Annotated in this window: 97 protein-coding genes, 2 pseudogenes and 1 riboswitch (2 of these 100 only partly in view); of the genes and pseudogenes, 50 read left to right on the top strand and 49 right to left on the bottom strand. The window is 70.5% G+C overall.

All coding sequences use genetic code 11. The features are described 5' to 3' along the window. Positions 1 to 1545, bottom strand: the 5' portion of a protein-coding gene (locus ACLLJJ_RS08920) for a glycoside hydrolase family 13 protein (RefSeq protein ID WP_434588736.1). 57 nt of this gene lie to the left of the window's left edge; the window shows 1545 of its 1602 coding nt (coding positions 1–1545); the start codon lies at positions 1543 to 1545; its stop codon lies beyond the left edge, outside the window. 333 nt (positions 1546 to 1878) lie between these two features. Between ACLLJJ_RS08920 and ACLLJJ_RS08915 the strand changes: the two genes are divergently transcribed. From ACLLJJ_RS08915 to ACLLJJ_RS08875, 9 genes and pseudogenes are all read left to right on the top strand, one after another. Beyond that, positions 1879 to 3156 (top strand): extracellular solute-binding protein, encoded by a 1278-nt coding sequence (locus tag ACLLJJ_RS08915; RefSeq protein WP_434588735.1) that lies wholly within the window; start codon positions 1879 to 1881, stop codon positions 3154 to 3156. A 24-nt stretch (positions 3157 to 3180) separates the two neighbouring features. Next, positions 3181 to 4191 (top strand): carbohydrate ABC transporter permease, encoded by a 1011-nt coding sequence (locus ACLLJJ_RS08910; protein ID WP_434588734.1) that lies wholly within the window; start codon positions 3181 to 3183, stop codon positions 4189 to 4191. Positions 4192 to 4247: 56 nt separating this feature from the next. Next, positions 4248 to 5081 carry a sugar ABC transporter permease gene (locus tag ACLLJJ_RS08905; protein WP_434600348.1) on the top strand — a complete coding sequence of 278 codons (834 nt, stop codon included), beginning with the start codon at positions 4248 to 4250 and terminating at the stop codon, positions 5079 to 5081. A gap of 76 nt (positions 5082 to 5157) precedes the next feature. Beyond that, the gene (locus tag ACLLJJ_RS08900) at positions 5158 to 6837 is read left to right on the top strand and encodes a glycoside hydrolase family 13 protein (RefSeq protein ID WP_434588733.1); all 1680 of its coding nucleotides are present in this window, start codon (positions 5158 to 5160) and stop codon (positions 6835 to 6837) included. Next, the gene (locus tag ACLLJJ_RS08895; protein ID WP_434588732.1) at positions 6834 to 7880 is read left to right on the top strand and encodes a LacI family DNA-binding transcriptional regulator; all 1047 of its coding nucleotides are present in this window, start codon (positions 6834 to 6836) and stop codon (positions 7878 to 7880) included. Before ACLLJJ_RS08900 ends, ACLLJJ_RS08895 begins: the two co-directional genes overlap by 4 nt. Before the next feature lie 537 nt (positions 7881 to 8417). Then, positions 8418 to 9797 (top strand): annotated as a pseudogene (locus tag ACLLJJ_RS08890) (alpha-amylase); the annotation flags it as partial. 34 nt (positions 9798 to 9831) lie between these two features. Further along, positions 9832 to 15168, top strand: coding sequence for a pullulanase-type alpha-1,6-glucosidase (gene pulA, locus ACLLJJ_RS08885; RefSeq protein WP_434588731.1), 5337 nt, complete (start codon positions 9832 to 9834; stop codon positions 15166 to 15168). 282 nt (positions 15169 to 15450) lie between these two features. After that, positions 15451 to 15801 carry a 5-carboxymethyl-2-hydroxymuconate Delta-isomerase gene (locus ACLLJJ_RS08880; protein ID WP_434588730.1) on the top strand — a complete coding sequence of 117 codons (351 nt, stop codon included), beginning with the start codon at positions 15451 to 15453 and terminating at the stop codon, positions 15799 to 15801. 68 nt (positions 15802 to 15869) lie between these two features. Then, complete coding sequence (locus tag ACLLJJ_RS08875) at positions 15870 to 16556, top strand: DUF4230 domain-containing protein (protein ID WP_434588729.1); 687 nt, start codon at positions 15870 to 15872, stop codon at positions 16554 to 16556. Here the strand turns inward: ACLLJJ_RS08875 and ACLLJJ_RS08870 are convergent. From ACLLJJ_RS08870 to ACLLJJ_RS08855, 4 genes are all read right to left on the bottom strand, one after another. Then, the gene (locus tag ACLLJJ_RS08870; protein ID WP_434588728.1) at positions 16535 to 17254 is read right to left on the bottom strand and encodes a TetR/AcrR family transcriptional regulator; all 720 of its coding nucleotides are present in this window, start codon (positions 17252 to 17254) and stop codon (positions 16535 to 16537) included. The genes ACLLJJ_RS08875 and ACLLJJ_RS08870 overlap by 22 nt on opposite strands. A 35-nt stretch (positions 17255 to 17289) precedes the next feature. After that, entirely contained in the window at positions 17290 to 18369 is a 1080-nt protein-coding gene (locus ACLLJJ_RS08865; RefSeq protein WP_434588727.1) for a PDR/VanB family oxidoreductase, read from the bottom strand. Position 18370: 1 nt separating this feature from the next. Next, the gene (locus tag ACLLJJ_RS08860) at positions 18371 to 19279 is read right to left on the bottom strand and encodes a metal-dependent hydrolase (RefSeq protein ID WP_434588726.1); all 909 of its coding nucleotides are present in this window, start codon (positions 19277 to 19279) and stop codon (positions 18371 to 18373) included. A gap of 257 nt (positions 19280 to 19536) precedes the next feature. Then, a complete protein-coding gene (locus ACLLJJ_RS08855; protein ID WP_434600347.1) occupies positions 19537 to 21486 on the bottom strand; it encodes a hypothetical protein in 1950 nt (649 codons plus the stop codon). A 213-nt stretch (positions 21487 to 21699) separates the two neighbouring features. Between ACLLJJ_RS08855 and ACLLJJ_RS08850 the strand changes: the two genes are divergently transcribed. Then, positions 21700 to 22155 carry a hypothetical protein gene (locus ACLLJJ_RS08850; protein WP_434588725.1) on the top strand — a complete coding sequence of 152 codons (456 nt, stop codon included), beginning with the start codon at positions 21700 to 21702 and terminating at the stop codon, positions 22153 to 22155. Positions 22156 to 22230: 75 nt separating this feature from the next. On the opposite strand, the gene ACLLJJ_RS08845 is transcribed toward ACLLJJ_RS08850, so the two are convergent. Beyond that, positions 22231 to 23790 carry a DUF1996 domain-containing protein gene (locus ACLLJJ_RS08845; RefSeq protein ID WP_434588724.1) on the bottom strand — a complete coding sequence of 520 codons (1560 nt, stop codon included), beginning with the start codon at positions 23788 to 23790 and terminating at the stop codon, positions 22231 to 22233. A gap of 156 nt (positions 23791 to 23946) precedes the next feature. After that, the gene (locus ACLLJJ_RS08840; RefSeq protein ID WP_434588723.1) at positions 23947 to 24507 is read right to left on the bottom strand and encodes a carboxymuconolactone decarboxylase family protein; all 561 of its coding nucleotides are present in this window, start codon (positions 24505 to 24507) and stop codon (positions 23947 to 23949) included. A 69-nt stretch (positions 24508 to 24576) separates the two neighbouring features. On the opposite strand from ACLLJJ_RS08840, the gene ACLLJJ_RS08835 reads away from it, so the two are divergent. Then, on the top strand, positions 24577 to 25044 hold the full coding sequence (locus ACLLJJ_RS08835) for a MarR family winged helix-turn-helix transcriptional regulator (RefSeq protein ID WP_434588722.1): 468 nt from the start codon (positions 24577 to 24579) through the stop codon (positions 25042 to 25044). Positions 25045 to 25289: 245 nt separating this feature from the next. On the opposite strand, the gene ACLLJJ_RS08830 is transcribed toward ACLLJJ_RS08835, so the two are convergent. Both ACLLJJ_RS08830 and ACLLJJ_RS08825 read right to left on the bottom strand, forming a co-directional pair. After that, positions 25290 to 25952 carry a LuxR C-terminal-related transcriptional regulator gene (locus ACLLJJ_RS08830; protein ID WP_434588721.1) on the bottom strand — a complete coding sequence of 221 codons (663 nt, stop codon included), beginning with the start codon at positions 25950 to 25952 and terminating at the stop codon, positions 25290 to 25292. Positions 25953 to 26107: 155 nt separating this feature from the next. Beyond that, complete coding sequence (locus ACLLJJ_RS08825) at positions 26108 to 27373, bottom strand: sensor histidine kinase (protein ID WP_434600346.1); 1266 nt, start codon at positions 27371 to 27373, stop codon at positions 26108 to 26110. 209 nt (positions 27374 to 27582) lie between these two features. Between ACLLJJ_RS08825 and ACLLJJ_RS08820 the strand changes: the two genes are divergently transcribed. Both ACLLJJ_RS08820 and ACLLJJ_RS08815 read left to right on the top strand, forming a co-directional pair. Continuing rightward, positions 27583 to 28281 (top strand): hypothetical protein, encoded by a 699-nt coding sequence (locus ACLLJJ_RS08820; RefSeq protein WP_434588720.1) that lies wholly within the window; start codon positions 27583 to 27585, stop codon positions 28279 to 28281. Positions 28282 to 28330: 49 nt separating this feature from the next. Next, complete coding sequence (locus ACLLJJ_RS08815) at positions 28331 to 29773, top strand: PepSY-associated TM helix domain-containing protein (RefSeq protein WP_434588719.1); 1443 nt, start codon at positions 28331 to 28333, stop codon at positions 29771 to 29773. 71 nt (positions 29774 to 29844) lie between these two features. Here the strand turns inward: ACLLJJ_RS08815 and ACLLJJ_RS08810 are convergent, their stop codons facing one another. Continuing rightward, a complete protein-coding gene (locus ACLLJJ_RS08810) occupies positions 29845 to 30462 on the bottom strand; it encodes a winged helix-turn-helix domain-containing protein (RefSeq protein ID WP_434588718.1) in 618 nt (205 codons plus the stop codon). A gap of 332 nt (positions 30463 to 30794) precedes the next feature. Then, positions 30795 to 31832, bottom strand: coding sequence for a glutamine synthetase (gene glnII / locus ACLLJJ_RS08805; protein WP_434588717.1), 1038 nt, complete (start codon positions 31830 to 31832; stop codon positions 30795 to 30797). Positions 31833 to 32201: 369 nt separating this feature from the next. Here glnII and ACLLJJ_RS08800 point away from each other — a divergent pair, with 369 nt between their 5' ends. Continuing rightward, positions 32202 to 33110 carry a Gfo/Idh/MocA family protein gene (locus ACLLJJ_RS08800; RefSeq protein WP_434588716.1) on the top strand — a complete coding sequence of 303 codons (909 nt, stop codon included), beginning with the start codon at positions 32202 to 32204 and terminating at the stop codon, positions 33108 to 33110. A 163-nt stretch (positions 33111 to 33273) separates the two neighbouring features. Then, the gene (locus ACLLJJ_RS08795; protein WP_434588715.1) at positions 33274 to 34167 is read left to right on the top strand and encodes a DUF1963 domain-containing protein; all 894 of its coding nucleotides are present in this window, start codon (positions 33274 to 33276) and stop codon (positions 34165 to 34167) included. A gap of 115 nt (positions 34168 to 34282) precedes the next feature. On the opposite strand, the gene ACLLJJ_RS08790 is transcribed toward ACLLJJ_RS08795, so the two are convergent. Continuing rightward, positions 34283 to 34984 carry a hypothetical protein gene (locus ACLLJJ_RS08790; RefSeq protein ID WP_434588714.1) on the bottom strand — a complete coding sequence of 234 codons (702 nt, stop codon included), beginning with the start codon at positions 34982 to 34984 and terminating at the stop codon, positions 34283 to 34285. Positions 34985 to 35171: 187 nt separating this feature from the next. On the opposite strand from ACLLJJ_RS08790, the gene ACLLJJ_RS08785 reads away from it, so the two are divergent. Next, the gene (locus tag ACLLJJ_RS08785; RefSeq protein WP_434588713.1) at positions 35172 to 35639 is read left to right on the top strand and encodes a carboxymuconolactone decarboxylase family protein; all 468 of its coding nucleotides are present in this window, start codon (positions 35172 to 35174) and stop codon (positions 35637 to 35639) included. 124 nt (positions 35640 to 35763) lie between these two features. On the opposite strand, the gene ACLLJJ_RS08780 is transcribed toward ACLLJJ_RS08785, so the two are convergent. Next, positions 35764 to 36123 (bottom strand): arsenate reductase family protein, encoded by a 360-nt coding sequence (locus ACLLJJ_RS08780; protein WP_434588712.1) that lies wholly within the window; start codon positions 36121 to 36123, stop codon positions 35764 to 35766. 120 nt (positions 36124 to 36243) lie between these two features. On the opposite strand from ACLLJJ_RS08780, the gene ACLLJJ_RS08775 reads away from it, so the two are divergent. Further along, the gene (locus ACLLJJ_RS08775) at positions 36244 to 36525 is read left to right on the top strand and encodes a hypothetical protein (protein ID WP_434588711.1); all 282 of its coding nucleotides are present in this window, start codon (positions 36244 to 36246) and stop codon (positions 36523 to 36525) included. A gap of 657 nt (positions 36526 to 37182) precedes the next feature. Here the strand turns inward: ACLLJJ_RS08775 and ACLLJJ_RS08770 are convergent. The 3 genes from ACLLJJ_RS08770 to ACLLJJ_RS08760 form a co-directional block, all read right to left on the bottom strand. Next, positions 37183 to 37842 (bottom strand): NADPH-dependent F420 reductase, encoded by a 660-nt coding sequence (locus ACLLJJ_RS08770; protein ID WP_434600345.1) that lies wholly within the window; start codon positions 37840 to 37842, stop codon positions 37183 to 37185. An 81-nt stretch (positions 37843 to 37923) separates the two neighbouring features. Continuing rightward, positions 37924 to 38862, bottom strand: coding sequence for an SDR family oxidoreductase (locus ACLLJJ_RS08765; protein ID WP_434588710.1), 939 nt, complete (start codon positions 38860 to 38862; stop codon positions 37924 to 37926). 52 nt (positions 38863 to 38914) lie between these two features. Continuing rightward, positions 38915 to 39535, bottom strand: a complete 621-nt coding sequence (locus ACLLJJ_RS08760) for an NADPH-dependent F420 reductase (RefSeq protein WP_434588709.1) — start codon at positions 39533 to 39535, stop codon at positions 38915 to 38917. A gap of 284 nt (positions 39536 to 39819) precedes the next feature. Between ACLLJJ_RS08760 and ACLLJJ_RS08755 the strand changes: the two genes are divergently transcribed. Beyond that, positions 39820 to 40731, top strand: coding sequence for a LysR family transcriptional regulator (locus tag ACLLJJ_RS08755; protein ID WP_434588708.1), 912 nt, complete (start codon positions 39820 to 39822; stop codon positions 40729 to 40731). Between the two features lie 36 nt (positions 40732 to 40767). Here ACLLJJ_RS08755 and ACLLJJ_RS08750 read toward each other — a convergent pair. Next, positions 40768 to 41135, bottom strand: a pseudogene (locus ACLLJJ_RS08750) (transposase family protein); the annotation flags it as partial. Between the two features lie 284 nt (positions 41136 to 41419). Between ACLLJJ_RS08750 and ACLLJJ_RS08745 the strand changes: the two are divergent. From ACLLJJ_RS08745 to ACLLJJ_RS08735, 3 genes are all read left to right on the top strand, one after another. Next, positions 41420 to 42289 carry a HalD/BesD family halogenase gene (locus tag ACLLJJ_RS08745; RefSeq protein WP_434588707.1) on the top strand — a complete coding sequence of 290 codons (870 nt, stop codon included), beginning with the start codon at positions 41420 to 41422 and terminating at the stop codon, positions 42287 to 42289. 143 nt (positions 42290 to 42432) lie between these two features. After that, positions 42433 to 43296: a class I SAM-dependent methyltransferase gene (locus ACLLJJ_RS08740; RefSeq protein ID WP_434588706.1), complete on the top strand. Its 864-nt coding sequence runs from the start codon at positions 42433 to 42435 to the stop codon at positions 43294 to 43296. Further along, positions 43293 to 45119, top strand: coding sequence for a choline/carnitine O-acyltransferase (locus ACLLJJ_RS08735; protein WP_434588705.1), 1827 nt, complete (start codon positions 43293 to 43295; stop codon positions 45117 to 45119). The genes ACLLJJ_RS08740 and ACLLJJ_RS08735 overlap by 4 nt, the downstream gene beginning before the upstream one ends. An 85-nt stretch (positions 45120 to 45204) precedes the next feature. Here the strand turns inward: ACLLJJ_RS08735 and glnA are convergent, their stop codons facing one another. After that, positions 45205 to 46614 (bottom strand): type I glutamate--ammonia ligase, encoded by a 1410-nt coding sequence (glnA, locus tag ACLLJJ_RS08730; protein WP_283516309.1) that lies wholly within the window; start codon positions 46612 to 46614, stop codon positions 45205 to 45207. Positions 46615 to 46812: 198 nt separating this feature from the next. Between glnA and ACLLJJ_RS08725 the strand changes: the two genes are divergently transcribed. Further along, complete coding sequence (locus tag ACLLJJ_RS08725; protein WP_434588704.1) at positions 46813 to 47280, top strand: RDD family protein; 468 nt, start codon at positions 46813 to 46815, stop codon at positions 47278 to 47280. Positions 47281 to 47358: 78 nt separating this feature from the next. Here the strand turns inward: ACLLJJ_RS08725 and ACLLJJ_RS08720 are convergent, their stop codons facing one another. The 4 genes from ACLLJJ_RS08720 to lipB all read right to left on the bottom strand — a co-directional run bounded on the left by ACLLJJ_RS08720 (position 47359) and on the right by lipB (position 50438). After that, positions 47359 to 48054: a DUF4191 domain-containing protein gene (locus ACLLJJ_RS08720; protein WP_283516307.1), complete on the bottom strand. Its 696-nt coding sequence runs from the start codon at positions 48052 to 48054 to the stop codon at positions 47359 to 47361. Positions 48055 to 48073: 19 nt separating this feature from the next. Continuing rightward, on the bottom strand, positions 48074 to 48277 hold the full coding sequence (locus ACLLJJ_RS08715) for an SCO2195 family GlnR-regulated protein (RefSeq protein WP_434588703.1): 204 nt from the start codon (positions 48275 to 48277) through the stop codon (positions 48074 to 48076). A 241-nt stretch (positions 48278 to 48518) separates the two neighbouring features. After that, positions 48519 to 49484: a lipoyl synthase gene (locus ACLLJJ_RS08710; RefSeq protein WP_434588702.1), complete on the bottom strand. Its 966-nt coding sequence runs from the start codon at positions 49482 to 49484 to the stop codon at positions 48519 to 48521. Between the two features lie 108 nt (positions 49485 to 49592). Beyond that, positions 49593 to 50438 (bottom strand): lipoyl(octanoyl) transferase LipB, encoded by an 846-nt coding sequence (lipB, locus tag ACLLJJ_RS08705; RefSeq protein ID WP_434588701.1) that lies wholly within the window; start codon positions 50436 to 50438, stop codon positions 49593 to 49595. Positions 50439 to 50670: 232 nt separating this feature from the next. On the opposite strand from lipB, the gene ACLLJJ_RS08700 reads away from it, so the two are divergent. Beyond that, positions 50671 to 52110 (top strand): regulator, encoded by a 1440-nt coding sequence (locus ACLLJJ_RS08700; RefSeq protein ID WP_434588700.1) that lies wholly within the window; start codon positions 50671 to 50673, stop codon positions 52108 to 52110. Between the two features lie 383 nt (positions 52111 to 52493). On the opposite strand, the gene ACLLJJ_RS08695 is transcribed toward ACLLJJ_RS08700, so the two are convergent. Both ACLLJJ_RS08695 and ACLLJJ_RS08690 read right to left on the bottom strand, forming a co-directional pair. After that, complete coding sequence (locus tag ACLLJJ_RS08695) at positions 52494 to 53798, bottom strand: NAD(P)/FAD-dependent oxidoreductase (RefSeq protein WP_434588699.1); 1305 nt, start codon at positions 53796 to 53798, stop codon at positions 52494 to 52496. Between the two features lie 283 nt (positions 53799 to 54081). After that, positions 54082 to 54972 carry a TIGR01777 family oxidoreductase gene (locus ACLLJJ_RS08690; protein WP_434588698.1) on the bottom strand — a complete coding sequence of 297 codons (891 nt, stop codon included), beginning with the start codon at positions 54970 to 54972 and terminating at the stop codon, positions 54082 to 54084. Between the two features lie 56 nt (positions 54973 to 55028). On the opposite strand from ACLLJJ_RS08690, the gene ACLLJJ_RS08685 reads away from it, so the two are divergent. Both ACLLJJ_RS08685 and ACLLJJ_RS08680 read left to right on the top strand, forming a co-directional pair. Continuing rightward, positions 55029 to 55556: a GNAT family N-acetyltransferase gene (locus tag ACLLJJ_RS08685; protein WP_434588697.1), complete on the top strand. Its 528-nt coding sequence runs from the start codon at positions 55029 to 55031 to the stop codon at positions 55554 to 55556. 136 nt (positions 55557 to 55692) lie between these two features. Then, positions 55693 to 56850 (top strand): PP2C family protein-serine/threonine phosphatase, encoded by a 1158-nt coding sequence (locus tag ACLLJJ_RS08680; protein ID WP_434588696.1) that lies wholly within the window; start codon positions 55693 to 55695, stop codon positions 56848 to 56850. Between the two features lie 26 nt (positions 56851 to 56876). Here the strand turns inward: ACLLJJ_RS08680 and ACLLJJ_RS08675 are convergent, their stop codons facing one another. After that, entirely contained in the window at positions 56877 to 57395 is a 519-nt protein-coding gene (locus ACLLJJ_RS08675; RefSeq protein ID WP_434600344.1) for a DUF4240 domain-containing protein, read from the bottom strand. Positions 57396 to 57654: 259 nt separating this feature from the next. Between ACLLJJ_RS08675 and ACLLJJ_RS08670 the strand changes: the two genes are divergently transcribed. Then, on the top strand, positions 57655 to 59619 hold the full coding sequence (locus ACLLJJ_RS08670) for a hypothetical protein (RefSeq protein ID WP_434588695.1): 1965 nt from the start codon (positions 57655 to 57657) through the stop codon (positions 59617 to 59619). Positions 59620 to 59769: 150 nt separating this feature from the next. Next, entirely contained in the window at positions 59770 to 60693 is a 924-nt protein-coding gene (locus ACLLJJ_RS08665) for an SDR family oxidoreductase (protein ID WP_434588694.1), read from the top strand. A gap of 29 nt (positions 60694 to 60722) precedes the next feature. On the opposite strand, the gene ACLLJJ_RS08660 is transcribed toward ACLLJJ_RS08665, so the two are convergent. From ACLLJJ_RS08660 to ACLLJJ_RS08635, 6 genes are all read right to left on the bottom strand, one after another. After that, positions 60723 to 61688, bottom strand: a complete 966-nt coding sequence (locus ACLLJJ_RS08660) for a helix-turn-helix transcriptional regulator (RefSeq protein WP_434588693.1) — start codon at positions 61686 to 61688, stop codon at positions 60723 to 60725. Between the two features lie 103 nt (positions 61689 to 61791). After that, positions 61792 to 64470 carry a pyruvate dehydrogenase (acetyl-transferring), homodimeric type gene (gene aceE / locus ACLLJJ_RS08655; RefSeq protein WP_434588692.1) on the bottom strand — a complete coding sequence of 893 codons (2679 nt, stop codon included), beginning with the start codon at positions 64468 to 64470 and terminating at the stop codon, positions 61792 to 61794. A gap of 205 nt (positions 64471 to 64675) precedes the next feature. Then, entirely contained in the window at positions 64676 to 65299 is a 624-nt protein-coding gene (locus tag ACLLJJ_RS08650) for a GntR family transcriptional regulator (RefSeq protein ID WP_434588691.1), read from the bottom strand. A gap of 129 nt (positions 65300 to 65428) precedes the next feature. Continuing rightward, positions 65429 to 67237, bottom strand: a complete 1809-nt coding sequence (gene sucB / locus ACLLJJ_RS08645) for a 2-oxoglutarate dehydrogenase, E2 component, dihydrolipoamide succinyltransferase (RefSeq protein WP_434588690.1) — start codon at positions 67235 to 67237, stop codon at positions 65429 to 65431. Between the two features lie 51 nt (positions 67238 to 67288). After that, complete coding sequence (gene lpdA, locus ACLLJJ_RS08640; protein ID WP_434588689.1) at positions 67289 to 68677, bottom strand: dihydrolipoyl dehydrogenase; 1389 nt, start codon at positions 68675 to 68677, stop codon at positions 67289 to 67291. Positions 68678 to 68986: 309 nt separating this feature from the next. Then, positions 68987 to 70531, bottom strand: coding sequence for a leucyl aminopeptidase (locus tag ACLLJJ_RS08635; protein WP_434588688.1), 1545 nt, complete (start codon positions 70529 to 70531; stop codon positions 68987 to 68989). 320 nt (positions 70532 to 70851) lie between these two features. Here ACLLJJ_RS08635 and ACLLJJ_RS08630 point away from each other — a divergent pair, with 320 nt between their 5' ends. Continuing rightward, complete coding sequence (locus ACLLJJ_RS08630) at positions 70852 to 72873, top strand: hypothetical protein (RefSeq protein ID WP_434600343.1); 2022 nt, start codon at positions 70852 to 70854, stop codon at positions 72871 to 72873. Positions 72874 to 73167: 294 nt separating this feature from the next. Beyond that, entirely contained in the window at positions 73168 to 73971 is an 804-nt protein-coding gene (locus ACLLJJ_RS08625) for an endo alpha-1,4 polygalactosaminidase (RefSeq protein WP_434588687.1), read from the top strand. A 50-nt stretch (positions 73972 to 74021) separates the two neighbouring features. Here ACLLJJ_RS08625 and ACLLJJ_RS08620 read toward each other — a convergent pair whose 3' ends face one another. Further along, on the bottom strand, positions 74022 to 74198 hold the full coding sequence (locus ACLLJJ_RS08620; RefSeq protein WP_434588686.1) for a hypothetical protein: 177 nt from the start codon (positions 74196 to 74198) through the stop codon (positions 74022 to 74024). Positions 74199 to 74320: 122 nt separating this feature from the next. Further along, positions 74321 to 75103, bottom strand: a complete 783-nt coding sequence (locus tag ACLLJJ_RS08615) for an adenosylcobinamide-GDP ribazoletransferase (protein WP_434588685.1) — start codon at positions 75101 to 75103, stop codon at positions 74321 to 74323. Positions 75104 to 75171: 68 nt separating this feature from the next. Here ACLLJJ_RS08615 and ACLLJJ_RS08610 point away from each other — a divergent pair, with 68 nt between their 5' ends. Continuing rightward, positions 75172 to 75927, top strand: coding sequence for a hypothetical protein (locus tag ACLLJJ_RS08610; protein ID WP_434588684.1), 756 nt, complete (start codon positions 75172 to 75174; stop codon positions 75925 to 75927). Here the strand turns inward: ACLLJJ_RS08610 and ACLLJJ_RS08605 are convergent. The 4 genes from ACLLJJ_RS08605 to ACLLJJ_RS08590 form a co-directional block, all read right to left on the bottom strand. Next, complete coding sequence (locus tag ACLLJJ_RS08605) at positions 75876 to 76583, bottom strand: hypothetical protein (RefSeq protein WP_434588683.1); 708 nt, start codon at positions 76581 to 76583, stop codon at positions 75876 to 75878. The genes ACLLJJ_RS08610 and ACLLJJ_RS08605 overlap by 52 nt on opposite strands. After that, a complete protein-coding gene (locus ACLLJJ_RS08600; RefSeq protein ID WP_434588682.1) occupies positions 76580 to 78346 on the bottom strand; it encodes a phosphatidylglycerol lysyltransferase domain-containing protein in 1767 nt (588 codons plus the stop codon). The genes ACLLJJ_RS08605 and ACLLJJ_RS08600 overlap by 4 nt, the downstream gene beginning before the upstream one ends. Positions 78347 to 78461: 115 nt before the next feature. Further along, entirely contained in the window at positions 78462 to 79562 is a 1101-nt protein-coding gene (gene cobT / locus ACLLJJ_RS08595) for a nicotinate-nucleotide--dimethylbenzimidazole phosphoribosyltransferase (protein WP_434588681.1), read from the bottom strand. 118 nt (positions 79563 to 79680) lie between these two features. After that, a complete protein-coding gene (locus ACLLJJ_RS08590; RefSeq protein WP_434588680.1) occupies positions 79681 to 80877 on the bottom strand; it encodes a bifunctional adenosylcobinamide kinase/adenosylcobinamide-phosphate guanylyltransferase in 1197 nt (398 codons plus the stop codon). A 99-nt stretch (positions 80878 to 80976) separates the two neighbouring features. Between ACLLJJ_RS08590 and ACLLJJ_RS08585 the strand changes: the two genes are divergently transcribed. After that, entirely contained in the window at positions 80977 to 81186 is a 210-nt protein-coding gene (locus ACLLJJ_RS08585; protein ID WP_434588679.1) for a hypothetical protein, read from the top strand. Positions 81187 to 81303: 117 nt separating this feature from the next. Here the strand turns inward: ACLLJJ_RS08585 and ACLLJJ_RS08580 are convergent, their stop codons facing one another. From ACLLJJ_RS08580 to ACLLJJ_RS08565, 4 genes are all read right to left on the bottom strand, one after another. Further along, a complete protein-coding gene (locus tag ACLLJJ_RS08580) occupies positions 81304 to 82374 on the bottom strand; it encodes a S1C family serine protease (RefSeq protein ID WP_434588678.1) in 1071 nt (356 codons plus the stop codon). A gap of 196 nt (positions 82375 to 82570) precedes the next feature. Next, positions 82571 to 84355 (bottom strand): ABC transporter ATP-binding protein, encoded by a 1785-nt coding sequence (locus tag ACLLJJ_RS08575; RefSeq protein ID WP_434588677.1) that lies wholly within the window; start codon positions 84353 to 84355, stop codon positions 82571 to 82573. A 76-nt stretch (positions 84356 to 84431) separates the two neighbouring features. Continuing rightward, complete coding sequence (locus ACLLJJ_RS08570) at positions 84432 to 85190, bottom strand: class I SAM-dependent methyltransferase (RefSeq protein ID WP_434600342.1); 759 nt, start codon at positions 85188 to 85190, stop codon at positions 84432 to 84434. 209 nt (positions 85191 to 85399) lie between these two features. Then, complete coding sequence (locus ACLLJJ_RS08565) at positions 85400 to 85993, bottom strand: DUF3043 domain-containing protein (RefSeq protein ID WP_434588676.1); 594 nt, start codon at positions 85991 to 85993, stop codon at positions 85400 to 85402. Positions 85994 to 86261: 268 nt separating this feature from the next. On the opposite strand from ACLLJJ_RS08565, the gene ACLLJJ_RS08560 reads away from it, so the two are divergent. The 5 genes from ACLLJJ_RS08560 (at position 86262) to ACLLJJ_RS08540 (ending at position 92707) form a co-directional block, all read left to right on the top strand. Beyond that, positions 86262 to 87038: a PspA/IM30 family protein gene (locus tag ACLLJJ_RS08560; protein ID WP_434588675.1), complete on the top strand. Its 777-nt coding sequence runs from the start codon at positions 86262 to 86264 to the stop codon at positions 87036 to 87038. A 24-nt stretch (positions 87039 to 87062) separates the two neighbouring features. Then, the gene (gene pspAA, locus ACLLJJ_RS08555; RefSeq protein WP_283516281.1) at positions 87063 to 87341 is read left to right on the top strand and encodes a PspA-associated protein PspAA; all 279 of its coding nucleotides are present in this window, start codon (positions 87063 to 87065) and stop codon (positions 87339 to 87341) included. 132 nt (positions 87342 to 87473) lie between these two features. Further along, on the top strand, positions 87474 to 88703 hold the full coding sequence (locus tag ACLLJJ_RS08550) for a sensor histidine kinase (RefSeq protein WP_434588674.1): 1230 nt from the start codon (positions 87474 to 87476) through the stop codon (positions 88701 to 88703). Next, positions 88700 to 89398 (top strand): response regulator, encoded by a 699-nt coding sequence (locus ACLLJJ_RS08545; RefSeq protein ID WP_434588673.1) that lies wholly within the window; start codon positions 88700 to 88702, stop codon positions 89396 to 89398. Before ACLLJJ_RS08550 ends, ACLLJJ_RS08545 begins: the two co-directional genes overlap by 4 nt. A gap of 147 nt (positions 89399 to 89545) precedes the next feature. Next, positions 89546 to 92707 (top strand): efflux RND transporter permease subunit, encoded by a 3162-nt coding sequence (locus ACLLJJ_RS08540; RefSeq protein WP_434588672.1) that lies wholly within the window; start codon positions 89546 to 89548, stop codon positions 92705 to 92707. A gap of 78 nt (positions 92708 to 92785) precedes the next feature. On the opposite strand, the gene ACLLJJ_RS08535 is transcribed toward ACLLJJ_RS08540, so the two are convergent. Together ACLLJJ_RS08535 and nadA are read right to left on the bottom strand one after the other, a co-directional pair. Continuing rightward, positions 92786 to 93178 (bottom strand): YciI family protein, encoded by a 393-nt coding sequence (locus tag ACLLJJ_RS08535; RefSeq protein WP_434588671.1) that lies wholly within the window; start codon positions 93176 to 93178, stop codon positions 92786 to 92788. Between the two features lie 170 nt (positions 93179 to 93348). Next, positions 93349 to 94536 carry a quinolinate synthase NadA gene (gene nadA / locus ACLLJJ_RS08530; protein ID WP_434588670.1) on the bottom strand — a complete coding sequence of 396 codons (1188 nt, stop codon included), beginning with the start codon at positions 94534 to 94536 and terminating at the stop codon, positions 93349 to 93351. A 247-nt stretch (positions 94537 to 94783) separates the two neighbouring features. Between nadA and ACLLJJ_RS08525 the strand changes: the two genes are divergently transcribed. After that, on the top strand, positions 94784 to 95140 hold the full coding sequence (locus tag ACLLJJ_RS08525) for a HesB/IscA family protein (RefSeq protein ID WP_283516275.1): 357 nt from the start codon (positions 94784 to 94786) through the stop codon (positions 95138 to 95140). A gap of 77 nt (positions 95141 to 95217) precedes the next feature. Here the strand turns inward: ACLLJJ_RS08525 and ACLLJJ_RS08520 are convergent, their stop codons facing one another. Both ACLLJJ_RS08520 and ACLLJJ_RS08515 read right to left on the bottom strand, forming a co-directional pair. Next, complete coding sequence (locus ACLLJJ_RS08520) at positions 95218 to 96699, bottom strand: hypothetical protein (RefSeq protein WP_434588669.1); 1482 nt, start codon at positions 96697 to 96699, stop codon at positions 95218 to 95220. Between the two features lie 113 nt (positions 96700 to 96812). Beyond that, positions 96813 to 97022: a hypothetical protein gene (locus ACLLJJ_RS08515; protein WP_434588668.1), complete on the bottom strand. Its 210-nt coding sequence runs from the start codon at positions 97020 to 97022 to the stop codon at positions 96813 to 96815. 180 nt (positions 97023 to 97202) lie between these two features. On the opposite strand from ACLLJJ_RS08515, the gene ACLLJJ_RS08510 reads away from it, so the two are divergent. Beyond that, the gene (locus ACLLJJ_RS08510; protein WP_434588667.1) at positions 97203 to 98177 is read left to right on the top strand and encodes a carbohydrate kinase family protein; all 975 of its coding nucleotides are present in this window, start codon (positions 97203 to 97205) and stop codon (positions 98175 to 98177) included. Between the two features lie 17 nt (positions 98178 to 98194). Here ACLLJJ_RS08510 and ACLLJJ_RS08505 read toward each other — a convergent pair whose 3' ends face one another. Beyond that, a complete protein-coding gene (locus ACLLJJ_RS08505; RefSeq protein WP_434588666.1) occupies positions 98195 to 99586 on the bottom strand; it encodes a cysteine desulfurase/sulfurtransferase TusA family protein in 1392 nt (463 codons plus the stop codon). A 274-nt stretch (positions 99587 to 99860) separates the two neighbouring features. On the opposite strand from ACLLJJ_RS08505, the gene ctaC reads away from it, so the two are divergent. From ctaC to ACLLJJ_RS08485, 4 genes are all read left to right on the top strand, one after another. After that, the gene (gene ctaC, locus ACLLJJ_RS08500; protein ID WP_434588665.1) at positions 99861 to 100829 is read left to right on the top strand and encodes an aa3-type cytochrome oxidase subunit II; all 969 of its coding nucleotides are present in this window, start codon (positions 99861 to 99863) and stop codon (positions 100827 to 100829) included. Further along, on the top strand, positions 100826 to 102565 hold the full coding sequence (gene ctaD, locus ACLLJJ_RS08495; protein ID WP_434588664.1) for an aa3-type cytochrome oxidase subunit I: 1740 nt from the start codon (positions 100826 to 100828) through the stop codon (positions 102563 to 102565). Before ctaC ends, ctaD begins: the two co-directional genes overlap by 4 nt. Continuing rightward, positions 102562 to 102960, top strand: coding sequence for a cytochrome c oxidase subunit 4 (locus ACLLJJ_RS08490; RefSeq protein ID WP_434588663.1), 399 nt, complete (start codon positions 102562 to 102564; stop codon positions 102958 to 102960). Before ctaD ends, ACLLJJ_RS08490 begins: the two co-directional genes overlap by 4 nt. A 111-nt stretch (positions 102961 to 103071) precedes the next feature. Beyond that, the gene (locus tag ACLLJJ_RS08485) at positions 103072 to 104325 is read left to right on the top strand and encodes an Ig-like domain-containing protein (RefSeq protein WP_434588662.1); all 1254 of its coding nucleotides are present in this window, start codon (positions 103072 to 103074) and stop codon (positions 104323 to 104325) included. Between the two features lie 35 nt (positions 104326 to 104360). Here the strand turns inward: ACLLJJ_RS08485 and ACLLJJ_RS08480 are convergent, their stop codons facing one another. Next, complete coding sequence (locus ACLLJJ_RS08480; RefSeq protein ID WP_434588661.1) at positions 104361 to 104762, bottom strand: hypothetical protein; 402 nt, start codon at positions 104760 to 104762, stop codon at positions 104361 to 104363. Between the two features lie 178 nt (positions 104763 to 104940). Here ACLLJJ_RS08480 and ctaE point away from each other — a divergent pair, with 178 nt between their 5' ends. The 6 genes from ctaE to ACLLJJ_RS08450 all read left to right on the top strand — a co-directional run bounded on the left by ctaE (position 104941) and on the right by ACLLJJ_RS08450 (position 112101). Next, positions 104941 to 105561 carry an aa3-type cytochrome oxidase subunit III gene (ctaE, locus tag ACLLJJ_RS08475; protein WP_434588660.1) on the top strand — a complete coding sequence of 207 codons (621 nt, stop codon included), beginning with the start codon at positions 104941 to 104943 and terminating at the stop codon, positions 105559 to 105561. 64 nt (positions 105562 to 105625) lie between these two features. Then, a complete protein-coding gene (gene qcrC / locus ACLLJJ_RS08470) occupies positions 105626 to 106435 on the top strand; it encodes a cytochrome bc1 complex diheme cytochrome c subunit (RefSeq protein ID WP_434588659.1) in 810 nt (269 codons plus the stop codon). Then, the gene (qcrA, locus tag ACLLJJ_RS08465) at positions 106432 to 107484 is read left to right on the top strand and encodes a cytochrome bc1 complex Rieske iron-sulfur subunit (protein ID WP_434588658.1); all 1053 of its coding nucleotides are present in this window, start codon (positions 106432 to 106434) and stop codon (positions 107482 to 107484) included. The genes qcrC and qcrA overlap by 4 nt, the downstream gene beginning before the upstream one ends. Further along, a complete protein-coding gene (gene qcrB, locus ACLLJJ_RS08460; RefSeq protein ID WP_434588657.1) occupies positions 107481 to 109109 on the top strand; it encodes a cytochrome bc1 complex cytochrome b subunit in 1629 nt (542 codons plus the stop codon). The genes qcrA and qcrB overlap by 4 nt, the downstream gene beginning before the upstream one ends. Positions 109110 to 109242: 133 nt before the next feature. Next, on the top strand, positions 109243 to 110307 hold the full coding sequence (trpD, locus tag ACLLJJ_RS08455) for an anthranilate phosphoribosyltransferase (protein ID WP_434588656.1): 1065 nt from the start codon (positions 109243 to 109245) through the stop codon (positions 110305 to 110307). Positions 110308 to 110393: 86 nt separating this feature from the next. Next, positions 110394 to 110510: riboswitch (SAM riboswitch) on the top strand. 175 nt (positions 110511 to 110685) lie between these two features. Further along, positions 110686 to 112101, top strand: a complete 1416-nt coding sequence (locus tag ACLLJJ_RS08450; RefSeq protein WP_434588655.1) for an aminotransferase class V-fold PLP-dependent enzyme — start codon at positions 110686 to 110688, stop codon at positions 112099 to 112101. Positions 112102 to 112152: 51 nt separating this feature from the next. Here ACLLJJ_RS08450 and ACLLJJ_RS08445 read toward each other — a convergent pair whose 3' ends face one another. Together ACLLJJ_RS08445 and ACLLJJ_RS08440 are read right to left on the bottom strand one after the other, a co-directional pair. Beyond that, positions 112153 to 112434, bottom strand: coding sequence for an Lrp/AsnC family transcriptional regulator (locus ACLLJJ_RS08445; RefSeq protein WP_283516259.1), 282 nt, complete (start codon positions 112432 to 112434; stop codon positions 112153 to 112155). Continuing rightward, positions 112431 to 113141, bottom strand: coding sequence for a rhomboid family intramembrane serine protease (locus tag ACLLJJ_RS08440; RefSeq protein WP_434588654.1), 711 nt, complete (start codon positions 113139 to 113141; stop codon positions 112431 to 112433). Before ACLLJJ_RS08440 ends, ACLLJJ_RS08445 begins: the two co-directional genes overlap by 4 nt. 134 nt (positions 113142 to 113275) lie before the next feature. Between ACLLJJ_RS08440 and ACLLJJ_RS08435 the strand changes: the two genes are divergently transcribed. Together ACLLJJ_RS08435 and ACLLJJ_RS08430 are read left to right on the top strand one after the other, a co-directional pair. Further along, a complete protein-coding gene (locus tag ACLLJJ_RS08435; RefSeq protein WP_347121489.1) occupies positions 113276 to 113518 on the top strand; it encodes a hypothetical protein in 243 nt (80 codons plus the stop codon). Positions 113519 to 113553: 35 nt separating this feature from the next. Further along, positions 113554 to 114543, top strand: the 5' portion of a protein-coding gene (locus ACLLJJ_RS08430; RefSeq protein ID WP_434588653.1) for an NYN domain-containing protein. It continues 369 nt past the right edge of the window; the window shows 990 of its 1359 coding nt (coding positions 1–990); its start codon is at positions 113554 to 113556; its stop codon lies beyond the right edge, outside the window.

Below are 114543 nucleotides of genomic sequence, written 5' to 3'. Positions count from 1 at the left end.
GGTGGGCGCCGCGGAGGCGATCAGGAGCCTTCCCGGGGTCGCGGTCTCGACCGCGTGGCCGGTGGTGTTGAGCGTGCAGACGACGCCGGGCCGGCCCAGGATCAGCACGCCGTCCGGGGCCGGCAGCCAGCTCATCGGGCCGTCGCCCAGACCCGGCAGCTCGCGGCGCAGGGCGAGCGCGGCGCGGTAGAGCTCCAGGGTGGAGCGGGGGTCGCCGGTCTGCGCCTCGACCGTCAGACCCTTGAAGCCGTCGGGCTGCGGCAGCCAACTGCCCCCGGATCCAAAGCCGTACGGGCTCTGGTCGCCGGACCAGGGGAGCGGGACCCGGCACCCGTCGCGCAGCCCCTCCTGCCCGTCGCTGCGGAAGAAGGACGGGTCCTGGCGGGCCTCGTCGGGCAGGTCGGTGACCTCGGGCAGGCCGAGCTCCTCGCCCTGGTAGATGTACGTCGACCCGGGCAGCGCCAGCATCAGCAGCGCGGCGGCGCGGGCGCGGCGCAGGCCCAGCGCGTAGTCGTCGCCGCCGTAGCGGGTGACATGCCGTGCCACGTCGTGGTTGGACAGCACCCAGGTGGTGGGGGCGCCCACGGAGCCGGTGGCGGCGAGCGAGGCGTCGATGACCGCGTGCATCGCCGACGCGTCCCAGGGGCAGTTGAGGAACTGGAAGTTGAAGGCCTGGTGCAGCTCGTCGGGGCGTACGTACAGGGCGAGCCGCTCGGGGGAGGGGGCCCAGGCCTCCGCGACGCCGATGCGCTCACCGTCGTACGAGTCCAGGAGCTCGCGCCAGCCGCGGTGGATCTCGTGCACACCGTCCTGGTCGAAGAACGGCAGGACCTGCGAGCCGATCATCCTGGCCTGCTCGCGGGCGCCGATGTCGGGCAGGCCGGCTGCCTTGACCATGCCGTGGGCCACGTCGATGCGGAATCCGTCCACGCCCAGGTCCAGCCAGAAGCGCAGGATCGAGTCGAACTCCGCGTGGACCTCGGGGCTGTCCCAGTTGAGATCGGGCTGCTCGGGGGCGAACAGATGCAGATACCAGTCGCCGTCGGCTGTGCGTGTCCAGGCGGGCCCGCCGAAGACGGACTCCCAGTCGTTGGGTGGCAGTTCGCCGTCCGCGCCCCGGCCGGGGCGGAAGTGGTAGCGCGCGCGGGCCGGGCCGCCCCGCCGGTCGGCGAGCGCCGCCCGGAACCAGACGTGCTGGTCGGAGGTGTGGTTCGGGACAATGTCGGTGATCACCCGCAGACCCAGCGCGTGCGCGGTGGTGATCAGCTCACGGGCGTCGTCGAGGCTGCCGAAGAGCGGGTCGACGACGCGGTAGTCGGCGACGTCGTAGCCGCCGTCCGCCTGCGGCGAGGCGTAGAACGGCGTGAGCCACACCGCGTCGGCGCCCAACCGTGCGACGTGCGGCAGACGCTCGCGGATTCCCCGCAGATCTCCGATGCCGTCGCCGTCGCTGTCGGCAAAGGACCGCACGTACACCTGGTAGATGACGGCGTCGCGCCACCAGCCGCGCGGTGCGGTCTGCGGGGTCGTGAGCTCCTGCGTCATGGGGTCCCTCTCGTGCGGGCGGATGGATCAGCAACTACGAGATCAACGCTGACGCCCTCCGAAAGTAACAGTCCTGCGAGTCCTTGCGGTAGGGCTTTCAGGGGCGGCGGCAAGGTCGTCAACCCTTGTGCGGCCTGCTTGGCAAGGGGCGATACGGCAACCGTGAGGACACGTGGATGTAACGATCGGCAGCTCTTGCGGAAAGTCTTCGCAAGGTCTTTCGGACTTCTTTCATCCTTGTTACGTTCCTCGACGACCCGGCGCCGCGAGGGAGCGGTCGGCAGGAGCCGCACCCGGCATCTGTCATCTCGGGCATCTGTTGAAGGAGTTCACATGCGGCGTGGCATAGCGGCCACCGCGCTGGTCTCGGCCCTGGCACTGGCGGCGACAGCGTGCGGCGGGGACAGCGGCGACGAGGGCGGCAAGAAGAGCTCCGGCGGAGAGCTCTCCGGCACGGTCACCTTCTGGGACACCTCGAACGACGCCGAGAAGGCGACGTACAAGGCGATCGCCGAGGGCTTCGAGAAGGAGCACAAGAAGGTCGACGTCAAGTACGTCAGCGTGCCCTTCGGCGAGGCCAACGCCAAGTTCAAGAACGCCGCGGGCGGCAACTCCGGCGCCCCCGACGTGATGCGCACCGAGGTCGCCTGGGTCGCGGACTTCGCCAACCTCGGCTACCTCGCCCCGCTCGACGGCACTTCCGCACTCGACAAGGAGGCGGACTACCTGAAGCAGGCGGCGGCCAGCACGAAGTTCAAGGGCAAGACCTACGCCGCCCCGCAGACCATCGACAGCCTCGCGCTCTTCTACAACAAGAAGATGCTGAAGGAAGCCGGTGTTGACGTCCCCGCCTCCTTCGCCGACGTCAAGGCAGCCGCCAAGAAGGTCCAGTCGAAGAGCGGCAAGACCGGTCTGTACCTGCGCGGCGACGACCCGTACTTCTACCTCCCCTACCTCTACGGAGAGGGCGGCGACCTCCTCGACACCAAGTCGAAGGAGATCCTGGTCGACGACGCCGAGGGCGCCGCGGCGTTCGAGGTGATGAAGGACCTGGTCGACTCCAAGGCGGCCGTCACCGACGCCAGCGACGGGTACAACAACCAGCTGAACGCCTTCAAGGACGGCGACGTCGCGATGATGCTCGACGGACCCTGGTCCATCGAGGGCGCGCTCGCCGGCAAGCAGTTCAAGGGCGACGAGGACAACCTCGGCGTCGCCGCGGTCCCGGCCGGCACCGCCCGGCAGGCCTCCCCGCAGGGCGGCTGGAACCTCGCCGCCTACGCCGGGTCCGGCAACCTCGACGCCGGCTACGAGTTCATCAAGTACATGAGCTCCGCCAAGGTGCAGCAGCAGACCACCGAGAAGCTCAGCCTGCTGCCGACCCGCACCTCCGTCTACGCGGCGCCCACCGTCGAGAACAACCAGATGGTGCAGTTCTTCCGCCCGGCCGTCGAGAAGTCCGTGCAGCGGCCCTGGATCCCCGAGGCCAACGCCCTCTTCGAGCCCATCCGGCTGGAGATGGGCAAGGTCCTCAGCGGCAAGGCCACCCCGGAGCAGGGTGCGAAGGGCGTCGGCGACGCCTACCGCAAGCTGCTCAAGGACTACAAGTAATTCACGGGAGAGGCTGACCGATCCATGGCTGTCGAGACCGGCCGGTCGGCGGCACCGGCCGCGGGCGCACACAGCGCCCGCGGCCGTGGCCGCGGGACCGACAAGACACCCGGACGGCTGCGCAGGTCGCTGTCCACCCACTGGTACGCCTGGAGCATGATCGCCCCCGTGGTGATCGTGATCGGCGTGATCATCGGCTACCCGCTGGCGCGCGGCATCTATCTGTCGACGACGAACGCCAACGAGGCGAACGTCGAGCGCTCCATCGGCGTCAACCACATCCCGGCGACGTACGAGTCCGTCGGCCTCGACAACTTCACGGCCATCCTGCGGGACGGGGTGTTCTGGGACCGGCTCACCTGGACGGTCATCTGGACCGTCTGCTGCGTCGCCGTCACCTTCGCGCTCGGCCTGGCGCTGGCCAACATGCTCAACCGCAAGATGGCCGGCCGCTCGTTCTACCGGATCTCGCTGATCCTGCCCTGGGCCGTACCGGCGTTCATCTCCGTCTTCACCTGGCGGCTGCTCTTCAACGAGAAGAACGGCCTGCTCAACTCGCTGCTGACAGGCGGCGGCATCGACGCCGTGCCGTGGCTGAACGACCCCACCTGGGCGAAGTTCTCCGTGATCGCGGTGAACGTGTGGCTCGGTGTGCCGTTCATGCTGGTCGCCATGCTCGGCGGACTCCAGTCCATCCCCGGCGAGCTGTACGAGGCCGCGGAGATCGACGGCGCCGGACCCTGGCAGCGCTTCCGCCACATCACCCTGCCGGGGCTGCGCGCCGTCAGCAGCACCGTGGTCCTGCTCAGCAGCATCTGGACCTTCAACATGTTCCCGGTGATCTACCTGCTCACCCGGGGCGGACCCGGGGACTCCACCGAGATCCTCGTGACCTACGCGTACCGGCTGTCCTTCGTCGTCAGCCCCCGCGACTTCGCCAATTCCGCGGCCTGGGGCGTGCTGATTCTGCTGCTCCTGTCGCTCTTCGCGGTGGTCTACCGCCGTGCGCTCCGCAAGCAGGGAGAAGTGTGGTGACCAACACCGCGAACACCACGAAGAACACCACGAGCGGGCCGGACCCGCGCAAGAAAATCCGCAACCGGGGCGAGCGCTCCCCGCTGGCCTCCTTCGGCCTGCACGCGACCCTGCTGGTCGCCACCGTCGTCGCGGTCTTCCCGCCGCTGTGGCTGCTGGTCACCTCGTTCAAGCCCAAGAGCGAGGCGTTCTCCACCGACCTGGTGAAGGACTTCACCCTCAGCAACTACGACCACGTCGTCAACGACACCGAGTTCCTCAGCTGGTTCGGCAACTCCGTGCTGGTCGTCGGCATGACGACGGTCCTCGCCGTCCTCATCTCCGCCACCACCGGCTACGCCGTCAGCCGCTTCAGGTTCCCCGGCATGCGGCCCCTGATGTGGCTGCTGCTGATCACCCAGATGTTCCCCGTCGCGGTGCTGATCGTGCCGCTGTACAACCTGATGGCCGACCTCGGGCTGCTCAACCAGCCCGTCGGCCTGGTCGTCACCTACCTGACGATCGCCGTGCCCTTCTGCTCCTGGATGATGAAGGGGTACTTCGACACCATTCCGGTGGAGATCGACGAAGCGGGCCGGGTCGACGGACTCAACCCCTTCGGCGTCTTCTGGCGGCTCATCCTGCCGCTCGCCAAGCCGGGGCTCGTGGTGACGGGCTTCTACAGCTTCATCACCGGCTGGGCCGAAGTCGCCTACGCTTCCGCGTTCATGACGGGCGAGGAGAACCTCACCCTCGCCGGCGGCCTGCAGACCTTCGTCAACCAGTACACCAGCGACTGGGGTTCGCTCACCGCGGCAGCCGTGATCGTCGCGGTACCCGCCGCCGTGATCTTCGCGCTCGCCCAGCGGCACCTCGTGTCCGGACTGACCGCCGGAGCGACGAAGTCCTGAGCCCGCCCCACGTACTCCTGCGGCGGCTCCCGCCCCGGCGGGCCGGCCGCCCCCACGCCTCACACCCAGGGACGACATGACCCAGCACCTCGCTGCTCCCACCGCCCCCACCAGCGCCTCCACCACTGGAGACCGGCGCACCGGCTGGTGGCGGGACGCGGTGATCTACCAGGTCTATCCGCGCAGTTTCGCCGACGGCAACGGCGACGGCATGGGTGACCTCGAAGGGGTACGCGGACGGCTCCCGTACCTCAAGGAGCTGGGCGTCGACGCCGTCTGGCTCAGCCCCTTCTACGCGTCGCCGCAGGCCGACGCCGGGTACGACGTCGCCGACTACCGGGCCATCGACCCGATGTTCGGGACGCTCCTGGACGCCGACGCGCTGATCCGGGACGCCCACGAGCTGGGCCTGCGCATCATCGTCGACCTGGTGCCCAACCACTCTTCCGACCAGCACGAGTGGTTCAAGCGGGCCATCGAGGAGGGCCCCGGGTCCGCGCTGCGCGACCGCTACCACTTCCTGCCCGGCAAGGGCGAGAGCGGTGAACTGGCCCCCAACGACTGGGAGTCCATCTTCGGTGGCCCCGCCTGGACCAGGACGGTGAACCCGGACGGCACGCCCGGCGACTGGTACCTGCACCTCTTCGCCTCCGAGCAGCCCGACTTCAACTGGGAACACCCCGCCGTCGCCGACGAGTTCCGCTCGATCCTGCGGTTCTGGCTGGACATGGGCGTCGACGGCTTCCGCGTCGACGTCGCCCACGGCCTGGTCAAGGCCGAGGGCCTGCCCGACCTGGGCGCGCACGACCAGCTCAAGCTGCTCGGCAACGACGTGATGCCGTTCTTCGACCAGGACGGTGTGCACGAGATCTACCGGTCCTGGCGGCGGATCCTCGACGAGTACCCGGGCGAGCGCATCGCCGTCGCCGAGGCGTGGACGCCGACCGTGGAGCGCACCGCCAACTACGTGCGCCCGGACGAGATGCATCAGGCCTTCAACTTCCAGTACCTGGGCACCGCTTGGGACGCCGCCGCGCTGCGTGACGTCATCACCACCTCGCTCGCCGCGATGCGCCCCGTCGGCGCCCCCGCGACCTGGGTGCTGTCCAACCACGATGTCACCCGGCACACCACCCGCTTCGCCAACCCGCCCGGCCTCGGCACCCAGCTCCGCGAGGCCGGTGACCGCGAACTCGGCCTGCGCCGGGCCCGCGCCGCGACCGTGCTGATGCTGGCGCTCCCCGGCTCCGCCTACGTCTACCAGGGGGAGGAGCTCGGCCTGCCGGACGTCACCGACCTGCCCGACGAGGCCCGCCAGGACCCGTCCTTCTTCCGGGCCGAGGGCCAGGACGGCTTCCGTGACGGCTGCCGGGTGCCGATCCCGTGGACCGCTGAAGGGACTTCGTACGGCTTCGGTGCGGGCGGCAGTTGGCTCCCGCAGCCCGAGGGCTGGGGCGCGCTGAGTGTCGAGACGCAGACCGGCGACCAGGACTCCACGCTGGAGCTGTACCGCCGCGCGCTCGCCGTGCGCCGCGAGCACCCGGGGCTCGGCGCCGGGACCGCGGTGGAGTGGCTGCGGGCGCCCGAAGGGGTGCTGGCCTTCGCCCGCGACGGGTTCGTGTGCACGGTCAATACGACGCGGGCGGCCGTCACTCTGCCGGCGCCCGGCCGGGTGCTGCTCGCCAGCGGCGAAGTCGCCCTGGGTGAAGGCGACTTCGAGCTGCCCGGGGACACCGCCGTGTGGTGGGCGGTGTGACCGTTCCCGCGCCGCGAAGCGGCCCCGCCTCCCCGCGACTGGTGCACATCGCAGCGCAGGCCTCCGTCAGCGAGGCCACCGTCAGCCGGGTGCTGAACGGCAAGCCGGGCGTCGCCGGCACCACGCGCCAGCGGGTGCTCGCGGCGCTCGACGTGCTGGGCTACGAGCGGCCGGTACGGCTGCGGCGGCGCAGCGCGGGGCTGATCGGACTGGTCACGCCCGAGTTGACCAACCCGATCTTCCCGGCCTTCGCACAGGTCATCGAGCAGGTGCTGGCCGGGCACGGCTACACGCCCGTGCTGTGCACCCAACTGCCGGGCGGGGCGACGGAGGACGAGCTGGTCGAGCAGCTCGTGGAGCGCGGGGTGGGCGGCATCGTCTTCCTGTCCGGGCTGCACGCGGACCTGTCGGCGGACCCCGCGCGGTACGCGGCGCTGGCGGCGCGAGGTGTGCCGTTCGTGCTCATCAACGGCTTCAACGAGGCGATCAGCGCGCCCTTCGTCTCGCCCGACGACCACGCGGCGATGCGGATGGCGGTCGGCCACCTCGCCGAGCTGGGCCACGAGCGGATCGGGCTCGCGCTCGGGCCGCGGCGGTACGTGCCCTCGCGGCGTAAGCATGAGGGCTTCGTCGACGCGCTCGCCGCTGTGCTCGGGCGTCCCCGCGAGGAGGCCGAACCGGCCGTGCGGCACACGCTGTTCAGCGTCGAGGGCGGTCAGGTGGCGGCGGGGGCGCTGCTCGACCAGGGATGCACGGGCATCGTCTGCGGCAGCGACATGATGGCGCTCGGCGTGGTGCGGGCCGCGCGGGGGCGCGGTCTTGATGTGCCGGGGGACGTGTCGGTGGTGGGCTTCGACGACTCGCAGCTGATCGCCTTCACCGACCCGCCGATGACCACGGTGCGCCAGCCGGTGCAGGCGATGGCCACGGCGGCGGTGGGGGCGTTGCTCGAGGAGATCGGGGGGAGTCCGGTGCAGCGCACGGAGTACGTGTTCCAGCCGGAGCTGGTGGTGCGGGGGTCCACCGCGCAGGTGCGGGGGTAGCGGGAGCGGTTGCGGTTGCGGTGCGCGGCCGGGTGCGGTTGCCTGCGGCGCTTCTCCCGTGTCCGCGCCTTCCCGAAGCCGGGGGGCAGGGCCTTCGGCCGCCGGGACGGTCTTCGGGCGTGATCTCAAGTGCCGTGCCCCCGTTGGAAAACCCCGCAGGGAGCCCCGGTGCCCGCCCGGGCTGGGCGGCGGTTGGCGGCCCCGGGGGCTCCCTGTCGGCCCGGCCCGACCGGACGGGCGCGTGGGACCCGGACCTGCCGGGACCCCCGGCCGGCCGAGCCGGAGTCGAGAAGAACGTAACAGGGTCGCAATTGCTTGCGAAAGACCTTGCAGCAAGAAATTCCGCGGATTTCCGGGGTGTTGACGGAGCATGTCCAGAGGGTTGACCCCGCTAGTGAGGGCTCGTACGGTCTGCTCCGCGGCAAGGTTTCATTTCTTGCAGCAAGAAGATTCAAGAGCCTTGAGGGCAGGGCGCGTTGCCACGCGAGGCCTCACCGTCACCCGCACCTCCCCCCCCCGCACGCAGGAGGAACACCCATGGCTCGCAGACTCCTGTCCACCGCGCTCGCTCTCACCGCCGGCGCCGCCGTCCTCGTCGTCCCCGCCGGATCCGCGCAAGCGGCCCCGCCCGGCGCCAAGGACGTCACCGCCGTCATGTTCGAGTGGAAGTTCGCCTCGATAGCGAAGGCCTGCACGGACACCCTGGGCCCGGCCGGTTACGGCTACGTCCAGGCTTCGCCGCCCCAGGAACACATCCAGGGCGGCCAGTGGTGGACGTCGTACCAACCCGTCAGCTACAAGATCGCCGGCCGGCTCGGTGACCGCGCCGCCTTCAAGAACATGGTCGACACCTGCCACGCCGCCGGCGTCAGGGTCGTCGCCGACGCCGTGATCAACCACATGGCGGCCGGCGACGGCACCGGCACCGGTGGCTCCGGGTACCAGAAGTACAACTACCCGGGCATCTACTCGGGCGCCGACCTGGACGACTGCCGTTCGCAGGTCACCAACTACGGCGACCGCGGCAACGTCCAGAACTGCGAGCTCGTCGGCCTCGCCGACCTCGACACCGGCGAGGACTACGTCCGCAACAGGATCGCCGCGTACCTCAACGACCTGCTGTCGCTGGGCGTCGACAGCTTCCGGATCGACGGCGCCAAGCACATCCCCGCCGGTGATCTGGCCGCCATCAAGGGCAGGTTGACCAACTCCGGCGTCCACTGGAAGCAGGAGGCGATCTTCGGAGGCGGTGAGGCCGTCTCGCCCAACGAGTACCTCGGCACCGGTGACGTCCAGGAGTTCCGGTACGCCCGCAGCCTCAAGCAGGTCTTCAACAACGAGAACCTCTCCTACCTCAAGAACTACGGCGAGGGCTGGGGCTTCATGGAGAGCGGGAAGTCCGCCGTCTTCGTCGACAACCACGACACCGAGCGCGGCGGCGACACCCTCAGTTACAAGGACGGCGCCAACTACACCCTGGCCAACGTCTTCATGCTGGCCTGGCCCTACGGCTCCCCGGACGTGCACTCGGGCTACGAGTTCTCCGACCGGGACGCCGGACCGCCCAACGGCGGCACGGTGAACGCCTGTTACAACGACGGCTGGAAGTGCCAGCACAACTGGCGCGAGATCTCCTCCATGGTGGGCTTCCGCAACTCCGCCCGCGGGCAGTCCGTCACCAACTGGTGGGACAACGGCGGCGACCAGATCGCCTTCGGACGCGGCGACAAGGCGTACGTCGCCATCAACCACGAGGGCTCGACGCTCAACCGCACCTTCCAGACCTCGCTGCCCGCGGGCGCCTACTGCGACGTCCAGAGCGGCAGGGGCGTGAGCGTGGACGGCTCCGGCCGGTTCACCGCGTCCCTCGGCGCCAACACGGCGGTCGCCCTGCACGTCAACGCCCGCTCCTGCACCCCCTGAGCCCGCCGCACCCCTGAAGGGAATTCCAGTGATACGCCCGCCCCTGCGAAGAGCGGCCATCGGTGTCGTGAGCGTGGCCCTGTGCGCCGCGCTCGCGCCCGCCGTCCCGGCCGCGGCCGCCAGGCCGAAGCCGCCGCCCGCCCCGCCGTCCGACGCGAAACTCGCCGCGGAGCCCGCCCGGCACGATCTGAACCGCGAGCAGTTCTACTTCGTCCTGCCCGACCGGTTCGCGAACGGTGACACGGCCAACGACAGGGGCGGGCTCACCGGGTCACGCCTGAAGACCGGCTTCGACCCGTCCGACAAGGGCTTCTACCAGGGCGGTGACCTCAAGGGCCTCACCGGCGAGCTGGACTACATCAAGGAACTCGGCACCACCTCCATCTGGATGGCGCCGATCTTCAAGAACAAGCCCGTGCAGGGCGAGGGGCAGAACGCCTCGGCCGGCTACCACGGCTACTGGATCACCGACTTCACCCAGGTCGACCCGCACTTCGGCACCAACGCCGACTTGGAGAAGCTGATCGACAAGGCCCACGCCAAGGGCATGAAGGTCTTCTTCGACGTCATCACCAACCACACCGCGGACACCGTCGACTACGCCGAGAAGAAGTACGGCTACCGGCCCAAGGGTGCCTACCCGTACCTGGACAGGTCCGGGCGGCCCTTCGACGACCGCGAGGGCGTCGCGAGGACCGACGGCGACTCCTTCCCGTACACGCCGACGACCACGCCCGCCGCGCGGAACGAGAAGGTCCCGGCCTGGCTCAACGACCCGACGATGTACCACAATCGGGGCGACTCGACCTTCGCGGGCGAGAGCTCCGAGTACGGCGACTTCTCCGGCCTCGACGACCTGTGGACCGAACGCCCCGAGGTCGTGCGCGGCATGGCGGAGATCTACCAGAAGTGGGTCCGCGACTTCGACATCGACGGTTTCCGCATCGACACCGTCAAACACGTCGACCTGGGCTTCTGGACCGAGTGGGCGACCGCCCTCGACAGCTACGCCGAGAAGCGCGGCCGGGACGACTTCTTCATGTTCGGCGAGGTCTACTCGGCCGATCCGGCCGTCACCTCCCCGTACGTCACCCGGGGCCGCCTCGACTCGACGCTCGACTTCCCGCTCCAGGACGCGACGCGCGCGTACGCGTCCCAGGGCGCGGCGGCCGGGAGACTGGCATCGGTCTTCGGCGCCGACTACCGCTACACCTCCGACCGGGCCAACGCCTACGAGCAGGTGTCCTTCACCGGCAATCACGACATGGGCCGCATCGGCACCTTCCTCAAGCAGGACAACCCGGAGGCCGACGACGCCGAGTTGCTGAAGCGGGCCCGGCTCGCCAACGAGCTGATGTTCCTCGCCCGTGGCAACCCCGTCGTCTACTACGGCGACGAGCAGGGCTTCACGGGCGCGGGCGGCGACAAGGACGCGCGCCAGACGATGTTCGCGTCGAAGACCGCCGACTACCTCGACGACGACCAGCTCGGCACGGACCGCACGCACGCGAGCGACGCCTACGACACCACGCACCCCGTCTACCGGTCGATCGCCGCACTCTCCAAGCTCACCAAGGACCACCCCGCGCTGCGCGACGGCGTACAGGAGGAGCGTTACGCGCAGGGTTCCGTGTACGCCTTCTCGCGTACGGACGCCAAGCGCAAGCAGGAGTACCTGGTCGCCACGAACAACGGGGCGGCGGCCCGAACGGTCTCGGTGCCCACCGCGTCCACGGGCATGAACTTCCGTACGCTGTACGGCGGTTCCGTCGCCGTGCGCAGCGCCGCGGACCGCACGGTCCGCATCACCGTGCCCGCCCTGTCCAGCGTCGTCCTGCGCGCGGACCGGCCACTGGTCCCGCCGGCCGCCGCCCCCACCGTCACGCTCAAGGCCCCCGAGGCCGGCGCCGCCGGCACCGTCGAGATCTCCGCGGACACCGGTGGCGGGCAGCTCAACCGTGTCGTCCTCGCCGCCCAGGTGGGCAACGGCAAGTGGCGCACACTCGGCTCCGCCGACCACGCACCGTACAAGGTCACCCAGTTCCTGGGCCGCGAGGTGCGTGCTGGAACTGCTCTGCGGTACAAGGCAGTTGTGGTGGACAGCAGGGGACGCACCGCGAGCGCGCTCGCCTCGACGACGGCGGGCGCCGCACCCGCGCCCGAGCGGCCCACCGCGGTCGAGCGCGACCACGCGGTCGTCCACTACAAGCGTGCCGACGGCGACTACGACGGTTGGCAGCTGAAGTCCGGCGACAGGAGCGGCACCTTCACCGGCCGTGACGCGTACGGCGCGTTCGCCTGGATCAAGCTCCCCGAGGGCGCCACGTCCTTCCCGTACACCGTCGAGAAGAGCGGCGCCGCGGACGGCCCGCCACGCACCGTCGACCTCGGCGCCACCGGCGAGGTCTGGATCGAGCAGGGCAAGGACGGACAGGCCGACAAGGCCCCGGACGGCGCCCGCCCGCCGCAGGACAAGACCAAGGCCGTCCTGCACTACCAGCGCGCCGACGGCGACTACGGGGGCTGGGGTCTGCACACCTGGGCCGGCGCCAAGGACCCCACCGACTGGGCGAAGCCGCTCATGCCGGTGAAGAAGGACGCGTACGGCGTGACCTACGAGGTGCCGCTCGCCGCCGGCGCGAGCAGCCTCAGCTACATCCTGCACAAGGGCGACGAGAAGGACCTGCCCACCGACCGGTCGCTGGACCTGGCGACATACGGCCACGAGGCCTGGATGCTCGCCGGGCAGCCCAAGTACCTGCTGCCGCAGACCGGCGCTGCCCCGGCACTGGACCTGGGCAAGGCCGAGGCCCAGTGGATCGACAGCGACACCGTCGTCTGGAAGGTCAAGGCCACCGAAGCCACCAGCCAGCAGCTGGTGTACGCCCCCGACGGCGGCATCACGATCGTCGACGGCGCGCTCTCGGACGAGGGGCAGTGGCTGCGGCTCGGCCCGGCCGCGCTCACCGACGCGCAGCAGGCCAAGTATCCGCACCTCAAGGACTATCCGGCGTTCACCGTCGACCCCCGCGACCGTGACCGGGTCCGCGAATCACTGCGCGGCCAGCTGATCGCCACCCAGCGCGCCGCGAACGGCGCACTCCTGTCCGCCACCGGCGTCCAGACCCAGGGCGTGATCGACGCCACCTACAGCGCCTCCGCGACCAAGGCCTCCCTCGGCCCGGTCTTCGACCGCAAGGGCAGGCCCACCCTCTCCGTCTGGGCCCCCACCGCGCACTCCGTCGCCCTGGAACTCGACGGCAGAACCATCGGGATGAAGCGCGACGACGCGTCCGGCACCTGGTCCGTCACCGGCCGCAGGAGCTGGGCGGGCAAGCCGTACCGCTACGTCGTGAAGGTCTGGGCGCCCAGCGTCCAGAAGGTCGTCACCAACAAGGTCACCGACCCCTACTCGACCGCGCTCACCACCGACTCGGCGCGCTCCCTGGTCGTCGACCTCACCGACCCGAAGTTCGCCCCCAAGGGCTGGTCCACGCTGAAGAAACCGGCGGCCACGCCCCTGCGCGACGCCCAGATCCAGGAGTTGCACGTCCGGGACTTCTCCGTAGCCGACAGCAGCGCCCGCCACCCGGGTGAGTACCTGGCCTTCACCGACCGCGGCTCGAAGGGCATGAAGCACCTCGGCGAACTGGCCGATTCCGGTACGTCGTACGTCCACCTGCTGCCCGTGTTCGACATCGGCACCGTCCCCGAGAAGAAGGACGACCAGCAGCGGCCCGCCTGCGACCTGTCCCGCTACGCCCCCGACTCCGAGGAGCAGCAGGCATGCGTCACGAAGACCGCCGCGAAGGATGCCTACAACTGGGGCTACGACCCGCTGCACTACACCGTCCCCGAGGGCTCGTACGCCAGTGACCCCGAAGGGACCCGGCGCACTGTCGAGTTCCGGCAGATGGTCCAGGGCATCAACGGCTCCGGGCTGCGCACCGTCATGGACGTCGTCTACAACCACACCGTGGCGTCGGGACAGGCCGACAAGTCGGTCCTCGACAAAATCGTTCCCGGCTACTACCAGCGGCTGCTCGCCGACGGCACCGTGGCCACTTCCACCTGCTGCGCGAACACCGCGCCCGAGAACGCCATGATGGGCAAACTGGTGGTCGACTCGATCGTCACCTGGGCCCGCGAATACAAGGTCGACGGCTTCCGCTTCGACCTCATGGGCCACCACCCGAAGGCGAACATCCTCGCCGTCCGCAAGGCGCTCGACGCGCTGACGCCGGAGCGCGACGGCGTCGACGGCAAGAAGATCATCCTGTACGGGGAGGGCTGGAACTTCGGGGAGATCGCCGACGACGCCCGCTTCGAGCAGGCCAGTCAGAAGAACATGGCGGGTACCGGCATCGCCACCTTCTCCGACCGCGCGCGCGACGCGGTGCGCGGCGGCGGCCCCTTCGACGAGGACCCGGGCGTGCAGGGCTTCGCCTCCGGCCTCTACACCGACCCCAACGCGTCACCCGCCAACGGCACCGAGGCCGTACAGAAGGCCAGGCTGCTGCACTACCAGGACCTCATCAAGGTCGGCCTGACCGGCAACCTCGCCGCGTACACCTTCACCGACAGCGCGGGCCGCACGGTCAAGGGCTCCGACGTCGACTACAACGGAGCCCCCGCCGGGTACGCGGCGGCCCCCGGCGACGCCCTCGCGTACGCCGACGCCCATGACAACGAGACGCTGTACGACGCCCTCGCGTTCAAGCTGCCCGCGAAGACGCCGGCCGCCGAACGGGCCCGTATGCAGGTCCTCGCGATGGCCACCGCGGCCCTCTCGCAGGGCCCGGCGCTCTCCCAGTCCGGCACCGACCTGCTGCGTTCGAAGTCCCTCGACCGCAACTCCTACGACAGCGGCGACTGGTTCAACGCGATCCACTGGGACTGCCGCGACGGCAACGGCTTCGGGCGCGGGCTGCCCCCGGCCGCCGACAACAAGACCAAGTGGCCTTTCGCCAAGCCCCTGTTGACGGCGCCGGGCCTGACCCCCGGCTGCCCGGAGATCGACGGCGCGTCCGCCGCCTACCGCGACCTGCTCAGGATCCGGACGACGGAGAAGGCCTTCAGCCACACCTCGACGGACCAGGTGCAGTCCGCACTCGCCTTCCCGCTGTCCGGCAAGGACGAGACACCCGGCGTCATCACCATGCGCGTCGGGGACCTGGTCGTGGTCTTCAACGCGACACCGGAGGTACGCACCCAGAAGATCGACACGCTCGCGGGCGCGGCGTACGGACTGCATCCGGTCCAGGCGCGGGGCGCGGACGAGGCCGTCAAGGGGGCTACGTACAACCGGAGTTCGGGCACGTTCACCGTTCCGGACCGTACGGTCGCGGTCTTCTCCCGCCCTTAGGGGGTGTCCGCCACCGCGTCGGGCTGACCGCAGCAGCGGCGCGGCCCGAAGGGGGGGGGGGGCTGAGCGCCACGCCGGACACCACCGTGCCGGCCGCCGCCTTCGTCTCCGGGGGCGGCGGCCGGCCGCGCATGGGCGGCGAGCGGCAGTACGGCGGGCCCCGGCCCGGCCGTGGCGGCGCCGCTCCAGTGGGCCGCGCGACGTACGGCGGAACGACCACTTGCGCCGTCATCCGGATCACCGTAAGGGTGAGCGGACAGCCCCCCGACCTGGAGTGTGCCCATGCCGCAGATCACCGTCGATTATTCCGAGCCGCTGGACGACACCTTCGACCGCCGCGGCTTCGCCCTCGTTCTGCACCCGCTCGTCGTCGCCACCGTGAACACCCAACTGGCTTCCTGCAAGACCCGGTTCCGCCGGATCGAGGAGACCGTGGTGGGCGACACGGCCACCGGCCGGGCCGTCCTGCACATCGGGATCGCGTTGCTGCCCGGCCGGACGGCCGAGGTGAAGGCGGAACTCTCCGCGGCCGTGCTCGACCTGGTGGGCCAGTACGTCAAGCCCGCCGACGGCGTGGAGCTGCACACCTCCGTCGAGGTACGCGACCTGGAGGCGTCCTACCGCAAGCGCTGAGCCGTCCCGGGGGCAAGCCCCGAGTGGCCCGAACGCGTAAGCGCGCGGCCCGGGGGAATCCGTATCGCATGACTCTCACCGACCAGCAGGTGAAGCAGGACCGGCCGCGCGCCCGCATCCCGTGGTGGATCAAAGTGCCCGGGGTGATCGCGCTGCTGGTGGCGCTGGTTCTTCTCGGCATCAGGTTCAGCCTGCTGCCGGGACTGGACGACATCTTCGGCGAGGAGACGCACGACCGGACCGGGCCCACCCTCCTGAAGTCCATCCAGGACATGAGCCGCTACGAGGCGACGTCCGGCAACTTCCAGGTCGTCGTCGACCTGGAGAAGGACGCCAAGTTCCTCCCCGACTCGGTCCGCGGGTCACGGACGCTGTACGTCGGCGCGGGCACGGTCGGCGCGTACGTCGACCTCGGCAAGGTCGGCGACAAGCAGGTCACCGTCAACAAGGAGCGCACCGAGGCGACACTGCGGCTGCCGCACGCGCGGCTCGGCAAGCCCGCGATGGACGCGGAGCGTTCGTACGCCGTGTCCAAGCAGCGTGGGCTGCTGGACCGGCTCGGCGACTTCTTCTCCGACAACCCCGCCGACGAGCGCGCCGTGAACCGTCTCGCCGCCCAGCACATCGGCGAGGCCGCCAAGGACAGCGAACTGACCGGCCGCGCGGAGAAGAACACCACCAGCATGCTCCAGGGCCTGCTGCACTCGCTCGGCTTCAAGGACGTCACCGTCCTCTACGGCGACGCCAAGCGCTGAGCGGGCACCTGCGGCGCGAGAGCGAGGAGCCGGGCGGCGAGATCCCCGAAAGGGCCGTCGGCCGGCTCGTCCACGAAGATCCCCAGCACGATCCCGGCCATCTCGTCGTTGTAGGCGGCGCTCACCGCGGCCAGCGCCGCGAAGTCGTGCACCAGCTGCAACTCCAGCTCACCGCGCGGAATCCGCCGCCCGTCCAGCCAGATCAGCGCCGTCGACTCGGCGAGCGACACCCAGGACCGCACGACCATCGCGAGACGGGCCGGCGGCTCAGTGACGTCGAGGTGCGAGAGGATCTGCTCGTACGCGGCCTGCCGCACCTCGTCGATCATCGCGTTGGTCGTGGAGGAGCCGACGGCCGGGCCGCCGCGCATCAGGGCGGAGAAGCCCGGACCGTGCTCGTCGACGAAGTCGAAGAACCGCCCCATGACCCGCAGCAGCCGCGCCCCGAGGGGCCCATCGCGCGGTTCGACGAACCGCGTGGCCAGCTCGTCGGCGGCCCGCCGCAGCGCCGCCTCGTACAGGCTCTGCTTGCCGGGGAAGTAGTGATAGACCAGCGGACGCGAAATGCCCGCGGCGGCGGCTATCTCGTCGATCGACACCTCGTCGGGCGAGCGGTGGCTGAACAGCTCCAGCGCGACGCTGATCAGCTGCTGCCTGCGCTCCTCGACGCCCATCCTGCGGCGTACCCCGGTCGTCATACGAACAGCGTAACCGCCGGTGTCGCGGCTGCCTCCTACAGATCGAGAACCAGCCGCTCGCCGCGGGCCCGCGAGACGCAGATCAGCATCGAGTCGTCGCGCTCCGCGTCGGTCAGCAACTCGTCACGATGATCGATCTCGCCCTCCAGGACGCGCTGTTGGCAGGTGCCGCAGAAACCCTGCTCGCAGGAGTACGAGACGTCTGGCAGCTCCGCGCGGACCGCGGCGAGCACCGTGGTGCCGGGCGCGACGCTCAGCGTGCGACCGCTGCGGCGCAGTTCGAGCTCGAAGGTGCCGCCCGCGCCCGCGGCCGTGCCGGGTGCGAAGCGCTCCAGGTGCGGGGTGGCGCCCTCCGGGAGGCAGGCGGTGACCGCGGCCATCAGGGGCTCGGGGCCGCAGCAGTAGACCGCGGCGGCCCGCGGGGCGCCCGCGAGGAACTCCGGCAGGTCGGGCAGGCCGTCCTCGTCCTCGGCCACCACCACGGCGCGCCCGGGGCCCGCCAGCTTCTCGATCTCTTCGAGGTAGGGCATCGAGGCGCGGCTGCGGCCCCCGTACAGCAGCCGCCACTCGGCGCCCGCCGCCTCCGCGGCCCGCAGCATCGGCAGGACGGGGGTGATGCCGATGCCGCCCGCGACGAAGACGTAGGCGGGGGCCGGGATCAGCGGGAACCGGTTGCGCGGGCCGCGGACTTCGAGCTCCGTGCCCTCGTGGATCTGCTCGTGGACCTCCCTCGAGCCGCCCCTGCCGTCCGCGATGAGGCGCGTCGCGAGGGTGTACGTACTGCGGTCGGCGGGGTCGCCGCACAGCGAGTACTGGCGCACCTGGCCGGACGGCAGCACCAGGTCGACGTGCGCACCGGGCTGCCAGGCGGGCAGGTCGCCCGTGTCGAGCGCCTCCAGCTGCAACTCCACCACGCCTTCGGCCGGTTCGCTGCGCCCGGCGACCAGCAGCCGCACGGTGGAGGGCCGCCGGGCGGGGGTGGCGCGGGCGCCCGACACCGGGGTTTCCAGGGCGGGCAGCGGCCACAGCGGCGAGCGGCCTATGCGGCGGCGCAGGGCGCGCCGGGCGAGCAGTGCGACGCCGGTGGCGACAACGAGCGTGCGGACACGGGGCATGTCAGGAGCCTCCGGGGGCGGTCGTCTCGGCGGCGGTCGCGGCGGGGGAGCTCGCGAGGTACGCCACGGCCTGGGCGGTGCTGCCCTCCTGGGAGGGGTGGTACGTACGACTGAGATAGCGCGGCACGGACCGGATCACCGCGCCGGTGGTCGGCAGCACTCCCTGGCGTCCGCCGCGCAGGAAGTCCCGGAGAGTGGCCTTCCCGTCGAGGAGCGTCGGATCGTTCGCCATGAAGAACCGCATGCCGCGCTGCCACAGGAAGGCCAGTGCGGTGAACGCGGTCGCCCAGGTCCTGGCCCGCCGCCGGTAGCCGCCGTCGACATGCATGAACAGCTCGAAGGCGACGGACCGGTGCTCGACCTCCTCCGCGCCGTGCCAGCGCAGCAGATCGAGCATGGTCGGATCGGCGCCGCGCCGGTCCAGCTCGTCGGCGTTGAGCACCCAGTCGCCGAGGAACGCGGTGTAGTGCTCGATCGCCGCGATGGTCGCGATCCGCTCCATCAGCCACCACTCGCGCGCCTTGCCCGGCGGCAGCGTGCGATCGCCCAGCAGCTTCTCGAAGAGCCAGTCGACCTGCGCGGTGTACGGCGTCGGGTCGAGGCCCTGCTTCTTCAGATGCGGCAGTACGTCGTCGTGGGCCTGGGAGTGCATGGCCTCCTGGCCGATGAATCCGATGACGTCCTCGCGCAGCCGCTCGTCGCGGATGTACGGCAGCACCTGCTGGTAGACGTGCACGAACCAGCGCTCGCCCGCCGGGAGAAGCAGGTGCAGCACGTTGATGGTGTGGGTGGTGGCCGGATCGCCGGGGAGCCAGTGGAGCGGGGTGGCGTCCCAGTCGAAGGAGACGTTGCGGGCCTTGAGGGGAGCCCACTCCGAAACGACCCGGGCCGGCCCCTGCGTATTAGACATGGCGTCAATGTACTGACGGGTAGGTGGTTGGCAACAGGTCTGTGCACGGCATTTCTGGAGCGTCCGAGCTTTCCGGACCCTGCGGGTTTTCGGCCTGTCCGGCGTCGGCGGGCCGAAGTCCGGGGCGAAGTCCGGGGCGGAGTCCCGCAACGTGGCGGCAGCCGCAGCACGGCGGCGGGCGGGGGCGGGCAGGGGCGGGCAGGAGATCGCCCCGCAGGACTCCACCCGTCGCAGGCCCCACCTGCCGCGGGCCCCGCCTACCGCAACGCCCCCACCCGCGTCCCGTCGGCCAGCCGCCCGTCCAGCTCCGCCTCCGCCCCCGCGTCCGCCCGCACCGCCAGCAGATTGCCCCGGCCCGTGCCCTCCACCCCGCCCGAGGTGGTGATCGAGGCGAACTGCTCGCTGCCGGCCGCCAGGACGTACCAGTTGCCGCCCCGCGACTTCCACAGCACACCCGCGAGGACCCGCGGATCCCGTGGACCGCACGCCGGTGAGTGCTCGGCGCGCGCGGCGACCGCACCCGACGCCTCCGGCTTCGCGGACGGCGCCTGGAACTGCGCCAGGACCCGGCTGCCCGGCCCCCGCCAGGTCTCCGCCCGGGTGCAGAGCCAGCTCGCCCTGCCGTTCCCCTCGGGCAGCGTCTGCTCGGCGAACGCCCAGGAGTTCACGCTGCGCACGCCGTGCGACCGCACCGTCGGCAGCAGACAGGCCGTGCGGGCCCAGCGCGTCCGCTCGACGGGCCCCGACACATCGCGCGGCGCCGACGGCGGGCCGGACGTCAGCCGGGCCGGGGTCAGCTCGCCGAGGTCGGTCATCAGCCGCGCCCCCACGTCGTCCCGCAGCTCCAGGGCGTCCCAGGACCGGCAGTCGCGCGCCTGCGCGGGGCTGAGCACCGGGTCGGTCACGCCGTCCGGGGTACGCGCCAGCGCCACCGGGTTCCCGGCCGGGACGAGCAGGTCCCGTACGGACGCCTTGCGCACCCAGGGCGCCGTCAGGTACCGGACGTTGCCGTCGGTGCGGCCGACCACCAGGGCGTTCGCGGCGGCGGCGTCCGCGCTGTCGACGCGCGCGAAGTCGATCGCCGCGCCCGTCGTGGAGGCCCGGGGCTCGGCGTACCGGACGATGCGCAGGCCGTCGTACAGCAGCACGACCCGCACCTTGTCGACATCGCCCGCGAAGAGCAGCTGGGGCGCCCCCATCGGCGGCCCGACCGGGGTGCCGGGGGTCGCGGACGCCTGCACGGAGGGGCCCGGTCTCGCCCAGACGGCGAGGGCGCGGCGCAGCAGGGCGCGGTCGTCGGCCCGGTTGCCACGGGTGGGCCACACGGAGAAGTCGCTGCGGGACGACTGCTTCCACAGGGCGGGGGCGACCCGGACGGTCTTCGCCGGATCCAGGGCTCGCTCGGCCGCCGGATTACGGGCGTAGGCAGGCGCGGCGGCGCCGTCCGGCCCCCAGCCCTCGCCCGGCAGCCCCAGCAGCGCGCCGCACACCACGACGGCCGCCGTCGCGGCGAACGCGGCCTTCGCGTGCTGCCTGCGCCGCATCAGGTCGGTCGGCCTGGCCTGCAGGGAACACGGGTCGAACTCGGAGGACTTCAGCAGCGCCGCCGCGCTCTCGGCGCCCGCCTTGTCGGCGGCGTCGACGCCGTCCGCCTCAGTGAGCGCCGCGTCCGGATCGGCGACCCCGGCGGCGGTGAGGGTCCGTGTCACCTCAGGGTCGGGCAGCCGATCAAGGCCCCGCAGTACGTACGCGGCGCGGCCGGGGCCGGTGAGCGCGGAAAGCCGTTGGTCCAGGGCCAGTTCATCGGCTCCGCCGGAGCGCGGGAACAGCCGCAGCCCCCACACCTGCGGCAGCAGTGGCGGCAGCTGGGACCGCTTGGGCCAGGCCCTGCGGCGCAGTGGCAGCCCGGCCTCCAGGGCCTGGCGCAGCACCTGTCGACGCAGATACGCGTACCCCGGATCGGCCGGGGCCCCCTCGCGGCGACGCGGTGGCGGGACGGCGGCGGAGCCCGGGGTCCGGCCGCGCGGCAGTGAGCGCTGCGCGAGCGCGTGCGCGGTCAGCACCCGGCGGTTGCGGCCCAGGTGCGGCGGCAGCACCAGATACGCCAGCCGCACGAGCCGCGGATAGTGTTCGACGAGCGCGGCCTCGGCCTGCTCGACATCGATGGGCTCGGAAGCAGGGCGGTTGATGACATCCTGTGGGCGCACGTTCAACAGAACGAGCGAATCGTCGGATGGTCACCTCGCGAGGCCCGCCGGCTCCCGAACCCGCCCCGGCCGCGCGGGGATTCAGTCGCCCGCGATGGCCCGACCGGCCGGCCGCCGGTCACTGCGTACGGACTACGGGCGGGGGCGCGGCGGCGGGCGTGGGATGTAGCACTTCGCGCCCCACCGAATGGCCGAAGACGGCACGATGGGGGGATGCGCAATCAAGCCCGACGTGCCCCAGTTGCCGCCTCCGCCCTGGCCGTCCTGGCCCTAGTCGTCACGGGCTGCGGCTCGGGTGACGACGGCGGTGAGCCCGTGCCCGAGACAGCCGGCGGCAGCCTGGAACAGCTGGCCGAAAAGGTGGAGTGCAAGCCCAACATCCAGACGGATGCGGAGGAGCTGCGCCAGGCCAACTGCAAGACCGGCGACGGCCGTTACGTGCTGGCCACTTTCGACACCGATCGCGGACAGCGCGAATGGATCAACGAGGCCAAGAACTACGGCGGCAACTACCTGGTCGGCAGGAAATGGGTCGCGGTGGGCGACCAGAAGGTGGTCACGGCGCTGCGCGGCCAGCTCGGTGGGGATGTGGAGACCTCCTCGCACCACTCCGGTGACGGTGGTGGTGGGGGGAACAAGGAGGACCACTCGGAACACCACGGGAGCTGACCGCGCAGGTTGAGGGACCAACGGCCCCGGGCTTCGACCCCGGGGCCGTTCGTCAGGTTTCTCGGCTGGTGCGCGCTAGTTGCACTGCCGGCCCTCGTTGATGCAGGAGACCACCTCGTCCATCAGGCCCTCGTCGAAGACGTTGATGAAGTCACCGTGGTCGGTGCCCGGCTTGTGCAGCTGCTCCGGGAAGGAGTCGACCGCGAAGCCGGGGCCCGGCGGGACGTCGTACACGATCCGCTGGGTCAGCTGCGGAATGGCCTGGAAGCCATTGGCGCAGGCGCCGTTGTCGTCCGCGAACGCCACATGGGTGCGGTGGTTGGCGCTGTCGGTGTTCTGCCCGTCCCAGCAGCTCTGGAAGTTGAAGGTACGGACGACCTGGCTGCCGTCGGGGCAGATCGGGTACTTGTCCTTCAGCTGCCTGTCCTCGAACCCGGTGCAGCTCCAGGAGGCGTTGGCGTTGGCGTCACCGTTGGTGAACGCCTTGGCGTCACCGGTGATGATGCGCAAGAAGCGGGGCATCGCGGTGACCTGGCCGGCCGGGCTTCCGACGAATTTCAGCTCGACCTCGGAAGGCTGCTGGATTTCGCCGACGTTGCTGTCCTTGCCGCCGCCGTCGACGTTCGCGTCGGCCTCCTGCTGGCCGTTCTGCAGCCGCAGCACGGGCCAGTAGTACGTCGACTTGTCGCCCTGGTTCTGGCACGTCGTGTCGCCGTTGGCGAAGTCGTCGTCGCTGGCGAAGGCGTCGTTGGCCTGATTGCCCACGTAATCGTGCATGTGGTGCGCGCCGTTGCTCACACCGGGGGCAGCGATGACGTTGTCCGAATTGAGCTTCTTGTTTTCGTTCACGCCGCAATCGGTGCTGAATTCACCGTCCGAGGCGCCGCCCTGCTGCTGGGGTGACTGGACGTTCGGCTGGACGGACTGGATGTCGACGAAGTCACCGTCGTTGGGGCCGTTGCCGGCCTGCCCGCCATTACCGCCGTTGCCCTGGCCGCCATCGCCCTGACCAGCGTTGTCGCCGTTGCCCTGGCCGCCGTTCTGACCGCCGTTCTGACCGTCGCCCTGGCCGCCGTCGTTCTGATCGCCGTTGTTCTGGCCACCGTTCTGACCATCGCCCTGGTTTCCGTCGCCCTTCGGCGCGTTGTCATCGGCGCGCATCGAGCACGGAGCGAGCCCTTCGAGGTCTTGGGGGCGGACCTTCTTGCGGTCGAGCGTGGTGGCGATCCGCTGGATGGAGGCCACCCGCTTGCTCTTCAGCGGCCCGAGCACGGTGTTCTGTACGTAGTTCGGATCCTGGGCGATCTGCTGCCTCGAATCGGCGAACTTCTTGTACGCGTCCGTGATCTGGGAATCGATGGCAGCAAGCTCCCGGTCGACCTCCCGGCGGACCGAACGGGGCACCTTGGGCAGCCCGTTCACCACCTCCGGACAGTCGATGGTCGACATTTGCTGGGCGGCGTTCTTGATCTGACCGGATTGGCGCGATTGGCCGGAATTCCAGCCGGAGTGTCCTTCTCCTGCGGAGGCATAGACGTTGGCCGCAAGCAGTCCACCCCCGCCCAGAATCAAAGCGGCCGAGGCGGCAATCGCCCTGTTCGCCAGTTTGGAACGTTTTCTCGTTGCGCGTCGCATGGAACTCCTCTGCTTCGATGCCGGTGGGTGGAAGGGGGTCCCGGCAGGGGGAGAAGCGCTCCGTCCCATACGGATGCCGTTCTCGGGGTGTTCAAACCTCTTCTGAATTCGTAGAAATCTCCATGCGCGAATGGGGCGGATGCGTGGGTACCCGGATCAGTGCTGCTCCGCCCAGGCGAAAGGGGCGAGTTGGGGGTCGAGCGGGGCGTCGGTCATCCGGTTGGCCAGAGTCGACATCGTGTAGACGCCGATGCCCATGACTACCTCCAGCGCGTTCTGCTCGGTGTGGCCGTGCTCCAGGAAGGCGCGCAGGGACGCGTCACCGACGGCGCCGGCCGTCTTGATGACCTCCAGGGTGAATCGCCTTACGGCTTCGATGCGTTCGTCGCGCAGCGGCTGTTGGGCACGCGCCGCTTTGATCAGGCCGGGATCCGCGCCCAGTGCGGTCAGCTTCGCCGTGTGCATCGCGACGCAGACGTGACATCCGTTGCGAGTCGCGACCGTGAGGATGACGATCTCGCGGGCGAGCGGGTCCAGCGTGGTCGACTCGAACATGGCGCTGAGCCGGAGGAAGCCGTCGAGCAGATGTGGGGAGGTGGCGAGGCGCGCGACGGGGGCGGGCAGATAGCCCAGACGTCTGCTGGTCGCCTCCATGGAGTGGCGGGAGGCGGGCGGGGCGGACTCAGGGGTGTGGTCGGGGAAGCGGGTCGCGGGCAAGGGTGGCCCTCTCGGGTAGAATAGACAATGTGATTGACGAAAAGGTAAACCAGATTGTCGAGTTGCGCAATGGCTGACGGCGACGGCCATGAGCTGCCGCTGCTCCTGTTCGCCGGATTCCGCACGCTCATCGACCAGTTGCACACCCAGCTGGCCGATGAGGGCCACCCGGAGGTCCGTCCCGCGTACGGCTTCGCCCTGCAGGCGGTCGGCCGCGACGGCGCGACGGCGGGTGAGGTGGGGCGACGTCTTGGCGTTTCCAAGCAGGCCGCGGGTAAGACGGTCGAGCGGCTGGAGGTCCTCGGCTATGTCGAGCGCGTCGACGACCCGCAGGACGGCCGCCGCAAGCTGGTCCAACTCACACCGCGTGGCATCGACGTGCTGTGGCGCTCGGCCGAGATCTTCGACCGACTGCGGGCGGAGTGGGCCGAGAAGCTGGGGGCGGACCGGGTGGCCGCGCTCGAAGCGGACCTGCGCGAGATGGCGAAGCCGACGAACTTCCGCCTGGACGCTGCGGGTTGGCTGGGCGGGGCGTAAGGCGTAAGAGGTGTCTGCGGTGGGCTTGCCCCTACCCGGCTCCTGCTGCTGAGGCGTGTGCGGCTACCGGGTGGAGGGGAGGCCCGGGGGCTTTCGTTCAGCCCGTCCGGTGTTTGAGGACACGCCCGGAGGCTGCCCCGTTTCGGGAGGGGGTGGGTAGGGGAAAGCGCCGCGGGCGACCTGTGCCCGGTACTCGCATCCGCGCCGCGCATCCGCACCCGGCCGCCGTCCCTCCCCGGCGCGCCCTACCCCTGGACGCCGCCGCCCGTGTCCAGGTAGGCCAGTACCGCGAGCACCCGCCGATTGTCGTCGTCGGAGACCGGAAGCCCGAGCTTCCCGAAGATGTTCGACGTGTGCTTCGCCACCGCCCGCTCCGTGACGAAGAGCTGCCCCGCGATGGCCGCGTTGGACCGCCCCTGCGCCATCAGCTCCATGACCTCGCGCTCCCGGGGGGTCAGGCCGCCCAGCGGCTTGTCCTGGGCCCGCCGGGAAAGCAGCTGGGAGATCACCTGAGGATCCATCGCCGTGCCGCCGGCCGCCACCCGCCGTACCGCGTCGATGAACTGTTCCGCGTCGAAGACCCGGTCCTTGAGCAGGTACCCGATGCCGCCGTTGCCGTCGGCCAGCAGCTCGCGTGCGTACAGCTGCTCCACGTGCTGGGACAGCACCAGCACCGGGAGTCCGGGGCGCGCGCGGCGCGCCTCCAGGGCGCACTGGAGTCCCTCGTCCGTGTGGGACGGCGGCAGCCGGACGTCGACCACCGCGACATCCGGCTCCAACTCGGCCAGTGCGCGGGCCAGTTCGGGCCCGGTCTCCACGGCGGCCAGAATCTCGAAGTCGAAGGCTTCCAGCATGCGCACCAGGCCGTCGCGGAGCAGGAAGAGATCTTCGGCCAGGACGACGCGCAAGGGATGGCTCCATATCCGCGGTGGCTCGGTGCAGGCGGCGGCAGCCGCGACCTGATGTCGTCACATTACTCGGGCACGCGCACGGCAGCGGCTCAAAGCCCCCCGGTCACTCCAGCCCCACCGGCCACGCCGGGTGTCGTCCTCCGGAGCAGCTCTCAGAGCAGCGTGCACGGGATCTCCATCGTCACCCGGGTCGGCCCGCCCGCGGGGCTGCTCACGGCCAGCACCCCGTCGAACGCCCCGAGCCGTCGCTCGATGCCGCTCAGCCCCGAACCCGCCCCGACGGTGGCCCCGCCCCGCCCGCCGTCGTCCACCGAGAGCCGCAGCATGCCGTCCGCGTGATGGATGTCGACCCGCACCCGGTCGGCCCCGGAATGTTTCACCGCGTTGGTGAGCACCTCGCTGACCGCGAAGTACGCCGCTGACTCCACCGGGGCCTCCGTCCGCCCCGCCATCCGCACCGCCACCTCGGACTCGATGGGCAGCCGCAGCGCCAACGCCCTTACCGCGTCGCCCAGTCCGCGCTCCGCGAGCACCGGAGGATGAATACCGCGTACGAGATCACGCAGCTCGGTCAGGGCCTCGGCCGAGGACTCGCGGGCCATCGCGATCAGCTTCTTGGCCTGCGCCGGGTCCTTCTCGATGAGCGACTCGACGGTGGAGAGGTTCATGCCCATGGCGACCAGCCGCGCCTGCGCACCGTCGTGCAGATCCCGCTCGATGCGCCGCAGCTCACTGGCCGATGCGTCCACAGCGTCGTGCCGCGTCTCGGTGAGGTGGTCGATGCGCTGCGCGAGCGACCGGCGTTCGGTGGGGGCGAGCAGCGACTTGGCGAGCGTGAAGTGGGCGTGCAGGAGCGCGGGGTTGTAGCGCATGGCCGCGGTGAAGAGCCCCAGACCCAGAACGAGGGCGGCCAGGGCGGTCGGCCGGTTGTCGACAGGAACGAACCCGTACCAGTACGGCCCGCCCTCGGCGAAGACCCGCCACAGACCCGCGACCAGCACGACACTCTGCGCGGCGTACGCGATCAGCGCGCCGGGCAGGACCGCCGTGACGCAGCCGGCCGTCATGTCGACCAGCAGCCACAACAGGTCCCGCCAGGTCGCCGGGTCCTTCAACATCAGGGTGCACCGCTCGACCCGGCCGGTCACACCGGTGCGCAGGTCGGCGGGGAAGGGGCGGTACGGCACGGGGATCCGTACGCCCGACCACTCGGCGGCCAGCAGCCGCCGGTTGTTGGCGTGCGCGCGGACCGCGGTCAGGACGCCCGGGGTGGTGAAGACGCCGACCCCGATCACGATCAACGCGATCGACACGACCGTGAACACGAAGAGCACAGTCGAGCCGACGAGCGTCATGAGCGTCAGTGCCAGACCTCTTGCTCCGGCCAGCAGTGAGCCCCGCATTTTTGACGCGTCCATCGTGGTCTGCCCTCTCATCGGCGGCCCGTCCCCCGGGCACGGCCCCAGTCTCGTTGTTCCGGCCCGTCAGGGGCATCGGATATCCACCCCGCGAAACGGCGGAAACGGGGGACGCGCCCCGTGCCTTCGCGGCGCCGACGACCACCGGCACAGCTGTGTCCTGCACCTATGCCCCACGGGCAGTCCGGGGATGGCAGCATGTGCGGACCATGACGGACTCCCGGTCGCCGATGCGCGCCCTGCGAGCCGCACTTTTTGCGGCGGTGTGCGTCATGGCGGCGGCAATGGGGCATTCGTTCACATCCAGGCATGAAGTTCCGGTTCCGGGACTGCTGGTCGCCTTCGCGATCACCGCGGGCAGCGCCTGGGCCGCCGGCCACCGGCAGCGCGGAGTCCTCACCATCGGCGGCGGGCTCCTCGCCGTGCAGGGAGCACTGCACCTGATCTACGGCACGGCGCAGGGCTCGGGCGGTCACCACACCGGGCCCGCGCCGCACGACGCGGCGATGGACCAACTGGCGATGGACCAGGCGGCCATGGACCACGGGGCCACCGTCGCGGCGCTCACCCAGTCGCCCGGCTCCTCGCTGTCGATGACCCTCGCCCACCTCGCCGCGGCGCTGATCTGCGCCCTGTGGCTGGCCCGCGGCGAAGCCGCCTTCTTCCGTCTCGCGTACGCCCTCGGGACACTCGCCTTCACCCCGCTGCGGCTGCTGCTCGCCGTCGTCCGTGTCCCCGGCCTGCCACGCTCCGTACGGCCTCGGGGGCGGCGCGCGCCCCGCCGCCACGGCCGAGGAGCCGTCCTGGCGCACACCCTGTCGCGGCGCGGGCCGCCGCGGGCGCCCGTACCCCGCGCCACGGCCCCCGCACCCCTCACCGTCCGACCGCGAGTCTGTCCGACCGCGTGACCAGGGGGCCGCTTCCCCCTGCCACCTTTCGACGATTCCGAGGACACCCATGGCCATCGACGATCCCGTACAGCCGGTACAGCGGGCGGACACCGACCCCGCGCCGACGACCGAGCAACGCCGGAGCACCTGGAGCGCGCTGCGCCCCCTCGCCCTGCGCATGCACTTCTACGCGGGCCTGCTGATAGCCCCGCTGCTGCTGGTCGCCGCCGCCAGCGGGCTGCTCTACTCGCTCTCCTACCAGGCGGAGAAGTTCCTCTACAGCCATGAGCTGCAGGCCCCGGTCGGCGAGCGCGTCCTGCCGGTCGGCGAGCAGCTCGAAGCCGCCCGCGAAGCCCACCCCAAGGGCACGGTGACCGCGGTCTGGCCGTCCTCCGAGGAGGGCGCGACGACCCGGGTGCTGATGACGACGCCCGAGGTCGAGGAGGGCAAGTCGCTCGCCGTCTTCGTCGACCCGTACACCGCGCGGGTACGCGGTGAGCTGGCCAGTTACGGAAGTTCGGGTGCCCTGCCGCTGCGGACCTGGCTCGACGAACTCCACCGCGACCTGCACCTGGGCGACGTCGGCCGCCACTACAGCGAGCTCGCCGCCAGCTGGCTGTGGGTGGTCGCGCTGGGCGGCCTGCTGCTGTGGCTCGGACGCAGGCGCTCGCAGCGCGGCGGGGCCCGTGGGCTGCTGGTGCCCGAGCGCGGCGCGACCGGACGGCGCAGGACCCTCTCCTGGCACGGCTCGATCGGACTATGGGCGGTGATCGGGCTCGTACTGCTCTCGGCGACCGGACTGACCTGGTCGCGGTACGCCGGCGAGAACATCGGCGCGGTCAAGGACCAGCTCGGTGGCGCCACCCCGGCCGTCTCGGCGGCGCTCACCGAGGGCGGCGGGGCCGGCGGCGAGCACGAGGGCCACGGCGGAGGCGGCGAGCACAAGGGCATGCTGGGGATGGACGTAGGCATCGACAACGCGCTGGCGGCGGCGAGCCAGGCGGGCGTGGACGGGCAGCTGTCGGTGATCCTGCCGACCGAGGGCACCGGCTACGTCGTCAAGGAGACGGACACCAACTTCCCCGTCCACCTCGACTCGGTCGCCGTCGACCCGGCCAACGGCCTGGTGATCGACGAGGTGCGCTTCGCCGACTATCCGATGCTCGCCAAGCTGACCCGCTTCGGAATCGACGCCCACATGGGCGTCTTCCTGGGCCTGGCCAACCAGCTCGCCCTGGCCGCTCTCGCGCTCGCACTGATCCTGATGATCGTCTGGGGCTACCGGATGTGGTGGCTGCGCAGGCCGACCAAGGAGCGCAGGACCGGCGTGGGCCGGCCGATGCCGCGCGGCGCCTGGCGCACGGTGCCGGTCACGGCGCTGCTGCCGCTGACCGCGATCACCGCGCTGGCGGGCTGGTTCGTGCCGTTGCTCGGCATCAGTCTGCTGGTGTTCCTGGCCGTGGACGGGACCCTGGGGCTGGTGTCCCGGGCCCGGGACCGCGCGGCCTGACCCACGGTGAGGCTGTGCGTACGCGTACGCACAGCCTCACCGTTCCTCGTGCCGCACAGGCAGTACGGGCTTTACGGGGCGTACTTGTAGCCGACCCGGCGCACCGTCTGGATGGTGTGCCGGTGCTCGGCGCCCAGCTTGCGACGCAGCCGCGCGACATGCACGTCGACGGTCCGGCCGTCGCCCACATGCCCGTAGCCCCACACGGTGGTCACCAACTGGTCGCGGGTGTGCACCCGGTGGGGGTGTGCCACCAGGTGGGCCAGCAGCTCGAATTCGAGGTACGTCAGATCCATCGGCTGCCCGTCCACGGCGGCGGTGCGGTCCACCCCGTCGATCCGCACGGGCCCGGGGAGAGCGGTGTCGTCCGGGACGGAGACGGGAAGCGGCCCGGCGCCGGGGACCTGACCGGGGACGGAGTACTGATCGGCCGGTACGAGCACCAGGTAGCCGATCATCGGCGGCCGGCCCGGCAGGGTGGGCAGCGTGTGCTGCGGCGCCGGCAGCCAAGTGGCGCCCGGCGGCAGGAAGTCCGCCACGTCGAAGGGCCGGTCGGCGCGGACCACCTCGTCCCGGTCGACCGCCCTCAGCCGGTGACGGCCCGCGGGGACCGGGGGCCGGGGCAGGCGCTGATTGACGGACGGAGCGGTGGCGGCGGTCGCAGCGGAGAAGGTACGGGGATTCGCCATGAGAGGTCAGCTCTTTCGCGCAGAGGAGTCGTCGAGGGACGTACTACGTCGTGCGCGCGGACCGAAGGCCGGTGTTGAGCGGCTTTAGAGGGCCTGCGCGTTCGTCGCGCGACAACACACTCGGTCGAAGTCGTGATGCTGACGGGAGGGCCAGAAGGGCTCGAGGTCGCTGCGACCCGTCGCGGTGTTCTGGAAGCTGGCCATGGGGACCATTGAAGCAGATGAACGGCGTCCACAGCAGAGAAGGTGCCCGGCCGCACAGTGGGGGACAGGGCGCACGGAGGGGGCGCCCGCCGAACGGGCGGGCGCCCCCTGCGTGCTGTGGGACCGGATCAGAGCTGGTCCGCCTTCTCCAGAGCGGTGCAGCAGGTGTCGACGATCAGCCGCGTCACGACGTACGGGTCGACGTTCGCGTTGGGGCGCCGGTCCTCGATGTAGCCCTTCTTGTCCTGGCCGACCTGCCACGGGATACGGACGGATGCGCCGCGGTCGGACACGCCGTAGCTGTACTCGTTCCACGGGGCGGTCTCGTGCAGCCCGGTCAGCCGGTCGTCGATGCCCGCGCCGTAGTGCTTGACGTGGTCCATCGGCTTCGAGCCCTCGCCCAGCGACTCACAGGCGGTGATGATCGCGTCGTACCCCTCGCGCATCGCCTTCGTCGAGAAGTTGGTGTGCGCGCCCGCGCCGTTCCAGTCGCCCTTCACCGGCTTCGGGTCGAGCGTCGCGGAGACGTTGAAGTCCTCGGCGGTGCGGTACAGCAGCCAGCGGGCGATCCACAGCTGGTCGGCGACGTCCAGCGGCGCCACCGGGCCGACCTGGAACTCCCACTGACCGGGCATGACCTCGGCGTTGATGCCGGAGATCGCGAGACCCGCGGTCAGACAGTGGTCGAGGTGCTTCTCGACGATCTCGCGCCCGAAGATCTCGTCGGAGCCGACACCGCAGTAGTAGCCGCCCTGCGCGGCCGGGAAGCCACCCACCGGGAAGCCGAGCGGGCGGTCGCCGTCGAAGAAGGTGTACTCCTGCTCGATGCCGAAGATCGGCTCCTGCCCCGCGAACTGCTCGGCGACCGGACGCAGCAGCGCACGCGTGTTGGACTCGTGCGGCGTCATGTCGATGTTCAGGACCTCGCACATGACGAGCACATCGCCGTTTTCGGGGCTGCGGATCGGGTCCGGGCAGGCGAAGACCGGCTTGAGCACGCGGTCGGACGCGTGACCCACGGCCTGGTTGGTGCTGGATCCGTCGAAGCCCCAGATGGGCAGGTCGTCGACGCCTGCGGCGGAGCCCGTCATGATCTTCGTCTTCGAGCGAAGCTTGGCGGTCGGTTCGGTGCCGTCGATCCAGATGTACTCGGCCTTGAAGGTCACGGACGCCATCCTTTGGGGTGCTACGGGTACCGACGTTTGTGGGTGCAGCTTGGCAACCCGCGATTTCCCGGCCGTTGCCCGACTGTGAACCCCGTGTTACAGGCGTTGTTCATGTGGTCACGCCGGGCGTCGGCCGGCGCCCGGCGGACGCGGGCACTTCGTATACGGAAATGGTTCCGTGGACCGCGATGGTTCGCCCGGCCGTCCGGATCCGGCCGGATCGACCCGGGTGCGCCCTCCGCGTGGCGCCCTGCCCGCCGGCTCAGGCCCCGTGCCGCGTTGCCCCGGCGCCCGACACGATCACCGGCCGTGGCGGGTCGTGCCGTCGGGTTTTCGACGTCGGACACCCGGGCGGGCAGACTGGCCGGCATGAGCGAATCGTTGATCAAACCGCGTATCGGACTCCTCGGCACCGGCCCGTGGGCGGCCCGCACCCAGGCGCCCGCACTGGCCGCCCACCCGGACGTCGAGTTCGTGGGGGTGTGGGGCCGCAGGCCCGAGGCCGCCGGTGAAATCGCCGTCGCCCACGGCGTCACGGCGTACGACGACGTCGACGCGCTCTTCGCCGCGTGCGACGCGGTCGCCGTCGCCCTGCCGCCCGACGTACAGGCGCCGCTGGTGATACGGGCCGCCGCCGCCGGATGCCATGTGCTGCTCGACAAGCCCGTCGCGACGACGGTGGCGGGGGCCCGCGAGGTCGCCGAGGCGGTGGACAAGGCGGGGGTGTCGAGCGTGGTGTTCTTCACGCTGCGGTTCGCCCCGGACACGGCGCACTGGATCGGCGAACAGGCCGGTCTGGACGGCTGGTTCACCGCGCACGCCCGGTGGCTCGGGTCGCTCTTCTCGGCGGACTCGAACAGCCCGTACGCCGCCTCGCCGTGGCGCGGTCAGAAGGGCGCGCTGTGGGACGTGGGACCGCATGTGCTGTCCGTGCTGCTGCCGGTGCTCGGCGATGTCACGGCGGTGACCGCGGCGCCGGGGCCCGGAGACACCGTCCATCTTGTCCTGGGGCACGCGTCCGGGGCATCGAGCTCGGCGACGCTGAGCCTGAGCGCCCCGGCGGCTGCGCTGGGCGCCGGCGGGGCGGGCATCGAACTGCGGGGCGAGCCCGGCGTGGCCGAACTCCCCGCCTGGGGCGACAGCGTCGGGGCGTTCGGCGCGGCCGTCGATGCACTGCTGCGCGGCATGCACACCGGGGCCGGGCACCCGTGCGACGTGCACTTCGGGCTGCGGGTCACGGAAATTCTCGCCGATGCGGAGGCACAGCTGGGGCGCTGAGCGGGACGTTGTCAGCGCCCGCGCTCACGACCTCGGGGGCCATGGTGCGCGGGCTCCCGACGCCCCGCGACTCCGCCTCCGGCGTTGTGGTCGCTCGACGACGCTCCATTGCCCCCGAGGTCGTTACTCTTCGATCAGTGTTCGAAACTGTCCGGAGGCCGCGATGACGCGCACCACACCACCACGTCCCGTTGACGTCGAAGCGTTCTTTCCCGAGCTGGCCGCCCTGCGCCGGGACGCGGTGCGGCTGCATCCGCGGGCGGGCGACCCGGGGATCGGGGACAGCTCGGTGGGCGGCCCCCTGCTGTGGCCCGAGGACGAGGCCTGGCCGCGCTGCGACGAGGCGCATCTGCCGGTCGCGTTCGACACCCCGGAGTCCGAGCCGGTGCCGCTGGTGCCGGTCCTCCAGCTGTACGCCGCCGATGTTCCCGACCTGCCGTATCCGGCGGGCAGCGATGTACTCCAGGTGCTGTGGTGTCCGTTCGAGCACGAGCCCCAGTACGCGCCGCGCCCCCGGCTCCGCTGGCGCTCCTCGGCGGTGGACACACCGCTGGTACTGGACGCGCCCCGGCCGGTCGGCGCTCCGGACGACCATGTGCCGGACGCGTGTGTGGTGCACCCCGAGCGCATCACCGAGTATCCGAGCTGGGACCTGCCGCCCGAGCTGTCCGAGACGCTGCGCGAGCGCTTCGATCAGCTGGAGGGCCAGACCGGTTGGGCGTACCAGCGCCATCTGTCCGTGGCAGGCGGCATCAAGACGGGCGGGTACCCGGACTGGACACAGGAGGCGGACTGGCCCGACTGCGCGGGCTGCCACCGGCGCATGGAGCATCTGCTGACCGTGAGCAGCGTGGAGTTCGACGGCGCGTCCTGGCGGAGCTGGCTGCCCGAGGAGGACCGGCCCAAGGAAGGGACGGTCCTCGACCTGCCCTTCGAGGAGCGGATGGCGGTGCAGTGCGCACCCGGGCTGATGCTGGGGGACATGGGCGGGATCTACATATTCGAGTGCCTGCACTGTCCCGACAGACCGAGTGCGTACCGCTTCGACTGCTCTTGAGACTCCGCCTGCCGGGAGGCCTTCAACTGCTCGTCAGGCAGGGCGCTCGTGACGCAGTGCGCCTGGCGCCGCTGCCCGTGAGCGCTGCGCAGTGCGTCTGCTCCGGGGCGCAGGGTCAGCCGACCCGCTCGATCCGGGCCTTGCGGATCAGGAACTTGCCGGGCTCACGGACCTGCTCGAAGGCGGCGTCGTTCAGCAGGGCGCAGCTGCCGGAGGTCGCCGTGACGTCCACCGTTGTGGACTTGTCGTTGTCCAGGTTGGTGACCTTCAACTGGGTCCCCACGGGGAACTGGTTGCTGGACGCGGCGGGGGCACCGGCCTCACCTGAGAGGGTCACGGTCGACCCGGCACACACGACCTCGCCGCCGGCCCCGGTCTGACCGCCCCCGGCCTCCGCACCTCCGGCGTCGCCGCCACCCTCGGCGGGCGGCGCGGGCGGAGTCGCCTCCCCGGCCGGCGGCTGCGCTTCGGCGGGCGGCTGCTCCTCGGCCGGTGGCTGCGCGGCTCCCGCGTCGCCGCCTCCCGCGTCGCCGTCTGACGCGTCGCCGACCTCACAGCCCGACGCCTCCTGCTGGACCTTGATCTGCTTGATGACCGCTTCCCGGTTGGCGATCCGCGCCTCCGACTGGGCATCGGGATTGGCACGCTGCCCCGCTATGAACTGCTCGTTGTTGCTCAGCGCGGTCGTCAGCCCGTCGCAGGCCACCGAAGCCTGGCTGGTGCCCGTCATGATCACGGCGGTACCGCCGACCAGTGCGGCGGCGCCCAGCAGCAGGGCGGCCTTCTTCTTCCGGCTGAGGGTCTTCTTGCGCGACACGGGCGACTCCTGTCCTCGGGGGCGGTGTGTCATGAACTACGGACCGCGGACGGGTTCGTCTCAGCCGTCACAGCAGCAACTTCCGTACCAAAGGCGCCGATGAGTCCCGCCGGCTGCGCAATTGACCCACGATTCGTATGAGAAAATGCACCCTGCGGCCGGTCGCCCGGGCCCGTAGATTGCAGTCATGACAACGACAGAGATCAAGCGCCTCAACTTCGCCAAGTCGGCCCCCAAGGCCTTCAAGGCCGTGATCGGCCTGGACGCCGCCGCCCGTGAGGGCCTCGACCCCGCGCTGGTCGAGCTGGTGCAGATCCGTTCCTCGCACCTCAACCACTGCGCGTACTGCCTCCACATGCACACCTCGGACGCCCGGAAGGCGGGCGAGAGCGAGGAGCGACTGCACATGGTCGCCGTATGGAAGGAAGCCGCCCATTTCTACTCGGCCAGGGAGCAGGCGGCCCTCGCCCTCACCGACGCGGTCACGCTGATCGCGGACGGCGGGCTGCCGGACGAGATCTACGCACGGGCCGCCGCGCACTTCGAGGATGAGGAACTGGCCCAGCTCATCGCCCTGATCCTCGCGATCAACACCTGGAACCGCATCGCCCTGGCCACCGCGAAGATCGCGGGCGAGGACGAGCGCGTCTCCTGAGCGGGCTCCCTGGGCGACCACCCCGACCGAGCACCGTGACCTGGCTCCCGTGGCGGAGGCCCCGGCCGCGCACCGGACCTGGCTCCTGCGGCCGAGGCCCCGGCCGCGATCCTGACCGCCGGGGTCAGCGTGACATCGCGTCCCGTACCGCCTCGTCCGTGCGCCCCACCACGGCCGTCCCGTCGTCCGCGGTGATGATCGGCCGCTGGATCAGCCGGGGGTGCTCGGCCAGCGCCGCGATCCAGCGGTCGCGCGAACCGGCCTCCCGCGGCCAGTCCTTCAGGCCGAGCGCCTTCGCGTCCGCCTCCTGGATGCGCGTGATGTCCCACGGTTCGAGCCCGAGGCGGCCGAGCACCGCACGGATCTCGTCCGGCGACGGCGGGTCGTCGAGGTAGCGGCGGACGGTGTACTCGGCGCCCTGCGCGTCGAGCAGCTCCACCGCGCCGCGGCACTTCGAACACGCGGGATTGATCCAGATCTCCATACCGCCAACGGTACGGCAGCCGGGTCCGCAAAGCCCGCCTGGCCAGGGCCGATTGTCAGTGGTAGGTCGTAAAATGGAGACAGTTCCCAAGGGTTCCACCACCGCGCCAGGAGGTTGCCGATGTCCGTTGCCGCATTGACGACGATGACCCTTCCGCTGCAGTTCGAGCAGCCCTTGCCGAAGAAGCCGCTGCCCGCGGGCAGGCCCCGCGAGTGGTACGTGTCCCACAACCGCCGCCTCAAGGCCATGCGCCTGGCCATCGCCCTGCTCGACTCGGGCGTCCACCACCCGGCGCATGCCGACAACCTCACGATCCGAGCGACCGCCGAGCGCATAGGGATCCATCCACCGTCCGACATCACCTGCCGCATGGTCCGGGCCCTGATCCGCTACGGCCGCTGACCGGAATCCAGGCACCGGCCGGGCCGTGCGGCCCGGCCGGCACCGATCGAGTGCGGGTGACGCCTCCGGCGAGCCGGAGGCGTCACCCGCCTCGGCGCCCGGCCCTCGAAACGGACCAGTTGGCGACCGCCAGGACGGGGCCATGGCCGGGCCGCCTGACCTGCCATCAACTAGGCGGTTTGCCAGGGGCTTTGGCCTGCGTGGGTCCCTGGTGAAGGGAATTTCATTAGGCAAGTCAGTTGTCGGGTTCGATGTTGTCGGGACTTTGGCGCAGGGATCTCAGCTGTCGAAGGTGTGGGTGGCTTCGCCGGGAGGCGCGGTACAGAATGGTTCTGTCCCTACCTCCGTGCCACAGTCCTCGCACGTCCGGATCTCAATCGTTTGTTCCTCGTTGAGTTGGCCGGGAGGAAAGTCGATGTAGCCGCAGCGCGGGCAGTCGACAAACTGGCGGAACTTCTTATGCTTCCCGTACTCCTGGTTGCTCTCCGTCGTCATGGTGCGAGCCGCGCACGCCCGTACGGCTGGTGTCGTCGGTTGGCGGGGCACCCGCGAGATGCACTGTGCCGTAGAGCCACTGCCCTTAACTTAAGGGCAGTGGCTCTACCGGACGGGGCCATAACACGGCCGGACTTTACCGAGGCCCGCGCCAACTTACGGTTACCGCGTTGCGGTGGCCAGTGCCGCGCGGATGGCGTCCTCGCTGACCGGCTGGCCCTTCTCGTCCGAGGTCGGCCCGTACGGGGTCCCCCACACCGGCGTGTCCGTCGCCTGCCGCCAGCTATCGGCCAGCGGTCCCGCGTCCACCACGCTGTACCCGATGGATTCGATGAATTCGGTCACCGCCGCCTTCGCCGATGCGGAGTCCCCGGCGATCGGCAGGTAGGAGCGGTCGACCGCCCCCGCCGGGCGGCCGAGTGACAGCAGGTGCTTGAAGAAGATGTTGTTGAACGCTTTCACCAGCACGGCGTCCGGGATGTACCGCAGAAGCAGCTCGCTCGAGGTGAGCGACTTGCTGTCGAGCTCGGGGATGTGCCCGTCACGTTCGGGGCCGTAGTTGCACGTGTCGATGACCGCCTTCCCGGCCAGTGGCGCGGCGGGCAAGTTGGGGAAGGCCTTGACCGGCACTGTGACCACGACGATGTCACCGGCCGCCGCGGCCTCCCCGCTCGTCGCCGCGGACGCCCGCGGCCCCAGTTCCGCGGCCGTGTCCGCGAGCGTTTGGGGACCGCGTGAGTTGCTGAGCACGACCTGGTGCCCGGCCTCGACGGCGAGCCGCGCGATGGTACTGCCGATGTATCCGCTTCCGATGAATCCCACAGTCGTCATATTGTCAGCGTCCCTCCAGAAGAGCCGAACCCTTGTCATTTGCCGGGCTCGTTGCGATTCGGGTCCCTGCCGTCAGCTGGCGGAGAAGTAATGGCCGTTGTCCAAATCGGCGAGCAGGCTGGGCTGAGCGGGTTCCCAGCCGAGGGCCTGGCGGGTGATGAGGTTGGACGCCGGGTAGTTCTGCGTGACTATGTTCGCGAGGAACCCAAAGTATCCCGGCACCATCAGTACGTCCGCGGGAATGCTCACGACGGGCAGGCCCAGACGGCTGCCAATGGCCTCGGCGATCTCGCGGAACGGGATGGCCCCGTCCCCAACCGCGTGCCAGTATTTGCCAGCCGGCCCCTTCTCCAGCGCCAAGCGGAACAAGGAGGCGACATCGCGGGTGCGCACGGCGTTCCACAAGTTCGCGCCGTCTCCGGGGTAGCCAACGACGCCCTTCTCCTTCGCGAGCGCGATGAGCGTGGGGAGGAAGCCGGTACGGTCGGTCGTGCTGTGCGAGATGTTGGCAATCCGCACGACCGAAGACCGCACTCCCCGCCCAGCGAGGCCGATTACGGCGGTTTCCACGACGTTACGAACCCGCAGGGTGCCCTTGTACTCATCGCCGCCGGGAAGGGCCGGGTCCTCCTCGGTGGCCGGCCGGCCCAGGTGCTGCCCGGGCGAGCCAATGCTCCCCGCTGCGACCAGCGGCTTTCCGGTTCCCGCCAGTGCCTCGCCGTACGCGAGCATGATCGGGAGCTCCGCGGCGGTCACGGCGTCGATCCCGCCGGACGGAAGCAGGTCTTGCCGGTGCGCGACGTGGATGACGCCGTCGGAGTCCGAGGCCGCCTCCTTGAGCCCGTCGAGATCCTGGAGGTCCCCGCGGCGCACCTTCGCGCCGAGCGCGGACAGCGCCGCCGCGGCCGTGTCCGATCGGGCCAGGCCGGTGACCTCGTGCCCGGCGGCGATGAGCTCGGGGACGATGTACGAACCGGAATGGCCGGTCCCGCCAGTGACGAAAACGCGCATGCTACTGGTCCTTGTGATTGATGTGGCGCGAGAAGTGGTGGTGCGGGCGCGCTCAGGCAGAAGTGTTGACGCCGAGGGTGAAGTTGAAGCTCCCCGCGCCATAGCGGCCCAGGCCGATCATCACCAGGCCCGTTCCCTCCAGCCAGCGCGCCATTCCCAGGGGGCCGGTGTCCATCGGCCGCAGCCCGAGGCTCTTGATGAATGCCGACACAGTCGCCTTGGCCTCGGCGTCGTCGCCGGCGATGAGCACGTCCAGCGGGTTGCCCTGCGCCAGCATGTGACCGAAGACGGTGTTGAACGCCTTCACGACGTGCGCGCCGGCGGGGGCGACCTTGGCGATCTCCTGCGCGCCGGAACTGTCGTCGGGGGTGACAAGGCCCTGGGAATCGGGGGAGACGGGGTTGGTGATATCGATGATGACCTTGCCGTGCAGTGCGTCCCCGTACTCGCTGACCACCGCCGCCGCGCTGGCGTACGGCATGGCGAGGATAACGATGTCCCCGGCCGGGGCGGCGCCGGCCGTCCCGACAGTGGCGCCGCCGAGCGCGGCGGCCAATTCCTTGGCCTTGGCCGGGTCGCGGCCGATGATCTCGACGGCGTTGCCGCCGGCGAGCGCCCGGTCGGCCAGGGCGCCGGCCATGTTCCCCAGGCCGATAATGCTGATGCTGCTCATTGGTGTGCCTGCTTTCTGGAGCTGGATAGGACGCCATGCCTACCCCGTCGTTGTTAACGGTCGTGTCGTCGACGCCGTCGAATGACGCGATGGTCGGCGCTCAATTCCTGATGTGCTCATTCTGGGCCTGGGCCCTGCTAGCAAGTTCCGCTGGCGAATTCTTATGCCGAATTCGCTCCGACCCCCTTAGGTACCTATTCAGGTTGCCATTGGCCTGAGTGGGTGTCCAAGACTTCTTTCAGCCGTGGTGATACCCTGGAGGCATCACCGGACCGGGAGGCGCCATGGATCTGGACCTGCGCAAACTGCGTTACTTCGTCGCCTTGGCCGACCAGTTGCACTTCGGCCGCGCCGCCGATGAGCTACATATCGCGCAGCCGGTGCTCAGTCGGCAGATCCGCGCGCTCGAGCAGGATCTCGGCGCCTCGCTGTTCACCAGGGATCGCCACGGCGTAGCGCTGACCGACGCGGGCCGACAACTGCTGGCCGACGCCGGTCCGCTGCTCGCCTCCGCGCACGCGGTCCGCCGCCGGGTGACCGTGGCCGCGCGCGGCAGCCAGCGGCTGATGGTCGGCTTCCGGGCAGGCATTGCGGTCATCCCGGCGGCGCGGGCGTTCGAGGCCCGGCACCCGGACGTGGTCGTGGACGTGCAGCGGATCGAATGGGACGACCAGGCCACGATGCTGCTCGACGGCCGCATCGACGTCGGCTATGTGCGGCTGCCCATCGACGAGGCGGGCCTGCGCGTCGCCCCGCTGTACACCGAGCCGCGGGTGGTGGTGCTGCCCGCCGGCCACCGGTTGGCCGGCAAGGAAGAGGTCACCGAGGCAGACCTGGCCGGCGAACCGCTGGTCTGGCATGCCGACCCGAGCACGCAACCCACCAGGCGCCCGCACCCTAACGCCGGGTACCTGGTGCGTGGAGTGGACGAGACGCTCGAGCATGTCGCGGCCGGCCGGGGCATCTCGTTCCTGGCCCGTTCGGCGACCGTGTTCTACTCACATCCGGACGTCATCTATGTGCCCATCCCGGATCTGGCGCCCGACCAGGTGTGCCTCGCGGTGGCGGCATCGCGCACCTCGCCGCTGGTCGACGACTTCTTCACCGCGGCTCAGGCGACGGCCGAGATCACGGCAGAATGTGGGAACTATGAAATGTGGCAGCTTGGAAGCGATGCCGTTTCAAAGCACGGTTGAGCAGTCCGACTGACAACAGCAGCGCCGGCAGAGGGCGGCGTTCTCGTAGCCCAGGTCGGTCAGGGTGGGGATGTCCACAATGGTGGCGAGCCGGTCGAGGGCGTCGATCAGGCCGTGGTCGCGGGCGCACGTGGTGTCGTGCTCGCGGTCGGCCCGGACCGCGGAGACCCAGATCGGCCAGCCGTCCGGGGCCGAGATGGCCTGCGCGTTCCCGCCGTGGTGCTGGTGTTTCCCGGACCACCAAAGATCCGCTTTGTTCGGGCCGGGGGCGGCGACGCGGCCGGTGCGGATGACAGTGCCGTCCAGGTTGAGATGGGTATACCCGGCCGTGCCGCTCGTTCCAACGCGGTGGACAGATCCGGGGCATGGTCGGCGAGCGCGGTGAGCCCCTCGTGCAGGTAGGTGACTGTGCTCAGCATGGGCGTGCCTTCCCGACCGCGCCGCAACGCAGGTCTACTCGGTGACTTCTCGATCAATCACCTGGGAAGGTACGCCCTTCGCGCGCTCCCGAGGCTGATCCACAAGTCCTGAGCATGGCTCCACCGACGACCGGCAGGGCGCGCGCCGGGCCCGGCCCCATCGGTCGCCAACCGGCCGTTTCCCACTTCTTCCGCGGGTGGCCTGGCGGTGCGACGAAGGGTTCAACTAGGTTACCAGTCAGTAGACTTGTGGAAGGATCGAAGGATCGATGAGCACCTCGCAAGCCCCACCGCTCGACCAGCTGATCGACACGGCCAGGTACCCCCTGTCGGAGATCGGGAGCGCCGACGCCGAGGCCGTGGTCTCCCGCGCCCGGCGAGAACTGTCGGCCCTCGGCTGCACCGTCCTGCGGGACTTCATCCGCCCGTCGCTGCGGGAGACCCTGAGCGAGGAATGCGCGGCCATCGCCCCCAGGGCCCATTTCGACGTGGAGACGGTCAACGTCTACAACATCGCGGTGGACTCGGCGCTGCCCGCGGACCACCCCGGCCGCAGAACCTTCCAGCGGGGCAACGCGTTCGTCGCGCGCGACCGTATCCCCACCGACTCCCTGGTCAGCAGGCTCTACGGCGACCAGGTCTTCCAGCGCTTCATCGCCCGCTGCTTCGGGCTTCCGCGACTGCGCGAGCTGGCCGACCCGCTCTCCGGGCTGGTGCTCAACGTCGTGGAGCCGGGCATGGAACACCCCTGGCACTTCGACACCAATGAGTTCACCGTGAGCATGCTGACTCAACAGCCGCAGGCCGGGGGTGTCTTCGAGTACTGCCCCCACATCAGGTCCGCGCACGACGAACACTTCGGCGACGTCCGGGACGTACTGGACGGCCGTGGCGAGCGATTGACGAGACGACTGCCCCTGCGACCCGGTGACCTGCAACTGTTCAAGGGCCGCTACGCGCTGCACCGGGTGAGCCCCGTACGGGGCCAAGTCGCCCGGCACTCCGCGATATTCGCCTACAGCGAGCGCCCCGGCGTCATCGGGAGCGTGGCACGCACCAGACAACTTTTCGGCCGGGTGCTGCCCGAACACCTGGCCGCGGAGGGCCGGGCGGTCCGCGGCGACCGTCTGCTGGATTAGCGGGCGGCGACAACGCGCAGTCTTCGTAGGCGGTCCGGGCTTTTTCCATGCCGCGATCCACGTCCGCGTTCCAAGCCTTGCGATCGCGTCCTGCGGTCACGTCCTGCGATTCACGTTCTGCGATCCACGGAGGAGCAACCCCTGTGCGTTTCGACACGACCGGAAAAGTATCGCTCGACCACATCTACACCCAGCCCGACCCGCGCGCCTACTTCAGCGTGCTGCGCCCGCTCGGCTACTGCGTTCCACAACAGGCCAAGCCCTACTTCGCCAAGCTCATAAAGGAGTACCGGGAGTCCAGGCGCGTTGCGGTACCGAAGGTGCTCGACATCGGCTGCTCGTACGGCATCAACGCGGCTCTGCTGAAGTACGACACGACCATGGACGAGCTCTACACGCGCTACTGCGGCGACGAGGACGGCCCGGGCACCGGGCCTGATCCGCGGACCCGCGGCGCCGTGCTGGCCGGTGACCGGGAGCTGGCCCGCTCCCGCAGGCCCGCGCACGGCATCCGCTTCGTCGGCCTGGACACCTCCGGCAGCGCGCTGACCTACGCGCGCGAGGCCGGATTCCTGGACGACGCGGTCCACGCCGACCTGGAGGGCCACGAGCCGACGCCGCGGCAGCGCGCCCAGCTCGCCGGCACGGACCTGATCATCTCCACGGGCTGCCTCGGCTACGTCACCGAGCGCACCCTCGCCCGTGTCGTCCGGGCACAGGGCGAACGGCGGCCCTGGATGGCCCACTTCGTCCTGCGGATGTTCCCCTTCGACGCCGTCGAACGCGAGCTGACCGGACTCGGATACCGCACCACCCGCGTCGACGGGGTCTTCAAACAGCGCCGGTTCGCCTCCGCGCAGGAGCAGGCGCTCGTACTGGACAAGATGTCGGCCGCCGGGGTGGACGCACGGGGCCTGGAGGCGGAGGGCTGGCTCTACGCACAGCTCTACCTCTCCCGGCCGTACGGAACCTCAGAACCCCATGACCTGAATCGAGAGCAGAATTGAACACCAGCCAAAAGGCGCCGGCCACGGAGATCTCCTCCGGGACCTTTTCCCAGGAGAGCGGCCTGCCGCGCGTGCCGCTGCCCACCCTCGAAGAGAGCTGCGAGAGGTTCCTCGCCTGGTCCGCGCCGCTGCTGACCTCGGACGAGCGGGCGGAGACCGAGGCGGAGGTGGCCGCCTTCCTCCGGCCCGAAGGCCCCGGCCGGACCCTGCACGCGGCGCTGGAGGAGTACGACGCGACCCCGGGCGTGCACAGCTGGCTCGACACCTTCTGGCCGTACCGCTACCTGGGCCGCCGGGACCGGATCGCGCTCAACGCCAACTTCTTCTTCCTGTTCCAGGACACCGGCCGGCCCCAGGTGGAGCGGGCCGCCGGGCTCATCGCGGGGGCCGTCAACTACAAGCGGCAGCTCGACGACGAACTCATCGCACCGGTGGCGCAACGCGGGCGCCCCCAGTCGATGGTGCAGAACAAATACCTGTTCTCCGCCACCCGGATCCCCGGCGCCGAGCTGGACACCGTACGCGCTCCGTACACCGAGCAGTGGCCCGGCCCGTCCACGGCCCGGCACATCGTGGTGTTCTTCCGGGGCGCCATGTTCCGTCTCGACGTGTTCGGCGCGGACGGCGTCCCGCACAGCCTGGAGGACCTGCAGGCGGGCCTGCACGCCGTCATGAAGGCCGGTGACGAACCGTCCGCCCCCGACACGTCGGTGGGCCACCTGACCACCATGGCCCGCGCGGACTGGGCGGCGACCCGGGACTCCCTGCGCACCCGCGACCCGCGCAACGCGCGGACGCTGGACGACATCGAGACCGCCCTGTTCTGCGTCTGCCTGGAGGACTTCGCCCCCGCGGACACCCAGGACACCTGCGACCAGCTGCTGTACGGCGACCGCGGCAATCGCTGGTTCGACAAGGCCGTGTCCCTGGTCGTTTTCGCCGACGGCCGCGCGGGCATCAACGTCGAACACTGCGAGCTGGACGGCACCACCATCCTCAGCTTCGTCGACGCCCTCCTCATCACGTCCCCCGGGGAGCACGCCGAGCAGTCCGCGGCCCGCACCCAGGGCCCGCCGGCACCACACCCGCTCACCTTCGACCTGGACTCCGCACTCCGCGCGCGGATCCGTTCCTCGGCGGAGGAGTTCGCGGCGTACGGCGAGGCCACCGCGACCAGGACCGTCTCCTTCGAGGACTTCGGCGCGAACACCATCAAGGCACTGGGCGTCTCACCGGACGCCTTCGTCCAGCTCGCCTACCAGCTGGCCCATCAGCGCACCAAGGGCCACCTGGGCGCCACGTACGAATCGATCGCCACCCGCCAGTACCGCAACGGCCGGACCGAGGCGATGCGGGTCGTCACCCCGGAGGCGCAGCACTTCGTCACGGCCATGGAGGACCCGGCGACGGGCCCGGACACCCGCCGCACCGCGTTCAGGGCAGCCGCCGAGCGGCATGTGGCACGCGCGAAGGAGTGCCAGATCGGCCAGGCCCCGGAGCAGCATCTGTGGGAACTGGAACTGATCCAGCGCCGCCGCGGCACGGAACTGGGGGTCACGGAGCAGCCCGCCCTCTACCGCACCCCGGGCTGGCTGAAGATGCGGGACGACTACCTGAGCACCAGCTCGGCCCCGTCCGCCAACATCCAGTACTTCGGCTTCGGCGCGACCAGCACCAAGTGCATCGGCATCGCGTACGTCCTGCTGCCGGACCGCTTCAACCTGTACCTGAGCACCCCGCAGCCGATGGCGCCCCAGATGCTCACCTTCGCCGACCGCCTCAGGGAGGCCGTGGCGGAGCTGAGGGAGCTGCTGGCGCCGTAGCCCCGCGGTGAGTGAACGACCGAGGGCCGTCACCCCTGCGAAACGCGGGGTGACGGCCCTCGGCCGACTGCGCTGACGACAATCTCTAGATGTCGAAGTACAGCTCGAACTCGTGCGGGTGCGGACGCAGCTGGATCGGGGCGATCTCGTGCGTGCGCTTGAAGTCGATCCACGTCTCGATCAGGTCGGGGGTGAAGACACCGCCGGCCAGCAGGTACTCGTGGTCCGCCTCAAGGGCGTCGAGGACGGCCGGGAGCGAGGTCGGGACCTGCTGGACGCCCGCGTGCTCCTCGGGGGCCAGCTCGTAGAGGTCCTTGTCGATCGGCTCCGGCGGCTCGATCTTGTTCTTCACGCCGTCCAGGCCGGCCATCAGCAGCGCCGAGAACGCCAGGTACGGGTTCGAGGACGGGTCAGGCGCGCGGAACTCGACGCGCTTGGCCTTCGGGTTCGAGCCCGTGATCGGGATGCGCATCGCGGCCGAGCGGTTGCGCTGCGAGTAGACCATGTTGACCGGGGCCTCGAAGCCGGGGACCAGGCGGTGGTACGAGTTCACCGTCGGGTTGGTGAAGGCGAGCAGCGACGGGGCGTGCTTCAGGATGCCGCCGATGTAGTAGCGCGCCATGTCCGAGAGGCCCGCGTAGCCCTGCTCGTCGTAGAAGAGCGGGATGCCGTTCTGCCACAGGGACTGGTGGACGTGCATGCCCGAGCCGTTGTCGCCGAAGATCGGCTTCGGCATGAAGGTCGCGGTCTTGCCGTTGCGCCAGGCGACGTTCTTCACGACGTACTTGAAGAGCATCAGGTCGTCGGCCGCGGCGAGCAGCGTGTTGAACTTGTAGTTGATCTCGGCCTGGCCGGCGGTGCCCACCTCGTGGTGCTGGCGCTCGACCTGGAGGCCGTTCCTGTCGAGCTCCAGGGAGATCTCGGCACGGAGGTCGGCGAAGTGGTCGACCGGCGGGGTCGGGAAGTACCCGCCCTTGTAGCGGACCTTGTAGCCACGGTTGTTGTCCACCGCACCGGTGTTCCAGGCGCCTGCCTCGGAGTCGATGTGGTAGAAGGACTCGTTCGCCGAGGTCTGGAAGCGCACGCTGTCGAACACGTAGAACTCGGCCTCGGGGCCGAAGTACGCGGTGTCCGCGAAGCCGGTGGAGGCGAGGTACGCCTCGGCCTTCTTGGCGATGTTGCGCGGGTCGCGGCTGTACTGCTCACCCGTGATCGGGTCGTGGATGAAGAAGTTGATGTTGATCGTCTTGTCCTTGCGGAACGCGTCGACGCGCGCCGTGGACAGGTCGGCCCGGAGGGCCATGTCGGACTCGTGGATGGCCTGGAAGCCGCGGATCGAAGATCCGTCGAAGGCCAGCTCCTCGTCCGGGTCGAAGGCCTGAGCAGGAATCGTGAAGTGCTGCATCACGCCCGGCAGGTCGCAGAAGCGGACATCGACAAACTTGACGTCCTCGTCCGCGATGTACTTCTTACAGTCGGCGGCGTTCTGGAACATCCAACTCCTCCTACTCCCACCCGGGGCGGGGTGGGGTTGCAGCTCTTCGTGCAGCCAGTGCGGTGGCACACGCTGGACCCGACCATAGGTAGCCAGGATTTCTCCAGCATGACCCATTTGTTTCGCCCAAGTTAACCGGACCGGGTGCGGAAGGCCCCGACCGGCAGGCCGCGAAACCGCGCGCAGTACCGTGGACGGGTGGACAACAGGCAAGTAATCGGATCGTGGCTCTCGGGGCCGCGCGCGGCGGCCGAGGAAATGGGCGTCGACTTCGGATACCGGGGCAAACGACTCGGTCTGCCGGAAAACGGGCCGGGATCGATCGCCCCGCTCGGGCGGCGCTTCGGCGCCCTTTTCGTCGACTGGGCGCTGTGCCTGATCATCGCGTACGGGCTCTTCGCCCGGGGCGACCAGCAGGCGGCGGGCAACTGGGCGCTGGGCATCTTCCTCGTCCTGCACATCCTGACGGTGGGCACGGTCGGCTCCACACCGGGCAAGCGCCTCTTCGGCCTGCGGGTCGTGCGCGAGGACGGCGGCCGGCTCGGCATCCTCCTGGTGGTCGTGCGGAGCGTGCTGCTCTGCCTGGTCATCCCGCCCCTGGTCTGGGACCGCGACGGCCGAGGCCTGCACGACCGCCTCGCCCGCGCGGTGCAGGTGCGGATCTGAGAGGGCGCGCTGGAGAGAGCGCGGTAAAAGGCGGCCCGGACCTCATGGTCCGGGCCGCCGATGTCTGGATGGATGGAGTTACTGCCGCGGTCCCCGCATGCCACGCCCGGGCATCGGACCCTTCGGCAGGGGCATGTTCGACATCAGGTCGCCCATCGCCCGCAGCCGGTCGCTCGCCGCCGTCACCTGGGGTCCGCTGAGTACGCGCGGGAGCTTGAGCATCGTGGTGCGCAGCTTCTTCAGCGGCACCTGGCCCTCGCCGTTGCCCACCATGATGTCGTGGACCGGTACGTCCACGACGATGCGCGCCATCTTCTTCTTCTCGGCCGCCAGCAGGGTCTTGAGCCGGTTCGGGTTGCCCTCGGCCACCAGCACGATGCCGGCCTTGCCGATGGCCCGGTGCACGACGTCCTGGTTGCGGTTCATCGCGATCGCCGGAGTCGTCGTCCAGCCACGGCCCACGTTCTCCAGCACAGCGGCCGCAGCGCCCGGCTGGCCCTCCATCTGCCCGAAGGCAGCCCGCTCGGCGCGGCGTCCGAAGACGATCGCCATCGCGAGGAATGCCAGCAGGAAACCGAGGATGCCCAGATAGACCGGGTGATCGATCAAGAAGCCAATGGCGAGGAACACACCGAAGGTGACGATTCCCACACCCGCGACGACAAGACCGACCTTCGAGTCGGCTCGCCGGGTCATCTTGTAGGTCAGGGCGATCTGCTTGAGTCGCCCGGGGTTCGCAGTGTCCGCGTTGTCTGCGCTTTCCTTCCTCGCCATGCCGGGAAGTTTACGTTGCCTACGAAGTGCGGCTAGCCACGGCCTCGAGTACGTGCTGGGCCTCGCCCCTGTCCTTGGCCCGGCGACGGTCTTCGAGCACGGAAGTCCAGGCGTTCCTGCGTGCGGTGCGCTGCGGGCTGCCCATCAGGAGCGACTCGACGGCGCGGAGAGCGTCGGTGACGGACGGGATGGCGGTGGCGCGTACGGGCGTCGCGGCCTGCATGGTGGGTGTCCCTCTCGGAGCGGGTGACTTAAGGAACGGACGCGTGCGGGAGTGCAGCTGTGCGTAAACCTAGGGTCACTGACTGGTGTTACCAGCGCATGACCGGCCGGTCAAACACGCATGAAGCCCTGATGTGCCGGGCGCATACGTGGACGCGGCCCGTACCCGCCCCCCACCTGCGGGGACGGTACGAGCCGCGTCATCTCGGCCGTTACTGGCCAGTAACCACTTGTGCTCGGATTCACACAGCCGGAGTCGCGGCCACTTCGCCGCGTCGCTCCATCGCCTGCTTGAACAGCCTGCCCGCGCGGTACGAGGAACGGACCAGTGGGCCGGACATCACACCCGAGTAGCCGATGTCCTCGGCCTCCTTCTGGAGCTCCACGAACTCGTGCGGCTTCACCCAGCGCTCGACGGGGTGATGCCGCGGGGTGGGGCGCAGGTACTGGGTGATCGTGATGAGCTCGCAGCCCGCGTTGTGCAGGTCCTGCAGCGCCTGGGTGACCTCGGAGCGCTCCTCGCCCATGCCCAGGATGAGGTTGGACTTGGTGATCAGGCCGGCCTCGCGGGCCTTGGTGATCACTTCGAGGGAGCGCTCGTAACGGAAGGCGGGACGAATCCGCTTGAAGATGCGCGGCACGGTCTCGACGTTGTGCCCGAGGACCTCGGGACGGGACGAGAAGACCTCGGCCAGCTGCTCGGGCACCGCGTTGAAGTCGGGAATCAGGAGCTCGACCTTGGTCTGGCCCTCGGCCCGGTCCGCGGTCATCGCGTGGATCTTGCGCACGGTCTCCGCGTACAGCCAGGAACCGCCGTCCTCCAGGTCGTCGCGTGCGACGCCGGTGATGGTGGCGTAGTTCAGGTCCATCGTGACGACGGACTCGCCCACGCGGCGCGGCTCGTCCAGATCGAGGGCGTCGGGCTTGCCCGTGTCGATCTGGCAGAAGTCACAGCGTCGGGTGCACTGGTCGCCACCGATGAGGAAGGTCGCCTCGCGGTCCTCCCAGCATTCGTAAATGTTCGGACAGCCGGCCTCCTGGCACACGGTGTGCAGACCTTCGCTCTTCACGAGGGCTTGCATCTTCGTGTACTCGGGACCCATCTTCGCCCGGGTCTTGATCCATTCGGGCTTGCGCTCGATGGGGGTCTGGGCGTTCCGGACTTCCAGGCGCAGCATCTTGCGTCCGTCGGGTGCGACAGCGGACACGTCGGGCTCCCTACGACTTCGATTCTTCGGCGAACACCAGGGTACGCCCGATATTTGTATGGCTTTACGACTGGCCAACCCACGGCCGGAGAGGCGCATTCCCTGGTTCTAGGCGGATGCCTTTTCTCCGGCCTTCGGGGCTTCCGGGGCCCGCGCGGCCTCCGCGACCCGTTCCACGACGCGGGGTGCGAGCTCGGCCTGCTCCAGGACGTCGCGGAGGTGCTTCTCGACAACCGGCAGGACGTCGGCGATGGTGACGGGGGTGCCCATCTCGCTCGCCAGTGAGGCGACCCCCGCGTCGCGGATGCCGCACGGCACGATCCTGTCGAACCAGGTGTTGTCGGGGTTCACATTCAGCGCGAAGCCGTGCATCGTCACGCCCTTGGCGACGCGGATGCCGATGGCGGCGAGCTTGCGGTCCTCGCGGCGCTGGCCCGCGTTGGACGGGGCGTACTCGGGCCCGTTCATCCGCGGGTCGAACTCGTCGTCCTGCAGGCGCGGGTCGAGGTCGAGGGAGAGGCCGCCGAAGGACGGGCGCTCCTCCACCGGGTCGCCGAGCACCCAGACCCCGCTGCGGCCCTCGACCCGGGAGGTCCGTACACCGAACTCCGCACAGGTGCGGATCAGGACGTCCTCCAGGCGGCGCACATGCGCCACGACGTCCACCGGGCGCGGCAGCTTCATGATCGGGTAGCCGACGAGCTGGCCCGGGCCGTGCCAGGTGATCTTGCCACCGCGGTCCACGTCCACCACGGGCGTGCCGTCCAGTGGGCGCTCGCTGTCCGCGGTGCGCCGGCCCGCCGTATAGACGGGCGGGTGCTCAAGGAGCAGGCAGGTGTCCGGGACCTCGTCCGCGAACCGCGCCGCATGCACCTCACGCTGCTTCTGCCAGGCCTCCTGGTATTCGACGGCTTCCTCGCCGAACCCAAGTCGGACAAACCGCAGCTCACTCACGGCAACGCCTCCCTAGAACCTTCACCGTGCACGTTTGCGCGCCCTCCGCCACTGTACGACCGCGCGGAGGGGGACCCCCCGGCAGGTCGTTTTCGTCAGCGTCTGCAGAAATCCTCACACGATCGGATGAATGCGGGGCGAAGGTGGCAGTACGGGCGCCCAGGGCCGCTAAATTCGCGCCGTTCCATGAGGGCTGCTCCAGGAGCCCAGAAGGCAGGAGACCGCACAGCTGATGACGGAACGACCTCCGCAGCGCACCCCCAACCGCCAGCTCGCCACGCTCGTCGCAGAAGCGGGATTCTCCAACGCAGGCCTTGCCCGACGGGTGGATCAGCTCGGCCTGGAGCACGGCCTGGATCTTCGGTACGACAAGACGTCGGTGACCCGCTGGCTGCGCGGTCAGCAGCCGCGCGGCACCACGCCCGCCCTGATCGCCGAGGTGTTCACCCGGCGGCTCGGCAGACGGCTGACCGCCCAGGACCTGGGGCTCGACGCGTGTGCGCCCGTGTACGCGGGGCTGGAGTTCGCCGCCACCCCCGACGAGGCGATCGACATCGTCAGCGGGCTCTGGCGCAAGGACTCCGGCAGCCACGCGGAGTTGAGAAAGATCGCGTTCACCCCGGCCGGTCTGGTGGTCCCGAGCCGGGACTGGCTGATCGGCAGGCCCGACGACCGGGTGGGGCGCGGAGAGCCGTCGAACGGCGTGCGGGTGCCCGTGCAGGGCCGCCCCGCGGTGCCCCGGCAGCGGCAGACCGACCGCGGCCCCGGGCAGCGCGTCACCTCGGGCGACATCGCCGCGCTGCGCTCGGTCGGCGAGCTCTTTCGCACGCTGGACCAGGCCTACGGCGGGGGGCACGCGCGGCAGGCCCTGGTGCGCTATCTGGAGCACGAGGCGGAGCCGATGCTGCGCGGTACGTACGGGGAGGCGACGGGGCGGCGGCTGTTCGCCGCCGCCGCCGATCTGACCCGGCTCGCGGGCTGGACGTCGTACGACATCGCGGCGCACGGCCTCGCCCAGCGGTACTTCGTGCAGGCGCTGCGGCTGGCGCAGGCGGCCGGCGACCGGTCCTACGGGTCGTACGTGCTGGTCACCATGAGCAGACAGGCGGTCTATCTGGGGCACGGCCGGGAGGCGGTGCAGCTGGCCCGGGTCGCCCAGCAGGGGGTCGGCAGCTCGGCGCCGGCCGTGGTGCAGGCGATGCTGCACGCCGTCGAGGCGCGCGGGCACGGTGTGCTGGGCGAGGTGCGGGCGTGCACGGCGTCGCTGGTGCGGGCCGAGCGGGCGATGGAGACGGCGCGGCCCGGCGACGAGGTGCCGCACTGGGCGCGCTTCTTCGACGAGGCGCAGCTGGCGGACGAGTTCGGGCACTGCCACCGGGATCTCCAGCAGTACCGGGCGGCGGCGCAGCACGCCGAGCGGTCCCTGCAGCTGCGGGCGCCCGGGTACGCGCGCAGTCGGCTCTTCTGCCGGGTGGTGCTGGCCTCGGCGCGGCTGGGGCTCGGGGAGCTGGACAAGGCGTGCGCGCTGGGCGCCGAGTCGGCGCAGCAGGCGGGCGAGATGCGGTCGGCGCGGGCGCTGGAGTACGTACGGGACTTCGAGAAGCGGCTGGAGCCGTACCGGGAGTCCGCGGCGGCACGCAACTACCGGGACCGGGTCGCGGCGCTGGGGTGACAGTGGGCGTGGCGGGGCCGTCCGCCGGGCGGTCCCGATGCGTTCGAGCCCGCCCGGCAGACGCGCTACGGGCCCGTACGCGTCCTACCTGGACCTCGGCCAGGGGGGGGCGGGTCGATGGGCGACTCCAGCTGGACGCGGACATGACGGCCCGTGGTGCCCGGCGGCAGTATGACCCGGCCGGTCCGGCCCGCATGTTGGCGACCCCGGACCGCGGTGACGCCCGGTGTCCTCCTGGCCTCCTCCTGGCCGTCGGCGGTGATCGGGGTGTCCGATGCGAGCACCGGCCACCCACGTCAGCCGCACCCAACGATCAGTTGTGGTCCGCCCAGTTGGTCCGGCCGGGGCGGAGCATGTTGGGCGCGGCCACCGACCCGGCGCCCTCAGGCGGCGTCGCGCAGCTGCTCCGTCGCGTATCCCGGCCGGATGCCGAAGTCGTGCAGGATCGCGTGCGCGGCCCGGCGGCCCGAGTAGAGCGCGCCCTGCACCGTGCTCGTGTCGCGGTGGTCGCCGCACACGTACAGGCCCGACAGGAGCCGTACGGGGCGGCGCAGGTCGTGCGGGGCCGGCATGGCGGGAACCGCCTCACGGTCGTGGTGGACGGCGAGGAGCTGCCAGTCGTCCGTCGGGGTGCCGTAGAGCCTGGCGAGGTGGGCCCGTACGACGCGGTCTGCGTCCGGCGGGGGAGCGGCGAGCACCGTCGACGAGATCAGCGCCCTGTCCCGTGGGGCGCGGGTGGGGTCGACCTCGCTGAGCACGGCGGTGTGCGAGACGGGCCCGCTCCGGTCGGCGTCGAGCAGCAACGCGGCGTCCTTCAGCGGGGACAGCGGCGCCGCGTGGTGCAGGACGGTCACCGGATGGAAGGGCGGCACCCGCAGTCCGGGCAGCAGCCCGGCGGCTGCGCGGGCGCCGGTGGCCAGCAGCAGGGAGCGGCAGGAGAGTTCGCCGTGCTCCTCGGTGGTCACCGAGGTGGTGGACGCGGAGGTGACGCGTATGCCGGTACGGACCGTGCCGGGCGGCAGGCCCGCGGCCAGCAGTTCGGGCAGCGCGGAGGCGCCGCCCGCGGGCACGCACAGCCTGCCGCGTGCGAAGCCGCGCAGCGCCAGGTCCGCACACCGGCTGGAGGTGGTCAGCCCGGGGTCGCACAGCAGCGCTGACAGCAGGGGGCGCAGGAAGCCGTTGACCGTACGGGACGACAGCCCTCGCCCGGACAGGGCTTCGAGGGCGGGCAGTTCGGGGCGGGCCGCCAGCCGGTGCGTCGGCGTGGCCGCGAACCGTGCGAGTGCCGCGCCGAGGCGCGCCTGATCGAGTGCGCCGCCGAACGGGGGCCGGGGGGCGCCCTTCATGGCGCGCGCGGCGGTGAGTGCGCCCCGTGCGCTCCCTGCCACTCCGGCCCGGTAGCGCCGGCCCTCGCTGTGCACCAGGACGCCGGGGGTGAACGGGCGCAGGACGAGCCCGTCAAGACCCGGTGTCCGCCGCAGTTCGGGATAGGCGGTGCTGAGGACCTGGCCGATGCGGTCCAGCCGGAATCCGTCGATCTCCTCGGTGGACATCCGGCCGCCCGTACAGGGGGCCGCCTCCAGGACGGTGACGGTCACACCCGCGCTGGTCAGCTGGTGCGCGGCGGAGAGACCGGCAACGCCGGCTCCCACGATGACGACGTCCGCATGGTGAGCGCTGCTGAGCACGTGCCCCTCCCCGAGGCCGACGTGACCGACGGGGTTCTTATGCCCCCGGTCGGCCACGGAATACCGGAATCCGGGTTGCAGCGTAGGAGCGGGCACCCGCGCGCACAGTCGCGCACCGACCGGGCACCGGAGCACGCCAGGAGCACGGGGCGAGCAGGAGGGGGGGCGGCAACCTGATCGCGATCGGAGCGCAATGGTCGTACTTCGACAGGGATCAGGAAGAAATCAGAAGGGGATCAGTAAGTACCGGGGAGGGATTCGAAAGGGATTCGATCGGAATCGGTCAGCGCAGAGCCGACCGCACCGCTTCCTCGATTCCCGGGAACGCGAAGGAGAAGCCCGACTCCATCAGCCGCCCGGGCACCACCCGCTGACTGCCCAGCACGTCCCCGGCGAATTCGCCCAGCGCGATCCGCAGCGCGGGCGCGGGCACGGTGAAGAGCGTCGGCCGCTTCAGCACCCGCCCCATCGCCTCGGTCACCTCGCGGTTGGTGACCGGCCGGGGCGCCGTGAGGTTCACCGGGCCCGAGAGCGACTCGGTGTCGATCATGTGGCGCAGTGCGGCCACATGGTCGTGCAGGGCGATGTGGCTCCAGTACTGGCGGCCCGATCCCATCCGGCCGCCGAGACCCGCCCTGAAAATGGGGAAGAGCTTCCCCCAGGCGCCGCCGTCCCGCGAGACCACCAGACCGGTGCGGGCGAACACGGTCCGTACGCCCGCCTCCTCGGCCGGCGCGGCGGCCTCCTCCCACTCCACACAGACGGACGGCAGGAAACCGTCGCCCGGGGGCGCCTCCTCGTCCACCGCGCGGTCCCCGGTGTCCCCGTAGAAACCGATGGCGGAACCGCTCACGAGCACCGAGGGCTTCACGTCGAGCGAGGCGACGGCCTCGGCGATGGCCGCCGTACCGAGCACCCGGCTGTCACGGATCTCCTTCTTGTACGCCTCGGTCCACCGGTGGTCGCCGACGCCCGCCCCGGCGAGATGGACCACCGCCCCGCACCCGGCGAGCCCGTCGGCGTCGACGTACTGCCGCTTCGGGTCCCACGTCACCTCGTCCTTCGTGCGCGAGGGGCGCCGCACCAGGCGCACCACCTCGTGCCCGTCGGCGAGCAGGGAGCGCACGAGCGCCGTTCCGATGAGACCGGTCGAGCCGGTAACCGCGATCCGCATAAGCCCATCCTGCCCCCCATCCGGGCCCGTTGGGGGCCCGTGGCACAGTGGCGGGCATGTCCGAGCCGAAGATTCCGAGTACTTCCCACGGGGCGAAGCCCCTCATACGGCCCGGGGAGCGGGCGGACGACAACGGCCTCTCCGAGCTCGACCGCGACACCTGGTCGACGCTGCACGCCGTACTGCCGAGGGCCGAGCCGCCGTATCTCCCCTTCTTCGACGCCAAGCACCCGCCGGAGCACTTCCTGGTGGCGGAGGTGGACGGCCGCATCGCGGGCTTCCTCCGGCTCCTTCCGCCCAGCCCCCTTGCCGCCAACGCGCACGTGAAGCTCATCCAGGGCCTTGCCGTGGCGCGGTGGGCCCGGGGACACGGCGTCGCGCGTGCGCTGCTCCGAGCGGCGATGGACGAGGCGCGGCGGCTGGGCGCGGTGCGCATCACGCTGCGGGTGCTCGGGCACAACGGGCCCGCCCGCGCGCTGTACGAGTCGGAGGGCTTCAAGGTCGAGGGTGTGCTGCCGGGCGAGTTCCTGCTGGAAGGGAAGTACGTCGACGACGTGCTCATGGGGCGGACCCTCGGTCCCTGAGCGATAGTGGGCGAGCCATGACCGATCATCGGACGCCGCCGCCCGCGGCAGCCCCCCGCGCCCTGGGCCCAGGGGCTGTGCCGGGCTCCGCAACGCCCCGGCGGGCCGCCGGGGATCCGACAGGGCGCGCCGCCCGATGAGCTCGACACGGGCCAGGGGCGCGGACGAGGCACCCAAGTGGCTGACCGGGGCGCCGCAGCCGCCTTGGTTCAAGCTGCTGCCCGTACTGATCCTGGTGCTGCTCTGCCTGGCCCAGCTGGTCACTCCCGAGAGCGTGCAGCTGGGCTTCTTCCTCGTCGCCCTGCCGCCGGTCGCCGCCCTCGCCTACGGCCCGGTGAGCGTCGGCGTACTGGGCGCCCTCACCCTGCTGGTGCTGTCCCTGCCCTACACCCGCCATATCTGGTACGTCGAGGGCGGCGACCTGCTCGCCGTGCTGCTGGTCGTCCTGCTCAGCGTGGTCATCGCGTGGGTGCGTACCCGGCGGGACGAGCAGCTGGTGACGGTCCGCACCGTCGCCGAGGCCGCCCAGCTCGCGGTGCTCCCGCCGCTGCCGGCCACGGTGGGGCGGGTGCGCTGCGCCGGGCTGTACCGGTCCGCGCAGCGCGGGGCGCTGGTGGGCGGGGACCTCTACGACGTACGCGACGGGCCGCACGGCGTACGGGCCGTGGTGGCCGATGTGCAGGGGCACGGAATGGCGGCGGTCTCCACGGTCGCCGCACTCCTCGGCGCCTTCCGGGAAGCGGTGCTGGACGAGGGCGACCTGGCGGGGATCGCGGCGCGGCTCGAACGGCGGCTCGTCGTCGACGCCGGGTCGGAGGAGCACGCGGAGCTCTTCGCGACCGTGGTCGCGCTGGAGTTCCCGGCCGACGAAGCCGTCGTACGGATCATCTGCTGTGGTCACCCGGCGCCGCTGCTGCTGCGGGGCGGGACCGCGCGTGAGTTGCCGGTCGACCCGTCGCCGCCGCTGGGCATGGGGTTGGCGGGAGTGGCGCCGCCCAAGGCGGTCTCGGTGCCGCTGGAGCCGGGCGACCGGATCCTGGTCCATACCGACGGCGTGACGGAGGCGCGGGACGCGGCGGGGGCCTTCTACCCGCTGGAGCGGCGGCTGGCCGCCCTGGCCGATTCGGTGCCCGCCGACGATCTGCTGGGCCTCACCGAGGCCGTACGCAAGGACTTGGTGCGCTTCGTGGGCCGCGCGGACGACGTGCACGACGACGTGGCCCTGCTGGCACTCGCGCCCGACGCCGCCCAGGAACGCGACCGTGCGCAGACAGCAGCCGCCCGCCGCCGATGAGGCGGGCGGCTGCGACAGATGGGGTGTTACGCGCCGAACCGTTCCCAGAGCCGGGGACAGCGGTCGGCCAGGACGTCGTTGTCCTCGAAGTCGATGGGCGAGCCCTCCGGTTCGGGCGCCTGCGCCGGGACGCCCAGGTCGGGCGCGACCGCGCCGGTGAGCTGCTCGTACGCCTCGTCCGCCGCGAACCCGAGTTCCTCGCCGTCCCCGTCGATCTCCTCGTCGAACTCGTCGAGGAGCTCGGCCAGGTTGTCCGGATCGTGCAGCGAGCCCTCGAAGACCTCCCGGCCCTGGCCGATCAGCCAGCAGCGGAAGTAGTCGAAGGCGTCATCGCTCGCGCCACCGAGGAGCACGGCCGCCGCGCCCCAAAGATCCCAGCGGTACGCGCGGTTGTAGCGCACCTCGAAATGTCTGGCGAAGTCGAGCACGGAATCGGGGTCGCGCTGGAGCAGGCGCTCGACAAGCAGGTCCGCATGATCCTCGGGGTCGCCCTCGGCGGCCACGCGGGTGCTGTCGATGATCTTCCAGAAGTCCGTCTCGTCCATCACGGGTCAAGCATCGGGGTTGAAACAGGCGGGCGCACGCGGAGCGCACCGTATACGGCTGTCTCGTTACTCACGTTCGAGTCCCTGTCCACGTGGTGCGGGGAGCCAACCGGGGGCGCATCCGGTGTGACCGTCCCATGATTCACTCGTTTGAAGGGCAGGCGAAGCACGATTACTCACCCTCTAAGGGGTTGCCCTCGCCATGCGAATCGCAGACTAGCCGGAGCCGTCGGAGCTCACCGGAGCCATCGGTGCGCCGGTGAGCGTGGAGCAGGCCGAAGCCGCACTCGTCGAGCACTGTCCGCGACTCGTCCGGCTCGCCTTTATCACCCTGCCGCCCGCTCTGGGCCGCCACCGGCGGGTGCTCGCCGCCCACGCCACCGTGCAGCGCGCCCTGCCCAGGGCCCGTACCGAACCGTCCACGGCGCCCAGGGTCCCGGCCCAGCGCGGGGCTCCGGTCACCAGCCCCGGATACGCCCTGCTCCGCGCCCGGGTGCTGCACGACGCGCTGGCCCACGCGCGGCGTCCCGGCTGGTGGCCCGGCCGCCTCCCGTCGCCCAGGGCGCTGCGCCACGTCCTGCCCGCAGTGTGGGGACTGCGGCTCTTCCCGGCGGCGGGGGGCGCCGACGAACTGGCGCTGGAGCAGGTGCTGTCCGGGGCGGACGCGGCGACCAGGGCCGCGCTCGCCCTGCGCCGGCTCGAAGGGCTCTCCGAGACGCAGACCCGCACCCTGCTCACCGAGGCGGGCGTGGCGGAGGCGGGCCTCAGCCTGCGCACCGCGGAACGGCTGGCCCGCACGGCCGGGGAGGAGACGGGCGGGGGCTCCCGGTCGCTGCTGCTCTCCGGCGAGTTCGACCCCTGCTTCGTGCACACCCGCCCCACGGATCTGCTGCGCAGGCGGCAGCGGGGCAGGGCGGCCGTCGTCGTCGCCGCGGTGGTCGCGCTGGCCGCCGTGACGCTGCCCGTGCTGGCCGGAGCCGGGGACGAGGCCGAGGACGCGCGCGCGCCCGTCGTGGCCGCCGGGCCCGTTGACCGCTCGGCGGCGGGGCGGGCGCTGGACCCCACCCGTCTGGTGCGCGCCCCGGGCGGGGCGCGCACGACACCTCCCGTGTCGACTTCACCTCCTGGCCGGCCCGCGGCGACCGCACCGACGACCTGGCCCTGCTCGGCCGGGCCCTCGCCGCGTGGGCAGGACCCACGCGTGAGGTGCGCGTCAGCGCCCACCCCCGACACCGCCACCGCCGCGCCCGCGCACCCACCCCGCCAGCTGTACGCGGGAAGGGTCGACGGCACCGCGGTGGTGCTGCTGCACGACGGTCAGCGCGTGGTCCGGTACGCCGAGCCGGAGTCCGGCTCCGGGGCCCCCGTGCTCGACTTCGCCCGTACCGACGACGCCGACGTCACCTCGGCCGCGGCGCTCGTGGTGACCCGCCGGGCCGGTGGCGCCCGCTATCTGACGGCGCCGTGGATCGCCGAGTGCGCCACCCGCGACCTCCTGGAGCCCGACACCCCGGCCCGCGACCTCGCGGTCGGCAAGGACGGCGTCACCGATGTCGTGCCGGGCCCCTCAGGCGGCGCCGGCCGCGACTCCTGGCCCGTGCTCCAGATGCAGTCGTCCGAACTCATCGTGGAGAAGCACGCCTTCCTGGTCACCGACCTCGGCGACCTCGCGCCCGTACACCTCACCTATACGCCGCCGCCGGGCAGCGGCGCCCCGGCCCGCCGGCCCAGGGAGGCGACCGGCGGCCCGGCTCTGCTGAGCTGGGCCCGCGGCGCCTGCCACCTCGACTCGCTGCGCGGCTCGGGCGTGCGCGCCGTCAACAACTGGGTGTACGCCCAGCAGACGCTCCCGGAGTCCGGCGGGCGCGCGTCCTGGATCTGTACCCGCGCCGACACCTGGCAGGGCCCGGGGAGGGTCCTGGTCCAGCTCCAGCTCCCCGGTACGTCGCGGACAACGCCCGGCGTGCGGGTGGCCGAGGCGAGGAACACCGCCTCGGCCACCCGCTTCGGCCGGCACGTCCTGGCGGGCGCCCACTGGAAGTCCAGGTCCGGCGACTGGTGCCTCCTCGCGGCAGGCAGCCGCCGCATCACCCGCATCGAGGCCACCGGCGCGGTGCGTGCCACCGCGGACGGACCGACGATGGCGGTACGGGCCCCCGAGGGAGCCGACGCGAAGCTGCGCGCCGCCCTGGCGGAGGGCGGGACGCTGGCCGCGCTGCGCTGACCGGGAACCCCCGCGTATACCCGACAGAAGGTGTCTGCTTTCGGTGGCAGTGTCGAGGCGCAAGCAGGGCAGCGGCACGTGGATCCACGCGATTCCTTCGATTCGCGCCGGTTCACGTGGAGGCGCGCGGAAGCACACGGAGGAGCAGACATGGGCGAGCAGAACACACCACTGGCGGGCCGGATCGCACTGGTCGCCGGGGCCACCCGGGGAGCGGGCCGGCAGATCGCCGTGCAGCTCGGGGCGGCGGGCGCGACGGTGTACGCGACCGGGCGCACCACCCGCGAGCGGATCAGCGAGGTCGGCCGGTCGTCGGAGACCATCGAGGAGACGGCCGAGCTCGTCGAGGCGGCGGGCGGCGTCGGCGTCGCGCTGCCCGCCGATCATCTGGACCGGGACCAGGTGGCCGAGGTCGTCGCGCGCATCGAACGCGACCACGGGCGTCTCGACATCCTCGTCAACAACCTCTGGGGCGATGAGCACCTGGTCGTGTTCGGCAAGAAGATGTGGGAGACCGACCTCGACCAGGGCCTGCGCATGCTGGAACTCGGCGTGAAGAGCCACATCATCACCAGCAGCATCGCCCTTCCGCTGCTGATCAGAAACCGCGGCGGGCTCGTCGTCGAGGTCACCGACGGCACGGCGGAGTCCAACCGCGACTTCCGCGAGAACTTCTACTACGACCTCGCCAAGAACGGCCCGATCCGGATGGCCTTCAACCTCGCCGAGGACCTCAGGGACCTCGGCGGCACGGCGGTCTCGGTCACCCCGGGGTTCCTGCGCTCCGAGCAGATGCTGGCCCACTTCGGCGTCACCGAGGAGAACTGGCGGGACGGGATCGCGAAGGACCCGCACTTCGCCATCGCCGAATCACCGGTGTTCGTCGGACGGGCGGTCGCGGCCGTCGCGGCCGACCCCGAGCGGGCCCGCTGGACCGGGCAGTCCCTCTCCAGCGGTCGGCTCGCCAAGGTGTACGGGTTCACGGACGCGGACGGCAGCAGGCCCGACGCCTGGAAGTACATCTCGGAGGTCGCGCTCGGCGGCAAGGACGCACCGGCGAGCGACTACCGCTGACCGGCCGGCTGTACGGCCGGGGCCGTTCCTCAGCCGTACAGCTCCCGCATCCTGGCCGCCGCCTCCGCGAACCGGGCCCGCAGCTCCGCGGGTTCGAGCACCTCGGCCTCCGGACCCAGGGCCAGCAGCTGGGAATGCGCCACGTCCGGCGACTCCACGGCGAGCCTGACCGTGGTTCGGCCCCGGTCGTCCGGCGGGCCCGCCGCCGCCAGGGCCTCGGCGGCGGCGGCCCGGTCCGTGACGTGGGGCAGGGAGCGCACGCCCTCCTCGGAGAGGCGGACGACGGCCTCCGCACGCAGGATCGACCTGCTGAACTGGGCGGCCCGCTCCGTCCAGAAGCCCGGCAGATCGAAGTCCTCGTCGCGTTCGAACCGGTGCTGCGAGACGGCCACCGCGGTGAATCTGTCCACCCGGTAGACCCGGAAGTCGCCCTCCGCGCGGGCACACAGATACCAGACGCCGGCCTTGAGAACGAGCCCGTGCGGCGCCAGCTCCCGCTCCACCACCCGGTCGGACCTTCCGTAGCGGGCGGACAGCAGCCGGTCGTCCCAGACCGCTTCGGCGACGGCGGGCAGTGCCTTGGGCACCCGGGTCTCCTGGTACCAGCCGGGCGCGTCCAGATGGAAGCGCTGCACCGCCGAGTCCGGGGCGCCCCGCAGAGACGGCAGGAGAGCTGCCGAAACCTTCAGCCTGGCGGCGGACGCGGCGTCCTCCAGGCCCATCTCGCGCAGCGCGCCCGGCAGCCCGGACAGGAAGAGCGCCTCGGCCTCACTGCGGCCGAGCCCGGTCAGCCGGGTCCGATAGCCGCCGATCAGCCGGTACCCGCCGGTCCGGCCCCGGTCCGCGTACACCGGGACTCCCGCCTCCGACAGCGCCTGCGCGTCCCGCGTGACGGTCCGCTCGGACACCTCCAGCTCGTGCGCCAGCTCGGCCCCGGTCATCGAGGGCCGGGACTGGAGGAGGAGCACCATCTTGATGAGCCGGGCAGCGCGCATGGAGGCATTGTGCCGCGCGCCCCCGCGCACGGACCGGAGCGCACTCGTGCCACAGCCCCCCGCCGCATGGCGACGGGGGGCTGTGGCACGAGCGCGGGGCCGACTACAGCCCGTACCGCTCCCGTGCTTCCTTGACCGTCTCCGGCTTGACCTCGCCGCGCCGGGCCAGCGCCGCCAGCGCCGCGACCACGACCGACCGGGCGTCCACACCGAAGTGCCGGCGCGCCGCCTCGCGGGTGTCGGACAGACCGAAGCCGTCCGTGCCGAGCGAGGTGTAGTCCTGCTCGACCCACTGGCTGATCTGGTCCGGGACCTGACGCATCCAGTCGCTGACCGCCAGCACCGGACCGGGGGCCCCGGCCAGCGCGCGGGTGATGTACGGCGTGCGCTGCTCGCCCTGCAGCAGCGCTTCGTCGCAGGCCAGCGCGTCGCGGCGCAGCTCACTCCAGGATGTGGCCGACCAGATGTCGGAGGCCACGCCCCAGTCGGCGGCCAGCAGCTGCTGGGCCTCCAGGGTCCAGTGGATCGCGGTGCCCGAGGCGAGCAGCTGGATCCGCGGCGAGTCCGCGGCCGGCGCCTCGCCCTGGTTGAAGCGGTAGAGCCCCTTGAGGATGCCCTCCTCGACGCCCTCGGGCATCGCGGGCTGGCGCTTGGGCTCGTTGTAGACCGTCAGGTAGTAGAAGACGTTCTCGTTCTTCTCCGGGTCCGGGCCGTACATGCGGCGCAGCCCGTCCTTGACGATGATGCCGATCTCGTAGGCGAACGCCGGGTCGTAGTTGAGCGACGCCGGGTTGGTCGCGGCGATCAGATGCGAGTGACCGTCCGCGTGCTGCAGGCCCTCGCCGGTGAGCGTGGTGCGGCCCGCTGTCGCGCCGACGATGAAGCCGCGGCCGAGCTGGTCGGCCAGCTGCCACATCTGGTCGGCCGTGCGCTGCCAGCCGAACATCGAGTAGAAGATGTAGAACGGGATCATCGGCTCGCCGTGCGTCGCGTACGACGTCGACGCGGCGATGAAGTCGGCCATGGAACCGGCCTCGGTGATGCCCTCGTTGAGGACCTGGCCGTCCTTGGCTTCCTTGTAGTACATGAGCTGGTCGCGGTCGACCGGGTCGTACGTCTGGCCGAGCGGCGAGTAGATGCCGGCCGACGGGAAGAGCGACTCCATGCCGAAGGTGCGGGCCTCGTCGGGGACGATCGGAACCCAGCGCCTGCCGGTCTCCTTCTCCCGCATCAGGTCCTTCATCAGCCGCACGAAGGCCATGGTCGTGGCCATCTCCTGCGTCCCCGAGCCCTTCAGTACCGCCTTGAACGCCTTCTCGGAGGGCTCGGGCAGCGCCACCGGGTGCACCTTGCGCGCGGGGGCCGGGCCGCCGAGCGCCGCGCGGCGCTCGTGCAGATAGCGGACCTCGGGGGAGTCGGCGCCCGGGTGGCCGTACGGCACCAGGTCCTCGTCCAGCTTGGAGTCCGGGATGGGGAGGTCGAGCAGGTCCCGCATGGTGCGGAACTCCTTGCCCGAGAGCTTCTTCATCTGGTGGTTGGCGTTGCGCGACTCGAAGCCGGCGCCGAGCGTGTAGCCCTTCACCGTCTGCGCGAGAATCACGGTCGGCGCGCCCTTGAACTCGACGGCGGCGCGGTAGGCGGCGTACACCTTGCGGGGCTCGTGGCCACCGCGCGAGGTGTGGAAACACTCGGCGATCTTCGCGTCGGTGAGTACGCCGGCCAGTTGCACCAGCGCCGGGTCGGCGCCGAAGAAGTGCTCACGGATGTACGCGACATCACGCGTGGCATACGTCTGGAACTGCGCGTCGGGCACCTCGCGCAGGCGGCGCACCAGCGCGCCCGTGGTGTCGAGCTGGAGCAGCTCGTCCCAGGCGGAGCCCCACAGGGACTTGACGACGTTCCAGCCGGCGGCGCGGAACTGTGCCTCCAGCTCCTGCACGATCTTGAAGTTCGCGCGGACCGGACCGTCGAGGCGCTGCAGATTGCAGTTGATGACGAAGGTCAGGTTGTCGAGCTGCTCGCGACCGGCCAGCGCGAGGGCGGCGGTCGACTCGGGCTCGTCCATCTCGCCGTCGCCCAGGAACGCCCAGACGTGCGAGTTGGCGGTGTCCTTGATGCCGCGGCCGGCCAGGTAGCGGTTGAACCGCGCCTGGTAGATCGCCGAGAGCGGGCCCAGGCCCATGGAGACGGTGGGAAATTCCCACAGCCAGGGCAGCCGGCGCGGGTGCGGGTAGGAGGGGAGTCCCTGGCCGCCCGCCTCCTGCCGGAAGTTGTCGAGCTGCTGCTCGCTGAGCCGGCCGTCCAGGAAGGCACGGGCGTAGATGCCGGGGGAGGCGTGGCCCTGGATGTAGAGCTGGTCGCCCGAGCCGTCCGCCTCCTTGCCCCGGAAGAAGTGCTGGAAGCCGGTCTCGTACAGCCAGGCCGCCGAGGCGAAAGTGGCTATGTGGCCGCCTACGCCGAAGCGCGAGCCGCGGGTCACCATGGCGGCCGCGTTCCAGCGGTTCCACGCGGTGATGCGCTGTTCCATCGCCTCGTCACCGGGGAACCGGGGCTCCGCGCCGGTGGGGATGGTGTTGACGTAATCGGTCTCCAGCAGCTTGGGCAGCGCGATTCCCGCGCCCTCGGCGTGCTGGAGGGAGCGACGCATCAGATACGCGGCACGGTGCGGACCCGCCGCCCTGGTGACGGCATCGAGGGAGTCCGCCCATTCGGCGGTCTCCTCGGGGTCGCGGTCCGGGAGCTGGTCGAGCTCGCTCGGAAGCTTGCGTACGGGGTCGGTCATGACGCCGCCTTCCGTGAAGGAGGGGGGTGGAGAAAGGGGGCCCTGGCTGGCAGGACAGGGCTGCGGACTGGTGAGTCCGTCGTCGACTGTAGAGCGCTGATCGATGATCGATCAAAGGGTTGAAGCGAAAAACTTCTCCGCATCCCAAAACTGGCATTCCGTGCCACGAAAAAGGGCACGCTGTGCCTTCGCGAATCGGGTGAAATCAGGCACGCGGAGCACACCCGAGCACGTGCTCCTTCACCAGAGCGCCGATCTGCGGATCCCGTCGGCGGAAGGCCTCGACCAGGTCCTCGTGCTCCTCGGCGTACGACTTCTGCACCGTCCCGAGCCAGCGGATGGCCAGAGCCGTGAAGACCTCGATGCCCAGGCCCTCCCAGGTGTGCAGGAGGACGCCGTTGTGGGCCGCCCGCACCAGCTCCCGGTGGAAGGCGACCGTGTGCCGCACCTGGGCCGTCCCGTCGGCCGTCCGGTCCGCCGCGTACAGCGCGGCCACATGGGGCTCCAGCGCCGAGCAGTCCTCGGCCAGCCGCTCCGCCGCCAGCTCCGCGGCGATCTGCTCAAGACCCGCCCGGACCGGATAGCTCTCCTCCAGGTCCGCCGCGGACAGGTTCCGCACCCGTACGCCCTTGTTGGGGGCCGATTCGATCAGCCGCAACGTCTCCAGCTCCCGCAGCGCCTCGCGCACGGGCGTCTGGCTGACCTCCAGCTCGACCGCGATCCGCCGCTCGACGATCCGCTCACCCGGCTTCCAGCGTCCGCTGACGATGCCCTCCACGATGTGCTCGCGGATCTGCTCGCGCAGCGAGTGGACGACGGGCGGGGTCATGAAGGCTCCTTGGCGCGGGTGGGGGCGTGGCGGTTCTGGACGGGCGGAGGTTCTAGACAATACGACGGCGCCCCCGCCCGGATGTTCCGGGCGGGGGCGCCGACAGCACGCGTACGGTCCTGCGGAGGCCTACAGGCCGAGCTCGACCTCGAACTCGCCGGCTTCCAGGATGGCCTTGACGGCCGTCAGGTAACGGGCCGCGTCGGCACCGTCGACCAGGCGGTGGTCGTAGGACAGTGCCAGGTACGTCATGTCGCGCACCGCGATGGTCTCGCCGAGGTCCGGGTGGTTGATGACCACCGGACGCTTGACGGTCGCGCCGATGCCCAGGATGGCGACCTGGTTCGGCGGCACGATGACCGTGTCGAACAGCGCACCGCGCGAGCCGGTGTTGCTGATCGTGAAGGTCGCGCCGGACAGCTCGTCCGGAGTGATCTTGTTGCCGCGGACCTTGCCGGCCAGCTCCGCGGTCTTCTTGGAGATACCGGCCAGGTTGAGGTCGCCCGCACCCTTGATGACCGGAGTCATCAGACCCTTCTCGGAGTCCACCGCGATACCGATGTTCTCGGAGTCGAAGTAGGTGATGGTGCCCTCGTCCTCGTTGATCCGGGCGTTGACGACCGGGTAGGCCTTCAGCGCCTGGGCAGCGGCCTTGACGAAGAACGGCATCGGGGACAGCTTGACGCCCTCACGGGCGGCGAAGGACTCCTTGGCCTGGGCGCGCAGCCGCATCAGCTTGGTGATGTCGACCTCGACCACCGTGGTCAGCTGGGCCTGCGAGTGCAGCGCCTTCATCATGTTGTCGCCGATGACCTTGCGCATGCGGGTCATCTTGACCGTCTGGCCACGCAGCGGGGACACCTCTAGGGACGGAGCCTTCGAGGCGGCGGCCGGAGCCGCGGCAGCAGGGGCCGCGGCGGCGGCCTTGGCGGCCTCCGCGGCGGTGATGACGTCCTGCTTGCGGATACGGCCACCCACGCCGGTGCCCTTGAGCGAGGCCAGGTCGACGCTGTTCCCGGCGGCGAGCTTGCGGACCAGGGGGGTCACGTACGCGCCGTCGGCGTCACCGCCGGAGGCGGCGGGCGCCGGGGCTGTTGGAGCGGCGGCGGGAGCCGGTGCGGGCGCGGCCGGGGCCGGTGCCTGCTGCGGAGCCGGAGCGGCGGGGGCCTTCGGAGCGGGGGCGGCGGCCGGAGCCGGCGCCTCCTGCTTCGGGGCCTCCTGCTTGGGAGCCTCCTGCTCGGGGGCCTCCTGCTTGGGGGCCTCCTGCTCCGGAGCCGGGTCGGCCGGGGCCTGGGCGGCGGCCGGGGCCGCGCCCTTGGCACCGATGACGGCGAGCCTCGCGCCGACCTCGGCGCTCTCGTCCTCGGCGACCAGGATCTCCAGCAGGGTGCCGGCGACCGGGGAAGGGATCTCGGTGTCGACCTTGTCGGTCGATACCTCGAGCAGCGGCTCGTCCTCCGCGACCTCCTCGCCGACCTCCTTCAGCCAACGGGTGACGGTGCCCTCGGTGACCGACTCGCCCAGTGCGGGCAGCGTGACGTCGGTGCCCGAGGCGCCGCCGGACGGTGCCTCGGCCGGGGCCGGAGCCTCGGCCTCGGCCGCCGGAGCGGCCTCGGGCTGGGCGGCCGGAGCCTCGGGCTCGGCGGCGGGGGCCTCGGCGGCAGCCGGGGCGGACTCGGCCTCGGCAGCGGGCGCGCCCGAGCCGTCGTCGATGAGGGCCAGCTCCGCGCCGACCTCCACCGTCTCGTCCTCGGCGACCTTGATGGACGCGAGGATGCCGGAAACGGGGGCCGGGATCTCGGTGTCGACCTTGTCGGTCGATACCTCGAGCAGCGGCTCGTCGACCTCGACGTGCTCGCCCTCGGCCTTCAGCCAACGGGTGACAGTGCCCTCAGTGACGCTCTCGCCGAGCGCCGGAAGGGTTACGGAAACCGACATGGTTTCAGTTGCTCCTTACGAAAGTGCGTGAAGTGGTTGCGCCCGGGATGACTAGTCGTGGGAGTGCAGAGGCTTGCCGGCCAGTGCCAGGTGGGCCTCGCCCATCGCCTCGTTCTGCGTCGGGTGGGCGTGGATGAGCTGCGCGACCTCGGCCGGCAGCGCCTCCCAGTTGTAGATCAGCTGAGCTTCGCCGACCTGCTCGCCCATACGGTCACCGACCATGTGGACACCGACCACGGCGCCATCCTTGACCTGGACGAGCTTGATCTCGCCCGCGGTCTTGAGGATCTTGCTCTTGCCGTTGCCCGCGAGGTTGTACTTCAGAGCGACGACCTTGTCCGCGCCGTACACCTCCTTGGCCTTCGCCTCGGTGATACCGACGGAAGCGACCTCGGGGTGGCAGTACGTCACGCGCGGCACGCCGTCGTAGTCGACCGGCACGGTCTTCAGACCGGCCAGACGCTCTGCGACCAGCATGCCCTCCGCGAAGCCGACGTGCGCGAGCTGGAGGGTGGGGACGAGGTCGCCGACCGCCGAGATGGTGGCGACGTTGGTCTGCATGTACTCGTCGACGAGGACGAAGCCGCGGTCCATCGCGACGCCCTGCTCCTCGTAACCGAGGCCCTGCGACACGGGGCCGCGGCCGATCGCGACGAGCAGCAGCTCGGCCTCGAACTCCTTGCCGTTTGCGAGGGTGACCTTGACGCCGTCGTTGGTGTACTCGGCCTTCTCGAAGAAGGCGCCGAGCGAGAAGCCGATGCCGCGCTTGCGGAACGCGCGCTCAAGCAGCTTCGAGCTGTTCTCGTCCTCGACGGGCACGAGGTGCTTCAGGCCCTCGACGATGGTGACGTCGGTGCCGAAGGACTTCCACGCGGAGGCGAACTCGACGCCGATGACGCCGCCGCCCAGCACGATCGCGGACTTCGGGACCCGGTCCAGCGTCAGCGCGTGGTCCGAGGAGATGATGCGGTTGCCGTCGATCTCCAGGCCCGGCAGCGACTTCGGCACGGAGCCGGTCGCCAGCAGGACATGGCGGCCCTGGACACGCTGGCCGTTCACGTCGACGGAGGTGGGGGAGGAAAGCTTGCCCTCGCCCTCGATGTACGTCACCTTGCGCGAGGCGACCAGGCCCTGCAGCCCCTTGTACAGGCCGGCGATGACGTCGTCCTTGTACTTGTGGACGCCTGCCATGTCGACACCGTCGAAGGTGGCCTTGATGCCGAACTGCTCGGACTCGCGCGCCTGGTCGGCGATCTCGCCCGCGTGCAGCAGGGCCTTCGTCGGAATGCAGCCGTTGTGCAGGCAGGTGCCGCCGAGCTTGTTCTTCTCGATCAGTGCGACGTCCAGGCCCAGCTGCGCTCCGCGCAGGGCCGCGGCGTAACCGCCGCTGCCACCGCCGAGGATCACTAGGTCGAAAACGGTGCCGGCGTCGTTCGCCACGTCACGTCCTCCATGCATGTGCGCCGGTCGCCGGTCACCGAAGACCGGGCGGCGGCTGGTGTTCGGCCGCTTTTTTATTCGGCCCTGTGGTGGGGGCCCTGTCCTGCCGAGAACCCATCTTCGCACTTGTTGACGGGAGGCGGGACGCGGGGCCGGGGTCCGAGGCGGTGGTGTACCGCTCTTCTCGGAATTACTCGGGCGTACGGGCGTACGGTTTTCGCCAGTTTCGTCGAGGGCGAAATCGTCGTACGCCCGTGGACGCACGCGGGACCCGGACGCTGCGCCGGGGCCCGCGTGCGGTGGCGGGTATCAGCCCAGGTCGCCCGAGGCGGTGCGCTCGGCCAGCCGAACCAGGGTGCGAACCGAGGTGCCGGTGCCGCCCTTGGGCGTGTAGCCGAACGGGCTGCCCTCGTTGTAGGCCGGGCCCGCGATGTCCAGGTGCGCCCAGGCGATGTCCTCGCCGACGAACTCCTGCAGGAACAGACCGGCCACCAGGCCGCCACCCGCGCGCTCGCCGATGTTCGCCATGTCGGCAGTCGGCGAGTCCATGCTCTTGAGCAGCTCCACGGGCATCGGCATCGGCCAGGACTGCTCGCCGACCTCCTCCGCGATCTCGTGGATCGCGGTACGGAACGACTCGTCGTTGCCCATGATGCCGAAGGTGCGGTTGCCGAGGGCCACCACCATCGCGCCGGTCAGCGTCGCCACGTCGACGATCGCGTCCGGGTGCTCCTCGGAGGCGCGGGCCAGCGCGTCGCCCAGGACCAGACGGCCCTCGGCGTCGGTGTTGAGGACCTCGACGGTCTTGCCGCTGTACATGCGCAGGACGTCGCCGGGGCGCGTCGCGTTGCCGGACGGCATGTTCTCGGCGAGCGCGAGCCAGCCGGTGACGTTCACCTGGAGGCCCAGCCGGGCCGAGGCCACGACGGCGGCGAACACGGCGGCCGCGCCGCTCATGTCGCACTTCATCGTCTCGTTGTGGCCGGCCGGCTTGAGCGAGATGCCGCCCGAGTCGTAGGTGATGCCCTTGCCGATGTAGGCCAGGGTCTTCTGCGCCTTGGGGTGCGTATACGTGAGCTTCACCAGGCGGGGGCCGTGCGAAGCGCCCTGGCCGACGCCGATGATGCCGCCGAAGCCGCCCTTGAGCAGCGCCTTCTCGTCGAGCACCTGCACCTTGATGCCGTGCTCCTTGCCCGCGGCGGTGGCCACGGCGGCGAAGGACTCGGGGTAGAGGTCGTTCGGCGGGGTGTTGATCAGGTCCCGGGCGCGGTTGATCTCCTCGGCCAGGGCCACGGCGCGCTCGGCGGCGGCCTTGAACCCCTTGTCGCGCGGCTTGGTGCCGAGCAGGGCGACCTCGCCGAGCGGCAGCTTGGCGCCGTTCTGGTCCTTCTTGCTCGTACCGTCCTTCTCGATGCCCTGGTAGGCGAGGAAGGCGTACGCGCCGAGCAGGGCGCCCTCGGCGATGGCCTCGGCGTCCTCGACGGCCTCGACGGGCAGCGCGAAGCCGGCCTTCTTCGAGCCGGTCAGGGCGCGGGCGGCGGCGCCGGCGGCGCGGCGCAGCGACTCGGCGCCGTACGCGTCGTCCTTCTCCGGGAGCGCACCGAGTCCGACCGCCAGCACGACCGGGGACTTGAAGCCGGACGGGGCGGGCAGCTTGGTCACCTCGCCCTCGGCACCCGAGGCGCCGAGAAGCTGAAGGACGGCGGCGAGCTTGCCGTCGAACGCCTTGTTCACGGCCTCGGCGCCCGGTGCGACGACCAGGTCCCCGGACTTGGATCCCTTCGCGACGCCGACGACGATGGCGTCGGCGCGCAGCGCCGCCGCGCCGGAAGTGCTGAGAGTGAGAGCAGTCACGGTGGTGAAATCTCGCTTCCGTTGAGTTCTGTCGGCCGAGGGGGTGGGGTCGGCCGTACCCGACGCACCGCCGTCCGGGCCGGGTGAGCGCCACCTGTGAGCCTACGCGCGGTTCGGTCGTTCGATCACAGCAGCGAGCGGTTCACTCGGCAGAGGAGTCTCAGCCATGTTTAGGACGTGGCAGATGGGGTCTCGGCCACACTCGAGGCAATCGCGCAAGTCGGCAAGGCATTGCTTCGCATGATTTCCGCAGATCTTCCGCACATTCTTCGCGGAAAGATCCCCGAGGGGGAGGGTGCGCCGTGGCGTACAGAACACGCATGGGCAGGGCCGGGGCGGCGTTGCTGGCTGCGGGACTGATGGTGGTCGTGGTGCTCCCGGCGGGCGCGGGGGCGGCGCCGGCGCCGCGGATCGATCTGCGGGTGCTGGTCGTGGACGACGGCGGCGCCTCGGTCGGCGCGATCGCGGCGGAGCTGAGGACGACCGGCGTGCCGTACACCGTGGTGGACCTCCACGAGCCGGGCCGCCCGGTGATCGACGAGGCGTTCCTCGGCGACACGCTGAACGGGACGCCGCGCGCGAAGTACCAGGGCGTCGTCCTGCCGAACGCCGACCCGTTCGGCGCGGGCTCCGCCGAGGGCGCGGCGCTGAACGGGTACGAGAGGACCTTCGGCGTCCGGCAGGTCGACGCGTACACCTGGGCGCATCCCGGCGTCGGGCTCGACCACACGAGCGACGGCGGGTACGCGGGCCCGCTCGACGGCGTCGACGCGGCCGTCACATCGGCCGGTCGGTTCGGACCCTTCGGCTATCTCGACGGGCGGGTGGAGTTCGAGGACAACTCCCCTACGGTCGGCGAGAGTTACGGGTACGCGGGGCGGCCCCGCGCGGGGTACACCAGCTATCTGGACATGCCGGTCGAAGGCGGCGGGCGGGCCAGCCTGGTCGGCGAGTACACCCACGACGGGCGCAGCGAACTGGTCGTCACCTTCGCGTACAACCAACGCCAGCGGCAGTTCCGGCTGCTCGCCCGCGGCGTCGTCGAATGGCTCACCCAGGGCGTTCATCTGGGTCAGAGCCGCAACTACTTCTCCGTGCACGTCGACGACATCTTCGCGCCCGACAGTCGCTGGGACACCGAACGCAACTGCACCCCCGGCAACTTCGGCTGCGAGGGCAACGGGGCCGTCACGATCCGGATGAGCGCCGCGGACGCGCGGTACGCGGCCCAGTGGCAGCGGAGCAGCGGCTTCGCCCTCGACATGGTCTACAACGGGGGCTTCGGCGAGGTGTGGAAGCGACAGAACGGCGGCAGCGACCCACTCACCGAGCAACTCCTCGCGGACCGCGCGGAATACCGCTGGGTGAACCACACGTACACCCATCCCTTCCTCGGCTGCGTCCAGGACACCTCGACCGTGCCGTGGCAGTGCGCGAAGGACGCCGCCGGCGCCACGCGGTGGATGAGCCGCGCCGATGTCTCCGCGCAGATCCGCGACAACCACGACTGGGGTGTGGGCAAGGGCCTCGCGCTCGACAGCACCGAGCTGGTCACCGGTGAGCACTCGGGACTCAGGACCCTGCCGCACCAGCCGGTGGACAATCCGAATCTCGGACCCGCGCTCGACGACAACGGGGTGCGGTGGATCGCGAGCGACAACTCGCGCGATCCTGTGCAGCGCGCCGTCGGCGGGGCATCCACCGTGCCGCGCCACCCGATGAACGTGTTCTACAACGTGGGCACCACCGCGGCGATGGTCGACGAGTACAACTGGATCTACGGCAGCGCGGCCCACGGCGGCAGCGGTGCCTGCGAGGCCAACCCCGGCTCCACCTGCCTGGCCGAGCCGCTCGACCCGGCCACCGGCTACGCCACGCACATCGTGCCGAAGGAGGCCCGCACCGCGCTGGGCCATGTCATCGCCAACGACCCGCGCCCGCACTACGTCCACCAGTCGAATCTGGCGGAGGGCCGCATTCTCTACCCCGTGGTGGACCGGGTTCTCGCCGACTACCGCGCCCTGTTCGCCGACAACGCCCCGCTCGTCAATCCGCGTCAGCGCGAGGTGGGGACGGAGCTGGCCCGCCGCGCCGTCTGGGACAAGGCGCTCGCCGCCGGCCAGGTCACGGCGTACCGCGTCGGCACGACGGTGACGGTCAAGGGGCCGCGGGGGATCGCCGCCCCCCTCACCGTCCCGGAGGGCACCCGCAAGCAACTGCGCCCCGGCGCCGGCAGGTTCGGCGTCGGCAAGTTCGGCACTCCCTACGCAGGGCGGCGCTCGGCGTGGACCGATCCGGTGACGCTCCGGCAGGCCGCCACGCTGAAGCTGCCCAGCGCCTGACCGCCGCACCTCACCAACGACACTGCTCCCGCCACACGCGCCGGGTTCGGACGGGGGCGGCCGGCCGGGCCGCTGATCATCGGCGTCATGATGGGAACCGGGCCGTCGCCCCAGGACTTCGGCGCTGTGGCGCGCCCTGCCGGGGCGTGCCACAGCGCGTCGTCAGTGAGAATTCGTGAGTGAGGACCACCAAGTGAACCAGCTGCTCGTGCCGCTCTACGAGCATCCCGGCGACGGCCCTCCCGCCGGGGCGCACCCTTTGGGGACCCTGCCGCACACCCCGGAGGCGTCGCGATGAGGCGGGCACCCCCACGACTGCTCGCGGTGACACTCCTGCTGCTCCTCGCGGGCTGCTCGGCGGAGCCGCGGGGCCGCCCGGACAGTGACGCGCCGACGCGGGCGCGCTGGCAGCCCGAGCCGGGTCTGGCCTGGCAGTGGCAGCTGAGCGGCAGGATCGACCCGACCGTCGACGTCCCGGTGTACGACATCGACGGGTTCACCAACTCCGCCTCCGCCGTGGCCGATCTGCACAAGCGTGGCCGAAAGGTCATCTGCTACCTGTCCACGGGCGCGTGGGAGGACTTCCGGCCGGACGCGGACAAGTTCCCCAAGTCCCTGCTGGGGCGCGGCAACGGCTGGAAGGGCGAGCGCTGGCTCGACATCCGTCGTACGGAGGTCCTGGAGCCCCTGATGGCGGCCCGCTTCGACCTGTGCCGGGAGAAGGGCTTCGACGCGGTCGAGCCCGACAACATGGACGGCTACCGCAACCGCACGGGCTTCCCGCTCACCGCCGGCCATCAGCTCACCTACAACCGACTGATCGCCCGCCTCGCCCACGAGCGGGGCATGGCCGTCGGGCTGAAGAACGACCTCGGCCAGATCCCCGAGCTGGTCGGGGACTTCGACTTCGCGGTCAACGAGCAGTGCGCCGAGTTCGAGGAGTGCGCCGAGATGACGCCGTTCATCGAGGCGGGCAAGGCGGTCTTCCACACGGAGTACGAGCTGCCGGTAGGCAGCTTCTGTCCCGAGGCGCGCGAGCTGAAGCTCAGCTCCATGCTGAAGAAGTACGAACTGGGGGTCTGGCGGGAGGCCTGCTAGCCGTGCCCGGGGCGCGCCCCGGGCACGGCGGTGCGGTGTCCTGCCCGGCGTCAGCGCCGACGTCCGCGGCCGGTCCAGTTCGCTCCCACCCCGGCCAGATGCACGGCCAGGATCGTGAGCCCGAACAGCATGAGGCTCATCGGCGCGAAGAGAACCTCGGTCGACGTCTCGGTCGCATGGAGGATGAACGCGATGAAGAAGAGCGCGGCTGCTACAAAGGCCAGCATGTCTGCTCCCACTGGTCGAGGACGCGTCACGCCCCAGTCGGGGTGACTGCGTCGGTTCCAGCAAGCAGGTGCCCCGTCAGGAACCAGCCATTCGCCCGGCGTGCGACCCGCTCTCGCGTCCCTCAGCCCAGCACCAGCACGACCAGCGCGACGGTCGCCGCCGTCTCGGCCAGCCCGCCGAAGACGTCCCCCGTCACCCCGCCGAAGCGCCGGACGCAGTGGCGCAGCAGGAGTTGGGCCGCGCCCAGGGCGAGCAGGACCGCCACCGCGTGCCGCAGCGCGGCGTGCGGGCCGAGGAGCGCGCCCGACACGCACGCGCAGAGCGCGATCACCACGCCCGCGACCAGCGCCGCCGTGCGCCCCCGGACCGTGCCGGCGACGACGGCGCCCAGGCCGTCGGGCCGGGCCGCGGGCACCCCGGTACGGGCGGCGAGGGTCAGCGCGAGCCGGGCGGCGACCGCCGAGACGACAGTCGCCGCGGCGCCGTACGCCCAGCCCGCCGCGTACATCTCGTAGCCCGCGGCGACCTGCGCGAGCAGCACGAACAGCAGGGTGACGACGCCGAACGGACCGATGTCCGACTGCTTCATGATCCGCAGCGCGTCGTCGGCCGGCCTGCCACTGCCCAGGCCGTCGGCGGTGTCGGCGAGACCGTCGAGATGGAGGCCGCGGGTGAGCACCGCGGGCACGGCCGCCGACGCCACGGCGGCGAGCAGCGGGCCCGAGCCCAGGAGCAGCAGCAGGGCCGCCGGCGCCGCCGCGCACAGACCGACGACGAGCCCGGTCAGGGGGGCGTACAGCATTCCGGCGCGCGCCGCTTCACGGTCCCAGCGGGTCACGCGCACGGGGAGCACGGTGAGGGTGCCGAAGGCGAAACGAATGCCGTCGCTGAGGAGGGAGGTCACCGCGCGCACGCTAGCCGGTGCCGCCGCCCGGTAGGTTGCGCATAACGCGCAAATAGGGAGCGAGTGGCATGAGTCACTGGTTGTACCGGAACGTTGTCGAGCCGGGGAAGCTGCCGCTGCTGCTCGCGCTGGGCTCCTTCGTGCTGTCCTTCCTGGTGACGCGGACCATCACCCGTCTCATCCGGGCGGGCAGGGGCCCCTTCAGGAACATCTCGCCCGGCGGCATGCACATCCACCACGTGGTGCCCGGCGTGATCCTGACGACGATCGGCGGCTTCGGGGCGGTGGCGAGCGGCCGGCACGGATTCGGCGCGGCCCTCTGCGCGGTGCTCTTCGGGCTCGGCGCGGGCCTGGTCCTCGACGAGTTCGCGCTGATCCTGCATCTGGACGACGTCTACTGGAGCGAACAGGGCCGCAAGAGCGTGGAGATCGTGGTGCTGACCGCGGCGCTCGTGATGCTGGTGCTCAGCGGCTCCGTCCCGTTCGGGGTCAACGAGGTGACGGTGGTCGAGCGGCAGAGCCGCGGCCTGGTCGTAGCGAACGTGTCCTTCAACTTCTTCCTCGCGCTGATCGCGCTGTCCAAGGGAAAGCTGCGTACGGCGCTGTTCGGCGCGGTGGTGCCCTTCGTGGCCCTGTTCGGCGCGATCCGCCTCGCCAAGCCGGGCTCCCCGTGGGCGAAAAACCTGTACCGCAGACGCCCCAAGGCCCGCGCCAGGGCGATCCGGCGCGCCTACCGGCACGACCGCCGCTGGGCGACCACGGGCCGCAGGCTTCAGGACTGGCTCGGCGGGGCCCCGGACCGGGCGGCGGGAAGCGACGGCTGAACGGAGTGTCCGCGTACCGCGGACACCGCGCACAGCACCAGCACCCCCGCGATCGCCGCCAGATGCTCCTTGCCCGCGAGGTTGTTCTTGACGAGCACCTCGACCACCATCGCCGCCATCACCAGGGCCGCCGTCCAGTACGCCTGGTAGCGCCAGCCCACATAGACGGCGAGGCCGACGACGGCCGCCGAAGGACCGGTGTCGACGACCAGGGCGTCGGAGGCCTGCAGGCCCAGCGGGTTGGCGGGGCCGAGCGCGATGCCCACGCGCGCGTAGAGCGTCCCGGCGAGTGTCGCCACGTACGCGACGATCAGGGTCCGCAGTCGGCCCAGGCAGATCTCGGCGATGCCGAAGACCAGCAGGACCTGCGCGAGCGCGCCCCAGACCGGCAGGTCGAGCGCGGGCACGAACAGCGACAGGGGGGTGCGCAGCAGCGCCAGCCACAGCGGGTCCTCGGCCCGTACGGCGCCGATGTTCTGCACGGGCTGGTAGCCCCAGGGCTGGTTCTGCACGATCTGGAGGAGCGCCGTCAAGGCGACCGCCGCGAGCGTCATGCGCACGGCCCGCCACTTGTGGGTGAGCAGGGCGCCGCGCAGGGTCGCGTACAGCGGACCCCATTCGCGGCGCCCCGCGCGGCGCAGGGCGGCCGTCGTCAACGTCTTGTCTCCAGGTGCTTGCGGTGCATCCACTTGGGCAGCCCCGGCGCTTCCAGGAAGCCCTCGGCGCGGGCCGCGGCGATGCCGATGCGCAGCAGGTCGGAGCTCTTCTCGAAGAGCAGGAACCGGGGCTCCCAGATCGGTCGGTACTTGGCGTTGGCCCGGTACAGCGACTCGATCTGCCACCAGCGCGAGAAGAAGCTCAGCAGCGAACGCCACAGCCTCAGCACCGGTCCCGCACCGAGCCGCGAGCCACGCTCGAAGACGGACCTGAACATCGCGAAGTTCAGCGAGACCTGAGTGATCTTGATCTCCCCGGCGCGCTGCAGGAGTTCGATGACCATGAACTCCATCAGGCCGTTCTCCGCGTCGCGGTCACGGCGCATCAGGTCCAGGGACAGACCGCCGGGGCCCCACGGGACGAAGCTGAGCACGGCCCGCAGCGCACCCTCGCCGTCCGTGCACTCCAGCATCACGCAGCGCCCGTCGCCCGGATCGCCGAGCCTGCCCAGCGCCATCGAGAAGCCGCGTTCGGTCGCACCGTCACGCCAGTCGTCGGCCTTGCGCAGCAGCTCGGCCATCTCGTCGTCGGGGATGTCCTCGTGGCGGCGGATCCGGACTTCGTACCCGGCGCGCTTGACCCGGTTGTACGCCTGGCGCACGGTCCGCATCGCGCGCCCCTCCAGGGTGAAGTCGGCGATCTCCACGAGGGCCTCGTCACCGAGCTCCAGGGCGTCCAGGCCGTGCCGGGCGTAGATCGTGCCGGCCTCCTCGCCGGCGCCCATCACCGCGGGCGCCCAGCCGTGCTCACGCGCCTCGGCCAGCCACGGCTCGATCGCGCCCGGCCAGGCCTCGGGGTCGCCGATCGGATCGCCGGAGGCGAGGGACACGCCGCCGACGACCCGGTAGGTGACGGCCGCCTTGCCGGTGGGGGACCAGACGGCGCTCTTCTCCCGGCGCAGCGCGAAGTAGCCCAGGGAGTCGCGTTCGCCGTGCTGGTCGAGCAGGACGCGCAGTCTCGCCTCGTCCTCCTCGGTGAGGGGATCGATGGTCCTGCGGGAGCGGAAGGCGGCGTACAGGACACCGAGGAGCAGCAGCGTGCTGAGGATGTTGATGCCGACGTTGACCCACCCGGGGGTGGTGATGCCCGCGAACCGCGAGTCGTCGGCGGCCAGTGACACCAGCCGCATCACGCCGTAGCGCCACCGGTCCAGGAACGTCGAGTGCTCCGCGCCGCGCGCCGTGTTGGTGAGGGTGACCAGCAGCGCGGCGATCAGCGAGGTGCCCAGCAGCCCGCCGACCGCGACGGCCGCGGCCAGCTTGGGGTTGGAGCGGTCGCCCTTCGCGCTGAACACGCGCCGGCCCAGGAGCAGCGACACGAAGAAGGTCGCGGTCAGGCCGAGCGAGATCCAGTTCTGCCAGTACTGCCGCACCTCTGGGAAGAACATCACGAGGGCGAAGAGCAGCAGGAACAGCCCGCTGAGTACGACGTTGAGGATCCAGGCGGCACGCTTGCGGCGCCGCATCGTGATCGCCAGGAAGAGGGTGAAGAGGCCCGAGGCGAAGCCCGCGGTCAGCATGTACGGAGTGAAGTAGTTCTCGGTGTTGTGACGTCGCAGGTCCTGGCCGAGGGAGACCCAGACGGCGCTCAGGAAGTTGATGAACGCGACGGCACGCAAATACCAGACGGCGAATGCCGCGCTGCGTCGCGACCGGACGGTGCCCCGGGTCGTTCCTTCGGTGACCAAGCGGACTTCTCCCATGAAAGGTGATGATATGGGGGCATCGCCGGTCAAGAGAGCGCGAAAAAGCACGATCGCGGTGTGAACGCTGCACGAGGCGGGTGCGGCCGGTGGTCGACGGCCGCACCCGGTTCAACTACGTGTCACTGTCCGCCTCGGCCGCGTGGGCCGGTTCGTTCTCTTTCGTCTCCTCCGGCCGCTCGGGCAGCTCCGCGGCCAGGGCGGCCGCGGCTTGGACGAGCGGAAGTGCGAGCAATGCCCCGGTTCCTTCCCCGACAGTGACGCCTTGATCGAGCAATGGGTTGAGCGCCATCCGGTCCAGCGCCTTGGCCTGGGCCGGTTCGCCGCTCACATGGCCCGCCAGCCACCAGTCGGGCGCCCGGAAAGCGGCCCGCTGGCCCACCAGCGCGCAGGCAGCCGACACCACGCCGTCGAGGATCACCGGGGTACGCCGCACGGCGCACTGGAGCAGGAAACCGGTCGTGGCGGCGAGGTCGGCGCCGCCGACGGCCGCCAGCAGCTCCAGCTGGTCGCCCAGGACCGGCCTGGCCCGGCGCAACGCGTCCCGGACGGCCGCGCACTTGCGCATCCAGGCCAGGTCGTCGATGCCGGCGCCGCCGCGTCCGGTGACCACCGAGGCATCCGTGCCGCACAGGGCGGCGATCAGGACGGCCGCGGCGGTCGTGCCGCCGACGCTCAGGTCGCCCAGGACGACCAGATCGGTGCCCGCGTCGGCTTCCTCGTCGGCGATCGCCATGCCCAGCCGCACCGCCTGCTCGGCCTCTTCGATGGTCAGGGCGTCCTCGACGTCGACGCGGCCCGAGCCGCGCCGCACCCGGTGCCGCACGACGTCCTCGGGCAGCAACTCGGGGTCGCAGTCCAGCCCGGCGTCGACGATCCGCACCGAAACGCCGTTGCGGCGCGCCAGTACGGCGACGGGGCTCGCGCCGTCCAGTACCGCGCGCACCAACTCGTGCGCGCCGCCGGCGGGCCGGGCCGAGACGCCCAGCTGCGCCACGCCGTGGTCACCCGCGAAGAGGATCACCCGGGGGCGTTCCACGGGGGCGACCCGTGAGGAGGCCTGAGCGGCCGAGAGCCACTCGCCCAGCTCGTCGAGACGGCCGAGGGCACCGGGCGGCACGATCCGCCGCTCCCGGTGCTCTTCGGCATCGCGCCGGACGCCGCCGTCGGGGCGTTCTATCAGGTCGGAGAAGTCGTCCAGGTTAAGCGGGCTCATGCGGCGAACAGTACCGGGAGGCCCGGAACCAGAGCCGCTCCGGCGGACATCGCCGAGCCGTCGTCGCCGACCGCTCGGCGATGTCCGCCGGGGACGCGCGGCCCCGCCCCGGCCGCCCTCAGCCGCGCAGCGGCATCGCCTGGCCAGCTACCACCAGCAGGACGTGTTCGCACTCCGCCGCGATCGTCGCGTTCAGCCGTCCCAGCTCGTCGCGGAAACGCCGCCCGCTCGCCGTCGCCGGCACGATGCCCGAACCCACCTCGTTGCTCACCGCGACGACCGTGCGCCGGGCCGCCCGTACCGCCGCCACCAGCTCCGCAGTGCGTTCGTGCAGCGCCCGCCGGCCGTCTGCCGCCCACTTCGCGTCGTCCCACGCACCGACCCGGTCCATCGCGTCGGTGAGCCACAGTGCGAGGCAGTCGATCAGCAGCGGCGGGCCGTTCTCGGTCAACAGCGGCGCCAGCTCGCACGTTTCCTCCGTGCGCCAGGCTCCCGGCCGGCGCTCCCGGTGCAGCCCCACCCGCGCCGCCCACTCCGAGTCGCCCTCCCGAGTGCCGCCGGTCGCGACGTACAGCACCTCGGGAAAGGCTTCGAGCCGTCGCTCCGCCTCCACCGACTTGCCCGAACGCGCCCCGCCGATGACCAGCGTGCGGCGCGGCAGGTCGGGCACCGCGTGGTAGTCGCCGACGATCAGGGTGGTCCCGTCGGGCACGGCCCGCGCACCCGCCGCCGCCAGCCGCCTGACCAGTTCGGGCCCCGGCGGCAGATCGTGGTCGAGGTGCACGGCGATGACATCCGTCGTGACGCCGATCGCGCCGAGCGCCCGCAGCCGGGCGAGCGCGTCCGGCCGGCCCACCACATCGGCGACCACCATGTCGTACCCGCGGCCGGCGCTCTCCCCGGCGGGAGCGCCGCCCGGCGGCAGATACAGCAGCCGCTCGCCCTCCGGCGAGGTCACCTCGTACCCCGTGCCGGGAGCGTCCATCGGCACGGCCCGCACCCGATGCCCGCTGATCAGCGTCAACGTCCGTCCGTCCGCCACTCGCCCCGCCGTCGGCAGTCCCACGGGCAGTTCGACGGGCGGCCCGTCGTGCGGATGCGTCAGCAGCACCTGCCGTACCGCGGCCAGCGAGTGCCCGGCACGGGCCGCGGCGAACGCGGCCCCGGGAGTGAGATCGAGCAGCAGCGCACCGTCCACGAGCAGCGCGGTCGCGGCGCGCGCCAGCTCGCCGCGGGCGGTGGCGCACGAGGCGCAGGGACAGTCGGGGCGGGGCAGGCCGGCGGGGGCTCCGGTGCCGAGAAGAGTCAGTTCCACGATGATGATCCTCCCGCTTCCCCGCCGGTGATGCCCGCCCGGCTAGTGTGCGGGCAGGCTGTGCTGGACAAAAGCACGGGTAGGACCCGGGAGGCGAACATGGCGTGGACGTGGCGGTTCGAGAAGGCCGACGGTACGGAGGTCCAGCCTGCGGTGGTGCCTGAGGAGTTCACCACGCAGGGTGATGCGGAGTCCTGGATCGGCGAGGTGTGGAAGGAGCTCCTTGAGGGCGGCGCCGACCAGGTGGTTCTGTCCGAGGACAACACCAAGATCTACGGCCCCATGAACCTGCACGCCGACGAGGCCTGACGCACGAGAGCGGCGGTCGCGCCCGCGGACCCCGACCGGGTCCGCGGGCGCGCCCGTGCGCGGCCCCGTGCGCACGGGGGCGCACCGCGCATGCGGCAGGATCGTCGCGTACCCGGCTCAGATCTCACCGAGCGTGACCTCCGCGGTCTGCTTGTCGGCGTCGCGCAGATAGGCCACCCGCACCTTGTCGCCCGGTGCTTCCGAGGCGAGCGCCTCCGCCAGCGCGGTGATGGTGGTGACGTCCTCGTCGCCGACCCGCGTGATGACGTCCCCGGCCTTGAGCCCGGCCTTGGCCGCCGCGCCGTCCTTCTGCGCGGCCACGACCGCCACACCCGTCGGCTCGAACCGGTCGTCGACGACCGTGCGGGCCGTGATGCCGAGGGCGGCCCGGCCCGAGTCGGTGACCTTGCCGTCCTTGACGATCTGGTCGGCGACGGTCTTCACCATCGACGACGGGATCGCGAAGCCGATACCGGGGGCCGCGCTGTCGCCCATCTGAGGGTCGGTGGCGGCCAGCGTCGGGATGCCGATGACCTCACTGCTGAGGTTGACCAGCGCGCCGCCGCTGTTGCCCGGGTTGATCGCGGCGGAGGTCTGCACCATGTTCCCGATGGTGGCGCCGGTGCCGCCGCCCGCTCGGCTCTCGCTCACGGTCCTGCCCACCGCCGACACGATGCCCTGGGTGACACTGCTGGACAGCCCCAGCGGGCTGCCCATCGCCAGCACGATCTGGCCCACCTCGGCCGGCGCGGAGTCGGCGAACTTCGCGGCCTTCAGCCCGTCCGGGACGCTGTCGAGCTTGATGACGGCGAGGTCCTGCTCCGGGTAGGCGGCCACCAGCTTCGCGCCGATCGGGTCGCCACCGGTGGCGGCCGTGACCTTGAAGGTCTTCCCGGTGCCCACCACATGGGCGTTCGTGACGACATGGCCCTGGTCGTCGTAGACGATGCCGGAGCCGAGGCCCTCGGAGGCGTCGATCTGCACGACGGACGGAAGCACGTCCTTGATGACCCTCTGGTAGCCGTCCTCCAGATCGGACTCCGCCATCGGCGCCCCCGCGTCGACGGCGGACGCGGCCGAGGACGGGGCGGGGTCGGAACAGCCGCCCAGCAGGGCGACCGCGCAGGCTCCGGCGGTCAGCGGCAGCAGAAGTCGGCGTACACGGCTGTGGTTACGTGATCCATCCATCTTCGGAGTGTCCCTTTCGGGGGCATTCCGAGCCCGTGGGGAGGGGCCGATCAGGGGGTGGCCGGGGCCCACCGGCCGTGCCCGGCACGCCGCGCCCCCAAGCATCGCCGCGCCCGACCGCCGGGGCCCCACCGGGGCGCGGCCCCTCTGCGTAACTGCGCCCGCCCCGCGTCGTACCCGTCGCCCGGGGCCACGCTCAGGGCGTGGCGCTCAGGAACTGCGTTGCCGCCAGCTCCCCGTACAGCGAGTCGTCCGCGACGAGTTCGGCGTGGGTGCCCACCGCCCGGACCTTCCCCGCGTCCATCACCACGATCCGGTCCGCGAGCGTCACCGTGGACAGCCGGTGCGCCACGACCAGCACGGTCGTCTCCCGCGCGGCCTCCGCCACGGCGTCGCGCAGCGCCATCTCGTTGACGGCGTCGAGCTGCGACGTCGCCTCGTCCAGCAGCAGAAGCCGCGGCTTGCGCAGCAGCGCCCGCGCGATGGCCACGCGCTGACGTTCGCCGCCCGACAGCTTGGAACCGCGGTGCCCGACGACCGTCTCCAGACCGTCGGGCAGCCGCTCGACGAGCGCGTCGAGGCGGGCCCGCACCAGCACCTCCGCGATCTCCGCGTCCGTCGCGTCCGGCGCGGCGAAGACCAGATTCTCCCGCAGGGTCCCGGCCAGCACCGGTGAATCCTGCTCGACGTAACCGATGGTCGCGCGCAGCTCGGCGAGCGGCCAGTCCCGTACGTCCTTGCCGTCGACCAGGACCCGGCCGCCGCTCGCCTCGTAGAACCGCTCGATCAGCCCGAAGACGGTCGTCTTGCCCGCGCCCGACGGGCCGACGAAGGCGGTCATCCCGGCCCCCGGCACCGTGAAGTCGACGCCGTGATGGACGTACGGAAGATCGTCCCGGTAGCGGAAGGTGACGCCTTCGAAGACGACGGAGGCCGGCTCCCGCCGGATCGGCGAGGGAGCCCCGGCCGGCTCCGCCAGGTCCTCCGTCTCCAGCTGCTCGGCCTCCAGGATCCGCGCGATCGCGGCGGACCCCACCTGGTACTGGGTGGCCGCCTCCACCAGCTGCGACACCGGCTGGATCAGGTAGAAGAGGAAGAGCAGGAACGCGATCAGCGACGCGACGGAGATCGCCCCCGACGCGACCCGCGCCCCGCCGACGCCCAGCACCGCGAGGAAGGACACCTGCACGGCCAGACCGATCGAGGAACCGGCCACGGACTGCCACTTGGCGGACCGCACGCCGTGCCGCCACGCCTGCTGCGCCGCCGCCTCGATGGTCGCGGCCTCCCGCGTCTCGGCGCCGGACGCCTTGAGCGTACGGAAGGCCCCGAAGGCCCGCTCCAGCACCGTGGATATCTCGCCGACCGCGGCCTGGGACTGCTTGGTCGCCTCGGAGATCTTCGGCATGACCAGCGCGACGCAGCCGCCGATCAGCACGATCACCGAGAGGGTGACGCCGAGCAGCACCGCGTCCATCAGCCCCATCATGACGACCGTCGCGATGAATGCCAGGCCGCCGGTGGCCGCGGAGACGATCGACTGAGTGGTGACCGCGCGCAGCAGCGTGGTGTCCGAGGTGACGCGGGACATCAGATCACCGGGCTGGGTCCTCTCCACCTCGGGCACCCGCAGCCGCAGCAGCCGGCCGATCAGATTGCGTCGGGCGGCGAGGACGACGGACTCGGCGGTGCGCTCCAGGATGTACGAGCCGACCGACTCGATCGCCGTGCCGAGGACCACCAGGGCGGTGAGCAGGACCAGGATCCCGGTGATCGACTCGTCGTCGCCCAGTCGTTCGACCAGCGCCTTGGCGGCGAGCGGCTGGGCGAGCCCGGTCGCGGCGCCGATCAGAGCGAAGAAGGCACCGAGCGCGACGACGCCGCGGTGCGGTCGGAAGTGCCGGTAGAGGGCCCGCCAGGTCTCCCCGGCGGACAGCTTGGGTGCGGGCGGTATCTCGGTGGTTTTCGCTGCGCTGCTCACGACGGAGAGGACGCGCACACGCCCTGTTCCACCTGGCAGGTCCGCCGGATCGGCCGTGTCCGGCAGATCCGCCGGATCAGCCGCGTACGCCGCACAGGTGCAGCAGCGCCGCGACCCGCCGGTACGGATCCGTGCGCCCGCCCCGGTCCTCCAGCGCCAGCACCCGCTCCAGCTCCTCCGCCGTCGGCTGCGCGTCGTTGGCGGCACCCTCGACGTTGTCGGTGAAGACCCGTACGCCGTACCAGGCGTGCAGGGGAGCGGCGATTCCGGCGAGGGTCGCCGTCAGGGCGTCGAGGCGGTCGGCGCGCACCTGGAGACCGAGCCGGTTGGTGTACGTGTCGGTCTCGAAGGCCGTCAGCGCCCCCGACCAGTCCCCGGCGAGCCCGGGTCGCATCGCGAGTGCGTCGGCGTTGCGTACGAGCAGGGAGAGCAGGCCGCCGGGGGCCAGCATCCGGGCCAGGCCCGCCACCAGTGCGTCGGGCTCCTGGACGTACATCAGCACGCCGTGGCACAGCACCACGTCGAAGCTGCCGGGCAGGAAGTGCACTCCGGTGTCGCGACCGTCGCCCTCGATCAGACGCACCCGGTCGCGGATGCCCGCGGGCTCGCCGTCGAGTGCCTCGCGCGCGGCGAGGAGCATCTTCGAGTCGGATTCCAGGCCGGTCACCTTGTGCCCGGCCCGGGCCAGGCGCAGCGCCTGGGTGCCCTGGCCCATGCCGACGTCGAGAACGGCGAGCCGTCGGCCCACCGGGAAACGGGCCGATATCTGCTCGTCGAGCTGGCGCGCGACCAACTCCTGGCGGACCGCGTTGCGCAGCCCGCCGAGACCCTTCAGCCAGGTGGCCGAAGCGCCTTTGAACCCGGAGACGCCGGGTCCGGAGGCCTCGGGTCCCGGGACACGGGGCCCGGAAGCGTCCGCCCCGGGCCCGCGGGGTCCGGGAACGCCCGCGTCCGAGGCATTCGCCGCGAACACCGGCGCCTCGGAAACGCCCGCCCCGGAAGCGTCCGCTTCAGCTGGGCCCGCCGCGTTGGAAACATCCGCGCTCAGGGTCGTTCCCCGCGCTTGACCTGGGGCTTCGGCAGCCTCAGCCGGCGCATCTGGAGCGTGCGCATCAGGCCGTAGGCGACAGCGCCGCGCTTGGGCTCGTTCGGGAAGCGCTCCTTGAGCTGCTTCTTGAGCCTGATGACGAGGCCGACCGAGTCGACGACGATCATCACGATGACACCGAGCCACAGCAGCAGCGAGATGTTCTGCACGTTGCCGACGCGGATCATGCTGAGCACCAGGATGATCACCGCGAGCGGCAGGAAGTACTCGGCGACACAGAAACGGGAGTCGACGAAGTCGCGCACGAAGCGGCGCACCGGCCCCTTGTCGCGGGCCGGCAGATAGCGCTCGTCCCCGCTCGCCAGTGCCTCCCGCTGCTTAGCCAGGTCCACGCGCCGGGCTTCACGCTGGCGCTTCATCGCCTCCTTGCGGTTCGTCGGGGCTGCGACGCTCCGGCGCTGCGACTGTGCGACAGCGCGCTTCGGAGTGGCGCGGCCCTTCGGGGCCTGCGGGTCACGGGTCTGCTTGGAGAGGTCCGCCTGCACCTTGTCGGTGGGGGCCTTCTCTTCTTTGGAGCGGCTACGGAACACAAAACCCAAGGGTACGGGGTGCGGCGCGGGGGCCACAGCCCGGCGGGGAACGATCCGGCAACGGTCACCCGCCCCGACCGGTTCCCCCACTCCTCCCCCGACTGTTCCCTACTCCCTACGCCCGAGTCCGGCGGGCGACAGTCGTTCTGGAGGAGGAGCACATCCGCGCTGGAACAGTGCGGTAATGGATGCAGGGCCCGTACTGTGGGTTCAAGTGCTGGAGCTGGAGTCCGTCAGAAGGGGGCGCGCGAAGCCCATGAGCGGTGTCATGAAGCGTATGGGAATGATCTTCCGCGCGAAGGCCAACAAGGCCCTCGACAGGGCCGAGGACCCGCGCGAAACTCTCGACTATTCGTACCAGAAGCAGCTTGAACTGCTTCAGAAGGTACGCCGTGGGGTCGCCGATGTGGCGACTTCGCGCAAGCGCCTGGAGCTGCAGCTCAATCAGCTGCAGGGACAGTCCTCCAAGTTGGAGGACCAGGGACGCAAGGCGCTCGCGCTCGGCCGGGAGGACCTCGCCCGTGAGGCGTTGTCCCGTCGTGCCGCGTTGCAGCAGCAGGTCACCGACCTGGAGACGCAGCACCACACGCTCCAGGGCGAGGAGGAGAAGCTGACGCTCGCCGCGCAGCGCCTCCAGGCCAAGGTCGACGCCTTCCGTACGAAGAAGGAAACGATCAAGGCCACGTACACCGCCGCGCAGGCGCAGACCCGGATCGGGGAGGCCTTCTCGGGCATCTCCGAGGAGATGGGCGACGTCGGCCAGGCGATCCAGCGCGCCGAGGACAAGACCGCGCAGCTGCAGGCGCGGGCCGGTGCGATCGACGAGCTGCTGGCCTCCGGCGCCCTGGACGACCACTCCGGGCTGGCGAAGGACGACATCGCCGCCGAGCTGGACCGGCTCTCCGGTGGTACAGATGTAGAGCTGGAACTGCAGCGGATGAAGGCCGAGCTCGCGGGCGGTTCGCCGGCGAAGCCGGCCATCGAGGGCGGTCCCCAGGACGCCCAGCAGCCTTCGCCCACGCAGCACAAGTTCGACAAGCAGTAGTCCCCACTCCCGAAGGAGAGTGTCGTGATCGTACGGATCATGGGGGAGGGGCAGCTGAAGCTGGCCGACAGCCACTTCACCGAACTGAACAAGCTGGACGACGAGCTGCTCGCCGAAATGGAGAGCGGCGACGAGGAAGGCTTCCGGCGGACGCTCGGTGCGCTTCTCGACGCGGTACGCCGCCTCGGGGAGCCGCTGGCGGACGACGCCCTGGAGCCGTCCGAGCTGATCCTGCCGCCTCCCGACGCCACGCTCGACGAGGTCCGCGAAATGCTCAGCGACGACGGGCTCATCCCCGGCTGACACGCGCCACCCCTCCAGCAGCCACGACGCCCCGCCACCGGGTTCACCCGGACGGCGGGGCGTCGTGCTGCCCGGACGGCCCCGCCCCTCTCCGGCGCGGGAAGGAGTCCGTACGCCGTACCGTTGCGTGTCATGACTGCCCTCGGTACGGGCCTCTCCCGCTTCCGGCACTGGCTGCGCGCGCACCCGCTCGCGCTGGACGGTGCGCTGGCGTTCGCCGTACTGGTGACGATCCTCGTCAGCTCGTTCGCCGACCCACACGGCCCCAACGGCCCGACCTTCGGCACCCGCACCCCCGAGATCCGCAGCGTCGCCCTGATGGTGCTCAGCGCCGCCGCTCTCGTCTTCAGGCGCCGCGACTCCATGGCCGTGCTCGCCTTCACCGGCGCCGTCGCACTCGTCGAACTCGTCGTGGGCGACCCGCCCGCCCCCGTCGCGATGAGCGCCGTCATCGCGCTCTACACCGTCGCCTCCCGCACCGACCGCCCCACCACGTGGCGGGTCGGCCTGCTCACGATGACCGGCCTGACGGCCGGCGCCATGTGCTTCGGCTCGGGTCCCTGGTACTCGCAGGAGAACCTCGGGATCTTCGCCTGGACCGGCATCGGGGCGAGCGCGGGCGACGCGGTGCGCAGCCGCCGCGCCTTCGTCGACGCCATCCGTGAGCGGGCCGAACGTGCCGAGCGCACCCGGGAGGAGGAGGCCCGCCGCCGGGTCGCCGAGGAACGGCTGCGCATCGCCCGCGACCTGCATGACGTCGTGGCCCACCACATCGCCTTGGTCAACGTCCAGGCGGGCGTGGCCGCGCACGTCATGGACAAGCGGCCCGACCAGGCGAAAGAGGCACTCGCGCACGTACGGGAGGCCAGCCGCTCGGCGCTGAACGAGCTGCGGGCCACCGTCGGCCTGCTCCGCCAGTCCGGTGACCCGGAGGCCCCGACCGCGCCGGCCCCCGGGCTCGCCGTACTCGACGAACTCCTGGAGACCTTCCGCAACGCGGGCCTCGCCGTGGAGGTGGCCAGGCCGGACAAGGAGGTGGCCGCTCCGCTGCCCGCCGCCGTCGATCTCGCCGTGTACCGGATCATCCAGGAGGCCCTGACCAATGTCCGCAAGCACGCGGGCGCCGGTGCGAAGGCCGAGGTCAGCGTGGTGAGGGTGGGCTCGTCCGCCGAGGTCACCGTGCTGGACAACGGCACGGGCCCGGGGGAGGGCCCCACCGAGGGCAGCGGCCACGGCCTCATCGGGATGCGGGAGCGCGTCGGCGCCCTCGGCGGTGTCCTCACCACGGCCCCCCGCTACGGCGGCGGCTACCGCGTCCATGCGATCCTGCCGGTCGAGGGGCGTACCGGGGGGAACACATGACGACGGCCGAGATCATCAGGGTGCTGCTGGTGGACGACCAGGCGCTGCTGCGCAGCGCGTTCCGGGTGCTGGTGGACTCGGAGCCCGACATGGAGGTCGTCGGGGAGGCGGCGGACGGCGCCGCGGCCGTGGAGCTGGCCCGCGCGCTGCGCGCCGACGTGGTCCTGATGGACATCCGGATGCCGGGCGTCGACGGCCTCGCCGCCACTCGCATGATCAGCGAGGACCCGGAACTGGCCGCCGTGCGCGTGGTGATGCTGACGACCTTCGAGGTCGACGAGTACGTCGTGCAGTCGCTGCGCGCGGGTGCCTCCGGGTTTCTCGGCAAGGGCGCGGAACCGGAGGAGCTGCTCAACGCGATCCGGATCGCCGCGGCCGGCGAGGCGCTGCTCTCTCCGGTGGCGACCAAGGGTCTGATCGCCAAGTTCCTTGCCCAGGGCGGCAGTTCACAGGACGACGAGGACGCCGCCGCCCGTACCGAGCGGCTCTCCGCGCTGACCGTGCGGGAGCGCGAGGTGCTCGTCCAGGTCGCCGGCGGCCACTCCAACGACGAGATCGCCGAGCAGTTGGTCGTCAGCCCGCTCACCGTGAAGACCCATGTGAACCGGGCGATGGCGAAGCTCGGCGCCCGCGACCGCGCCCAATTGGTGGTAATCGCATACGAATCGGGCCTGGTGCGGCCGAGGGTGGAGTGAGGGTGTAGTCGCGACTACTCCACCTGCGGTATGCGGCGCATAAGGAAGGGCACCTGCGAGCGACGGTTGCTCCTCCCCGGATGGCAGATCGTATAGACGGACCACCGCGTCCACCTGCCTCGCACGCCACAGAAGAGAGACCCACCCATGTCCTGGCTGTCCAGATTCAGCCTCGCTCAGCGGGCCTTGATAGGCCTGATTTCGATCGTTGCGATCGTCTTCGGGGCCATCGCGATCCCTCAGCTCAAGCAGCAGCTGATGCCCACGATCGAGTTCCCGATGGTGTCCGTGCTGGCGCCCTACCAGGGCGCGTCCCCCGACGTGGTCGAGAAGCAGGTCGTCGAACCGCTCGAAAGCACCATCAAGGCCGTGGACGGCATCACGGGTGTCACTTCCACGGCGAGCGAGGGCAGCGCCGTCATCATGGCGCAGTTCGACTACGGGGACAGCGGCTCCAAGCAGCTCGTCGCCGATGTCCAGCAGGCCGTGAACCGCGCCCGCTCCCAGCTCCCGGAGGACGTCGACCCGCAGGTCGTGGCCGGCTCGACGGACGACATCCCGACCGTCCTGCTCGCCGCGAGCTCCGGCAAGGACCAGCAGGCGCTCGCCGACCGGCTGGAGCGCAGCGTCGTACCCGAGCTGGAGGACATCGACGGCGTCGGCCAGGTCGGCATCGACGGCGTCCAGGAACTGCAGGTCGCCGTCACCCCCGACGACAGGAAGCTGGCCGCGGCCGGGCTCGACGCCGGCACGCTCGGCCAGGCCCTCCAGGCGGGCGGCGCCACCCTCCCGGCCGGCTCCTTCGCCGAGGACGGCAAGAGCCGCACGGTCCAGGTCGGCGGCGGCTACACGTCGCTGAAGCAGATCGAGGACCTGCGCGTCAGCGCTCCCCCCGCCGGCCAGGGCAAGCCCCCGAAGCCGGTACGCCTCGGTGACGTGGCCACCGTCGAGGAGCAGCCCTCCACCGCGGTCTCCATCACCCGGACCAACGGCAAGCCCAGCCTGTCGCTGTCCCTCACCATGGACCAGGACGGCAGCGCCGTCGCCATCTCCGACGCGGTCAAGGACAAGCTCCCCGACCTGCGCGAGAGCCTCGGCGCCGGCAGTGAGCTCACGGTCGTCTTCGACCAGGGCCCGGCCGTCTCCAAGTCGATCTCCGGGCTGACCACCGAAGGCGCACTGGGTCTGGTCTTCGCCGTGCTGGTCATCCTGGTCTTCCTGGGATCGATCCGCTCGACGCTCGTCACCGCGATCTCCATCCCGCTGTCGGTGCTTCTCGCGCTGATCGTGCTGTGGACCCGCGACCTGTCGCTCAACGTGCTCACCCTGGGCGCGCTGACCATCGCCATCGGCCGGGTCGTCGACGACTCGATCGTCGTCCTGGAGAACATCAAGCGCCACCTCGGCTATGGCGAGGAGCGCGGCTCCGCCATCATCGCCGCGGTCCGGGAAGTGGCCGGCGCGGTCACCTCCTCGACCCTCACCACGGTCGCGGTGTTCCTGCCGATCGGCCTGGTCGGCGGCATGGTGGGCCAGCTGTTCGGCTCGTTCTCCATCACCGTCACGGCGGCGCTGCTCGCCTCGCTGCTGGTGTCCCTCACCGTCGTCCCGGTGTTCTCGTACTGGTTCCTGCGCGCCCCCAAGGGCTCCGAGGGTGTCGACCCGGACGAGCTGCGCCGCAAGGCGGAGGAGAAGGAGCGCCGCAGCAGGCTCCAGCGGATGTACGTCCCGGTCCTGCGCTTCGCGACCCGCCGCCGCTTCACCAGCCTGGCCATCGCGGTGGTCGTGCTCATCGGTACGTTCGCGATGGCGCCGTTGCTGAAGACCAACTTCTTCGACCAGGGCGAGCAGGACACCCTGACCCTCAGCCAGGAGCTGAAGCCCGGCACCAGCCTGCAGGCCGCCGACGAGGCCGCCCTGAAGGTCGAGAAGGTGCTCGGCTCCATCGACACGATCAAGGACTACCAGGTCACGGTCGGCTCGTCCGGCTTCGCGGCGGCCTTCGGCGGCGGTACGGGCGCCAACCAGGCCTCGTACCAGCTGACTCTCAAGAGCGCCTCCGACGCCGAGTCCACCCAGGACCGGCTCGACGAGGAGCTCGCCAAGCTCGACGGCATCGGCGAGACGACGGTCGGCGCGGGCGGCGGCTTCGGCAGCCAGGACCTGAGCGTCGTGGTCAAGGCCGGTGACGCGGACACCCTCAAGAAGGCCTCCGAGCAGGTCCGGGACGCGGTCGCGAAGCTCGACAACGTCAGCGACGTACAGAGCGACCTGGCCACGAGCGTGCCGCGGATCTCCGTGCGGGCCAACGAGAAGGCCGCCGACGCGGGCTTCAACCAGACCACGCTCGGCGCGGCCGTCACCCAGGCGGTGCGCGGCACCACGTCCGGCAAGGCGATCCTCGGCGACACCGAGCGCGACGTCGTCGTGAGGTCCGCCAAGCCCGCGAAGACGATGGCCGAGCTGAAGAGCCTGGCCCTCGGTGCGGTCAGGCTCGGCGACATCGCCGACGTGCGGCTGGTGCCAGGACCGGTCTCCAAGACCCGGATCGACGGCGCCACCGCGGCGACGATCACGGCCAAGCCCGACGCCGACGACACGGGCTCGGTGACCACCGCGCTCCAGACGAAGATCACCGAGCTGGAGAAGAAGCTGCCCGAGGGCGCGAGCGTCGAGATCGGCGGCGTCTCCTCGGACCAGGACGAGGCGTTCGTCCAGCTCGGCCTGGCCATGCTGGCGGCCATCGCGATCGTCTTCATGCTGCTGGTGGCGACGTTCCGCTCGCTCATCCAGCCGCTGATCCTGCTGGTCTCCATCCCGTTCGCGGCGACCGGCGCGATCGGCCTGCTGCTCCTCACCGGCACCCCCATGGGCGTACCGGCGATGATCGGCATGCTGATGCTCATCGGCATCGTGGTCACCAACGCGATCGTGCTGATCGACCTGATCAACCAGTACCGCACCCAGGGCCTGGGTGTCGTCGAGGCGGTCCTGGAGGGCGGGCGGCACCGGCTGCGCCCGATCCTGATGACCGCCCTGGCGACCATCTTCGCGCTGCTGCCGATGGCACTGGGCATCACCGGCGAGGGTGGCTTCATCTCGAAGCCGCTGGCGATCGTGGTGATCGGCGGTCTGATCACGTCGACGCTGCTCACCCTGCTGCTCGTGCCGACGCTGTACGCGATGGTCGAGCTGCGCAAGGAGCGCCGCGCCAAGAAGAAGTCGGCCAAGCGCGCGGCGAAGGCGGGCGTCCCGGCCCAGTCCGAGCCGGACGCGGTCTCCGGTGAGCAGGAACCCGCGAAGGTCTGATGCACGCCTGAGTACGACAGCGCGCCCCGGCCCCCGCACAGGGGACCGGGGCGCGCCCCGGTCACGGCCCTCGGCCGCTCAGGCCTCCGGGGGGCCTGTCGGTACGGCGTGCACCTCGACCGGGTCGTTGCCAGGCTTGCCGCCGGGGCCGGGACAGGCCGAGGCCCGCGCGGCGATCTCCACGGCGCGCTCCTCGTTCTTGACGTCGACCACCCAGTAGCCGGCCAGGATGCGGCCCCGCTCGGCGGGTCCCTCGGTCACCCGCGGCTGTCCGTCGTCCGCCGCCCGCACCGTCTTGACCAGGCCGGGACCGCCAAGACCACGTGCCTCGACCAGCTCACCCGCCGAGGTGAGCTCCTGGTTGAGCGTCTCCATGTAGTCGAACATCAACTGCATGTCGTCCCGCGAGAAGGACGACATCATCACGTCCCACTGATCGGCGGGCACGTTCATCTGGATCATGTACTGCATGTCCCTCATCCCTTCGGACGGCTTACTGCTCCTGTGAAGAAGTAGACCGCCGAGAGGTCGGGAAGTCATCGGTGGCGGCGCGTGTCCGCCCAGGGAACGCCCGAGGGGCGCCCCCGGTGGCCGGGTGCGCCCCTCGGGGCCGTGCGACGTGCGACAGCGGCGGGCCGTGGCTACGGCAGCGACAGCATCCGCTCCAGCGCCAGCTTCGCGAACTGTTCGGTCTCGCGCTCGACCTCGATGCGGTTGACCAGATTGCCCTCGGCCAGCGACTCCAGCGTCCACACCAGGTGCGGCAGGTCGATCCGGTTCATCGTCGAGCAGAAGCAGACCGTCTTGTCGAGGAAGACGACCTCCTTGTCCTGGTCGGCGAACCGGTTGGCGAGCCGCTGCACCAGGTTCAGCTCGGTGCCGATCGCCCACTTCGAGCCGGCCGGGGCGGCTTCGAGCATGTTGATGATGTATTCCGTCGAGCCGACGTAGTCCGCCGCCGACACGACCTCGTTCTTGCACTCGGGGTGCACCAGCACATTGACGCCGGGTATGCGGGCGCGTACGTCGTTGACGGACTCGACCGAGAAGCGCCCGTGCACCGAGCAGTGCCCACGCCACAGGATCATCTTGGCGGCGCGCAGCTCCTCGACGGTCAGGCCGCCGTTCGGCTTGTGCGGGTTGTAGAGGACGCAGTCCTCCAGGGTCAGCCCCATGTCACGCACCGCAGTGTTGCGCCCCAGGTGCTGGTCCGGGAGGAAAAGCACCTTCTCGCCCTGCTCGAAGGCCCACTCCAGGGCCTTCTTCGCATTGGACGAGGTGCAGATCGTGCCGCCGTACTTGCCGGTGAAGGCCTTGATGTCGGCGGAGGAGTTCATGTACGAGACGGGCACGACCTGCTCGGCGATGCCCGCGTCGGTCAGGACATCCCAGCACTCCGCGACCTGCTCGGCGGTGGCCATGTCGGCCATCGAGCAGCCCGCCGCGAGGTCCGGCAGTACGACCGCCTGGTCGTCGGAGGTCAGGATGTCCGCGGACTCGGCCATGAAGTGCACACCGCAGAAGACGATGTACTCGGCCTCCGGCCTGGCCGCCGCGTCCTTGGCCAGCTTGAAGGAGTCACCGGTCACGTCGGCGAACTGGATGACCTCGTCACGCTGGTAGTGGTGGCCGAGGATGAAGACCTTGTCCCCGAGCTTCTCCTTGGCGGCGCGGGCGCGCTCCACCAGGCCCGGGTCCGAGGGGGATGGCAGGTCGCCGGGACAGTCCACGCCGCGCTCGCTCCCGGTGTCGGCCTCGCGGCCGAGCATGAGCAGGGCGAGGGGCGTCGGCTGGACATCCAGTGGCTGGGCGGTGGTCACGACACGCACCCTTTCTTCTCTGCGGACAAGCCTTTTCGTCGATTTGACGTTATCTATCATAACCCCTTCACGTCACGTTGACGATGGCGATTTCGTCGATGTGACGAATTCCCGGGGCCGTCTTCCCGTGTCCCCCCGCGGGCGTGGTGTGCGAGCATGAAAGGAAGAAGACAAAGCCCCCGGGCCCGGAATGAATCCGCGGGCCGGCGGGTTGCAACCGTCGGCAAGCAGTCCGTACAACCCGGGAGAGATGTAGATGTCCGTTCAGGACGAAAAGACCACCGTGAGTGACGGCATTCTCCTGTCCGACGCCGCCGCGGCCAAGGTCAAGGCCCTGCTGGACCAGGAAGGCCGGGAAGATCTGGCCCTGCGCGTCGCCGTTCAGCCCGGTGGCTGCTCGGGCCTGCGCTACCAGCTCTTCTTCGACGAGCGTTCGCTCGACGGCGATGTCCTCAAGGACTTCGACGGCGTCAAGGTCGTCACCGACCGCATGAGCGCCCCGTACCTGGGCGGCGCCTCCATCGACTTCGTCGACACCATCGAGAAGCAGGGCTTCACGATCGACAACCCGAACGCCTCGGGCTCGTGCGCCTGCGGCGACTCGTTCAACTAAGCCCCAAGACACGGGAAAGGCGGCGGCCCCTGGTGGGGGTCGCCGCCTTTCGCGTGCCCGGTTCGCGTCTCCAGGAGTCAGGCCCGCGGCACCGCCTTGCCCTGCTCGTCCACGACCTTGCGGTCGGCCAGCGGCTTGTCCAGCGTCACCGTCTCGGTCAGCTCCTTGGCGATCATGATGCAGGCCTTCTTCGGGTCCGGCTTCGGCTCGATGACCCGCACCTTCACCCTGCCGTCCAGCTCGGACGCCTTGGCCGCGTAGGTGCTGCACGCGCCGCCCCAGAAGTGCACCTTGAGCTTGCGCCCGTCGACGGCGTACGACTCGATGTGCTGCGCCCGGTGCTGCTCCCGCGCGGGGTCCTCGCCCTTCGGCGGGGCCGGGGTGGCGCTCTCCCGGGGCGCGGCCGGGGGCTCGGCCAGGTACTTCGGGTCCACCGCGGGATGGGTGATGGTAAACGGCTTCGCGTTACCCGCCGGATCGACCTCGAAGAGCCATGACGGCACGAGTGCCTGCCGCCCGTCGACGTACTGCGCCGCGAGGCCGAAGGTGGCGCCGTCCACGGCCACCGGCTCGGGGGAGGCGGGCACCTTCTTGCCGTCCGGCTCGCAGGGGGCCTCGGGCTTGATCTCTCCCTGGGTCTCGTCGCCGTGCGGTACGGGCGTGGCGCAACCGCCGACAGCGATCCGGCCGTTGCCCGCCGAGCCGGCCCTGTTCAGTTCCTTGAGGGCCTCGTCGGCGCTGATCACCGGATACTCGGCGCCCTTCTTCAGCTCCTTCAACTGACCGCTGCCGCCGACCAGTTTCCCGTCGGAGCCGATCTGCAGCCCGGTCGCCCAGCCGTACGTCGGCAGTCCGCCGATCTCCGGGTCGGCGTTCACCACCCGTACGGCGCCCATCAGTTGGTCCACGTCGAGCTCGGCGTCGCCCTGCCCCAGCGACTTCAGCACCGGAGCGGCGGCCTCCTTCGCGGCCTTCTCGCTGACCGGCTTCCCCTGGCCGCCGGGCGCCACCGAGCTGCCGCCGCACTTCTCGCCCTTGGCGCAGTTGTCGCCCCGACCGGGGCCGTACTGCGCGAAGGTCCAGGTGCCGGGGGCCTCCTTGTTGACCTGAAGCACCGGCCCAGCACCGTCCTTGCTGATCCCGACCTTCCAGGCTCCGCTCTCGATGCGCGGCTCGCCCGCCACCCCGAGCGCCCCGGCCAGCTTCGCCACGTCGGCCTCGGTGACCGTGCCCGAAACCCGGTACACGGAAGCGGAGTCGGGCCCGTCGGGCAGCTCGCCGTCGGCCCGGTAGGTCACCCCGTTCGGGTCGGGCTCGCCCGGCGCGATACCCGGCGCGTCGCCCTCCGTGTGGCCGTCGAGGGCCAGCGGGGGCGGATCACCGTCACGGCCAGGCGCGCTCGTGTTCTTCGGGCCCTCGGCGCCGTCCCCGGCGGTCGATGCCCAGTACGCGCCGCCGCCCCCGGCCAGCAGCACCGCTGCGGCCACCGAGGCGGCGATCAGCGGGGACCGCCGCCCCTGGGCGCTGACTGCGTCCTTGTCCGGTCGCTCGGTGCTCACCGCATCGCTCCTTCGCCTCGGCCTGTGCCGTACGCCGTCTCCCCTTCACGGGGGACACCGGTGGGACGGAGCACAGGGGCGCACGGTTCCCCGCGAGCGCCGGGGCACGGTGCTCAGCCGCCGTACTCCGACATCCCGCCCACCAGCCGGGCGGACGCCGACGGCACGGTGACGCCGTGGATCAAGGAGGCCGGCACGGGAGCGGGCGCCGCCGTCGCGGGCACCGCCCAGTGCGGGACCATGCGGGCGCAGTCGCCCCGCAGTTCCTCCAGGCCGCCGTCCAGCTCGACCGGCGCGGGGACCGTGACGCTGTGCTTCTGCATGCGAGCTGCTCCCGTGGCTTTCGGGGCCGCATCGGCGCGAACCCTCGTACTGGCACCGTAGGCAGGCAGTACTGCAGGAAAAAAGCCCTACTATCGGGTAGTTTTGCCTCTTCGTGTGAGGGCCGATGACCCGATAGCGTGAACTGTCCCCCCGTCGCCCTCCGCAGGAGCAGCCACGCCGTGCGTATCGCAGTCACCGGCTCCATTGCCACCGACCACCTCATGACCTTCCCCGGCCGCTTCGCCGACCAGCTGGTCGCGGATCAGCTGCACACGGTCTCCCTCTCGTTCCTCGTCGACAACCTCGACGTGCGCCGGGGCGGTGTGGGCGCCAACATCTGCTTCGGGATGGGGCAGCTCGGCACCGGACCGATCCTGGTCGGCGCCGCGGGCTCCGACTTCGACGAGTACCGCGCCTGGCTCGACCGGCACGGCGTCGACACCGAATCGGTGCGCATCTCCGAGGTCCTGCACACCGCCCGCTTCGTGTGCACCACCGACGCCGACCACAACCAGATCGGCTCCTTCTACACGGGCGCCATGAGCGAGGCCCGCCAGATCGAGCTCAAGAAGGTGGCCGACCGGGTCGGCGGCCTCGACCTGGTGCTGATCGGCGCGGACGACCCCGAGGCGATGCTCCGTCACACCGAGGAGTGCAAGACGCGGTCCATCCCGTTCGCCGCGGACTTCTCGCAGCAGATCGCGCGGATGAGCGGCGACGACATCCGCACCCTGCTCGACGGCGCGACGTACCTCTTCTCCAACGAGTACGAGAAGGGGCTCATCGAGTCCAAGACCGGCTGGACCGACACGGAGATCCTCGCCAAGGTCGGTCACCGCGTCACCACCCTCGGCTCGCGCGGAGTGCGCATCGAGAGTGTCGGCGCGGAGCCGATCCTGGTGGGCTGCGCGGAGGAGGACGCGAAGGTCGACCCGACCGGCGTCGGCGACGCCTTCCGCGCGGGCTTCCTCTCCGGACTCGCCTGGGGCGTCGGCCTGGAACGCGCCGCGCAGGTCGGCTGCATGCTGGCGACCCTGGTCATCGAGACCCTCGGCACGCAGGAGTACACGCTGAGCCGCGCCCGCTTCATGGAGCGCTTCGTCAAGGCGTACGGCGACGAGGCCGGCGACGAGGTCGCGGCGCACCTCCGCTGATCAGCGCGGTGCGGGTGTCATGAGCGCCGGCGGACCACATAGGCCGAGCCACGGTCCGCCGGCTCCTCACCCACGTACTCCTGCTCGCGCATCGCGCACCACGCCGGGATGTCCAGCCGCGCGGCCTCGTCGTCGGCCAGCACCGTCACGGTCCCGCCGACCGGGACGTCGCCGATCACTTTCGCCAGCTCGATCACCGGGATCGGGCACCGCCTGCCGAGCGCGTCCACGACGAGCGACACGGCAGCCTTCTCCTCGGTCCGCACTGGGGCGGCGGTCACCGGCGCGCCCAGCCGCTCGCGCACCCCGCCCACCGCGCCGGGCAGAACGTCGAGGAAACGCTCGACGTCCTGCGCGCTGGTGCCGAGCGGGAGCGACACCCGGACATTGCCCTCCGACAGCACTCCCATCGCCCGCAGCACATGGCTGGGCGTCAGGGTGCTGCTCGTGCAGGAGGAGCCGGAGGAGACGGAGAAACCGGCCCGGTCCAGCTCGTGCAGCAGTGTCTCCCCGTCGACATAGAGACAGGAGAACGTGACCAGGTGCGGCAGCCGCCGCACCGGATCGCCGACCACCTCGACGTCCGGTACGAGCTCGGGCACCCGGGTCCTGATCCGGTCGACCAGCGCCCGCAGCCGCACCGCCTCCCGGTCCGCCTCGGCCCGTACGGCGCGCAGGGAGGCCGCCGCCGCCACGATCGCGGGCAGATTCTCGAAGCCGGCCGCCCGCCCCGACTCACGCTCGTCGGCCGGGCCTTGGGGGGCGAATCGCACCCCCTTACGGACGACCAGCAGCCCGACTCCTGCCGGACCGCCCCATTTGTGGGCACTGGCGGCGAGCAGCGACCAGTCGCCCGCCACCCGGCCCCAGCCCAGCGACTGCGCCGCGTCCACCAGCAGGGGCACACCCGCCGCTCGGCACTGCTGTGCGATTTCGGCCACCGGCTGCTCGGTGCCGACCTCGTGATTGGCGGACTGCAGACAGGCCAGCGCGGTGTCCGCTCGCAGGGCGCGGGCGTACGTATCGGGGGACACGGCGCCGGTCCGGTCGACCGCCACCTCGGTCGACGTACCGCCCGCGGCCTCGTGCGCCGCCACCGAATGGAGCACCGAGGAGTGCTCGACGGCCGACACCACCAGATGACCGCCGACACGCCGACGTGCGGCGAGGGCGCCGGAGATCGCGGAGTGCACCGCGCGGGTGCCCGAAGAGGTGAAAACCAGCTCGTCGGGGCGGCAGCCCACCGCTTCGGCCGCGGCTTCCCGCGCCGCGTCGAGCAGCAGCCTGGCCCGCCGCCCCTCACGGTAGAGCCGGGCGGGATCGGCCCATCCCTCGTCCAGCGAGGCCACCAGGGCCTGTCGGGCGACGGGGTGCAGGGGGGCGGCGGAGGCGGCGTCGAAGTAGGGCACGCCACCACGCTAATCCCCGCCCCGGCGGACCGGCGTCCCACCGGCGGGGGAGGGGGCGTCAGGAAAGCCCCGGAGGCCGGGATTCCGCCGACAATCCATCCCTTCGGGGAGCGCTGCGGCGCGTTGGGCACCCTCCCCGCGCGACCCCAAATAGCGTCCAGTAGGGTTTGGTCCGCATAAACATCCAAACCCCTGCCCGCGTCAGGGCCGGCGACCGACCAGCGAGGCGGCCGCACAACCGACCGCGCGGGCGAGACTCTCGGGAAGGCGCTACGTGAGTCCCAACGGCTCCGACCGCTCGTCGCGGCGCCCGATGCGGCGGAAGCTGCTCCAGGTGCTGACCGTGGGCGTGGTCCTGGCGACCGCCTCTGGTTGCTCGTACACATGGGAGGACTTCCCCCGCCTCGGGATGCCTACCCCGGTCACCGAAGAGGCTCCGATCATTCTCTCCCTCTGGCAGGGCTCGTGGGCGGCAGCGCTCATCACGGGTGTGCTGGTCTGGGGTCTGATCCTGTGGAGCGTCATCTTCCACCGGCGTAGCCGCACCAAGGTCGAGGTACCTCCGCAGACCCGGTACAACATGCCCATCGAGGCGTTGTACACCGTGGTCCCCCTCATCATCGTCTCGGTGCTCTTCTACTTCACCGCCCGCGACGAGTCGAAGCTTCTCGCGCTCGACGACAAGCCGGCCCACACCATCAATGTGGTCGGCTTCCAGTGGAGCTGGGGCTTCAACTACGTGGAGAACGTGGACGGCGAAGCCGCCACGGGCGGAAAGCTCCCCAAGGAGCTCGACGCGATCCCGGACAAGTTCACCAAGCAGTTCCCCGAAGGGGCCGAGGGCGTCTACGCCGTCGGTACCCCGGGGGAGCAGAACCCGCAGAACGGCAATCCGGGTCCGACCCTGTGGCTGCCGAAGGGCGAGAAGGTCCGCTTCGTTCTTACTTCGCGCGACGTCATCCACTCCTTCTGGGTGGTGCCGTTCCTGATGAAGCAGGACGTGATCCCGGGCCACACCAACGCCTTCGAGGTGACCCCCACCCGTGAGGGCACCTTCAGGGGCAAGTGCGCCGAGCTCTGCGGCGCCGACCACTCCCGGATGCTCTTCAACGTGAAGGTCGTCTCTCCGGAGCGCTACCAGCAGCACCTCAAGGAGCTGGCGGAGAAGGGCCAGACCGGCTACATCCCGGCCGGTATCGAGCAGACGGACCCGGCCAGGAATGCGGAGACGAACAAACTGTGAGCATCCTCAATCAACCCCAGGGTGCCGAGGCAGCAGACGACTCGTACGAGAACGAGCTGCCGGTGCGGCGCAAGGAGCCGGGGAACGTGGTGGTGAAGTGGCTCACCACCACTGACCACAAGACGATCGGCTCGCTCTACCTGATCACGTCGTTCGTGTTCTTCTGTGTCGGCGGCGTGATGGCGCTCTTCATGCGTGCCGAGCTCGCCCGTCCCGGCACGCAGATCATGTCGAACGAGCAGTTCAACCAGGCGTTCACGATGCACGGCACGATCATGCTGCTGATGTTCGCGACGCCGCTGTTCGCAGGGTTCGCGAACTGGATCATGCCGCTGCAGATCGGCGCGCCCGACGTGGCGTTCCCGCGGCTGAACATGTTCGCGTACTGGCTGTACCTGCTCGGCTCGATCATCGCGGTGGCCGGCTTCATCACCCCGAACGGCGCGGCCGACTTCGGCTGGTTCGCCTACTCCCCGCTGTCGGACGCGGTCCGCTCGCCGGGTGTCGGCGCCGACATGTGGATCATGGGTCTGGCCTTCTCCGGCTTCGGCACGATCCTCGGTTCGGTCAACTTCATCACCACGATCATCTGCATGCGCGCGCCTGGCATGACGATGTTCCGGATGCCGATCTTCACCTGGAACGTGCTGCTGACCGGTGTGCTGGTCCTGCTCGCCTTCCCGGTACTGGCCGCCGCGCTGTTCGCGCTGGAGGCGGATCGGAAATTCGGTGCGCACATCTTCGACTCGGCCAACGGCGGGGCGATTCTCTGGCAACACCTCTTCTGGTTCTTCGGCCATCCAGAGGTGTACATCATCGCTTTGCCATTCTTCGGAATCATTTCCGAAGTGATCCCGGTCTTCAGCCGCAAGCCGATGTTCGGTTACATCGGCCTCATCGGCGCGACGATCGCGATCGCCGGCCTCTCGGTCACGGTGTGGGCGCACCACATGTACGTCACGGGCGGCGTCCTACTGCCGTTCTTCTCGTTCATGACCTTCTTGATCGCGGTGCCGACCGGTGTGAAGTTCTTCAACTGGATCGGCACGATGTGGAAGGGCTCACTGTCCTTCGAGACACCGATGCTCTGGGCCGTCGGCTTCCTGATCACCTTCGCCTTCGGTGGTCTGACCGGCGTCATCCTGGCCTCGCCCCCGATGGACTTCCACGTCTCCGACTCGTACTTCGTCGTCGCGCACTTCCACTACGTCATCTTCGGCACCGTGGTCTTCGCGATGTTCTCCGGCTTCCACTTCTGGTGGCCGAAGTTCACCGGCAAGATGCTGGACGAGCGGCTCGGCAAGATCACCTTCTGGACGCTGTTCGTGGGCTTCCACGGCACGTTCCTGGTTCAGCACTGGCTCGGTGCGGAGGGCATGCCGCGGCGTTACGCGGACTATCTCGCCGCCGACGGCTTCACCGCGCTGAACACCATCTCGACGATCAGCTCGTTCCTGCTGGGCCTGTCCGTGCTCCCGTTCTTCTACAACGTCTGGAAGACCGCGAAGTACGGCAAGAAGATCGAGGTCGACGACCCCTGGGGCTACGGCCGTTCGCTCGAATGGGCAACGTCCTGCCCGCCCCCGCGGCACAACTTCCTCACGCTGCCGCGGATCCGTTCCGAATCCCCGGCGTTCGACCTGCACCACCCGGAGATCGCGGCTCTCGACCAGCTCGAGAACCAAGGCTCCGAGGGTGACAAGGTCCTCACCGGCGGCAAGGAGGCCGGCAAGTGAAGGTCCAGGGACAGCTGTTCATCTGGCTGAGCGTGTTCATCGCCGCCATGGCGATCACCTACGGTGTGTGGTCGAAGGAGCCCGCGGGCACCACGGCCCTCGTGCTCGCCTTCGGCCTGAGCGTCATGATCGGTTTCTACCTGGCCTTCACGGCCAAGCGTGCCGACTCGATGGCTCAGGACGACAAGCAGGCCGACGTCGCGGACGAGGCCGGTGAAGTGGGGTTCTTCGCCCCGCACAGCTGGCAGCCGCTCGCGCTGGCCATCGGTGGGGCGTTCGCGTTCCTCGCCGTCGCCATGGGGTGGTGGCTGCTGTACTTCTCGGCGCCGCTGCTTCTGATCGGCCTCTTCGGCTGGGTCTTCGAGTACTACCGAGGCGAAGACCAGAACCAGTAGCACCACCGCAGCATCCGCGAGGGGCCCGGCCACCTGTACGTCAGGTGGCCGGGCCCCTCGTTTGCCCTCTCTCGGCGCGCCGGATCCGGTTTATGTTCATAACGTGTGATCATGACCAATTCACCTCGAATCCGGACGGTCCTGAGCTGCTCCCTGCTGGTCGTGTCCCTCGGGGCGGGAGTCACCGCTTGCGGCGAGTCCGAAAGTCATCCGCTCTCGGCGACGCCCTACGACGCGGCGAGCCAGATCTCCTTCAACGGAGCCACGGGCGCGGCCAAGGCCGACCCGGACAAGCCCCTTGAGATCATGGCCAAGAGTAAGGACGGCCGGATCACCGACGTGACGGCCACCGACGCCGCAGGGCGCTATCTGGCGGGCGAACTCTCCGTCGACGGGGCCCGCTGGCACAGCACCGCCCCGCTGGCCGCAGGGGCCCGCTACGCGGTCCAGGTCAGCACCGAGGACAAGAGCGGCTCGCCGGGCAGGCGCACGCTCACCGTCGACACGGCGCCGGCGAAGAAGAAGCTGAAGGTCACCTTCGGCCCGGAGGCCGGCAAGTACGGCGTCGGGCAGCCCGTCACCGCCGAACTCAGTGCCCCGGTGAAGGGCAAGGAGGCCAGGGCGGTCGTCGAGCGCGGCCTGCGGGTCGAGTCGACCCCCTCGGTGGACGGCGCCTGGCACTGGGTCGACAGTGAGAATCTGCACTTCCGCCCGAAGGAGTACTGGCCCGCCAACGCCACCATCGAGGTGCGCAGCAGTCTCGAAGGCCTCAAGGTCGCCGACAAGCTCTACGGCGGCGCCACGAAGCCGCTGAAGCTCACCACCGGCGACCGGATCGAGGCCGTCACCGACGCGGGCTCGCACTACATGACGGTCAGCCGCAACGGGGAAGTGATCAATACCATCCCGGTGACCACCGGCAAGCCGGGCTATTCCACCCGCAACGGGGTCAAAGTGGTACTGGGCAAGGAGTACTTCGTACGCATGCGCGGTACGAGCATCGGCATCCCGGAGGGCACGTCGGACTCGTACAACCTGCCCGTCTACTACGCGACGCGCGTCACCTGGAGCGGCGAGTACGTCCACGCGGCCCCGTGGTCCGTCGGCTCGCAGGGCTCCAGCAACGTCAGTCACGGCTGCACCGGCATGAGCACGGGCAACGCCGCCTGGTTCTACGAGACCGTGCGCCAGGGCGACATCGTCAAGGTCGTCAACAGCTACGGCGACACGATGGACACCTTCGGCAACGGTTTCGGCGACTGGAACCTGTCCTGGGACAAGTGGCGCAAGGGCAGTGCCCTGCTGGTCGGCACCCAGGACGGCAGGAGCCCCGTCGACGCGGCCCGACTGCGGCCGGAGGTCTGACGGGGCCCTGGGTGCCCGGCGGATCTCCGCGGCTGTCAGGCCTCGACGGCGAGCCTCGTGCGCAGCAGGTCGGCCAGGGCGCCGGCGAAGTTCACCGGCTCCACCGGAAGCGTCACCGCGCTCTCGGCGCGGCTCCAGGTGGCCAGCCAGGCGTCCTGCGGGCGGCCGATCAGCAGCAGCACGGGCGGGCAGTTGAAGATCTCGTCCTTGATCTGCCGGCACACGCCCATGCCGCCCGCGGGAACCGCCTCGCCGTCCAGCACGCAGACGTCGATGCCGCCCTCGTCCAGTGCCTTCAGCACGGCGGGCAGCGTCGCGCACTCCAGGAACTCCACCGGCGGAACGTCCGCGGCGGGCCTGCGACCAGCTGCCAGCCGCACCTGTTCACGGGTGTTCGCGTCGTCGCTGTAGACCAGGACCGTGGCGCTCGACTGCATTGTTCCTCCGATTCGTCGGCGGCATCGGCTCAGGCACCGATGCGCGGATGCTACTCCGCCGAACGCCCTGTCAGCACCGGTTCCGACAGGGCTTCGATGGGCCGTTCGGGCAGGACGCACGGTCCTGACACACCGAATGGCACCCCCGGGAGTGAGGGCGGGATAAGCGACCGACATAATGTCGGTCGTGGCGACAGCAACGACAGTAGATACCGGGCACGCGCACCCGTCGGTCAATCGGCCGAACCTCACCAGCGTCGGAACCATCATCTGGCTGAGTTCCGAGCTGATGTTCTTCGCGGCCCTCTTCGCGATGTACTTCACCCTGCGATCGGTGATGGGTCCCGACCACTGGAAGGAAATGGCGTCATCGCTGAACTTCCCGTTTTCGGCGACAAACACCACGATCCTGGTGCTCTCTTCCCTGACTTGCCAGCTCGGCGTCTTCGCCGCCGAGCGTGGCGATGTGAAGAGGCTCCGGGCGTGGTTCATTCTCACCTTCGTGATGGGCTCGATCTTCATCGGCGGCCAGGTGCTCGAGTACACCGAGCTGGTCAAGCAGGAGGGCCTCTCGCTCTCGTCCGACCCGTACGGCTCGGTGTTCTACCTGACCACCGGGTTCCACGGACTGCATGTGACGGGCGGACTCATCGCCTTCCTGCTGGTCCTGGGCCGTACGTACGCGGCCAAGAGATTCACCCATGAACAGGCAACCGCCGCCATCGTCGTGTCCTACTACTGGCACTTCGTCGATGTCGTCTGGATCGGGCTCTTCGCCACGATCTACATGATCAAGTAGGTCGGGTCCGCACCCGTCCCGCATCCAGTCACCGACGCAGAAGATCCTGACACCGGGGTAATCCGTGAAAAAGCTCTCCGCACGACGACGCCATCCGCTGGCGGCGGTCGTCGTCCTACTCCTCGCGCTGGCGGCCACCGGGGGGCTGTACGCCGCGTTCGCCCCCGCGGGCAAGGCGCAGGCCGATGAAACCGCCCAATCCCTCGCCATCGAGGAGGGCAAGAAGCTCTACGCCGTCGGCTGCTCCAGCTGCCACGGCACCGGCGGTCAGGGCGGCTCCGACGGGCCGAGCCTCGTCGGCGTCGGCTCTGCCGCAGTGGACTTCCAGGTCGGCACCGGCCGTATGCCGGCGCAGCAGCCCGGCGCCCAGGTGCCGAAGAAGCAGAAGATCTACCCGCAGGCCGAGATCGATCAGCTTGCCGCGTACGTCGCTTCGCTCGGCGCCGGCCCGATCATTCCGGCCGAAAAGCAGTACAACCCCGAAGGTGCGGACATCGCCAAGGGTGGCGACCTGTTCCGTACCAACTGCGCCCAGTGCCACAACTTCACCGGTGAGGGCGGCGCGCTGACCAACGGCAAGTACGCCCCGAACCTTGAGGGCGTGGAGCCGAAGCATCTCTACGAGGCCATGCAGACCGGCCCGCAGAACATGCCTTCCTTCCCCGACGGCACGCTGCCGGAGGAGCAGAAGAGGGACATCATCGCGTACATCCAGACCGTCAACGGTGAGCAGTCCGAGAGCCCGGGCGGCCATGCGCTGGGCGGCCTCGGTCCGGTCAGCGAAGGTCTCTTCGCCTGGATCTTCGGTCTGGGTTCTCTCGTCGCAGTCGCCGTCTGGGTCGCGGCCCACACCGCTAAGGCCAAGAAGTCATGAGTAGCCAAGAGATTCCAGAAAAGAACCTGCCCAGTGAGCAGGACACCGCGCACGGCGCGGTAGCCGTGGCGGACGATCCGTTCGCCGACCCGGGGCTGCCGGCCCACAAGCCGCGCATCCAGGACATCGACGAAGAGGCCGCCAAGCGCTCCGAGCGCACGGTCGCGTTCCTCTTCACGCTGTCGATGCTGGCGACGATCGGCTTCATCGCCTCCTTCGTGACCTTCCCGGTCGACCAGATCGTGTACATCTGGCTGTTCGGCCACGTGAGCGCGCTCAACTTCTCGCTGGGTCTGACGCTCGGTCTCGCGCTCTTCTGCATCGGCGCGGGGGCGGTCCACTGGGCCCGCACCCTGATGTCCGACGTGGAGGTCGCCGACGAGCGGCACGCGATCTCGGCCGAGCCCGAGGTCAAGGCCAAGGTGATGGCCGACTTCAAGGCCGGAGCCCAGGAATCGGCCATCGGACGCCGCAAGCTGATCCGCACCACGATGTTCGGCGCGCTGGCCATGGTGCCGCTCGCCGGTGTGGTGCTGCTGCGCGACCTCGGGCCGCTGCCCGAGAAGAAGCTGCGCGAGACGCTGTGGGCCAAGGGCAAGATGCTGATCAACCAGAACACCATGGAGCCCCTGCGGCCCGAGGACGTGGCGGTCGGTTCGCTGACCTTCGCCATGCCCGAAGGGCTGAAGGAGGACGATCACGAGTTCAACAACGAGATCGCCAAGGCCGCCCTGATGATCGTCCGCATTCAGCCGGACGACATCAAGGACAAGCGCCAGCTCGAATGGGCCCACGAAGGCATCGTGGCGTTCTCGAAGATCTGCACCCATGTCGGCTGCCCGATCAGCCTGTACGAGCAGCAGACGCACCACGTGCTCTGCCCGTGCCACCAGTCCACCTTCGACCTCTCCGACGGCGCCCGCGTCATCTTCGGCCCGGCCGGTCACGCGCTTCCGCAGCTGCGGATCGGTGTGAATGACGAAGGATTCCTCGAAGCGCTCAGCGGCTTCGAAGAGCCCGTCGGTCCTTCCTTCTGGGAGCGCGGATGAGTACCGTCACCGAACCACAGCGCAAAGAGGCGCCCGCCGGCGAGAAGGTCGCCGACTGGGCCGATGGCAGGCTGGGCATCTACAGCCTCGCCAAGGCCAACATGCGCAAGATCTTCCCGGACCACTGGTCCTTCATGCTGGGCGAGATCTGCCTCTACAGCTTCATCATCATCATCCTTACGGGTGTGTATCTGACGCTGTTCTTCCACCCGAGCATGAACGAGGTCGTCTACCACGGCTCGTACGTGCCGATGCAGGGCATCCGTATGACGGAGGCCTACGCGTCGACCCTGGAGATCAGCTTCGACATCCGCGGCGGCCTGCTCATCCGGCAGATCCACCACTGGGCCGCGCTGATCTTCCTGGCCGCGATGTTCGTGCACATGATGCGCGTGTTCTTCACGGGCGCCTTCCGCAAGCCGCGTGAGATCAACTGGCTGTTCGGCTTCCTGCTGTTCGTCCTGGGCATGTTCACCGGTTTCACCGGTTACTCGCTCCCGGACGACCTGCTGTCGGGCACCGGTGTCCGCTTCACCCAGGGCGCGATCCTGTCCATGCCGGTCGTCGGCACGTACATCTCGATGTTCCTGTTCGGCGGCGAGTTCCCGGGCCACGACATGGTGGCCAGGTTCTACTCGATCCACATCCTGCTGTTGCCGGGCATCATGCTCGGGCTCGTGGTGGCGCACCTGATCCTGGTCTTCTACCACAAGCACACGCAGTTCGCGGGCCCCGGCCGCACCAACAAGAACGTCGTCGGCATGCCGCTGCTGCCGGTCTACATGGCCAAGGCCGGAGGCTTCTTCTTCCTGGTCTTCGGTGTCATCGCGGCCATCTCGGCGATGTTCACGATCAACCCGGTCTGGGCGCTCGGTCCTTACCGGCCCGACCAGGTCTCCACCGGCGCACAGCCCGACTGGTACATGGGCTTCGCCGAGGGGCTGATCCGAGTGATGCCGGGCTGGGAGATCAACGCGTGGGGCCACACCCTGGCCCTGGGCGTGATGATCCCGCTGGCGATCTTCCCGCTGGTGCTGGGCGCGATCGCGGTCTATCCGTTCATCGAGTCCTGGGTCACCGGGGACAAGCGCGAGCACCACATCCTGGACCGCCCGCGCAACGCGCCGACGCGTACCGGTTTCGGTGCGGCCTGGATCGCGGCGTACTTCATCATGCTGATCGGTGGCGGCAACGACATCTGGGCCACCCACTTCAGTCTGTCGATCAACACGATCACCTGGTTCGTACGGATCTTCTTCTTCGTCGGCCCCGTCCTCGTGTTCATCGCCACCAAGCGGATCTGCATGGGTCTGCAGCGGCGCGACGCGGAGAAGGTGCTGCACGGACGCGAGTCCGGCATCATCAAGCGGCTGCCGCACGGTGAGTTCGTCGAGATCCACCAGCCGCTCAACCAGGAGCAGCTGCACACCCTCACGGCGCACGAGCAGTACGAGCCCGCCGAGATCGGTGCGACGGTCGACGAGAACGGCGTGCGGCGCAAGGTCTCCGGCTCGCAGAAGCTGAAGGTCAAGCTGAGCAAGGGCATGTACGGCGAGGGCAACCAGATTCCCAAGCCCACCGCCGACGAGTACAAGGAGATCACCAGCGGCCACGGCCACCACTGATCACCTGAGCATGTGACCGAAGGGTCGCCACGGCAGGAGCCCCGTCCATTCGCTGGACGGGGCTCCTCGCTGTTCCCGGGGGCTGGATAGGGTGGGGGCCATCCCTATTCGGCTGTGGACCCAGGAGCGGACCATGAACGTTGTGACCCCGGTTGGCGGCGACAGCGTGGCGGCCGGCTCCTGGCCGGGTGTGCTGAACTCCCTGCTGCGCGGCGAGAACCTGACCGCGGACGACACCGCGTGGGCCATGGACCGCATCATGAGCGGCGAGGCGACCGACGCCCAGATCGCCGGGTTCGCGGTCGCGCTGCGGGCCAAGGGCGAGACGGTCGACGAGGTCTCCGGGATGGTCCGCGCGATGTACGCGCACGCCAACACCATCGAGGTGCCCGGCCGTACCGTCGACATCGTCGGCACCGGCGGCGACCTGGCCAAGACGGTCAACATCTCCACGATGTCGGCGATCGTCGTCGCGGGCACCGGCGCCAAGGTCGTCAAGCACGGCAACCGCGCCGCCTCGTCGGCGAGCGGCGCCTCGGACGTCCTGGAGAAGCTCGGCGTCAACCTGGAGCTGACTCCGCGGCGTGTCGCCGAGGTCGCGGAGGAGGCGGGCATCACCTTCTGCTTCGCCGTGAAGTTCCACCCGGCCCTGCGGTACGCCGCGAAGGCACGCAGGGAGCTGGGCGCGCAGACCACTTTCAACATTCTCGGCCCGCTGACGAACCCGGCCAGGGTACGGGCCCAGGCGGTCGGGGTCGCGGACGCCCGGATGGCCCCGATCGTGGCGGGTGTGCTCGCCGAACGGGGGAACTCCGCGCTCGTCTTCCGCGGCGACGACGGGCTCGACGAGCTGACCACCACCGCGACCTCACGCGTCTGGGTGGTGCGCGACGGAGCCGTCCGCGAGGAGGCCTTCGATCCGCGTCACGTGGGCCTGGACATCGTGCCCGTGGAGGCCCTGCGGGGCGCGGACGCCTCGTACAACGCGGACGTCGCGCGTCGGCTGCTGGCGGGCGAGACCGGGGCCGTGCGCGAAGCGGTGCTGCTCAACACGGCGGCGGCGCTGGTCGCGCTGGACCCGACCGAGGCGTCCCTGACCGAGCAGCTCGCGGTGGGCATCGCCAAGGCCGCCGAGGCGATCGACTCGGGGGCGGCCCGCGCGGCGCTGGAGCGCTGGGTGGCGGCCAGCAACAGCTGAGAACCCCCGTCCGTGTGACGCAGGGCGCAGTCCGAAGTCTGGACGGCGCCTTGCGTCTTTTTGAACGTGTGGCAAGATTCAGTCCAGGTCATGAGTGACAGCGTTTTGGCCCCGGCTTGCTGTCCGGCAACCCTCCGTCCGTGGCGGGGTGCCCCGGGTGAAGACCAGGTCGTAGACACAAAGGTCTACGGCAAGCGCGGACCCCTGGCATCGTTGGATGCCACCCCTGGGGTCCTGGTCCTCAAGGGAGCAGTCTCGTGAGCAAGCGAATGCGATAGGGCTCGTAGCCCCACTTCCGCCCCCCCCTTTTCGTCTTTTCCTGCGCTGCCGCACACCTGCCGGCGCAGTGAATTCGCCTGTCCTCCACGGGAGTTCGCCATGTCTGTCTCCACCGCTGCCGCCGACCAGACCCTTTGTGCACCTCTGCCCGTGCTTGGGCGAGATGTGCTCGTGCCGCTCGTCACCGGTGGCGAGGTCACCTACGCGGCCCTCGACTACGCGGCGAGCGCCCCGGCCCTGCAGCGGGTGTGGGACGACGTGGCGGCGTACGCCCCCTACTACGGCAGCGTGCACCGCGGCGCCGGTTACCTCTCGCAGCTGTCGACCGACCTCTTCGAGAACAGCCGCGCCACCGTCGCCGAGTTCCTCGGCTGCCGCGAGAGCGACCAGGTCGTCTTCACCCGGTCCACCACCGACTCGCTGAACCTGCTGGCCGCGGCGCTGCCCACCGACTGCCAGGTCTTCGTCTTCGAGACCGAGCACCACGCGTCGCTGCTGCCCTGGCGCGACGCCGAGGTGACCTACCTGAACGCGCCGCGCACCCCGGCCCAGGCCGTCGAGACCCTGGAGCGCGCCCTGGCCGACCGGGAGCCCTACGGCCCGGCGCTGGTCTGCGTCACCGGCGCTTCGAACGTCACCGGTGAGCTGTGGCCGGTGCGGGAGCTCGCCGCCGCCGCGCACGCCCACGGCGCGCGCATCGTGCTGGACGCCGCGCAGCTCGCGCCGCACCACCCGCTGGACATCGACGAGCTGGACGTCGACTGGGTCGCCTTCTCCGGGCACAAGCTGTACGCGCCGTTCGGCTCGGGCGTGCTCGCGGGCCGCGCCGACTGGCTGCAGGCCGCCGAGCCGTACCTCGCGGGCGGCGGGGCCTCGCGCAAGGTCGCCCGGCGCGGTGACGGCGGCGTGGACGTCGAGTGGCACACCACGGCGGCCCGCCACGAGGCCGGCTCGCCGAACGTCATCGGGGTCTACTCGATCGCCGCCGCATGCAAGGCGCTCACCGAGGCCGGCTTCGACTCGCTGGTCGAGCGCGAGCAGGGGCTCGTCACGAAGGTCCGCGAAGGCCTCGCCGAGGTCGGCGCGGTCAGGGTGCTGTCCCTCTTCGGGGACGACGCCCCGCGCGTCGGCGTCATCTCGTTCGTGGTCGACGGCTGGAACAGCTCGCACTTCGCCGCCGCGCTGTCCGCCGAGTACGGAATCGGCGTACGGGACGGCCTGTTCTGCGCCCACCCGCTGGTACGGACCCTCCTGGGCAGTGACGCGCAGGACCCGGGGGAGTGCGGCGCCCCCGAGGCCGAGCCGGGCGAGCGCTCGCTGAACGCGATCCGGGTCAGCTTCGGCGCGGGCACGCCCGACGAGCACGTGGAGCGGTTCGTCGGGGCGGTCAAGGAGCTCGTACGGCAGGGCGCACAGTGGAACTACCGCACCGAGGACGGCCGTTGCGTGCCGGACCGGGACTTCGTGAACGCGTCGGCGCTCCAGGCGGCCGGCCGCGCGCGGATCATGCCGTGAGGAGGGCGCCGGGCGCGATCACGCGCCGGGCGCCCTTCGTCGCGTCGGACGCTACGCGTCGAGGCCGATGGCGAAGGCCGCTTCGAGGTCGTGCTGCGAGTACGTACGGAACGCCACGTGGGTGTCGGTGCCCTCGACGCCGGGGATCTTGCTGATGCTGCCGGGGATGACATCGGCGAGGTCGTCGTGCTTGGCCACGCGCACCATGGCGATCAGGTCGTACGTACCGGTGACCGAGAAGACCTCGCTGACGCTGTCGAGCGAGGCGATCGACTCGGCGATCTCGGGGATCCGGTCCACGCTGGTCTTGATGAGCACGATCGCGGTGATCACGGTTGGCTTTCTCCCTCGGTGGCCTGCGCTGGGGCTGCCACTCTATCCGTACGCCCGTACCGCCCCCAGGCGTAGAGGAAGCCCGCGCAGAAGCCCACCAGGTGCGCGAGATACGCGACACCGGGCCCGGAGTCCGCGCTCCGCGCCGCCAGCCACTGGAGGGCGAACCAGAAGATCAGCACGATCCAGGCGGGGAAGCGCAGCGGCAGGAAGAGAAGGAACGGGAAGAGGCTGGTGACCCTGGCCCGGGGGAAGAGGAAGAGGAAGGCGCCGAGCACCGCGGAGATCGCGCCGGACGCACCCACCAGCGTCTGGTCGGAGTCCGCGTGCGCGACGGCGTACGCCAGCAGGGCGAGACAGCCGCAGACCACGTAGAACAGGGCGAACCGCACGCGGCCCATCCGCTCCTCGGCCATCATCCCGAAGACGTACAGGAAGAGCATGTTGCCCAGTAGGTGGAGCCACCCGCCGTGCACGAACAGTGCGGTGGCCGGTGTGAGCAGCGCCGGGCCCGAGCCGCTCAGCAGCTCGCTGGGGATCACGCCCCACCGCTCGAAGTACGCGCTCTGGGCGGCGAGCAGGGCGTCACCCGTGCCGTACGCCGGGTTGAATCCGGAGACGGGGCCGATGACGAAGACCAGACAGCACACGCCGATCAATCCGTAGGTCACCACCGGGCCCCGGGCCGCTTCCCGCCAATCGAGCATGGACAGAGTGTGACGTAACGGGACTGTCCTGGACAGAGCGCCTCGCCGGGTCTCGCCTGGTCGACACCCGCCACGCCCGGTACCCGCGAGGCCGTAGGGTTACGGGCAGTAGGCACAACGAAAGAGGACGCCATATGACGACGGTTCCCCTCCCGACCACCGAGACGCGGTGGCGCTGCGCACTGTGCGGCAATCTCACCCGGTTCGACGTGACCCGCTCCTCCAAGGTCGTCGAGTACGTCCACCTCGACCTGGCCGGAGAATCCAAGGTCGAGGAACGCGAGGTGGTCAGTGAGACCATCGAGTCGGTGCGGTGCCGCTGGTGCAATGCCGTGGACCAGATCGAACTGGTGGACAGGCCGGGAGTCGGCTCCTGAGCGGACCGGCCCGATAGGTGATGGGGTGACGGATTGTGGAGCACGCGCAAGGCGCTGAACCGGCCGGCTCGGCCGGGGACGCCGCCGAGGTGCTCGACCGCCCGCTGCCCGAAGGCGTGCGGCGCAAGGTCGTCGCGCTGGTCTCGGACGCGTTCGGCGGGCTCACCGTCGCCGATCTCCCGGCCCAGCTGAGACAGTACGCCCGCTTCACCCCGACCCGGCGTGCCAAGTTCGGGGGGAACGCGATGGCGGCCGCCCTGGAGGGCGACCGGCTGTTCCGTCAGCGCATCGGTGAGCGGCTGCGCGAGGCGCAGCCCGAGCTGGCCGGCGCGCTGGAGGCCGGTTCGCCGCCTGCCGCCGCCGACCCGGTCGATGTGGCCGCCGCCGCCTATGTGCTGCGTCCCGTCGGTTGGGTCAAGCTGGTGGCCGCCGCCGGTGAAGAGGCGCAGCGCGCGGACGCCGAGCGCGCCGACGAGGCCGCCCAGCAGGAACTGGAGCAGCTGCGCGAAGAGCTGGTGCTGGCCCGCGAGCACACCAAGAGCGAGACCGAGCGGCTGCGCACGGAGCTGGAGACGGCCCGCAAGGAAGCCGACATACTGCACCGCAAGCTGCGCAGCGCGCTGAGCGACGTGAAGCGCGGCGAGGCCGCCCTGCGCCGTACGGGCGCCGAGATCGACGCCATCAAGGCCACCGCCGCCACCCATGTCACCTCGGCCGAGAGCGAGTCCAGGCGCCTGAAGTCCCGCCTCGCCGAGGCGGAGGCGTCGGCCGAGGCGGGGCGCAGGGCCGTGCGCGAGGGTCGCAGCATGGAGGACATGCGGGTGCGGCTGCTGCTCGACACGGTGCTGGACGCTGCCCAGGGGCTGCGCCGGGAACTGGCCTTGCCGCCGGCCACCATGCGCCCCGCGGACACCGTGGACGCCGTCGAGCCGGGCCGTATGACCCCCAAGGACATCGCGGCCAGGGCGCTCTCCGACACGGACCCCGCGCTGCTCGACCAGTTGCTCGCGCTGCCGCAGGCCCAC

It is taken from the genome of Streptomyces sp. A5-4, assembly GCF_051131715.1.
Classification (GTDB): domain Bacteria; phylum Actinomycetota; class Actinomycetes; order Streptomycetales; family Streptomycetaceae; genus Streptomyces.
The sequence above is the reverse complement of the archived record's forward strand: the minus strand, read 5'-3'. Positions and strand labels throughout refer to the sequence as shown.

What these genes read in the sequence shown, in the direction of transcription:
- ACLLJJ_RS08915 (WP_434588735.1), top strand. Translation starts at nt 1,879, where the DNA reads ATGCGGCGTGGCATAGCGGCCACCGCGCTGGTCTCGGCCCTGGCACTG.
- ACLLJJ_RS08910 (WP_434588734.1), top strand. Translation starts at nt 3,181, where the DNA reads ATGGCTGTCGAGACCGGCCGGTCGGCGGCACCGGCCGCGGGCGCACAC.
- ACLLJJ_RS08900 (WP_434588733.1), top strand. Translation starts at nt 5,158, where the DNA reads ATGACCCAGCACCTCGCTGCTCCCACCGCCCCCACCAGCGCCTCCACC.
- ACLLJJ_RS08880 (WP_434588730.1), top strand. Translation starts at nt 15,451, where the DNA reads ATGCCGCAGATCACCGTCGATTATTCCGAGCCGCTGGACGACACCTTC.
- ACLLJJ_RS08875 (WP_434588729.1), top strand. Translation starts at nt 15,870, where the DNA reads ATGACTCTCACCGACCAGCAGGTGAAGCAGGACCGGCCGCGCGCCCGC.
- ACLLJJ_RS08870 (WP_434588728.1), bottom strand. Translation starts at nt 17,254, where the DNA reads ATGACGACCGGGGTACGCCGCAGGATGGGCGTCGAGGAGCGCAGGCAG.
- ACLLJJ_RS08865 (WP_434588727.1), bottom strand. Translation starts at nt 18,369, where the DNA reads ATGCCCCGTGTCCGCACGCTCGTTGTCGCCACCGGCGTCGCACTGCTC.
- ACLLJJ_RS08860 (WP_434588726.1), bottom strand. Translation starts at nt 19,279, where the DNA reads ATGTCTAATACGCAGGGGCCGGCCCGGGTCGTTTCGGAGTGGGCTCCC.
- ACLLJJ_RS08850 (WP_434588725.1), top strand. Translation starts at nt 21,700, where the DNA reads ATGCGCAATCAAGCCCGACGTGCCCCAGTTGCCGCCTCCGCCCTGGCC.
- ACLLJJ_RS08845 (WP_434588724.1), bottom strand. Translation starts at nt 23,790, where the DNA reads ATGCGACGCGCAACGAGAAAACGTTCCAAACTGGCGAACAGGGCGATT.
- ACLLJJ_RS08835 (WP_434588722.1), top strand. Translation starts at nt 24,577, where the DNA reads ATGGCTGACGGCGACGGCCATGAGCTGCCGCTGCTCCTGTTCGCCGGA.
- ACLLJJ_RS08825 (WP_434600346.1), bottom strand. Translation starts at nt 27,373, where the DNA reads ATGGACGCGTCAAAAATGCGGGGCTCACTGCTGGCCGGAGCAAGAGGT.
- ACLLJJ_RS08820 (WP_434588720.1), top strand. Translation starts at nt 27,583, where the DNA reads ATGACGGACTCCCGGTCGCCGATGCGCGCCCTGCGAGCCGCACTTTTT.
- ACLLJJ_RS08815 (WP_434588719.1), top strand. Translation starts at nt 28,331, where the DNA reads ATGGCCATCGACGATCCCGTACAGCCGGTACAGCGGGCGGACACCGAC.
- ACLLJJ_RS08810 (WP_434588718.1), bottom strand. Translation starts at nt 30,462, where the DNA reads ATGGCGAATCCCCGTACCTTCTCCGCTGCGACCGCCGCCACCGCTCCG.
- ACLLJJ_RS08800 (WP_434588716.1), top strand. Translation starts at nt 32,202, where the DNA reads ATGAGCGAATCGTTGATCAAACCGCGTATCGGACTCCTCGGCACCGGC.
- ACLLJJ_RS08795 (WP_434588715.1), top strand. Translation starts at nt 33,274, where the DNA reads ATGACGCGCACCACACCACCACGTCCCGTTGACGTCGAAGCGTTCTTT.
- ACLLJJ_RS08785 (WP_434588713.1), top strand. Translation starts at nt 35,172, where the DNA reads ATGACAACGACAGAGATCAAGCGCCTCAACTTCGCCAAGTCGGCCCCC.
- ACLLJJ_RS08780 (WP_434588712.1), bottom strand. Translation starts at nt 36,123, where the DNA reads ATGGAGATCTGGATCAATCCCGCGTGTTCGAAGTGCCGCGGCGCGGTG.
- ACLLJJ_RS08775 (WP_434588711.1), top strand. Translation starts at nt 36,244, where the DNA reads ATGTCCGTTGCCGCATTGACGACGATGACCCTTCCGCTGCAGTTCGAG.
- ACLLJJ_RS08765 (WP_434588710.1), bottom strand. Translation starts at nt 38,862, where the DNA reads ATGCGCGTTTTCGTCACTGGCGGGACCGGCCATTCCGGTTCGTACATC.
- ACLLJJ_RS08760 (WP_434588709.1), bottom strand. Translation starts at nt 39,535, where the DNA reads ATGAGCAGCATCAGCATTATCGGCCTGGGGAACATGGCCGGCGCCCTG.
- ACLLJJ_RS08755 (WP_434588708.1), top strand. Translation starts at nt 39,820, where the DNA reads ATGGATCTGGACCTGCGCAAACTGCGTTACTTCGTCGCCTTGGCCGAC.
- ACLLJJ_RS08745 (WP_434588707.1), top strand. Translation starts at nt 41,420, where the DNA reads ATGAGCACCTCGCAAGCCCCACCGCTCGACCAGCTGATCGACACGGCC.
- glnA (WP_283516309.1), bottom strand. Translation starts at nt 46,614, where the DNA reads ATGTTCCAGAACGCCGCCGACTGTAAGAAGTACATCGCGGACGAGGAC.
- ACLLJJ_RS08720 (WP_283516307.1), bottom strand. Translation starts at nt 48,054, where the DNA reads ATGGCGAGGAAGGAAAGCGCAGACAACGCGGACACTGCGAACCCCGGG.
- ACLLJJ_RS08715 (WP_434588703.1), bottom strand. Translation starts at nt 48,277, where the DNA reads ATGCAGGCCGCGACGCCCGTACGCGCCACCGCCATCCCGTCCGTCACC.
- ACLLJJ_RS08700 (WP_434588700.1), top strand. Translation starts at nt 50,671, where the DNA reads ATGACGGAACGACCTCCGCAGCGCACCCCCAACCGCCAGCTCGCCACG.
- ACLLJJ_RS08690 (WP_434588698.1), bottom strand. Translation starts at nt 54,972, where the DNA reads ATGCGGATCGCGGTTACCGGCTCGACCGGTCTCATCGGAACGGCGCTC.
- ACLLJJ_RS08685 (WP_434588697.1), top strand. Translation starts at nt 55,029, where the DNA reads ATGTCCGAGCCGAAGATTCCGAGTACTTCCCACGGGGCGAAGCCCCTC.
- ACLLJJ_RS08680 (WP_434588696.1), top strand. Translation starts at nt 55,693, where the DNA reads ATGAGCTCGACACGGGCCAGGGGCGCGGACGAGGCACCCAAGTGGCTG.
- ACLLJJ_RS08675 (WP_434600344.1), bottom strand. Translation starts at nt 57,395, where the DNA reads ATGGACGAGACGGACTTCTGGAAGATCATCGACAGCACCCGCGTGGCC.
- ACLLJJ_RS08665 (WP_434588694.1), top strand. Translation starts at nt 59,770, where the DNA reads ATGGGCGAGCAGAACACACCACTGGCGGGCCGGATCGCACTGGTCGCC.
- ACLLJJ_RS08660 (WP_434588693.1), bottom strand. Translation starts at nt 61,688, where the DNA reads ATGCGCGCTGCCCGGCTCATCAAGATGGTGCTCCTCCTCCAGTCCCGG.
- aceE (WP_434588692.1), bottom strand. Translation starts at nt 64,470, where the DNA reads ATGACCGACCCCGTACGCAAGCTTCCGAGCGAGCTCGACCAGCTCCCG.
- ACLLJJ_RS08650 (WP_434588691.1), bottom strand. Translation starts at nt 65,299, where the DNA reads ATGACCCCGCCCGTCGTCCACTCGCTGCGCGAGCAGATCCGCGAGCAC.
- sucB (WP_434588690.1), bottom strand. Translation starts at nt 67,237, where the DNA reads ATGTCGGTTTCCGTAACCCTTCCGGCGCTCGGCGAGAGCGTCACTGAG.
- ACLLJJ_RS08630 (WP_434600343.1), top strand. Translation starts at nt 70,852, where the DNA reads ATGGGCAGGGCCGGGGCGGCGTTGCTGGCTGCGGGACTGATGGTGGTC.
- ACLLJJ_RS08625 (WP_434588687.1), top strand. Translation starts at nt 73,168, where the DNA reads ATGAGGCGGGCACCCCCACGACTGCTCGCGGTGACACTCCTGCTGCTC.
- ACLLJJ_RS08620 (WP_434588686.1), bottom strand. Translation starts at nt 74,198, where the DNA reads ATGCTGGCCTTTGTAGCAGCCGCGCTCTTCTTCATCGCGTTCATCCTC.
- ACLLJJ_RS08610 (WP_434588684.1), top strand. Translation starts at nt 75,172, where the DNA reads ATGAGTCACTGGTTGTACCGGAACGTTGTCGAGCCGGGGAAGCTGCCG.
- ACLLJJ_RS08600 (WP_434588682.1), bottom strand. Translation starts at nt 78,346, where the DNA reads ATGGGAGAAGTCCGCTTGGTCACCGAAGGAACGACCCGGGGCACCGTC.
- cobT (WP_434588681.1), bottom strand. Translation starts at nt 79,562, where the DNA reads ATGAGCCCGCTTAACCTGGACGACTTCTCCGACCTGATAGAACGCCCC.
- ACLLJJ_RS08585 (WP_434588679.1), top strand. Translation starts at nt 80,977, where the DNA reads ATGGCGTGGACGTGGCGGTTCGAGAAGGCCGACGGTACGGAGGTCCAG.
- ACLLJJ_RS08580 (WP_434588678.1), bottom strand. Translation starts at nt 82,374, where the DNA reads ATGGATGGATCACGTAACCACAGCCGTGTACGCCGACTTCTGCTGCCG.
- ACLLJJ_RS08560 (WP_434588675.1), top strand. Translation starts at nt 86,262, where the DNA reads ATGAAGCGTATGGGAATGATCTTCCGCGCGAAGGCCAACAAGGCCCTC.
- ACLLJJ_RS08550 (WP_434588674.1), top strand. Translation starts at nt 87,474, where the DNA reads ATGACTGCCCTCGGTACGGGCCTCTCCCGCTTCCGGCACTGGCTGCGC.
- ACLLJJ_RS08545 (WP_434588673.1), top strand. Translation starts at nt 88,700, where the DNA reads ATGACGACGGCCGAGATCATCAGGGTGCTGCTGGTGGACGACCAGGCG.
- ACLLJJ_RS08540 (WP_434588672.1), top strand. Translation starts at nt 89,546, where the DNA reads ATGTCCTGGCTGTCCAGATTCAGCCTCGCTCAGCGGGCCTTGATAGGC.
- ACLLJJ_RS08535 (WP_434588671.1), bottom strand. Translation starts at nt 93,178, where the DNA reads ATGCAGTACATGATCCAGATGAACGTGCCCGCCGATCAGTGGGACGTG.
- ACLLJJ_RS08525 (WP_283516275.1), top strand. Translation starts at nt 94,784, where the DNA reads ATGTCCGTTCAGGACGAAAAGACCACCGTGAGTGACGGCATTCTCCTG.
- ACLLJJ_RS08515 (WP_434588668.1), bottom strand. Translation starts at nt 97,022, where the DNA reads ATGCAGAAGCACAGCGTCACGGTCCCCGCGCCGGTCGAGCTGGACGGC.
- ACLLJJ_RS08485 (WP_434588662.1), top strand. Translation starts at nt 103,072, where the DNA reads ATGACCAATTCACCTCGAATCCGGACGGTCCTGAGCTGCTCCCTGCTG.
- ACLLJJ_RS08480 (WP_434588661.1), bottom strand. Translation starts at nt 104,762, where the DNA reads ATGCAGTCGAGCGCCACGGTCCTGGTCTACAGCGACGACGCGAACACC.
- ctaE (WP_434588660.1), top strand. Translation starts at nt 104,941, where the DNA reads ATGTCGGTCGTGGCGACAGCAACGACAGTAGATACCGGGCACGCGCAC.
- qcrA (WP_434588658.1), top strand. Translation starts at nt 106,432, where the DNA reads ATGAGTAGCCAAGAGATTCCAGAAAAGAACCTGCCCAGTGAGCAGGAC.
- qcrB (WP_434588657.1), top strand. Translation starts at nt 107,481, where the DNA reads ATGAGTACCGTCACCGAACCACAGCGCAAAGAGGCGCCCGCCGGCGAG.
- trpD (WP_434588656.1), top strand. Translation starts at nt 109,243, where the DNA reads ATGAACGTTGTGACCCCGGTTGGCGGCGACAGCGTGGCGGCCGGCTCC.
- ACLLJJ_RS08450 (WP_434588655.1), top strand. Translation starts at nt 110,686, where the DNA reads ATGTCTGTCTCCACCGCTGCCGCCGACCAGACCCTTTGTGCACCTCTG.
- ACLLJJ_RS08440 (WP_434588654.1), bottom strand. Translation starts at nt 113,141, where the DNA reads ATGCTCGATTGGCGGGAAGCGGCCCGGGGCCCGGTGGTGACCTACGGA.
- ACLLJJ_RS08435 (WP_347121489.1), top strand. Translation starts at nt 113,276, where the DNA reads ATGACGACGGTTCCCCTCCCGACCACCGAGACGCGGTGGCGCTGCGCA.